The sequence below is a fragment of the Atlantibacter sp. RC6 genome (assembly GCF_014193285.1).
GTDB lineage: Bacteria > Pseudomonadota > Gammaproteobacteria > Enterobacterales > Enterobacteriaceae > Atlantibacter.
In genome coordinates, this window is record NZ_JACHZE010000001.1 from 450,787 (window position 1) to 566,129 (window position 115,343).

At 53.5% G+C, this 115,343-nt stretch carries 99 protein-coding genes, 4 tRNA genes and 2 pseudogenes (2 of these 105 only partly in view); 29 read left to right on the top strand and 76 right to left on the bottom strand.

Going from position 1 to position 115,343, the window contains the following annotated elements; translation table 11 throughout:
- The 5 genes from FHW74_RS02315 to cmoB all read left to right on the top strand — a co-directional run.
- A protein-coding gene (locus FHW74_RS02315; RefSeq protein ID WP_183168965.1) for a hydrolase crosses the window boundary here: on the top strand, positions 1 to 431 show its 3' portion. Its footprint begins 136 nt before the window's first position; only the last 431 of its 567 coding nucleotides appear in the window; the start codon falls outside the window, past its left edge; it ends in the stop codon at positions 429 to 431.
- The gene (locus tag FHW74_RS02320; protein WP_183168966.1) at positions 428 to 1,246 is read left to right on the top strand and encodes a DUF72 domain-containing protein; all 819 of its coding nucleotides are present in this window, start codon (positions 428 to 430) and stop codon (positions 1,244 to 1,246) included. Before FHW74_RS02315 ends, FHW74_RS02320 begins: the two co-directional genes overlap by 4 nt.
- Positions 1,247 to 1,315: 69 nt before the next feature.
- Entirely contained in the window at positions 1,316 to 1,711 is a 396-nt protein-coding gene (locus FHW74_RS02325; protein ID WP_125291902.1) for an MAPEG family protein, read from the top strand.
- A gap of 39 nt (positions 1,712 to 1,750) precedes the next feature.
- On the top strand, positions 1,751 to 2,497 hold the full coding sequence (gene cmoA / locus FHW74_RS02330) for a carboxy-S-adenosyl-L-methionine synthase CmoA (protein ID WP_183168967.1): 747 nt from the start codon (positions 1,751 to 1,753) through the stop codon (positions 2,495 to 2,497).
- Positions 2,490 to 3,461, top strand: coding sequence for a tRNA 5-methoxyuridine(34)/uridine 5-oxyacetic acid(34) synthase CmoB (gene cmoB, locus FHW74_RS02335; RefSeq protein ID WP_183168968.1), 972 nt, complete (start codon positions 2,490 to 2,492; stop codon positions 3,459 to 3,461). The genes cmoA and cmoB overlap by 8 nt, the downstream gene beginning before the upstream one ends.
- 34 nt (positions 3,462 to 3,495) lie before the next feature.
- On the opposite strand, the gene FHW74_RS02340 is transcribed toward cmoB, so the two are convergent.
- The gene (locus tag FHW74_RS02340; protein WP_183168969.1) at positions 3,496 to 7,281 is read right to left on the bottom strand and encodes an FAD-dependent oxidoreductase; all 3,786 of its coding nucleotides are present in this window, start codon (positions 7,279 to 7,281) and stop codon (positions 3,496 to 3,498) included.
- A gap of 802 nt (positions 7,282 to 8,083) precedes the next feature.
- The gene (gene cutC / locus FHW74_RS02345) at positions 8,084 to 8,824 is read right to left on the bottom strand and encodes a copper homeostasis protein CutC (protein WP_183168970.1); all 741 of its coding nucleotides are present in this window, start codon (positions 8,822 to 8,824) and stop codon (positions 8,084 to 8,086) included.
- Positions 8,825 to 8,909: 85 nt separating this feature from the next.
- Here cutC and FHW74_RS02350 point away from each other — a divergent pair, with 85 nt between their 5' ends.
- The gene (locus FHW74_RS02350; RefSeq protein WP_183168971.1) at positions 8,910 to 10,049 is read left to right on the top strand and encodes a MalY/PatB family protein; all 1,140 of its coding nucleotides are present in this window, start codon (positions 8,910 to 8,912) and stop codon (positions 10,047 to 10,049) included.
- Position 10,050: 1 nt separating this feature from the next.
- On the opposite strand, the gene FHW74_RS02355 is transcribed toward FHW74_RS02350, so the two are convergent.
- On the bottom strand, positions 10,051 to 10,614 hold the full coding sequence (locus FHW74_RS02355; RefSeq protein ID WP_183168972.1) for a VOC family protein: 564 nt from the start codon (positions 10,612 to 10,614) through the stop codon (positions 10,051 to 10,053).
- Between the two features lie 193 nt (positions 10,615 to 10,807).
- Between FHW74_RS02355 and argS the strand changes: the two genes are divergently transcribed.
- Together argS and FHW74_RS02365 are read left to right on the top strand one after the other, a co-directional pair.
- Positions 10,808 to 12,538 (top strand): arginine--tRNA ligase, encoded by a 1,731-nt coding sequence (argS, locus tag FHW74_RS02360; protein WP_183168973.1) that lies wholly within the window; start codon positions 10,808 to 10,810, stop codon positions 12,536 to 12,538.
- A gap of 202 nt (positions 12,539 to 12,740) precedes the next feature.
- Positions 12,741 to 12,828, top strand: a tRNA-Ser gene (locus FHW74_RS02365).
- Positions 12,829 to 12,923: 95 nt separating this feature from the next.
- Here FHW74_RS02365 and FHW74_RS02370 read toward each other — a convergent pair.
- From FHW74_RS02370 to azuC, 28 genes and pseudogenes are all read right to left on the bottom strand, one after another.
- Positions 12,924 to 14,270, bottom strand: a complete 1,347-nt coding sequence (locus FHW74_RS02370; protein ID WP_183168974.1) for a VasL domain-containing protein — start codon at positions 14,268 to 14,270, stop codon at positions 12,924 to 12,926.
- Positions 14,271 to 14,291: 21 nt separating this feature from the next.
- Positions 14,292 to 14,744: a type VI secretion system baseplate subunit TssE gene (gene tssE, locus FHW74_RS02375; protein ID WP_183168975.1), complete on the bottom strand. Its 453-nt coding sequence runs from the start codon at positions 14,742 to 14,744 to the stop codon at positions 14,292 to 14,294.
- A gap of 1 nt (position 14,745) precedes the next feature.
- Positions 14,746 to 15,282, bottom strand: a complete 537-nt coding sequence (gene tssJ / locus FHW74_RS02380; protein WP_183168976.1) for a type VI secretion system lipoprotein TssJ — start codon at positions 15,280 to 15,282, stop codon at positions 14,746 to 14,748.
- On the bottom strand, positions 15,263 to 16,366 hold the full coding sequence (gene tssG / locus FHW74_RS02385; protein WP_183168977.1) for a type VI secretion system baseplate subunit TssG: 1,104 nt from the start codon (positions 16,364 to 16,366) through the stop codon (positions 15,263 to 15,265). The genes tssJ and tssG overlap by 20 nt, the downstream gene beginning before the upstream one ends.
- Positions 16,321 to 18,083, bottom strand: a pseudogene (gene tssF / locus FHW74_RS02390) (type VI secretion system baseplate subunit TssF). The gene tssG and the pseudogene tssF overlap by 46 nt, the downstream one beginning before the upstream one ends.
- Before the next feature lie 53 nt (positions 18,084 to 18,136).
- Positions 18,137 to 18,574, bottom strand: coding sequence for a putative T6SS immunity periplasmic lipoprotein (locus FHW74_RS02395; RefSeq protein ID WP_183168978.1), 438 nt, complete (start codon positions 18,572 to 18,574; stop codon positions 18,137 to 18,139).
- Complete coding sequence (locus FHW74_RS02400; protein ID WP_183168979.1) at positions 18,565 to 19,104, bottom strand: type IV secretion protein Rhs; 540 nt, start codon at positions 19,102 to 19,104, stop codon at positions 18,565 to 18,567. Before FHW74_RS02400 ends, FHW74_RS02395 begins: the two co-directional genes overlap by 10 nt.
- A 45-nt stretch (positions 19,105 to 19,149) precedes the next feature.
- A complete protein-coding gene (tssA, locus tag FHW74_RS02405) occupies positions 19,150 to 20,745 on the bottom strand; it encodes a type VI secretion system protein TssA (RefSeq protein WP_183168980.1) in 1,596 nt (531 codons plus the stop codon).
- Positions 20,745 to 24,161, bottom strand: coding sequence for an ImcF-related family protein (locus FHW74_RS02410; RefSeq protein ID WP_183168981.1), 3,417 nt, complete (start codon positions 24,159 to 24,161; stop codon positions 20,745 to 20,747). The genes tssA and FHW74_RS02410 overlap by 1 nt, the downstream gene beginning before the upstream one ends.
- Before the next feature lie 21 nt (positions 24,162 to 24,182).
- Entirely contained in the window at positions 24,183 to 25,364 is a 1,182-nt protein-coding gene (locus tag FHW74_RS02415) for a hypothetical protein (protein ID WP_183168982.1), read from the bottom strand.
- Between the two features lie 2 nt (positions 25,365 to 25,366).
- Positions 25,367 to 25,624 carry a PAAR domain-containing protein gene (locus FHW74_RS02420; RefSeq protein WP_183168983.1) on the bottom strand — a complete coding sequence of 86 codons (258 nt, stop codon included), beginning with the start codon at positions 25,622 to 25,624 and terminating at the stop codon, positions 25,367 to 25,369.
- A 10-nt stretch (positions 25,625 to 25,634) separates the two neighbouring features.
- Positions 25,635 to 25,952 (bottom strand): hypothetical protein, encoded by a 318-nt coding sequence (locus tag FHW74_RS02425; protein ID WP_183168984.1) that lies wholly within the window; start codon positions 25,950 to 25,952, stop codon positions 25,635 to 25,637.
- Between the two features lie 89 nt (positions 25,953 to 26,041).
- Entirely contained in the window at positions 26,042 to 27,013 is a 972-nt protein-coding gene (locus FHW74_RS02430) for an SUMF1/EgtB/PvdO family nonheme iron enzyme (protein ID WP_183168985.1), read from the bottom strand.
- The gene (locus FHW74_RS02435; RefSeq protein ID WP_183168986.1) at positions 27,010 to 27,981 is read right to left on the bottom strand and encodes an SUMF1/EgtB/PvdO family nonheme iron enzyme; all 972 of its coding nucleotides are present in this window, start codon (positions 27,979 to 27,981) and stop codon (positions 27,010 to 27,012) included. The genes FHW74_RS02430 and FHW74_RS02435 overlap by 4 nt, the downstream gene beginning before the upstream one ends.
- Positions 27,981 to 30,293, bottom strand: a complete 2,313-nt coding sequence (locus tag FHW74_RS02440; RefSeq protein WP_183168987.1) for a hypothetical protein — start codon at positions 30,291 to 30,293, stop codon at positions 27,981 to 27,983. The genes FHW74_RS02435 and FHW74_RS02440 overlap by 1 nt, the downstream gene beginning before the upstream one ends.
- Before the next feature lie 14 nt (positions 30,294 to 30,307).
- The gene (locus FHW74_RS02445) at positions 30,308 to 32,839 is read right to left on the bottom strand and encodes a type VI secretion system Vgr family protein (protein ID WP_183168988.1); all 2,532 of its coding nucleotides are present in this window, start codon (positions 32,837 to 32,839) and stop codon (positions 30,308 to 30,310) included.
- Between the two features lie 168 nt (positions 32,840 to 33,007).
- A complete protein-coding gene (locus tag FHW74_RS02450) occupies positions 33,008 to 33,472 on the bottom strand; it encodes a putative T6SS immunity periplasmic lipoprotein (protein ID WP_183168989.1) in 465 nt (154 codons plus the stop codon).
- Positions 33,466 to 34,029, bottom strand: coding sequence for a type IV secretion protein Rhs (locus FHW74_RS02455; RefSeq protein ID WP_183168990.1), 564 nt, complete (start codon positions 34,027 to 34,029; stop codon positions 33,466 to 33,468). Before FHW74_RS02455 ends, FHW74_RS02450 begins: the two co-directional genes overlap by 7 nt.
- Positions 34,030 to 34,043: 14 nt before the next feature.
- Positions 34,044 to 36,692 (bottom strand): type VI secretion system ATPase TssH, encoded by a 2,649-nt coding sequence (gene tssH / locus FHW74_RS02460; protein WP_183168991.1) that lies wholly within the window; start codon positions 36,690 to 36,692, stop codon positions 34,044 to 34,046.
- A 166-nt stretch (positions 36,693 to 36,858) separates the two neighbouring features.
- Positions 36,859 to 37,350, bottom strand: a complete 492-nt coding sequence (locus tag FHW74_RS02465; RefSeq protein WP_183168992.1) for an Hcp family type VI secretion system effector — start codon at positions 37,348 to 37,350, stop codon at positions 36,859 to 36,861.
- Between the two features lies 1 nt (position 37,351).
- Positions 37,352 to 39,079 carry an OmpA family protein gene (locus tag FHW74_RS02470; protein ID WP_183168993.1) on the bottom strand — a complete coding sequence of 576 codons (1,728 nt, stop codon included), beginning with the start codon at positions 39,077 to 39,079 and terminating at the stop codon, positions 37,352 to 37,354.
- A gap of 3 nt (positions 39,080 to 39,082) precedes the next feature.
- On the bottom strand, positions 39,083 to 39,736 hold the full coding sequence (gene tssL, locus FHW74_RS02475; protein ID WP_183168994.1) for a type VI secretion system protein TssL, short form: 654 nt from the start codon (positions 39,734 to 39,736) through the stop codon (positions 39,083 to 39,085).
- On the bottom strand, positions 39,733 to 41,070 hold the full coding sequence (gene tssK, locus FHW74_RS02480; RefSeq protein WP_183168995.1) for a type VI secretion system baseplate subunit TssK: 1,338 nt from the start codon (positions 41,068 to 41,070) through the stop codon (positions 39,733 to 39,735). The genes tssL and tssK overlap by 4 nt, the downstream gene beginning before the upstream one ends.
- 18 nt (positions 41,071 to 41,088) lie before the next feature.
- Complete coding sequence (gene tssC / locus FHW74_RS02485) at positions 41,089 to 42,642, bottom strand: type VI secretion system contractile sheath large subunit (protein ID WP_183168996.1); 1,554 nt, start codon at positions 42,640 to 42,642, stop codon at positions 41,089 to 41,091.
- A 30-nt stretch (positions 42,643 to 42,672) separates the two neighbouring features.
- Positions 42,673 to 43,167 carry a type VI secretion system contractile sheath small subunit gene (gene tssB, locus FHW74_RS02490; protein WP_183168997.1) on the bottom strand — a complete coding sequence of 165 codons (495 nt, stop codon included), beginning with the start codon at positions 43,165 to 43,167 and terminating at the stop codon, positions 42,673 to 42,675.
- Positions 43,168 to 43,799: 632 nt separating this feature from the next.
- A complete protein-coding gene (locus FHW74_RS02495) occupies positions 43,800 to 46,124 on the bottom strand; it encodes an FdhF/YdeP family oxidoreductase (RefSeq protein WP_183168998.1) in 2,325 nt (774 codons plus the stop codon).
- A 249-nt stretch (positions 46,125 to 46,373) separates the two neighbouring features.
- Entirely contained in the window at positions 46,374 to 46,622 is a 249-nt protein-coding gene (locus tag FHW74_RS02500; RefSeq protein WP_125291894.1) for a DUF2766 family protein, read from the bottom strand.
- 156 nt (positions 46,623 to 46,778) lie between these two features.
- Positions 46,779 to 46,862 carry a stress response protein AzuC gene (azuC, locus tag FHW74_RS02505; protein WP_085949471.1) on the bottom strand — a complete coding sequence of 28 codons (84 nt, stop codon included), beginning with the start codon at positions 46,860 to 46,862 and terminating at the stop codon, positions 46,779 to 46,781.
- A gap of 219 nt (positions 46,863 to 47,081) precedes the next feature.
- On the opposite strand from azuC, the gene FHW74_RS02510 reads away from it, so the two are divergent.
- A complete protein-coding gene (locus FHW74_RS02510; protein ID WP_183168999.1) occupies positions 47,082 to 48,494 on the top strand; it encodes an MFS transporter in 1,413 nt (470 codons plus the stop codon).
- A gap of 36 nt (positions 48,495 to 48,530) precedes the next feature.
- Here the strand turns inward: FHW74_RS02510 and FHW74_RS02515 are convergent, their stop codons facing one another.
- Positions 48,531 to 49,169 carry an RpiB/LacA/LacB family sugar-phosphate isomerase gene (locus FHW74_RS02515; protein WP_183169000.1) on the bottom strand — a complete coding sequence of 213 codons (639 nt, stop codon included), beginning with the start codon at positions 49,167 to 49,169 and terminating at the stop codon, positions 48,531 to 48,533.
- 233 nt (positions 49,170 to 49,402) lie between these two features.
- Between FHW74_RS02515 and yecR the strand changes: the two genes are divergently transcribed.
- Both yecR and ftnA read left to right on the top strand, forming a co-directional pair.
- Positions 49,403 to 49,735 carry a YecR family lipoprotein gene (gene yecR, locus FHW74_RS02520; protein ID WP_183169001.1) on the top strand — a complete coding sequence of 111 codons (333 nt, stop codon included), beginning with the start codon at positions 49,403 to 49,405 and terminating at the stop codon, positions 49,733 to 49,735.
- 239 nt (positions 49,736 to 49,974) lie between these two features.
- Positions 49,975 to 50,472, top strand: a complete 498-nt coding sequence (gene ftnA, locus FHW74_RS02525; protein ID WP_161661390.1) for a non-heme ferritin — start codon at positions 49,975 to 49,977, stop codon at positions 50,470 to 50,472.
- 30 nt (positions 50,473 to 50,502) lie between these two features.
- Here the strand turns inward: ftnA and FHW74_RS02530 are convergent, their stop codons facing one another.
- Positions 50,503 to 50,742, bottom strand: a complete 240-nt coding sequence (locus tag FHW74_RS02530) for a YecH family metal-binding protein (protein WP_183169002.1) — start codon at positions 50,740 to 50,742, stop codon at positions 50,503 to 50,505.
- Between the two features lie 205 nt (positions 50,743 to 50,947).
- Here FHW74_RS02530 and tyrP point away from each other — a divergent pair, with 205 nt between their 5' ends.
- Positions 50,948 to 52,159 (top strand): tyrosine transporter TyrP, encoded by a 1,212-nt coding sequence (gene tyrP / locus FHW74_RS02535; RefSeq protein WP_183169003.1) that lies wholly within the window; start codon positions 50,948 to 50,950, stop codon positions 52,157 to 52,159.
- Between the two features lie 44 nt (positions 52,160 to 52,203).
- Here the strand turns inward: tyrP and FHW74_RS02540 are convergent, their stop codons facing one another.
- The 4 genes from FHW74_RS02540 to FHW74_RS02555 form a co-directional block, all read right to left on the bottom strand.
- Positions 52,204 to 54,651 carry a molybdopterin guanine dinucleotide-containing S/N-oxide reductase gene (locus FHW74_RS02540; protein ID WP_183169004.1) on the bottom strand — a complete coding sequence of 816 codons (2,448 nt, stop codon included), beginning with the start codon at positions 54,649 to 54,651 and terminating at the stop codon, positions 52,204 to 52,206.
- A gap of 28 nt (positions 54,652 to 54,679) precedes the next feature.
- Positions 54,680 to 55,780 carry a NapC/NirT family cytochrome c gene (locus tag FHW74_RS02545; protein ID WP_183169005.1) on the bottom strand — a complete coding sequence of 367 codons (1,101 nt, stop codon included), beginning with the start codon at positions 55,778 to 55,780 and terminating at the stop codon, positions 54,680 to 54,682.
- A 293-nt stretch (positions 55,781 to 56,073) separates the two neighbouring features.
- On the bottom strand, positions 56,074 to 56,742 hold the full coding sequence (locus FHW74_RS02550; RefSeq protein WP_183169006.1) for a YecA family protein: 669 nt from the start codon (positions 56,740 to 56,742) through the stop codon (positions 56,074 to 56,076).
- 77 nt (positions 56,743 to 56,819) lie between these two features.
- Positions 56,820 to 57,080 (bottom strand): hypothetical protein, encoded by a 261-nt coding sequence (locus tag FHW74_RS02555; RefSeq protein WP_183169007.1) that lies wholly within the window; start codon positions 57,078 to 57,080, stop codon positions 56,820 to 56,822.
- A 105-nt stretch (positions 57,081 to 57,185) separates the two neighbouring features.
- Between FHW74_RS02555 and eat the strand changes: the two genes are divergently transcribed.
- From eat to eutC, 3 genes are read left to right on the top strand one after another with little or no spacing between them, the layout of a single operon-like run.
- Positions 57,186 to 58,574 (top strand): ethanolamine permease, encoded by a 1,389-nt coding sequence (gene eat, locus FHW74_RS02560; RefSeq protein WP_183169008.1) that lies wholly within the window; start codon positions 57,186 to 57,188, stop codon positions 58,572 to 58,574.
- Between the two features lie 10 nt (positions 58,575 to 58,584).
- Positions 58,585 to 59,958 carry an ethanolamine ammonia-lyase subunit EutB gene (locus tag FHW74_RS02565; RefSeq protein WP_183169009.1) on the top strand — a complete coding sequence of 458 codons (1,374 nt, stop codon included), beginning with the start codon at positions 58,585 to 58,587 and terminating at the stop codon, positions 59,956 to 59,958.
- 9 nt (positions 59,959 to 59,967) lie between these two features.
- Positions 59,968 to 60,741 (top strand): ethanolamine ammonia-lyase subunit EutC, encoded by a 774-nt coding sequence (gene eutC / locus FHW74_RS02570; protein ID WP_183169010.1) that lies wholly within the window; start codon positions 59,968 to 59,970, stop codon positions 60,739 to 60,741.
- Here eutC and FHW74_RS02575 read toward each other — a convergent pair.
- Positions 60,738 to 61,682, bottom strand: a complete 945-nt coding sequence (locus FHW74_RS02575) for a metallophosphoesterase (RefSeq protein ID WP_183169011.1) — start codon at positions 61,680 to 61,682, stop codon at positions 60,738 to 60,740. The genes eutC and FHW74_RS02575 overlap by 4 nt on opposite strands.
- A 186-nt stretch (positions 61,683 to 61,868) precedes the next feature.
- Positions 61,869 to 62,564 (bottom strand): hypothetical protein, encoded by a 696-nt coding sequence (locus tag FHW74_RS02580; RefSeq protein WP_183169012.1) that lies wholly within the window; start codon positions 62,562 to 62,564, stop codon positions 61,869 to 61,871.
- 84 nt (positions 62,565 to 62,648) lie between these two features.
- On the opposite strand from FHW74_RS02580, the gene FHW74_RS02585 reads away from it, so the two are divergent.
- The gene (locus FHW74_RS02585; RefSeq protein ID WP_183169013.1) at positions 62,649 to 63,050 is read left to right on the top strand and encodes a hypothetical protein; all 402 of its coding nucleotides are present in this window, start codon (positions 62,649 to 62,651) and stop codon (positions 63,048 to 63,050) included.
- A gap of 294 nt (positions 63,051 to 63,344) precedes the next feature.
- Here FHW74_RS02585 and FHW74_RS02590 read toward each other — a convergent pair.
- From FHW74_RS02590 to FHW74_RS02640, 11 genes are all read right to left on the bottom strand, one after another.
- A protein-coding gene (locus FHW74_RS02590; RefSeq protein WP_183169014.1) for an IS3 family transposase occupies positions 63,345 to 64,465 on the bottom strand; the annotation gives its coding sequence in 2 pieces (ribosomal slippage) (positions 63,345 to 64,207 and positions 64,207 to 64,465; 1,122 coding nt in all).
- 422 nt (positions 64,466 to 64,887) lie between these two features.
- Positions 64,888 to 65,616 (bottom strand): hypothetical protein, encoded by a 729-nt coding sequence (locus tag FHW74_RS02595; protein WP_183169015.1) that lies wholly within the window; start codon positions 65,614 to 65,616, stop codon positions 64,888 to 64,890.
- Positions 65,609 to 67,504, bottom strand: a complete 1,896-nt coding sequence (locus FHW74_RS02600; protein WP_183169016.1) for a hypothetical protein — start codon at positions 67,502 to 67,504, stop codon at positions 65,609 to 65,611. Before FHW74_RS02600 ends, FHW74_RS02595 begins: the two co-directional genes overlap by 8 nt.
- On the bottom strand, positions 67,473 to 69,560 hold the full coding sequence (locus FHW74_RS02605) for a hypothetical protein (RefSeq protein ID WP_183169017.1): 2,088 nt from the start codon (positions 69,558 to 69,560) through the stop codon (positions 67,473 to 67,475). Before FHW74_RS02605 ends, FHW74_RS02600 begins: the two co-directional genes overlap by 32 nt.
- Before the next feature lie 166 nt (positions 69,561 to 69,726).
- Positions 69,727 to 70,617 (bottom strand): HNH endonuclease signature motif containing protein, encoded by an 891-nt coding sequence (locus FHW74_RS02610; RefSeq protein ID WP_255459842.1) that lies wholly within the window; start codon positions 70,615 to 70,617, stop codon positions 69,727 to 69,729.
- A gap of 17 nt (positions 70,618 to 70,634) precedes the next feature.
- Positions 70,635 to 71,816: a restriction endonuclease gene (locus FHW74_RS02615; protein WP_183169018.1), complete on the bottom strand. Its 1,182-nt coding sequence runs from the start codon at positions 71,814 to 71,816 to the stop codon at positions 70,635 to 70,637.
- Positions 71,817 to 71,861: 45 nt separating this feature from the next.
- A complete protein-coding gene (locus tag FHW74_RS02620; RefSeq protein ID WP_183169019.1) occupies positions 71,862 to 73,700 on the bottom strand; it encodes a DUF262 domain-containing protein in 1,839 nt (612 codons plus the stop codon).
- Between the two features lie 58 nt (positions 73,701 to 73,758).
- Complete coding sequence (locus FHW74_RS02625; protein WP_183169020.1) at positions 73,759 to 74,514, bottom strand: M48 family metallopeptidase; 756 nt, start codon at positions 74,512 to 74,514, stop codon at positions 73,759 to 73,761.
- Positions 74,511 to 77,795 (bottom strand): type I restriction endonuclease subunit R, encoded by a 3,285-nt coding sequence (locus FHW74_RS02630; protein WP_183169021.1) that lies wholly within the window; start codon positions 77,793 to 77,795, stop codon positions 74,511 to 74,513. Before FHW74_RS02630 ends, FHW74_RS02625 begins: the two co-directional genes overlap by 4 nt.
- Positions 77,796 to 77,816: 21 nt before the next feature.
- The gene (locus FHW74_RS02635) at positions 77,817 to 79,010 is read right to left on the bottom strand and encodes a restriction endonuclease subunit S (protein WP_183169022.1); all 1,194 of its coding nucleotides are present in this window, start codon (positions 79,008 to 79,010) and stop codon (positions 77,817 to 77,819) included.
- Positions 79,000 to 80,523 (bottom strand): type I restriction-modification system subunit M, encoded by a 1,524-nt coding sequence (locus FHW74_RS02640; RefSeq protein WP_183169023.1) that lies wholly within the window; start codon positions 80,521 to 80,523, stop codon positions 79,000 to 79,002. The genes FHW74_RS02635 and FHW74_RS02640 overlap by 11 nt, the downstream gene beginning before the upstream one ends.
- 265 nt (positions 80,524 to 80,788) lie before the next feature.
- On the opposite strand from FHW74_RS02640, the pseudogene FHW74_RS22805 reads away from it, so the two are divergent.
- Positions 80,789 to 81,267: pseudogene (locus FHW74_RS22805) on the top strand (hypothetical protein); the annotation flags it as partial.
- A 100-nt stretch (positions 81,268 to 81,367) separates the two neighbouring features.
- On the opposite strand, the gene FHW74_RS02645 reads toward FHW74_RS22805, so the two are convergent.
- The 6 genes from FHW74_RS02645 to uvrY all read right to left on the bottom strand — a co-directional run bounded on the left by FHW74_RS02645 (position 81,368) and on the right by uvrY (position 84,910).
- Positions 81,368 to 81,454: transfer RNA gene (locus FHW74_RS02645), tRNA-Leu, on the bottom strand.
- Between the two features lie 10 nt (positions 81,455 to 81,464).
- Positions 81,465 to 81,538 (bottom strand) — tRNA-Cys (locus FHW74_RS02650).
- 53 nt (positions 81,539 to 81,591) lie between these two features.
- Positions 81,592 to 81,667, bottom strand: a tRNA-Gly gene (locus tag FHW74_RS02655).
- A gap of 151 nt (positions 81,668 to 81,818) precedes the next feature.
- Positions 81,819 to 82,367, bottom strand: a complete 549-nt coding sequence (pgsA, locus tag FHW74_RS02660; RefSeq protein ID WP_125291875.1) for a CDP-diacylglycerol--glycerol-3-phosphate 3-phosphatidyltransferase — start codon at positions 82,365 to 82,367, stop codon at positions 81,819 to 81,821.
- A gap of 57 nt (positions 82,368 to 82,424) precedes the next feature.
- Positions 82,425 to 84,257 carry an excinuclease ABC subunit UvrC gene (uvrC, locus tag FHW74_RS02665; RefSeq protein WP_183169024.1) on the bottom strand — a complete coding sequence of 611 codons (1,833 nt, stop codon included), beginning with the start codon at positions 84,255 to 84,257 and terminating at the stop codon, positions 82,425 to 82,427.
- Positions 84,254 to 84,910, bottom strand: a complete 657-nt coding sequence (gene uvrY / locus FHW74_RS02670) for a UvrY/SirA/GacA family response regulator transcription factor (protein ID WP_183169025.1) — start codon at positions 84,908 to 84,910, stop codon at positions 84,254 to 84,256. Before uvrY ends, uvrC begins: the two co-directional genes overlap by 4 nt.
- Before the next feature lie 478 nt (positions 84,911 to 85,388).
- On the opposite strand from uvrY, the gene FHW74_RS02675 reads away from it, so the two are divergent.
- Complete coding sequence (locus FHW74_RS02675; RefSeq protein WP_151604294.1) at positions 85,389 to 85,613, top strand: DUF2594 family protein; 225 nt, start codon at positions 85,389 to 85,391, stop codon at positions 85,611 to 85,613.
- 65 nt (positions 85,614 to 85,678) lie between these two features.
- Here the strand turns inward: FHW74_RS02675 and sdiA are convergent, their stop codons facing one another.
- From sdiA to FHW74_RS02715, 8 genes are all read right to left on the bottom strand, one after another.
- A complete protein-coding gene (sdiA, locus tag FHW74_RS02680; protein ID WP_183169026.1) occupies positions 85,679 to 86,401 on the bottom strand; it encodes a transcriptional regulator SdiA in 723 nt (240 codons plus the stop codon).
- A gap of 220 nt (positions 86,402 to 86,621) precedes the next feature.
- Complete coding sequence (gene tcyN, locus FHW74_RS02685; protein WP_183169027.1) at positions 86,622 to 87,374, bottom strand: L-cystine ABC transporter ATP-binding protein TcyN; 753 nt, start codon at positions 87,372 to 87,374, stop codon at positions 86,622 to 86,624.
- On the bottom strand, positions 87,371 to 88,039 hold the full coding sequence (gene tcyL, locus FHW74_RS02690; RefSeq protein WP_183169028.1) for a cystine ABC transporter permease: 669 nt from the start codon (positions 88,037 to 88,039) through the stop codon (positions 87,371 to 87,373). The genes tcyN and tcyL overlap by 4 nt, the downstream gene beginning before the upstream one ends.
- 20 nt (positions 88,040 to 88,059) lie before the next feature.
- The gene (dcyD, locus tag FHW74_RS02695) at positions 88,060 to 89,043 is read right to left on the bottom strand and encodes a D-cysteine desulfhydrase (protein WP_183169029.1); all 984 of its coding nucleotides are present in this window, start codon (positions 89,041 to 89,043) and stop codon (positions 88,060 to 88,062) included.
- A 121-nt stretch (positions 89,044 to 89,164) separates the two neighbouring features.
- Entirely contained in the window at positions 89,165 to 89,965 is an 801-nt protein-coding gene (gene tcyJ / locus FHW74_RS02700) for a cystine ABC transporter substrate-binding protein (protein ID WP_183169030.1), read from the bottom strand.
- 85 nt (positions 89,966 to 90,050) lie between these two features.
- Positions 90,051 to 90,602 carry a flagella biosynthesis regulatory protein FliZ gene (gene fliZ, locus FHW74_RS02705; protein WP_183169031.1) on the bottom strand — a complete coding sequence of 184 codons (552 nt, stop codon included), beginning with the start codon at positions 90,600 to 90,602 and terminating at the stop codon, positions 90,051 to 90,053.
- Between the two features lie 66 nt (positions 90,603 to 90,668).
- On the bottom strand, positions 90,669 to 91,388 hold the full coding sequence (locus FHW74_RS02710) for an RNA polymerase sigma factor FliA (RefSeq protein ID WP_125291865.1): 720 nt from the start codon (positions 91,386 to 91,388) through the stop codon (positions 90,669 to 90,671).
- A 164-nt stretch (positions 91,389 to 91,552) separates the two neighbouring features.
- On the bottom strand, positions 91,553 to 93,070 hold the full coding sequence (locus FHW74_RS02715; protein ID WP_183169032.1) for a flagellin: 1,518 nt from the start codon (positions 93,068 to 93,070) through the stop codon (positions 91,553 to 91,555).
- Between the two features lie 290 nt (positions 93,071 to 93,360).
- Here FHW74_RS02715 and fliD point away from each other — a divergent pair, with 290 nt between their 5' ends.
- The 4 genes from fliD (at position 93,361) to amyA (ending at position 97,128) form a co-directional block, all read left to right on the top strand.
- Positions 93,361 to 94,767, top strand: coding sequence for a flagellar filament capping protein FliD (gene fliD / locus FHW74_RS02720; protein ID WP_183169033.1), 1,407 nt, complete (start codon positions 93,361 to 93,363; stop codon positions 94,765 to 94,767).
- A gap of 12 nt (positions 94,768 to 94,779) precedes the next feature.
- Positions 94,780 to 95,184, top strand: a complete 405-nt coding sequence (fliS, locus tag FHW74_RS02725) for a flagellar export chaperone FliS (protein ID WP_125291861.1) — start codon at positions 94,780 to 94,782, stop codon at positions 95,182 to 95,184.
- A 5-nt stretch (positions 95,185 to 95,189) separates the two neighbouring features.
- Positions 95,190 to 95,552, top strand: coding sequence for a flagella biosynthesis regulatory protein FliT (gene fliT / locus FHW74_RS02730; protein WP_183169034.1), 363 nt, complete (start codon positions 95,190 to 95,192; stop codon positions 95,550 to 95,552).
- Positions 95,553 to 95,640: 88 nt separating this feature from the next.
- On the top strand, positions 95,641 to 97,128 hold the full coding sequence (amyA, locus tag FHW74_RS02735) for an alpha-amylase (protein WP_183169035.1): 1,488 nt from the start codon (positions 95,641 to 95,643) through the stop codon (positions 97,126 to 97,128).
- 44 nt (positions 97,129 to 97,172) lie between these two features.
- On the opposite strand, the gene yedD is transcribed toward amyA, so the two are convergent.
- Positions 97,173 to 97,586 carry a lipoprotein YedD gene (gene yedD / locus FHW74_RS02740; protein ID WP_183169036.1) on the bottom strand — a complete coding sequence of 138 codons (414 nt, stop codon included), beginning with the start codon at positions 97,584 to 97,586 and terminating at the stop codon, positions 97,173 to 97,175.
- 203 nt (positions 97,587 to 97,789) lie between these two features.
- On the opposite strand from yedD, the gene yedE reads away from it, so the two are divergent.
- From yedE to FHW74_RS02755, 3 genes are all read left to right on the top strand, one after another.
- On the top strand, positions 97,790 to 99,004 hold the full coding sequence (yedE, locus tag FHW74_RS02745) for a selenium metabolism membrane protein YedE/FdhT (protein ID WP_183169037.1): 1,215 nt from the start codon (positions 97,790 to 97,792) through the stop codon (positions 99,002 to 99,004).
- Positions 99,001 to 99,234, top strand: a complete 234-nt coding sequence (gene yedF, locus FHW74_RS02750) for a sulfurtransferase-like selenium metabolism protein YedF (RefSeq protein ID WP_125291856.1) — start codon at positions 99,001 to 99,003, stop codon at positions 99,232 to 99,234. Before yedE ends, yedF begins: the two co-directional genes overlap by 4 nt.
- 181 nt (positions 99,235 to 99,415) lie before the next feature.
- Entirely contained in the window at positions 99,416 to 100,426 is a 1,011-nt protein-coding gene (locus FHW74_RS02755) for a sensor domain-containing diguanylate cyclase (protein ID WP_183169038.1), read from the top strand.
- 43 nt (positions 100,427 to 100,469) lie between these two features.
- Here FHW74_RS02755 and FHW74_RS02760 read toward each other — a convergent pair whose 3' ends face one another.
- From FHW74_RS02760 to FHW74_RS02780, 5 genes are all read right to left on the bottom strand, one after another.
- Positions 100,470 to 101,849 carry a carbohydrate porin gene (locus tag FHW74_RS02760; protein ID WP_183169039.1) on the bottom strand — a complete coding sequence of 460 codons (1,380 nt, stop codon included), beginning with the start codon at positions 101,847 to 101,849 and terminating at the stop codon, positions 100,470 to 100,472.
- 147 nt (positions 101,850 to 101,996) lie between these two features.
- Positions 101,997 to 102,299 (bottom strand): PTS lactose/cellobiose transporter subunit IIA, encoded by a 303-nt coding sequence (locus tag FHW74_RS02765; RefSeq protein WP_183169431.1) that lies wholly within the window; start codon positions 102,297 to 102,299, stop codon positions 101,997 to 101,999.
- Positions 102,300 to 102,301: 2 nt separating this feature from the next.
- Positions 102,302 to 103,693, bottom strand: coding sequence for a glycoside hydrolase family 1 protein (locus FHW74_RS02770; protein WP_183169040.1), 1,392 nt, complete (start codon positions 103,691 to 103,693; stop codon positions 102,302 to 102,304).
- A 17-nt stretch (positions 103,694 to 103,710) separates the two neighbouring features.
- A complete protein-coding gene (locus FHW74_RS02775; protein WP_183169041.1) occupies positions 103,711 to 105,039 on the bottom strand; it encodes a PTS sugar transporter subunit IIC in 1,329 nt (442 codons plus the stop codon).
- A gap of 13 nt (positions 105,040 to 105,052) precedes the next feature.
- Positions 105,053 to 105,367, bottom strand: coding sequence for a PTS sugar transporter subunit IIB (locus FHW74_RS02780; RefSeq protein ID WP_183169042.1), 315 nt, complete (start codon positions 105,365 to 105,367; stop codon positions 105,053 to 105,055).
- Between the two features lie 291 nt (positions 105,368 to 105,658).
- Between FHW74_RS02780 and FHW74_RS02785 the strand changes: the two genes are divergently transcribed.
- Complete coding sequence (locus FHW74_RS02785) at positions 105,659 to 106,621, top strand: LacI family DNA-binding transcriptional regulator (protein ID WP_183169043.1); 963 nt, start codon at positions 105,659 to 105,661, stop codon at positions 106,619 to 106,621.
- A gap of 75 nt (positions 106,622 to 106,696) precedes the next feature.
- Here the strand turns inward: FHW74_RS02785 and flhA are convergent, their stop codons facing one another.
- The 6 genes from flhA to hypA form a co-directional block, all read right to left on the bottom strand.
- Entirely contained in the window at positions 106,697 to 108,781 is a 2,085-nt protein-coding gene (flhA, locus tag FHW74_RS02790; RefSeq protein ID WP_183169044.1) for a formate hydrogenlyase transcriptional activator FlhA, read from the bottom strand.
- 74 nt (positions 108,782 to 108,855) lie between these two features.
- Positions 108,856 to 109,866, bottom strand: coding sequence for a hydrogenase expression/formation protein HypE (gene hypE / locus FHW74_RS02795; RefSeq protein ID WP_183169045.1), 1,011 nt, complete (start codon positions 109,864 to 109,866; stop codon positions 108,856 to 108,858).
- Positions 109,863 to 110,984: a hydrogenase formation protein HypD gene (hypD, locus tag FHW74_RS02800; RefSeq protein ID WP_183169046.1), complete on the bottom strand. Its 1,122-nt coding sequence runs from the start codon at positions 110,982 to 110,984 to the stop codon at positions 109,863 to 109,865. The genes hypE and hypD overlap by 4 nt, the downstream gene beginning before the upstream one ends.
- Positions 110,984 to 111,262: a HypC/HybG/HupF family hydrogenase formation chaperone gene (locus FHW74_RS02805; RefSeq protein WP_183169047.1), complete on the bottom strand. Its 279-nt coding sequence runs from the start codon at positions 111,260 to 111,262 to the stop codon at positions 110,984 to 110,986. The genes hypD and FHW74_RS02805 overlap by 1 nt, the downstream gene beginning before the upstream one ends.
- On the bottom strand, positions 111,253 to 112,125 hold the full coding sequence (hypB, locus tag FHW74_RS02810; RefSeq protein WP_183169048.1) for a hydrogenase nickel incorporation protein HypB: 873 nt from the start codon (positions 112,123 to 112,125) through the stop codon (positions 111,253 to 111,255). Before hypB ends, FHW74_RS02805 begins: the two co-directional genes overlap by 10 nt.
- 3 nt (positions 112,126 to 112,128) lie before the next feature.
- Complete coding sequence (gene hypA, locus FHW74_RS02815) at positions 112,129 to 112,479, bottom strand: hydrogenase maturation nickel metallochaperone HypA (protein ID WP_183169049.1); 351 nt, start codon at positions 112,477 to 112,479, stop codon at positions 112,129 to 112,131.
- A gap of 223 nt (positions 112,480 to 112,702) precedes the next feature.
- Between hypA and hycA the strand changes: the two genes are divergently transcribed.
- The 3 genes from hycA to hycC all read left to right on the top strand — a co-directional run.
- A complete protein-coding gene (hycA, locus tag FHW74_RS02820; protein ID WP_183169050.1) occupies positions 112,703 to 113,170 on the top strand; it encodes a formate hydrogenlyase regulator HycA in 468 nt (155 codons plus the stop codon).
- 77 nt (positions 113,171 to 113,247) lie between these two features.
- Positions 113,248 to 113,856 carry a 4Fe-4S dicluster domain-containing protein gene (locus FHW74_RS02825; RefSeq protein ID WP_183169051.1) on the top strand — a complete coding sequence of 203 codons (609 nt, stop codon included), beginning with the start codon at positions 113,248 to 113,250 and terminating at the stop codon, positions 113,854 to 113,856.
- A protein-coding gene (gene hycC, locus FHW74_RS02830) for a formate hydrogenlyase subunit 3 (RefSeq protein ID WP_183169052.1) crosses the window boundary here: on the top strand, positions 113,853 to 115,343 show its 5' portion. The gene runs 336 nt beyond the window's last position; the window shows 1,491 of its 1,827 coding nt (coding positions 1–1,491); its start codon is at positions 113,853 to 113,855; the stop codon falls past the right edge of the window. The genes FHW74_RS02825 and hycC overlap by 4 nt, the downstream gene beginning before the upstream one ends.

Genomic DNA, 115,343 nt, shown 5'->3' on the forward strand with positions numbered 1-115,343 from the left:
CCAACGGCGCGCCGGTGGTGATGGTGCGCGTGGGCTGGTCGCCCAACTTCGCCGACGCGCTGAAACAACCGGTGGATGCCGCCGCCCCTGCCCAGGCGCTGCCGCAGGAATGGTGGCACTATCCGGTGGCGCTGGGTAAGCGCGACAGCGATATTGAAGTGATCAAACGCCAGTGGGGCGCCTTTTACGGCACCGATCTCGAGTTGCAGCTGCGCCGCCGTGGTATCGACACTATCGTGCTGTGCGGGATTTCCACCAATATCGGCGTGGAATCCACTGCCCGCAACGCCTGGGAGCTTGGCTTCTCTCTGATACTGGCGGAAGACGCCTGTAGCGCGGCCAGCGCCGAGCAGCATCAGAACAGTTTCACTCATATTTTCCCGCGCATCGCCCGCGTGCGTTCGGTGGAGGAGATTATCGCCGCCCTATGATCTATATTGGCCTGCCGCAGTGGTCGCATCCCAAATGGGGGCGGCTCGGAATCAGTACCCTGGAGGATTACGCCCGCCATTTCAACTGCGTGGAGGGCAACACCACGCTGTACGCGCTGCCGAAAGCCGAGATTGTCGAACGCTGGTACGCCCAGACTACTGACGAATTCCGCTTCTGTTTTAAATTTCCGGCGACCATTTCTCACCAGGCCGCGCTGCGCCAGTGCGAGGATCTCAAACAGGAGTTTTTCACCCGCTTAGCGCCACTCGCCGGGCGCATCGGCCAGTACTGGCTACAGCTTCCGGCGGCGTTTGGCCCGCAGGATTTGCCGGTGCTGTGGGCGTTTCTCGACGGGCTGCCCGGCGAATTCACCTACGGCGTGGAGGTGCGCCATCCGGCGTTTTTCGCCAAGGGCGACGCGGAGCAGGCGCTCAATCGCGGCCTGCATCAGCGGGGGGTTAACCGGGTAATGTTAGACAGCCGTCCGGTACATTCGGCGATCCCCACCACCCAGGAAATTATCGACGCCCAACGCAAAAAACCTAAGGTGCCGGTGCATGCGCTGGTGACGGCAGGAAATCCGATGGTACGGTTTATCGGCAGTGATGATATGACGCGTAACGCCGAGTTTTTCGAGGTGTGGCTCGGCAAACTCGCCGACTGGCAGCACACCACTACGCCGTACCTGTTTTTGCATACGCCGGATATCGCTCAGGCGCCGGAGCTGGTGCACACCCTGTGGCCGAAAATGCAGGGCGCGTTTAGCGGTATAGGACGCGAGCCCGCTATCCCCCATCAAAACTCACTCCTTTAGACGGTGGAGAGTTCCCATTACTCCAGGCTATGATACGTAAAGCCATTATTGGTTCTAAAGGGAGTTTGTATGGTCAGCGCGCTATATGCCGTGTTGGGAGCCTTGTTACTGCTGAAGTTTTCTCTGGACGTGGTGCGCATGCGCATGCAATACCGCGTTTCTTACGGCGATGGCGGCTTTAGTGAACTGCAAAGCGTGATCCGTATTCACGGCAACGCGGTGGAAAATATCCCCGTGGCGCTGCTACTGCTGCTGTTTATGGAAATGAACGGCGCGGAGACCTGGATGGTGCACGTCTGCGGCATTTTGATGATCATCGGACGCCTGCTGCACTACTACGGCTACCACCACCGGCTGATTCGCTGGCGGCGCTCCGGGGCCAGCGCCACCTGGGTTTCGATGTTGCTGATGGTGCTGGCTAACGTCTGGTATATGCCGTGGGAGTTGGTTTTCTCGATTCATTAGCGCAAAATACGCGCCTTTCGTTATTCCCGGAATTTTTGTATGTCTGACCGCGACACCCTTTTCTCTGCGCCGGTAGCTAAACTCGGCGACTGGACCTTTGATGAACGCGTGGCTGAAGTCTTCCCCGACATGATCCAGCGTTCGGTCCCTGGCTATTCAAACATTATCTCGATGATCGGTATGCTGGCAGGCCGCTTCGTGAAGCCGAATACTCAGGTTTACGATTTGGGCTGTTCGCTGGGCGCGGCGACGCTGTCGGTACGCCGCAATATTAGCCACGATGGCTGCCAGATTATCGCCGTCGACAACTCCGCCGCCATGGTAGAGCGCTGCCGCCGCCATATCGACGCCTTTAAAGCCCAGACGCCGGTACAGGTGGTCGAGGACGATATCCAGAATATCGCCATCGAGAACGCCTCAATGGTGGTGCTTAACTTCACTCTCCAGTTCCTCAATCCCACGGATCGCCAGACGCTGCTGAATAAAATCTATCAGGGGCTGATCCCCGGCGGCGCGCTGGTGCTGTCGGAAAAATTCAGTTTTGAAGACAGCGAAGTGGGCGACTTGTTGTTCAACATGCACCACGACTTTAAACGCGCCAACGGCTACAGCGAGCTGGAAATCAGCCAGAAGCGCAGCATGCTGGAAAACGTGATGCTTACCGATTCGGTGGAAACCCACAAAGCGCGCCTGCATCAGGCTGGTTTTGAACACTGCGAACTGTGGTTCCAGTGTTTTAACTTCGGCTCGCTGGTGGCCCTGAAGGCGGGTGGCAGCCATGATTGATTTCGGTAAATTTTACCAGCGCATCGCCTGCACCCCGCTGGCGCCGTGGCTGGAAACGTTGCCGGCGCAGATCGCCCAGTGGCAACGCGAGTCGCTGCACGGCCAGTTCAAGCTCTGGCACAGCAGCGTTGAGCATCTGCCGACGCTGACTCCGCATCATCTCGATCTGCTGCACAGCGTCACCGCAACGTCTGAACAGCCGCTTAGCGACGGGCAGCGCCAGCGTATCGAAACCCTGCTGCGCAATCTTATGCCGTGGCGCAAAGGGCCGTTTTCGCTGTATGGCGTGGATATTGATACCGAATGGCGTTCCGACTGGAAATGGGAGCGCGTGCTGCCGCACCTGTCGTCGCTGGAAGGCCGCACCATCCTCGACGTGGGCTGCGGCAGCGGCTATCACCTGTGGCGGATGATTGGCGCGGGCGCGCATCTGGCGGTGGGTATCGATCCGATGCAGTTGTTCCTGTGTCAGTTTGAAGCGGTACGCAAACTGCTGGGCGACGACCCGCGCGCGCATCTGCTGCCGCTGGGCATCGAGCAGCTCCCGGCGTTAAAGGCGTTCGATACCGTGTTCTCGATGGGCGTGCTGTATCACCGCCGTTCGCCGCTGGATCACCTGTGGCAGTTAAAAGATCAGCTGGTGTCTGAGGGCGAACTGGTGCTGGAAACCCTGGTGGTGGAAGGCGATGAACATACCGTGCTGGTGCCGGGCGATCGCTACGCACAGATGCGCAACGTCTACTTTATCCCGTCCGCGCTGGCGCTGAAAAACTGGCTGGAAAAGTGCGGGTTCGTCGATGTGCGCATTGTCGATCACTGCGTGACCTCGCTGGAAGAGCAGCGCCGCACCGACTGGATGACCACCGATTCGCTGGAGGCGTTCCTGTCGCCGGACGATCGTAGCAAAACCATTGAAGGCTACCCTGCCCCGCTGCGCGCCGTGTTGGTGGCCCGCAAGCCCTGATGCTCAGGCCGCCGGTTACCCGGCGGCCTGACTGTTACATCCCTGCGCCGACGCGTTTCAGGCGCGACGCCACTTTCTCCGCCGCCTTTTTACCGGCCAGGAAGGCGTGATCGGAATTGTAGTACTCCCACTCACTGTAGCGCCCTGCCAGGATAACGTCATATTTCAACAGCCACTGGCGCACTGTCTCGACGTTTGCCGCCCGCGCGTGATCATAAATCACGTAAGCATAAGGGATATCCACCAGGTTAGCGGTGAGCACTTCATCATCGGCATTGATCATGCCGACTTTGATGCACTCCTCAATGCAGCGGTCGATCAGTGCCTGGCCGTCCACCGGCAGCGGCACATCCTGAGAATAGGTAATTTCGCAGGTCAGGCCGCAGCCACCCGGCGGATTACAGTACGGGCTGGCGTTACCCTGCACGAAGATGCGGTGGAAAATGGTCTCTTCCGGGTAATAAACCCAGTGTTTCTCGGTAAGATCGCTACGGCCTATACCCAGATTGACGCAGCGCACCGAGGTATGGCGCAACCCGCTGGCGGCGCTGAGCACCTCTGCGGGCACGTCGCCTTCCAGCATCTTGACCAGTACCGGCAGCGGCATGGTGCTGATCAACTGCTCATATCGGTAACGCCGACCGTCGGCCAGCACCGCGATATGCTCGCGCGGCAAAAGTTTGATGATCTTAGCGTTGGTTTCCAGCTTGCCCTTCAGCAGCGGCAGGAACCCGGACATCAGCGCCTGGAATCCGCCGCGCAGTGGGTAGCCAAAGCGGGCATTCGGGCCGACGGGTTTGGTGCTGGGCGCCAGCGCGCCATCGATGATCTGCCCGATATCCGGCAGCGGCACCCGTCCGCCCAGCCAGGAGGTCTCCATTTCTGATAACGGCACTTTCCATAATTTCTGGTTGTAGGGAACGGCGAAATACTTAGCAATACCGGCACCCCAGGTCTGATAGATAAACTGTTCGAAGTTGGCGGCGCGTTTATCCCGCGCAGTGAGTGTGCAATCGCCCTGCGGCACGGCCCCGTCGCCGCAGCAGTCTTCCATCTTCAGCGCAGGCGCATTTGCCGGTTGCAGGCGGTTAGCGGCGTGGTATTGCGCCTCCACCGCGCCAAGAATGCACTCTTTGATCACCGGGGCGGGCAATCCGTACAGCGCCCCCTGGAACGGGTAGCGGGTATAGGTGTTCTGGCTATACACCCAGGCTTCACGATCCTGCCAGTGCAGATTGTCTTTTAACAGCAGTTCATACATTTCCAGCACGTAGGGATCGGCGGAAAAAATAATGTGGCCCGCGTAATCGAAGGTGAAGCCCTTGTCTTCCACCGAGCGGCACCAGCCGCCCACAGTGGCGTTTTTCTCCAGCAACACCGCTTCATTACCGATATGCAGCGCGGCGCTCAGGCCGGTGGGTCCCGCGCCGAGGATCAGGCAGCGGGCAAAGTGCGCATCCTGTTTAGTGGTGCCCGGAATACGGCTGACCACCGGCGCGGCGGCTGTGAGGCGTGCTTCCACCGGCGTGTCGGCGCGGGATTCAGATGCCCGTAAAGCGTCGGCCATCAGTTTATGCATGGCATCCACCGTTGAATCCCAGGAGGTGGCGTTAATTACCGATTTCATCCGCTGCGCCTGGTCCTGGCGTTGGTGTTCGCTGAGCGCCAGCGCCTGCTGGCAGCCGCGGATAAACGCCTGCTGGTCATCCGCCACGAAAACAATATCGCCATACGGCACTTTCACGTCGGTAATGGCGGTACTGACGACAGGCAGCGACGCCGCCATGTACTCCAGCACTTTGGTTGGGCTGATATAGCGGGTCGAAGCATTGAGGGCGAACGGCATTAAACAGACGTCCCAGCCGGCTAAAAACTGCGGCAGCGCCTGATAGGGCTGCTGGCCGAAATAGTGGATATTGGCGCGCTGCGGCAGGCTGGCGGGGTCGATTTTCACCACCGGCCCGACCATCACGATTTGCCACGCTGGATTCGCATCCGCCAGCGCGGCAATCAGCCCGCAATCAATACGCTCGTCGATAACCCCGTAATAGCCGAGCCGGGGATGCGGTATTTCATCCTGTAGCGGATGAGCGTTTTGCCGATCCAGCGCCTGCTCGAAATGCACGGCGTCGACGCTGCTGGGGAAGCACCAGACGTTGTCATGGCGATGCTGCTTCGCCGCATACAGGCTTGGCCCGCCGGTAAACACCAGGTCGGCGCGGGTTAACAGCGCCGATTCGCGCTGCAACAGCTGGCGCGGCGCGTTTTTAAAGGCCGAGAGTTCATCCATGCAGTCGTAGATCATCAGCGTCGGATGAAAGGGTTCCGCCAGCGGCAGCGCCATAGGGGTGTAAAACCAGATCATCGGTTCGGGAAATTCACTGCTAAGAGTGGTCATGAGCGGCTGTAACTGCGCGATTTGCTCATCGTGGAAACCCGGCGCATGCACGGGGCTGTGGGGACGAATAACGGTGACGTTCGGCGCGGGCGTGGCGCGGTGTAATCCCGCCGCGCCCTCTTCAAAAACCGGTTCTTCAATAAATACCACAGGATAATGTTGCGCGAGGCGCGTTAATAAATGCTGCGGTCGTTGCCAGACAAAATCCCAACGTAAATGACTAAAAACAATAAGCGTCTTTGTATTCACTGTTTGCCCCTTACCAGACTGTCGCAAGCGATGCTGGCCCTGAAAATGTGCAAGAGAACGTTGCGCGCGACGTAGTGCGTGCGCGTAGGGGAAATCTATTTTTCGCAATAGCGGATCGGCGCCCTCATGCTGCGGTTCCCACAAACCGCTGCGATGCCAGACCCCGGCATCTTCCCAGTCGGGTCGATCGAGGATCGGATAAACGCAGATGCCGCGAATATCCGCTCCCGCCAGCTGCGCCTGCGCGACTTCCGTTGCGATGTGATTTATCCAGGCTCCGCGCCCGCTGCCGACATGGCTGGTTTCCGCCAGCAGCAACGGTCGCCGGTATCGCTGATGCAGTTCTGCAAGCATTTCAAAAAGCGGCTTGCGCCGCGTATCACCTAAATGCCAGGGCAGAGGTTGCCGGTTATCAACCTGCCACTGATTGTTGTGGTAATAATTCGCGCCAATGATATCGAGGTAGCGCGGCGCGCCGCCCAGTTCCGGCGCTTCTTTGCCACACAGCATGTCCCAGGCCTGATACTGGGCGTGGGTCTCTGCGACGGCGAGCCGTTGCGACTCCTCATCCTGCGGGTTCGCCAGCAGATGAATAATCGGATCGCAGTGTAAAATTCGCGCCCGGCTGTCGGCCTGCCAGATAGCATCGCAGGCGGCGATGGCGGCGCGCACCAGTTGCCGTTTACAGGCGTGGCCGGTCTCCTCTCCCGGCGGCTCCGCCGAGGGGATAAAGCCCACCGACAGCGCCCAACTGGTAAACGAAATCTCATTAACGGGCGAATACACCGGCGCATCGCGATACCAGGGTTTAAGAAAACGCGCCAGCGCGCCGCAAAACTGGGCAAAGCGCGGCACGAACTCGTCGTCCAGGATAGAAAGCTCCGTTGGCCAGCCGTAATGGCAAAGGGTCCAGCTCACCTGGATGTGGTGCTCACGGGCGGCGATCATGCGCTTCGCCACCGATGAGAAATCGTACTGGCCCTGACTATCCGCCAGCCGCCAGCCCACGCTTTCGCGAACCGTGGCAACATCAAAGCGCTTAAGCCTGCCGTAATCCTCCGCCGCGCGCTCCAGGTGACCGGTGGCCTCATTCATTGAAAGCGGCACGCCCAGCCGGTTGATATGATCGGCACCCTCATAACCCGCCTGCCAGAAACTGCTGAACAGCACCATCTCCCTCTCTTAACAGCCGAAAGCTGCTTGCGTAAGGAATCGTGGGAGGGTTATCTCAGGGTGTCGGGTCGACATGGGCTATAAAAAGGCATAGCCATCCTGCACCTTGAGATAAGGCTCAATGAAAATAAATTAACGAAGAAAAATAATCGCCAGAGCGCAAACAATTATTAGACGATATTTCCGCCCGGTGTTTAATTCTGGCTCATGCTTTAACATAACGCCAATCCAGACCACAAAATAAATGAAAAGTGGATTGATTTTCATGTTTTATGCGTCAGGTTTAAGCGAAACAAAAAATGCAGCCAGAGCAGTAACTCACACAAAATATTTCGCAACTGAAATATTTATTATAAACCAAATCTCGAAGGATAAGCTTAATTAACAGGGGATTAAACGTATTCTTCTCACAAAAGATTTTTGCGCTGGGTTTGAGATATTAATATTTAGATTTTATTTGAATTAATTAGTTACCTTTTGGCAATACATTTACGTAGCGAAAACACCGATTTTCGCCCTACGACTCGGTAAATTTTATGGAAGATTCAATGCCGATATAAAATATATCCCGCTTAAGCGAAGCGCAATAAGGATCGCCAGTATCAATTCGACAAAAATAACGCCCTCGGCATTTTTCTTATTAACACGTTAATTTCACACTCAATTTAATGAACGCCTGATGCGGCATCTTTTTGTGCCGTTGCGCTTACCGGCATAAAAAAAGCCCCAGCAAAATGCCGGGGCCTGGTACGAGCAAACATCATATTGGGCGACATGATGTGCGGTAAAAAAACGGTTCACATTACGAGGCGGTTGCCAGTGCCGCTTTCATGGCGGCGACGGCTTCACCGTCCACGCAATAGCGGGAATATTCATCGGCGTCTGCATCGGCAGACATCGAGACTCCCGGATTGCGGTAACGCATGGCGGACGGGACTTGTTTGCCCGCCGAGCTGTGAAGCTCTTTCACGCCCTGCGCAATAAATTTGTCCAGATTGCTAAGCCGAACGCCAGCACCAGCCATAATGATTGGAGCATCGGAGTGTGCGATTAGTTCCGCAATTTTTGAAATACCTTTTTCGGCGCTCGCCTGCTGGCCCGACGTCAGCACCCGCGCTACGCCTAACGCTCGCAAATTATCCATCGCGATGAACGGGTTAGCGCACATATCAAATGCCCGATGAAAGGTCACCGCCATGCCCCGGGCGGCCGCCATGATTTGGCGCATTCTCGGCATATCCACTTCGCCATCCTCAGTGAGGATGCCCGTCACCAGTCCGGGATAACCTAAATCGCGGATTAGCGCGATATCCTCGAGCATGATGGCGAACTCGCTGGCGCTGTAACAAAAGTCGCCACCGCGTGGACGTACAATAGGATGCACCGGTATCGAAACCTGGGCGCGAACCGCCTTTAAGGTGCCCGCCGAGGGCGTGAGACCGCCTTCCGCCGGCGCGCTGCATAACTCGATACGATCCGCTCCGGCGGATTGGGCCGTTACTGCGCACTCCAGCGAATAACAGCAAATTTCCAGTAAAGCCATTGAATCCCCTAAGAACTGTGAAAACCGTTGTGTCATCCTTGCCGAATGCTAGTCTGAAGGAACCGATAAATCAGGGCAACGTATCATGGCATTCAATTTCAACCAACAATCGGACCGCCGTCACAGCGATAGCGTCAAATGGAATAAATACGCTGAAAACGTGTTGCCGATGTGGGTCGCGGATATGGATTTTCCCACCGCGCCCTGCGTGATTGAGGCGCTTCAGCAGCGAGTGGCGCACGGGATCTTCGGCTATGGAACGGCGCCTGATGAACTCTGGCGCGTGGTGATTGCCCATCTGAAGGCGCGTTATCAATGGGACGTGAAACCTGAATGGCTGATCCCGCTGCCCGGCGTGGTGAGTGGGCTTAACCTGGCGGTGCGGGCGTTCACCGAATCGCATCAGCGCTCGCTGGCGCCCTCACCTATTTATCCGCCGTTTTATAAAGCCGCGCTGCTGGCTGGCCGCCAGCAGCAGGCGATCCCGCTACGGCTTGCCGACGGGCGTTGGGTCATGGATATGGCGGCTGCGCAGGCCAGCCTGAAGGGCGACGAGAAACTGTTGATGCTGTGCAACCCGCAGAACCCTGGCGGCACGGTATACCGTCGCGAAGAGTTGCTGGAACAACTGGAATTCGCGGAACGTCACGATCTGATTGTCTGTTCCGATGAGATCCACGGTGAGCTGGTACTGGAGCCAGGCGTAGCGCATATTCCCTTTGCCAGCCTCGACGAGCGCGCGGCCCAACGCTCCGTGACCTTTATCTCGCCATCCAAGACCTGGAATATTGCCGGTCTGGGCGCATCGCTGGCGATTATTCCCAACCCCCAGTTGCGGCGGCGTTTCGAGGTGGCGCGTCAGGGCATTGTTCCGGCAGTGGATGTGCTGGCGATCACCGCCGCGACCGCCGCCTGGCGCGACGGCGAGCCGTGGCGGCTTGCGCTGATCGATCATCTGCGTAAACAGCGCGACAAGTTGTGCGCAGCGGTGAATGACCTGCCGGGGCTTTGCGTGTCGCCGCCGGAGGCGACCTATCTGGCGTGGGTCGATGCCAGCGGGATGGGCCAGGAGGATCCGTGGCGTTATTTTCTGCGCCACGGGCTGGCGTTTTCGCCGGGCAAAGATTTTGGCGACGATCGATTTGTACGCATCAACTTTGCCTGTAGCGACGCCACACTGGATGAAGCGATAGCGCGGCTTCAGCGCGCCGTCGCCGCGCGGTAAGCTACTCCCGCTCGCTGGCTACGATGGCCTCAATCGACCAGGGATGGAATTTGATGGTCACTGAGCCATCGGTCACGGCGAGCGTTGGGTTAGGCAACCGCTCGCGTTCGCCTTTCGGGGAGCTGGTTTTGACCGCAATCCCCTTCTGGCGCAATCCTTCATCGCTCAGCAGCGCTACGGCGCGAGCGTTAAGCGTTTCCGGCTCGCCCGGCAGCACGATTTCGATATGCTCCCAACCTTCATGCGGGTAGCGCTTCTCCCCCGGCCAGGGCAGTTCGACCACGCTGAATGCCCAGTGCGCCACTGTTACCGGCTGGGCGAGTTTAAACAGGCAGATGGGCCGTCCGTTGATGATATTTTCCGACAGCAGCGCAGCGCACTGCTCAAAACCCTTGCGCCAGCGTTCGGCGGTGGCGTTCTGGTGGCAGCGCAGGGAGATATGGTCGGCATCTAACGGCGCGATGTCGAGGCCCAGCCGCGCGGCCAGCCCGGTTAATGCGTCGGTAAAACGCGGCAAATCCGCCACGATATCCTGTAATTCTTCAATTGATTGCCAGTCTTGCATCTCGGTTCCCGGTTTTCGCTACATCGCCGTTAATCTACCCTGAAGCGGCTGTTCCACCAAGTTTTAACCGGCTTTTCACCCACACCGCGCCAGTGCTGACGCTGCAATCCAAATGCAGTATACTTCCGCCTTATTTTTCCATAGACATAACGCGGTTCCGCTGCGGGCTGCGTGTTTAACGTAAGGTATTCCGGTGAATATTCAGGCTCTTCTTTCCGATAAAGTCAGTCAGGCATTGATTGCCGCAGGCGCACCTGCCGATTGTGAACCTCAGGTTCGCCAGTCGGCCAAAGCACAGTTCGGCGACTATCAGGCTAATGGCGTGATGTCCGTTGCTAAAAAACTGGGCATGCCGCCGCGACAGTTAGCAGAGCTCGTACTGACCCATCTCGATCTCGCCGGGATTGCCAGTAAAGTTGAAATCGCCGGACCGGGTTTTATCAATATTTTCCTCGACCCGGCGTATCTGTCAGGACTTGTGGACAGCGCGGTGCTGAGTGAGCGTATCGGCGTGCCGAAAGCGGCGGCGCAAACTATCGTGGTGGACTATTCCGCGCCGAACGTGGCGAAAGAGATGCACGTTGGCCATTTGCGCTCCACCATCATTGGCGACGCGGCGGTACGCACCCTGGAATTCCTCGGCCATAACGTGATCCGCGCGAACCACGTGGGCGACTGGGGTACCCAGTTTGGGATGCTGATTGCGTATCTGGAGAAGCAGCAGAACGAAAACGCCGGGGAAATGGCGCTGGCGGATCTGGAAGGTTTCTACCGTGAAGCCAAAAAACACTACGACGAAGACGAAGCCTTCGCCGAACGCGCCCGTAACTACGTGGTGAAGCTGCAGGGCGGCGACGAGTACTGCCGTGAGATGTGGCGCAAGCTGGTCGATATCACCATGACCCAGAACCAGATCACCTATGAGCGCCTGAACGTGACCTTAACCCGCGACGATGTGATGGGTGAGAGCCTGTACAACCCGATGCTGGCGGGCATTGTTGCCGATCTGAAAGCCAAAGGGTTGGCAGTGGAAAGCGAAGGCGCGACGGTGGTATTCCTCGACGAGTACAAGAATAAAGAAGGCGAGCCGATGGGCGTGATCATCCAGAAAAAGGATGGCGGCTTCCTGTACACCACCACCGATATCGCCTGCGCCAAGTACCGTTATGAAACGCTGCATGCCGACCGCGTGCTGTATTACATCGATTCTCGTCAGCATCAGCACCTGATGCAGGCGTGGACTATCGTGCGCAAAGCGGGCTACGTACCGGATTCGGTACCGCTGGAGCACCATATGTTCGGCATGATGCTGGGCAAAGACGGCAAACCGTTCAAAACCCGCGCCGGCGGCACCGTGAAGTTGTCCGATCTGCTGGATGAAGCGCTGGAGCGCGCGCGTCGTCTGGTGGCGGAGAAGAACCCAGACATGCCTGCCGATGAACTGGAAACCCTGGCGAACGCCGTAGGGATTGGCGCGGTAAAATATGCCGATCTGTCGAAAAACCGCACCACCGATTACATTTTCGACTGGGACAATATGCTGGCGTTCGAAGGCAATACCGCGCCTTACATGCAGTATGCCTACACCCGCGTGCTGTCGATTTTCCGTAAAGCGGGCATTGAAGAGAGCATGCTTACCGCGCCGGTGAACATCACTGAAGAGCGAGAAGCGGCGCTGGCGGCGCGTCTGTTACAGTTCGAAGAGACGCTGACCACCGTGGCCCGCGAGGGTACGCCGCACGTGATGTGCGCCTATCTGTACGATGTGGCGGGTCTGTTCTCTGGTTTCTACGAGCACTGCCCGATCCTCACGGCGGAAACCGAAGGCGTGCGCCAAAGCCGCCTGAAGCTGGCTCTGCTGACGGCGAAAACGCTGAAGATTGGTCTTGAAACTCTGGGGATCGAGACCGTCGAACGGATGTAATCCAGCCTGACAGAAAGCGCGTCGAGTACGCGCTTTTTTATTGGGCACAGGCGGTTGGCGGGCATTTTTTATTCGCAACGGGTGAATATGTTCAAGCCTTAACCGAACGCGCGCGAAAGCATAAATTCCGCTTGACCGTTTTAGCCTGACTCCCTATAGTAGCGCCCCGTTGCACCACGCAGTGGGGCAGCAAAAACAATATGGTGAGGTGTCCGAGTGGCTGAAGGAGCACGCCTGGAAAGTGTGTATACGGCAACGTATCGGGGGTTCGAATCCCCCCCTCACCGCCATATTTTGAAAAAAGCTCATGCGAAAGTATGAGCTTTTTTCTTATCTGCTCCGTACTGGGGACCGGGGTTCGACCACTGGTTCGTACAGGCCATCCTTATTCTGGCAAAACCGGCTCGCCGGTGATTAACGCATACCGGCTGAGCAGCGCGTTAAGCGCCAGTTCTGCCTGCTTTTTTTGCGCGCTGTTAACGGGTTGTCCGTCCGGGGGGCTGGCGAGCTGCCGCAGTTGCTCTTCCACCGGCACCGCGCGGTTAAACGACTGCGTGATGGCGAACACCATGGTTTTCAGTTCGCTGCCGGTGAGATAGCTGCCGCGCCGCTCATCCAGCGCGTTCAGGCGGTCGGTCAGTTGTTGCAGCTGCGTCATGCCCTGATGCCAGCCGCTGAGCGTTCCGGCTGACAGCGCGGCGGCGTTAAGCTGACTGTGCCACTGCTGTACGAGCGGCTTTGCCTGTTCCGGCCACAATGCCTGCGCCTGCTGCACTAACTGGCTGCCGTAGCGCAGCGTCCAGTCCGGCGGCAGACTGTTCAGCCGCGCCAGTTGCTGCTGCGTGCGGCGTATCCCCTCGCCTGCCGGCAGCGTTCCCGGCGTTATGCCCTGAACCTGCGCAGCGGAGAGCGGCTCCGGCAGCGTCAGGGAGGCTTCCAGCCGCTGCGTCAGCGGGTCGGGCCGGTTGACAGACTGCCATCCCCACAGCGCGGCGCTACCGGTAATCAGCATGGTCATCACCCCGGCGGCAAACGGCTTCCAGGGCTTCGCAGGCGGCGGAGGTTCACTGATAACGGTGATATTGGGCTGTGGCTCCGGTTGCGCCACGTACACCCACTGCGTATTACCGGATGCCGGATGAGGCCGGGGCTCCTCACGGTTCACGGGTATCGCCCCGGCAGGCAGCGTCACGCCGCCCGCCGTAGCGTCGCTGTTCTCCAGCCGTACCGCCGCGTTATGCAGTTGCGTACGCAACGTATCAAGCTGGCTGAGATGTTTAAGCTCCAGACGTTGCAGCACCTCACCAAGCCGTGTGAGATGCTGCTCCGCCTGATAAAGCTGGCTGAGGTCGGCGTAGTGCAGCGTCAGGGTGCGCAACACCTGTTGCAGGCGCTGGCTCAGGCTGGTGAGGATTTCCATCCGGGCGTGTACCGGCTGCGGCCAGAGATTGCCCCACTGGCGGGAGACGAGCGCTTCCAGCACTGCCAGCCCTTCGTTCAGGCCGTACAGCCCGGTCAGATGGGTACGCGCCAGGGTATACCAGGCGGCGGTCTGCAACTCCACACCGTTTTGCTCAAACAGCGCCAGACAGCATTTTTCCGCGTGTTTCCAGTTCACGTCCGGGCGCGCCGGATGGGTGAGTTTCGCCAGCTCATCGCGCAGGCTGGCGTAATCCGCCAGGGTACGCGGGTCACCGCCGGTTCTGAGCTGATGCGTCAGTGTGTCCGTCATGGGTCATATCCTTATTCAACATTACACGGCAGCCCGCGCGTCCAGGTACTGCTGCTGTTTGAGATGGCGGATCAGCACCCGCCCTTCCGGCATAAACTCGGTGCCGTAGCGCACCAGCCCGATGCCCTTCAGCTCCGCATCAATGGCGTAGCGCAGTTCGCCGGGGATGGTCTGCGCCAGCATCACCACGTCGATGCGCTTCAGGCGCGGCTCGTATCTGAGCAGCACATCCGAGAGCGTGGTCATCAGCTGATGGGCGGTGCCGGGCATCCCCTGCAGGATTCTGGTCATATCGGGCAGGCCGTAGTCGGGCAGATGTTTCAGGCTCCCGGCGCGGGTATTGAGGATACGCTGCATGTTATCCAGTACCGAGAGAACGACCTGGTTCGGTTCACTGACCTGATGCAGATCGAGGCCGCCCGCGAAGTTGCCGAACAGGGTTTCATAAAGGGAGGGACCGTGTTGTTGGGGCATCTCAGTCATCCTTCAGTGGTACCAACGTCAGCCGGTTATTCCCGGCCTCAATGACGCGGGCTTTATCCGGATCGAGGTCTTCCCGGCTCAACACAACCCGCCAGGTATCATTCGCCTGGCCCGGAGATATAAACATTCCGGCCACCGCCACATACTGCGCGCTTTCCTCCATCGGCATATCGACCTGTACCGCCCCGCCTGGCTGCAGTCGGATGTCTTTCTCCGCCACCAGGTCTGCCTTGATAGCCTGACTGTCAGCCTTAAACAATGACGGATAATCCGTACTGTCAAAGGATTTGCGATCCTTAAGCTGGTAAATACGTACCACTGTTGACAATGCCACCCCACCGGCATTGCTGTTAACCGCTTCGCGGGCGCGAATATCGAGATGCACGGTTTTCACCTGTTTATAAAATATCGATTTGGTCACAGCGACGGTGCCGTCTGTCACTTTTTGCGTCAGACCACAGCCTGCGAGCATCATTGTGACAGCAGCTGTCAGCGTAACTTGTGTGAATTTACCAGCGATAATCGCCATCTTCATCGGTCTCCCTGCGGTGAAAATTTTCCTGAATCCGCTGATAGCGGCCAAGATTGATGGTTATGGTTTTGGGATGTGTGGCGGTGTTTGCCGCATTCAGCGGTCGCATCACCGCGGTGCGGCCCAGCTGTACCGCACCCGGTTTGGGCTGAGTGCTCAACGTCGCATCCGGTAGCAGGCGGCGGTCGACACACAGTTGCAGGCGGACATCGAGGCGCGAGCCAAGATACACATGCAGCAGCGCCATCAGGTCCGTATGAAGCTCCCCGCCGGGCAACCAGCCCTGTACTTCCACCGGGTCGGTGGTGGTTATTCTCATCAGCACCTGGCTGTTGACGTCGGTGGCATAGTTGCCCATCACCGGTCGGCTGGACAGGGTGACGGGCTGGCGCACGCTCATGGTCAGCGGTGTCTTCAGCGGTACCCGGCGTTTGTCGTGGTGCCAGATTTTAGCCTGCGTGTTGGGCGCCAGCAGGCGCACCAGCGAGGCCATACCCTCCGCGGTGCGCCCTGGCAGTAGCATCACCGGAAGCAGCGCCAGAAAACGCGAAGCCGGTGCGGCAATACTGTCGGTGCAGCCGTCAATGCCGAGCCCAGCCAGCCCCAGCAGATACTGCGAGGTGTTATCCTTACCGCCCGCCTCAAAGGTCGCCGGGTAGGAATATTTTCGCCAGATGCGGTAGTACTGGGTAATTAACCGGTGGTTGAAGATATCGAGAAAATCTGTGGTCGCTTCGTACCCTTCCCTGCGCCGCGCGATGTCATCGATATAGTGCGTCGGCAGCGGTGACTCCACGCCGTACAGCCCCATAAAGGTGATACGCACCGTCGGCGGTAGATGCGGGTGTTCCGGCGGTTCAACGCCTTTGATTTCAGAAGCCGGAAAACCCATTCCCGAATGGGGACGGAAGCGCACCGGCTCATGCCGCACCTGCCAGGTGCTGCCCATGACCGGTTTATCCGGCTGGCTCTGCTCCAGCAATTGGCAGAAACGGTAAAAGTTGATGTACGGCAGCCGGCTACCCAACTGCGCTATCAGCCTGGCAGGCGCGGACTGTGGTTCTCTTTCCACCGGATGCATTTTCCTTCTGGCTGAACGATAAGGGTGAGCTGATTAAACTGGTTCATGTCGGCATAGAGCGCGAAGAAGCGGTTGAGCATCTCACCAAACAGGTGGATATCTCCTTCCCCGGTAAAGCCGTTGCTGTCGAGGGTCACTTCAATATCCAGCCCCCGTAGCAGGAAGCCCTGTTCAAAACGCTGCAGGCGATGATGCTCAACATGCTGTATCGCCTCCAGGCGTCGGGTGTTCAGTTCATCTTCCTGCCAGTTATACAGCGCAAGCGTCCCGCGCAGCACTTCTGCGGTGCTCATCATATTAAGGAACCCCGACCCCAGATGACTCAGCACTCGCCAGTGGAAACGGTCTTCCGCCGGCGGGTAGACAGGCAGCGTGGGTTTACAAAGATTACGTACCGAAAGCCGGGTACTGACCACCTGTTCACAGCGGTCCAGTAGCGTGCTCTGCAATGCCCGGCGTGGCAGTTGGCCGTTGGTGCCGGTGATTTGCAGCGACACGGCTTCGCGCTCAACAAGCCGGTCATCTTCCCACTGGTGGCCGCCGAGTATCAGCCAGGTATCATACAGCCCGGTCACGCTGCGCTTCACGCGGGTGTGGTAATAACGCGGCGGGGCATGGCGGCGCATCATCCCGCCTTTATGGCGAAAACTGCTGAACGGGACGTACTGTGCATCATTGGTGCGGTTTGATCCGGTGACCGAATCCACCGAATAAATTTCGGTGTGCCCGTCCTGCAGCCGTTTCGGGCGCAGCAGATATTCACTTCGAGCCCGGTGATGGTGAGCGGGTCCGCTTCGAGAGTAAACAGGTTAATCACCGGCACGCAGTGAAGACGAACTGCCTCATCAGTGACCGGAAGGTCTGACGGCCACTGCTGATTAAACACCACTTCAATGTCGAAATACGCCGCCCCGGCAGGTGGCGTAATGCCCTCCAGTCCGTGGAGGTGGACGAACATAAACTTGTCGCGGAAGGTAAAGTACTCCAGCAGCAACTGGTAGCCGCTGAAGGCGGTATCACCTTTTGGCCACAGGCTATCCTCCTCAGCAAAACCGCCGGGATAGAAATACCCGTCAAGACGAATACGGTCAGTCTGCCCGGGCAGGCGCATATACAATGCATCCTGGCGTTTGGTCAGCATCAGGTGTAGTTGTGTGCTGACTGGTGCCTCCGCCCCGAGATAAAGTGTCAGCCGACTGAGGTCGGCACTGGACCAGTCAGCCTGGCTGCTACAGGCCAGGCGCATCCGCAACAGCGATCGACCGTCAGGTTCGGTAGTCATTGTGATGTCCGACACGCTCAGGGGATTGAGCATCACGTCCTGCGTGGTACGGTAACGGCAGACGGTATTCTTCGGCCCTGTCGGACGGGAGTACACCTCGAGGCCTGCGGGCACAACTTCCGCCATTTTCATGGCATGAAGGTTCGGTGTCAGCGCCACAACGCAAAGTGACGGGATGGTGCGTAGATAGTGTGGCCAGAGCATGCTGACCAGTCCTTCAGTCAGTTCCGGCAGATCGTCATCAATCTTTTCGCGTAGCCGTCCCATTGAGAAGGCAAAGCCTTCAAACAGACGTTCAACGTAAGGGTCGGGGGTACCGGCCTTGTCCAGGTCGAGCATCGCGGCCCGCTCCGGGTGGGCCCGGGCAAATTCTTTCGCGGCTTCGCGCAGGTAGCGCATTTCCGCGTCGTAATAGCGCAGGGTTAAATCTTCCATAAAAAGAATCACTCAGAATATAAATTTGAATGCTCTTACCTTAGAAAGGTAAATTATCTTACCACTTCTTCATTAGTGAGACTAATAGCCCTCACTTCTCCATTTGAAATTTCAAATCCAGTGGTTACTTTTCTAAACGGCTCATTAAAAGATATAGGAGTAAGAAAATACCTCGCAATATATTGCCCCTTCTCCGGTAGCGACCAGCGCTCAGGAGGAACACAGAGTTTTCCATCTATAATTTTAAAATCAGCTCCAAATATATATTTCCGTTTATTAGGCGGAATTTCTCTTGGAGATATACTAAGATCTGATAGTCGATAGTGCTCTGTATTAGGAACCCAAAAACATATATTTCCTCCAACCATACTGATCTTCGCTTCTTCTTCCGGAGAAATCCTGTCCCCTGAACCTGGGCAACCTGTAAGCGTTGACAAACAAATGCTGAAGATCAACAAACCATAGAGTAATTTATTATATTTCAATGCCATGGAAACTCTCTTAGAACATGCCGATACTGTCTTCTGATCGCGGATTCACTAATGTCTCCGTCAAGTGTTACATCATGCGATCTTATTAAATTACACCACCCTCTATATCCTTCTCTTTTGAGCGTGAAGTTGTCAGCAATAATCTGCGCCTGTTGTTCCATCGGATATTCCGATAAAAGTCGCCCATCAAGACGATATCGGTAACTAACATACCAACTGACTAAGCCTCGAAGAATAACATTCATTCCTTTTTCGCGCTGCCAGATATGTACCATTTCATGAATAAAAAGATGTTGCATATCTGGAAGCGATTTAGAAAAATCATCACGATATAATGGAAAGCGGAAATAGATCTCTCCATTAGGTGTCATTGCTGTATGATCATCTTGCAAATTAAAGGGAAGATAACTGTCGCAATGAATCCACACTCGATGATATGGAACGGTTGACATAAATACCCATCTTGCCAACTCAATTTCTCCTGCGGTCAACCTCCGCAATGAGCCTTCTTGTTCCTGAGCTGTTTCCATTATTTTTCCTTACAGACGCTCGTTTTTTTACTTATTAAGTATGATTTAACTGCAAAGAACCGCGGCTCGGGCAGGGTCAACAGTTATCAGTCTGGCCAGTAACTGATCCATTTCCGGCGTAAGGCGTGCCTTATCAGCCTCACTGCGACCAGCTTTCAGTCTGAGGAGTTTCAGGTGGCGGGCGCGCACTTCAAACAGCAATTCCGGCTCCCAGTCTTCGAGGGTGACCTCACCAGCCCCTCTACCCAGTTCGGCAAACAGGTGCACAGCCAGTTCATTTTTACCGTACTGCTCGGCAATGCGCCCCATCATCAGGCGCAGCAGCCACTTCTGACGTGAGGTGGTGACGCCCGGGCGGCTCTGCAACCAGTTCAGCGCCGCTTCCGGGCCATCACTGTCGGCCAACGCCAGGGCTTCCGGCTCCAGTGTGAGAATGTCATCGTTGCCGGCGGCGCTTTGTGTTGGAGAGGTGACATTGCCCCACCCACCCGTCGTATCCATCACGCTCTGCTGGATCCAGTTGGTCGTCACTTCATCGGCAAACGGCGTTCCGTCGCTGAATGCGAGGCTTTCCAGCCCGGCCAGACGGGAGAGCAAGCCTTTCAGATCGGCGGCGATGATGTCAGCTAACTTATCCTTGCCCAGTTTCAGCAGCGCCTGGTGGATATACCACTGCAAATCGAGCCACAGATGGTTGGCCCCGCGCGAGAACAGGCTGTCGGCCTGCTCCAGCATTTCGCTCCAGCTTTGTTGCAGATAGAGCCGCTTGAGCAACGCGCGCTGATCGGGTTTCGGCGCTTCAATGCGGGTACGGCCTTCACCGGTCAGGGCGGGCAACTGTTGCAGGGTGTCGTGGCGCACACTTTTCATCAGGTGATGTGCCGCCAGCCAGCCGTCGGGCTGCTCGCGCAAGTAGTCGCTGAGCGTGCGTGCTTGGGCCAGCAAATCCTGGCCGGAGCTGATACGCCCGATGGCCGGGGCATCGCTGTGGCTGGCCATCGCAGGTGTGTCACTGGTACTGGCGTTCTGCGGCACCACCGCATCCACGCCGCCCGCTTTCTGCAAACGGTTTTCCAGCGCGCCGTACAGCGCGTTAAGTTGCGGGCGGGTTTCATCAGGATTGTTTTCAGTGATCTGCGCTATCAGCAGCAGCGCACCCGCCGTCCGCATTGCCTCCTCCCTGACTACTTCCGGGTACAAGGTCAACGAATCGGTCATGCGCGAACCGGCCAGCCACTCCAGCGCCGCCCTGCGGCTGCGGTCACGCTGCGGGTGCAGTTGTGGACCAAACCGCTCAAGGAGGCCCCCCAGCAGCTCAAGTCCTTCCGCCAGCCCCTGTTCACCCTCGCGGTGCAGCCTGGCCCAGCAGTACCAGGTCGCCACGCGGATATCTTTCGCCGTGGTGGTTAGTATCTTTTCTGCAAGCTGGCAAATCAGCTCTGTGTTTGCACCGGTGAGCTTATTAATTTCCTCGCGTATCTGCTGGAAGTCATCGTCATAGCCCGGGTCGTCACCCACAGGTGACGGGCCGGACAGCGGCTGTAACCAGCTTTCCCACTGCGCCAGCTGTTCGCGGGTGGCGGCAGCCAGCGTTTCCTCTTCGGCCTGGCAGGCACTGAGCAGGGTATTAAGTGTGCTCATCAGTCATCCTCCCCATCATCATTGCCTGCGCTGGCAGTCTGGTCCGAGGGCGCCATGCTACTGAAGATGGTTTCAGGCAGGCGGAAATTACGCAGCTTCAGCAGTGCCAACGGCCCTTCTCCCGCTTCGGTACGCAGGGTGTAATTGAGCGTGCGACCATCTGGTGCCTTCCAGCTCAGGCTGTAACTGCTGTCAACGCCCGGGTAAGCACTGACGGCGGCGCTATCCAACAGGCGTATCCACCCCCAAGCTCCCGGGATATCCGCATATTGACGGGTTCCTGCCTGAGTACTTATCCAGCTCAGGTTCGCACCGGGCGCTTCGGTATCCGCAGGCCAGGTGAAGCGCTTCCACGTCGGCAGTTGATTAACGTAGGTCAGTTTCTGGCTGTCGATAATCATGTCGGTTTGCATCACGCCATCGGCGGTGCCCGGGCGCAGTTCGAAGTTCATCCCGGCATTGCCTTCGGTGAAGGCGACATCCGAGATATGGCTCAGGGTATTGATGGCATTGAGGAACGCTGGGTTAAAGGCCAGTCCCTGCGAGTTGATGCTGTCCGGCACCCAGTGGTTGCCTTCCTTGTGCAGTACGCCCTTGAGGCGGGTCTGCAGGAACTGGGCGATACGCCCGGAATCGGCATTGAGGTATTTTGCGAGCAGCGGCAGAGAGACATCGCTGCTGGACTCGTTGAACGGATAGCGCCCGCCAAAGGCACTGTTCCACTCGCTGACTACCGCCTGTTGCCACTGGCTGTTAAGGCTTTCCGCCGCCGGGGTCAGCACCTGCTGCCAGGCCTGTTCCATCGGGGTTACAAACACGGCCCGGCCAAAACCGCTCCACTCCTGGCCGAGCCCGGCGGCAATCAGACTGCCGTAATCGCGGGTTTCGGTGAGGTCCACGGCTTTGCCCTGGAATACAGTCTGGGCAATGGTCTGCGTCATCGCCTGCGGGTCGGCGGCATTGGTCACCTGCTGCAGGCGCAGACGCACCTGCGTCACCCGGGTCAGGTACGACTGCAGGCTCTGGGCATCGGTTCCGGTACGGCTTTTGTCCATCAGCGCCAGCACCGGACCAAAGGTCGCATCCAGCGGACCGTGGGCGCCAGCGCTCTGGTCGATGGCGTCTTTATTATCACTGCTCAGCAAATTTTTCGCCGATTTCACCAGTGAATCTGAAATCGCCTCCCCGGTCTGCCCGGTGCGCCCCTGCACGTTCAGGGTATTCATCAGCGCCACCAGGGGTGACTGGCGCACGTCGGCCATCAGAGTCAACTGGTCAATGGAATCCGACAGCGTGTCGGCCTGATTCCAGCGCAGGCTGTTGAGGAATTCCAGCCATGCGCCGCCAAAGTCGGCAAAGTAGCGCTCCGTCAGGCGATTTTGTAGCGCTTCCGGGGAGATGTCGTCCTGCTTACTAACCGGACGCCTGCTGTCCGTGAGCACCCAGTCCAGCTCATCCCGGCGCGCTTTCACAACGTCTTCGATGGCGGGCTGCACCGCCTGCTCCCAGGCCTGGCGGGTGAACATCCCCGGCACGATTTCGGCGGTAGTGAACAGTCGTGACGCATCGGTATCGCCGGTCATGTCCTCAAGACGCATATCGACATAAAGGTGCGCCACCCGGGAGAGCATCTTCTGGTAGAGGGTCGATTCGCTGTTGCGAACGCCCATCAGGCGAACCAGCAGGGAACGCGCCTGGCTGACCATGTTCTCATCATCAGCCAGCTTCCACTGCGGATGCGTGACCAGCTGCGCGCCATAGAACGACAGCAGTGACGGGGCCATGCCCTGCCAGACGCCGTCCTTCACGCCGTCACGCTTCGGCCAGTCGCGCAGCAGCGCAGCGCTGAACCAGGCGGCATTCATATGTTCCGGGCGCGCCAGCATCAGCCAGAGCTTCAGTTGGTCATAGGCGTTTTTTGCCATCTGCTCGCGCAGCGGACTGTCCGGCGGCAGCGCATTAAAGGCATTAAGCTGCGTCTGCAGGTGGTCCGCGGCTGCATCACGCAGTAACGGTAAGGCGCTGTCCTGGTAACGTGGCCAGAGTGCCGCCAGCAGCGCAGTGTTCTGACTCAGCCCGGCCTGTTCATACCAGGGCACGCCGTGCTCTGAACGGTACTGCAGACGTGCCAGGGTTTTCTGAAGTTCCGACAGGGCGTGCAGACGCTGTTCCAGAGGCTGGTTCTGCCGGGCGGCAAGTGCGGCCTGGGCATTCGCGTCGTTAATCTGACTGCGGTTGGCGACATACGCGATGCCCATCCATGCGGCCTGGCCCACCATCATAAGCGCAACAACCGACGCCAACACTTTGCGCCATGGAACGCCCGGTTTGTGCGGACGCAGAGCCGCAGGCAGCAACCGAACGGACTCAGGCAGGACATCCCAGCGCTTATCCATGCCCCAGTGGTGCGGCACGGTACGCTCGGCACAGGCAGAAGGCTGGCTGAACACCACACCGGCCAGCGGCAGCGGTCGGTACGGATTGAGCATCACCGACAGCGGCGCGGTCATGCTCTGTGGTTCGCGGATAAGCTGGTCGGCAAGCGTCAGTAAAAAGTTATGCTTCGCTTCACCACAGGTCTGTTGCAGCCCCTGTGAGGTCAGTTGCGGCGTGAGGGCAGCGAGTTGCTCTGCCAGTCCCTCAGTACGACATCCGGCGGGCAGCAGGCAGCCTGTGGCCTGCACAATGCGCCCTTCCGTCTTTCCGGCACGCGGGTGCAGGGACCAGACGTACAGCGGGAGTGTCCAGCCCAGCTTTTTCATACGATTGCTGATGGCATGAGACAGGGAATCCATGGCGCTTTCAGACGGTACCGGCAACGCCTGTTCCAGCCCTGGCGCTGAGAGCTGGTCAAAGGCCGAGGTGACCCACACCAGACCATCCACCGGACGGCGGCGCAGTTTGCGCAGCGCGGTCAGCCAGGCGCTGTCGGCGGGCGTGTTGAGGTCGCCGCCCCACAGCAACAGCGTGCCGCGGTCTTCCTGCCAGAGCTTGTCCGTCAGGCCCGGGGTCAGTTGCTCCACCTCAGCGGTGGTTCCGGTTATCAGCAGGATGCGTGTTTTACTGCCCCAGCGTCGACCGTAGAGGTTGCGCATGGCGAGGCGGATGATTTTGACTGTTTCGTCGTATTTTTCCTGGTCAGCACGCGATGCTTTTTCTTGCCGAAGGTTTTTTCCCGATAATTCCCGAAGTTGCTGAATAAAGCTCAAAGCAATAAACCATTGCCACAACCGGACAAATAAATCATCGCAGAGCAAAATGAACAAACACAAACCGGCAACAGCCAACGAAGTCGTTAGTTTATTCTCAGTGGTACGAAGATGAACGAAGGGATTTTCAGTCCAGATTAATGCCCCTCCTGTAGCCGCAATAATTAGGATGAGCAACCAGGTACTGAGGCGTTTTTTCTTTTTCACATCACGATCCTTTGCGTAGCATTATGCAGGATGGACAACAGCCAGTTGAGTGGTTTGATCACCAATCATTAGCCATTGCGGCATTCCCGAATTTACGGCATGTTCACAAGCGCAAATCAGAGTGATATTGGCGACCGCGGCCGCTGGCCTGCCAAAAGCATCATCCAGAACCTGCTCACCTTTTTTAGCAGATAAAAATCCTGACTTATCCATCACCTGAAGAACAGATGCCAGCGCATCGCTTTTCACCTGCGTACGCCAGAAATACCAAGGTGATCCTACGGTTACGTCTCCCCAATTCGCCGCATCTGCAACAGCATCTTCGGCATCCCTGACCACAACCGGGCGGTGTATCCACATTTGCGGCTTGATATGTTGCCGCTTCAGCCATGCGGGAGAAGCCAGTAACAGGGCGGATACTGATTCGGCCTGCCTGTCACGGGCCAGCAGAAATAAATTAATTTCAACGGAAAGGAATAGCGTGTCATCGCGCCTGTCGAGCCATTCGTCAAGCCACATTAATCCATCGTTTTCAGTGCTGATGCTGAAATCGCTAATAGCGTATGTCTCAGGAAAAGTCCTCTGCCAGATCGTGATAATATACTCATCATTCAACACGCCATCATGGCGAAGGCGAACAACAAGCTTGCCGGTGAATTGTGCCAGTTCGCTATGTAACTGCCGGATGACATTGCCCAAAACCGCTTCAAGCCGTGACTGATGTTCTGCTTCATTAGATATTTTTAATGCCGGAGAGAGTGAGGCCGAAATCAATACAGACTGCAGGGCTTGGGAGTAATGTGACTGAAGCACATTGGCTCCCTGTAAAATTGCGGCAGCGAGTTTGTTGCTGGCGACTGGCGTAGTGTAACTTATTCCAAGTACACCAAGGGCTTGCCGACCCAGTGATACCTGCTCGTCATACTGCGTTTGATGTAAATGGTTCCACCACATGACGCGATCGCGTTCATTTTCATAGTGCCGCAACCTGACAATATAGCCAGCCAGCCCTGCTGAAAAAGGAACGAGCAGCATACAGAACCAGAACCAAGTGGAATGTGTGGTCAATCCTTTTGGCCAAAGAGTGAGCACCAGTACGGCTCCTGCCACTCCTATCAGGGCAATCACGAGAAACCAGCGAGACCTGTCGGGAGGAACAGGTAAGGGCTCTGCCTTCGGGATCTGTTTGAGATCAACTGGCATAATTATCGTTTTCCTGCATTAGGTAATGAAGAAATCAATGTGCAACCACAACCACAGCGATGGCCATGCAGTGCAACAGGCTTGCCATTAATTTTTGAACCTTCATCACCCTCGGCAATAAATGTTTCGCCATGCACAGGACAGAATACTTTATCCATCAAACAGGCAACCTCCAGCCCCATAAACTTCACGCCGGAACTCCCTTCAAGCACTGTGCCGCCATGCGTTGTTTTATCATTAATACGAATTACGCCCTGCATAATTATTCCTTTAATTCAGATAACACGCAGCCCCAAGTAAAACTATTGCTATGAATATGAGCCAGCGCCAAGGGGAGCCATACTTATCCACCAAGCTCTTTTTGAGGATCCAACCAGAATTGTTGATAACACCAAAAACAGGATTCTTTATATCTGAGGTGCTGAATTTATAAGAATACTGTTCTCCAATAGTGCCATCCGTTTTTATCCCCCATGACTTTCCAAAGCTAAATTCTTTTCGATTGCCCCATTGAACTTGTTTTTTGAAACCCACTCTCTCGTTGCTTATTTCAGTTTCAATATCGGTTGATTTTTCACTGTAAGTCACTCGATTATTGGCTTCATTATTTCAATACTACCCAAGAGAGCACCGATAAGGAAAAGTCATATAATAATATGAAATTGATATATTGCCTTTCATTTTATTGGCTCAGGAGAGTTAACCACGCAACGGACTGTTGTGCCATCCGGGAAATCATTATCTGGAATATTATAACCACGGAAAAATGTCAGGCCGACGTCCCCTGTTGGATCAGGGTGATCTCCTCCGCGTCGCACTTTCCAGTACTGCCCGGTATCATCATCTTTTATGACTGGCTTTTCTGGACCTTGGGGATCTTTTATTGGAGAGTATTTGTAGTAATCAGGATCATACCAGTCTTTTACCCACTCATAACCATTGTCAGCCATGCCATACAAGCCAAGTAAAGAGGGTGGGTATTTATCTACTGGAAAAGAAACTGACAACGCATTTATTCCAAACTGTTCTTCAACTTTGCGTCTATCTACATCAGTTGCGTAGTTTTCTCCTTGTCCATTTTTCTCATTTTCTCTCCAAACTCCATCATCTGTAGCTACTAAAATGTTACCCCCACGACTCCGTGCAGCATACTCCCATTGTGCCTCTGTCGGAAGCGAAAAAGGTAATCCAGATTCATTTTTCAACCAGCGACAGTAATTATTTGCTTCAGTCCAACGTACTATAGCGGGGCTATTTTTAAAGTGAGTCATTTCAGCTAATATGTCATTCCTCCATTTTTTATCGAATCCCTGCACGGGTAAGCCTGCCATTTTTAAAAAGAAATCATAATCCTCATGTGTAACTTTAAATTTACCAATAGAATAACTGCTGAGTTCTACTTCATGAAGAGGTTTAGTATCTTTCTCTGGAGAACAATAAGGACCGCCACCTCTCATTTTTTTGCAGAAATCTCCCATCCAGAAGGTGCCGCCTTTGACATACACCATGTCAGCTTTTACTCTTTTAATATATTGTTGTAGTTGAGCCTGTTCCTGGGGGGTATGGTTTATTGTGTTCGCTGAATTATCACAGCCACTGATAAAGAAAAGCAGAATAATAAGATTGAATTGATATAAAGTGTCTTTCATTTTATTGGCTCAGGAGAGTTAACGACGCAACGGACTGTTGTGCCATCCGGGAAATCATTATCTGGAATATTATACCCACGGAAAAATGTCAGGCCGACGTCCCCTGTGGGATCAGGGTTATTTCCTCCGCGCCTAACTTTCCAGTACTGTCCGGTATCTTTGTCTTTAACAACAGGTTTTTCGGGGCCTTGAGGATCTTTTTGTGATGGATATTTGTAATAATCAGGATCATACCAGTCTTTTACCCACTCATAACCATTGTCTGCCATACCATACAAACCCAATGGCGTAGCAGGATATTTATCCACAGGAAAGTGAACCAAAACACCATTTATTCCAAATTTGTCTTCAACTATTTGTCTGTCTTCATCAGTTGCATAATTTTCGCCTTGTTTTGTTTTACTGTCCTCACGCCAAACACCAGTATCTGTAGCAACTAATATATATTTCCCATGACTGCGCGCTGCGTACTCCCACTGTGCTTCAGTTGGAAGAGAGAATGGTAGTCCTGTCTCTTTTTTAAGCCAAGAACAATAATTATGTGACTCACTCCAGGTTACTACTGCTGGACTATTCTCGAAGAGTGTCATAGTCGCCAGCATATCTACCTCGAACTTTTCTTTAAAATATTGTTTTGGTAAGCCAGCCATTTTGAGATAAAAATCATAGTCCTCATGCGTAACTTTAAATTTACCAATAGAATAACTGCTGAGTTCAACCTCATGAAGAGGTTTGGTGTCTTTCTCTGGAGAACAATAAGGACCGCCATCTCTCATTTTCTTGCAGAAATCCCCCATCCAGAAAGTACCACCTTTGATATAGACCAGGTCGGACTTTACTTTATTTATGTATTGTTGAATTTCTTCCTGCTCCTGCGGAGAATGTTTTATAGACTGACTGGAATTATCACAACCGCTACCAATTAAAAAAAGAAAGACACTATATCTATATAGTCTGTAGTTATTCATTATTCATTCCCTTCCCATTTTTGCTTATACTGAGGGTCGACTGGTACAAAATGACATAGGGAGCTATAGAATGGGTTATCATCACAGTGTAAATAATACTGTTTAGAACAATTAGGGGAAAATGCATACCCATAGGCGGGTTTATTTTTCAAACGACTTAATACTTCGTCAAAATCCCTCAGGTTTAACCTATCAATGATAACTTCTAGCTCTTTATCTCGGTTAAACCCTATCTGCAAAAATTCAGTCAAATTCTCTTGAGCTAGTTTGACTATGGTATCTTCATTGCCCGGAAAGACTGTTCCTTCCTTAGTAATTCGTGTCAATACCTTCTTCCATTCCCGCTTAGTCTGAATACTGGATAAAATATACAACACAGCCGTCTTTCTATTTTTCCCAGCATCAGGTAAAAAACCATCCCCTTGATTATTAATATCTATACGATCATATGCGCCATCACCCGTAAGGATATACAGAGCAACACCTTTTGCTTCAGGAGAAAACAAATAAACGCTACCGGGATTTGAATTAATCATGTCAGAAAAATCATTACGTGCAGTTGATTGTTTTTTTGCTTCGAGGATTTCATCAACATTTTTAACAATAAACGAATTAAAATCAGATAATATATTTACAAATTCAACTCGTGCTTTATTATAATATTCATCATAAATTTCTTTACCACCCATTACCAATATATAAGACAACGCAAGGAATGCTTCCTTAGTAATAATAGTCAAATGTTTATAATCAATACCATACAACTGATAAATGACCCAGATAGCGAACTCCTGGAACAGTTCAGGCGTAATTTCACCTTCAACCTCACCTTTTGCCCCTGGCCCCAGACACAAACTGCCTTTAATATGGAATCTGAACTTTCCTTTTACAAACCGGACTCTGAATTCACCGCTCAGGCCGATGCCTAACTCCACATCGCCTCCCAGAGTCAACGAGGCGAAGTCCTCGAATTTTCCCAGATGTGCTTCTTTTTTCTTTTCTGACTGCCTGACAGGAGGAAGTATTTCCTTTAGTGCGGGTGAATCTAACCCAAAGGTATGCAATATATTCGGCAGTTCGTCCACCAACGAATCAAAGGGCTTTAACCACTGTATTGCCCCGCCCAGACTGCCACCGACTTTTGCGCCACCAAAGGCTTCCCCCTTCAGCTCCAGCCCCTTGGGGTTCTCTTTGCTGTCTTTGATTGTTACCCCTTCTTTTTTCCGTGTAGCAAAACGCGAACCCGGCGTGCGGTTTCCCATCAATAATTGCTTATTACCGAACGTAACAAATTGCAGGTTGCCTTCCGCCTGCGCTGAGGCGCCGACATAACCCGTAAGCTCTCCGTCAATCTTTGCCCGTAAAATCCCAATATTTGCTTCTTTAGTATCATTGACCATAAATTTAAGTTCCCAACCAACCCGGTCTGGAACATAAATGGTTGAGTTCACTTTACCACAAAAAACGGCTAAATCTGCTTTCGCCTCGCCTTTTATATGGACATCACCACTATCCGGGTTCCATGTATTCAGCGTGGAGGCATTGGCAGTCAGCCGAAGAAATTGTGCTCCAGCAGAGACATCAATATAAGTTCCTTCTTTAGTATATTCTTTATACTGATTATTCCATGCTTCGGCCCAGTCTGTCAGCGTAGTTTCATAGCTAATATCCGCGCTAACGCTCATGGTATTATCCATCATCTGTTTGATGACTTTTTGTGCGGAAGATAATTTTGTTTTTAACGCACTGATATTTATTCCCGTAATGTTGCCTTTATCATCTTTAGTAAAGATCGTCTCACCGCTAAACGTATCAACAGAAATGATAGTAAATTTACTTTTATACGCATCATAATCAGACTGTTTGACATACGAATAACATCGACCATAAATTCCTTTGTTTAAAGGCTGAAGGGGAATCAGCTCAATCACGGGTTTATAGCCTGTCTGTTCATTAAGCTCGCCCAACTCAGCCTGGAGTTCTTTCGTTGCTTTATCAAGAGCGGTTTCAGTTGAGGTAATTTTATCCTCATACTCCGTGAGCTTATCTTTATTGGCAATATCTTTCAGATTATTACCATATTTTTCTATTGCCTGTGAATAATCCGCTTTGGCCTTATGCTGTTTATCTACCAGCTCACAAAGTTTACTCATCGCCTTTTCAAATTCAGCGGCATCGGCTTCTTCTATGAAAATCAGTTCAAGAGTTTCTATTCTGAAATAACATTGACACGATTTATGAAGAACGACTTTGAAATTTTTTTCTACTTTACTTAATGAATGTTCTGCAGCGGATGTTTCTTGCTCACTCATCATCTTCTCCCTGATTATTCAAAAAATAATTTAATCGTTTTCGGGTCAACACCATAATGGGCTTGCGTATAGCCATTTTCATCTGTGACGCCACGAATAACTTGTCCATCCTCTGTTTCTATCCGATAAGGGATGTAGGGTTTAGGCTGATTATTGGCCTGATCCTGGATCTGGAATCCACCATTCATTGGGTTATGAAACTCGGGATCGCTTACCGTCATGGGAGAAAGAGCCTGTTCAAGCGAAGCGCTTCCGCCCCATAAAATATTTGTGCTTTTAAGCTCTATTTTTCCTGGGGCACCAATTTCGACAGATCCATCTTTTATTTTTATGTACGCACCGCCTTTACTGGTCAGGGTAATCCCCTTAGCCGCATTCAGTACTATCTCACCGTTAACGCTGTTGATATTCATTATTTTGTCTGACTGTATTCGCATAGCGTCAGTTTGCGCCTGAATATCCACTTTGCCTCTGGCAGCAAATATTGTCATCCCCATCCGCTGGGCAAACAAGCTAATAGCCTCTCCTGCAGCAAGGGTAAATTTCTTCATTATGCTCATATCCACATTCTCACCCGCTGTGGCGGTCAGCGTATGGCCAGCTGAGAGTTGGATATTTTTCGGTGTCACAAGACCGATCCCTGCCGGGGCAGAGGCCAGTAATCCGGCCCCTTTCAATTGGGCCAAAACATTACCGAGTTGTTGTTGAGAGCCCACATCAGATTCCATAGCACCTGATGTATTGGCACTTTGCGCCAGAGCGGTCACCAACTGTAGTGCGGCCTGCAATTGAGCAACAGCAGCATTCATATCCAGCATTTGTCCCTGCGCTTTAGGCTGATTATCGGCACTGATGAAAATCCCCTTGCCGCCCCGAATACTCACCCAGTCGTCAGTTCGTAATTCTGCACCTTCACCTCGCAGTGCCCGGGAAGCGTCTACATTGTGACCTAAATTAAGTTGGGTCTTACCCCCGTACTCCGTACTGAGTTTGACGTGCTCCTCGCCACGCTTGTCTTCCATGCGCAGCTTATTCAGGCCCGCAGTGCGGATAACGTTGCGCGTGCTGTTCAGTTCAGTAACGTGGTCAACGTGGCGAGAATCGTGCAGGGCATGGGCGATATACGGGCGATCCGGATCGCCTTCGTGGAACGCAATAGCAACTTCCGTGCCCTGAATCAACGGGAAGTGGAAGCCGTACTTATCACCACCGTAAGGTTTGGCAAAACGTACCGGCATACTTTCCATGCCCTGACGCTTGTCATCGCGGTCGGCATCGAATTTTACCCGGTACATGCCCGACGCATCCTGCCAGGCGTAAATATCATTGGCCTTCGCACTGGTCACGCGCGCCATCAGGGTGCCGCTGACCACCGGGCGCTTTTTGGGGGCTGGACGCCAGCAGCGGTTCTCGTAATACGGCATCCCTTCCCACATCACTATCAGAGCATCTTTACGGCTGGCAATGTAACCCGTGCGGGTGATGATAATGCCGTTCTCTGTTTCAGACGGCAGGGTCGGCGGTACAGTCTGTTCACTAATGGTCAGTACCTGTGCCGGAGAAAGCCGCGCATCATTACTGCTGCCACTGACCGTGGTCTGGTTCGACAGAAAACGCTCATGCTCCAGGCGTGCCCAGAAGTTGCCGGTTTCCGCTGTCGGATTAATTTTGTCGCCACGCTCAAGGTGACGCGGGCGATAGTGATACACATCACCGTAAGTCATTCCCTCACCGTCGCCCCGGGTCATGTCCGCCGGAACGGACATCAGGATGTTCTGCGCCTCGCGATGGTTATAATCATTGGCGGTAACCGAACGCTCCACCACATTGTGCCGGACGTTGACGCCCCACACTGAATCCACCGCATTATCATTCATCCCCGACGGGCTGTTGAGCGGCAGCGTTTTACCAAACGTCCAGGCACTTTGCTTGTCCGCGAAATGCACCACTTCGGTCTGGGTGTCGGGTTGCAGGGTAAAGAAGTAGAATATGCCCACTTCGGCCAGCAGACGTTCAATGAAGGCGAGGTCGTTCTCCTGATACTGGTTAATCTGTTCACGCTTCGGATAGTCGGCTTTGAGGGTGAATTCATATTCCCAGCCTTTCAGGCCGTGCTCCTGCAATACTTCGGTGACGACTTCCGGTACCGACTTATTGACAAAAAAGCGGTGGGTACGGAATTGCTTGCGCAGTAAAGACAGGAATGGCTCAATAATAATCTGGTACGTCGCCTGGTCACGTGAACCACTGATACGCTTAAAATGGGTCACCACGCCGTGCACCACTTTCTCCCCGGTCAGCCCCATCAGTGGTCCGGTTCCCATGGTCAGCGTTGCTGGTTTACTCAACAGTTGTGCTGAACTAATGTTTTTATTAATGCTGGTAAAGATAACGTCGTAGTGGTAAAGCTCACTCATGAACTCATTACCGCTGAACTCTTCCACATCCAGTGAGGCAGTGCAGGACGGAATATCAAGACGGTAGCGGTTCAGTCCGCCTTCAGTTAGCGCAGATAAGGGGTTATTCAGTGTATCGTTCAGACTCATAATATTGGCTCCATAGGGTAATATGTCGTCCATGACTGTGTTACCGACAGGCAATTAGCAGGTTTAATCAGAAGGTGCTTAACGAGTGCGAAAAAGAGTGATTACAACTCGAGTACCGGGAGATATCGAGCAGCAAGAATAAAACTACTTTGCCTTCGGAAATTATGATCAATCTTTAATCATTTCATCATAGGGCCTAAGGATCTCCATGTCATTGGGCCGTATGCTATAAACCACGCCCTTTCTCACTTCCAGTGCGGAAACTATACGTCGAGGGTGATCTGCATGTTTTAAAGATGCAAAACTGGCTTGTATAAAATACTCACCATCTTTATTGAACTTATAAAATGATGGTGGAATGCAAAGTAATTCATTATTTATGCGCAAGGATGGGTTAAATATAATGTTTTCATCTTTGGGTTTTGTTCCCCTGGGATTAATGGAGATATATTTTAATACATAGCCATCACTATTATTGACAGCGAAACAAACACTTCCATTATTAACGGTTACATGCCCCTCCTCATCTGGCTCAAGCCTGTCACCAGCCCCAGGACACCCAGTTAATGTTTGTAAGCATATAATAGCAAACAGGCTTACACGCAGAGTCCGACACACTTCTAAAATCACCATGGGAACCCTCTTAACGCGTATTTATACTTTTGTCGAATGATAGACTCCGAAATATCACCATCCAAAGTTATACTATGGTCAATCCTGAGCTTTAACCAGCCATAATAGTCTTCTGTTTGCAAAGTAAAACTATCCGCAATAATCTGCGCCTGCTGTTCCATCGGATACTCACTCAACAAACGACCATCAAGTGTATAACGATAACTAACCATCCAACTCACAAGTCCCCTGCCTATCACATTCATTCCTCTTTCCCGCTGCCACACATGACTCATTTCGTGAATAAATAAATGACGTAAAAATGGCAAGCTTTTTGAGAAGTCATCGCGATACCAATACCGGAAATATATTTCACCATTAGGGGTCATTGCTGTATGTTCATCCTGCAACCCAAATGGCAGATAGCTATCGTGATGGATTTTTACCTTCTCGTAATCGATCCGGCTACCAAATACCGTTCTGGCTAAGGCGATCTCTCCGGTGGTCAGTTCTCTGGCTGAATCATCGCTCTGTTTATTGTCGTTCTTTTTCTTCTTGCTGGCATCATCAATAGACATTCCCTGCCTCCGGATTAGCTTTCAGCCGCGCCTGAAAACTCCAGCCCAATCCCCTCTTCCTCACTCCAGCTGAGCGTCAGGGTTTTCGGCTTCTGCTGCGCGGCCATGTGCATGAGCAGTTGCCGGCTCAGCACCGGCAGAATCTGTTGATTCAGCAGGCTGTCGACGTTGCGCGCCCCGGTGTCCGGCAGCAGGCAGGTGGCGGTCAGCGAGTCGTACAGACTCTCGTCAATCTGCGTGGTCAGGCCGTAGTGGCGGTGCAGGCGTGCGCTGACCTGCGCCAGTTTCATCTCCACGATGGCGCGCATCGCCGCTGCTCCCAGCGGGCGGTAAATCACCGTCTGGAAGCGCGCCAGCAGCGCCGGCTGGAAGTGGTCGCGCAGAATCGGGCGCAGCAGTTCGTGCAGGTCGGCGTCGGTGGCGTCGGGCTGTTCGTCCAGCAGCTGCATGATGTGGTCGCTGCCGAGATTCGAGGTCATCAGGATGACGGTATTACGGAAGTCGATTTCCCGCCCTTCGCCGTCGCGCATAAAGCCGCGGTCGAACACCTGGTAGAACAGGTTCATCACGTCGCGGTGGGCTTTTTCCACTTCATCGAGCAACACCACGCTGTAGGGGCGCCTGCGCACCGCTTCGGTGAGAATGCCGCCCTGGCCGTAGCCGACGTAGCCCGGCGGTGAGCCCTTGAGCTGGCTGACGGTGTGCGGCTCCTGGTATTCGGAGAGGTTGATGGTAATGAGCGACTTTTCGCCACCATAAAGGGTATCGGCCAGCGCCAGCGCGGTTTCGGTTTTGCCCACTCCGCTCGGGCCGACCAGCAGGAACACCCCCTGCGGGCCGCTTTCGGACGTCAGCCCGGTTTTCGCGGCGCGCAGACGCTGGGCGATGGCGTTCAGCGCGCTGTCCTGGCCCACCACGCGTTTGCCGGTTTCGTCTTCCAGCGTCAGCAGTCCGGTCTGCTCATCCTTCATTAATGAGGAGAGCGGTACGCCGGTCCAGTCGGCAATCACCGTCGCCACGGTGCGCACGTCCACGTCCACCGCCAGCAGCGGGTTACCGTGCTGCAGGGCATTCAGCTTTTGTTGCAGGTCGTGCGTCTCACTCTGACGGGAGATATCCTGGCGGCTTTCCCGCAGCTGTCCGGTGAGTGAGAGCGCCTCGCCGTACCGGGTTTCCAGTTCGTCGAGTTTCACAGTCAGCGCGTTCTCCTCCTGCCCGATGGTCGCCAGACGTTCACCCTGTGAAGGGTTGCCCAGCGCAATATCTTCCAGCAGCGCCTGTTTCTCCATTGCAAGCGCGGTGAGTTGCGCGCGAATGCGGGTCAGCGGCTCCGGGATGGTGTCGAGGCTCATGCGCACCCGCGCGCTCGCGGTGTCGAGCAGGTCAACGGCCTTGTCCGGCAGCTGGCGGCCCGTCAGATAACGGCGCGACAGCGTGACGGCGGCGCGCACCGCGTCATCGGTGATATGCACTTGGTGGTGTTCCGCGTAGCGGGATGTCAGCCCCCTGAGCATCAGACAGGCGGTGTCGTCGTCCGGCTCGTCCACTTTCACCATCTGGAAGCGGCGCTCCAGCGCGGCGTCGCGTTCGAAGTACTGTTTGTATTCGCTCCAGGTGGTGGCGGCGATGGTTCTGAGTTCGCCACGCGCCAGCGCCGGTTTCAGCAGGTTGGCCGCATCGGCCCCGCCCGCCTGATTGCCTGCGCCGATAAGGGTGTGGGCCTCGTCGATAAACAGCAGGACGGGTACGGGTGACTGCTGTACCGCATCAATCACGTTTTTCAGGCGTTGCTCAAACTCGCCCTTCACGCCCGCGCCCGCCTGCAGCAGGCCCAAATCAAGGGTGCGCAGGCTGACCGGTTTGAGGGATTCCGGCACGTTGCCTTCGGCAATTCTGAGCGCCAGCCCTTCGACCAGCGCGGTCTTGCCGACGCCCGGCTCGCCCACCAGAATCGGGTTGTTCTTGCGCCGGCGCGATAGAATGTCGACCATCTGGCGGATTTCACTGTCACGCCCGAATACCGGGTCGATTTTGCCTTCCTTCGCTCTGGCGGTGACATCGAGGGTGAATTTGTCCAGCGCGTTCCGGAGCGCCGGCGAAAGTTCGCCTTCTTTGACTTCCGTTCCGACAGGACGGCCAGCGAACTCCACTTCGCCGCCCGTTGTGACTTTCAGCCCTTCTTCCTGCTGCACCTCCGGGCGCTCGTCCGACTGCGCATCCAGAAGCCCGCGCAGGCGCTCAAGCTGGCTCTGCCCGAGAGTCAGCAGCGGCCACAGGCCGTCGCAGCGCACCAGATTTTGTTTCCCGACCAGCGCCATCAGCAGGTGAATGCTGCGGATTTGCTCTTCACCACTGAGGGAGGCACTCAGCCAGGCCTGCTGCACCAGGGTCCGGATGGCGTCAGAAAGCTGCGGGCGGTGGCGTACCGAGCGCGGTTGTTTGTCCAGCCAGCCGAGCAAATCCTGCCAGATGTTGTCCATGTCCCACTCGTAGCGGCGCGCCAGCACCGTGAGGTCGCCTTCGCCCTGCTCCAGCAGCTTCAGCAGCCAGTGCTCCGGCAGGATTTCCGCGTGGGCGCGGGTCTGGCACAGGGAGGCGGCGCCTTCCAGCGCGCGGGCGCAGTACGGGTTCAGGCGACGTAACAGGATGGCTGGATTTTCCATTTCAGTATTCCTTTTTCAGGCACGCTACCGCCCCTCGCTTTCCCGTTTAACCGGGAACCCAAAGCGCACAGGGTCAGTGTCAGTTTCGTTTTTGTTTGCTCAGGGGCCGACAACCGGCCGCTCAGGAAACAAAAACAGCAGACGGTAAACCGTCTGCTGCGGGTAATCAGGCGGTGGTACGTTCGTTCCAGGAATCGGAATGAATGATGTTGCCGTCTTTGTAGGTCCAGGTGATTTTTTCGTAGCGCAGTTCAATGCGCTCCAGGTGGTTGTGCTTCTCCTTGGAAGGCTCCTTGATGTCGTGCATCAGCGGGGCAACCTTCACCAGCTTCACGTTCTCAAGCCTGGTGTTGAAGTACTCCACTTCCTGGCCCGCATCGTTGATTTTGTACCACCGGAACTCCGCTGATTTCAGGGTCTGGCCGGTGGTCACCGCCTTGTACAGGTACGGGCTGGATGAATCGATTTCCTTGGTGAACAGGAACGGCGTGTGGATACGCGTGCCGGTCAGCTTGCCGGTGTTGTTGTCGGTCGGGATGTACAGGGTGTGCTCCTGCGCCACCACTTCGATGCTGCCTTCACGGTCTTTCACGTCAACGGAACCTTTGATGTCCGCGCCGCCATCGTCCTTCAGCCACAGATAGACTGGAATTGCCATTTCACTTCTCCATTTCATTTTGAGCGGCGTCATCATCCTGCGATGGCGCCCGGGGGGTGCCCGGCATCCGGCAGGCATCCGCCTGCGGTACCAGACTGATTTCGACACGGCGGTTGAGCGCGCGCCCTTCCGGGGTGTCATTGGTGGCGACAGGGCGGCTTTCGCCGTAGCCCTGCACCGCAAAACAGCTTTCCGCCACGTCGCCGGTGTCGCGCATCCAGTCGCGCACCGCTTCGGCGCGCTTAAGCGACAGCACCTGGTTGGATGCGTCATCCCCGGTGTTGTCGGTGTGACCGGCCACCACAATCAGCCAGCCGGGCCTGGCTTTGATGCCAACCAGCGAGTTCACCAGCAGCTTCGTGGAGCCGGGTCTGAGCGTCCATTTGCCCACGTCAAACAGCGACATGCTGTCGAGACGGAGAGTTTTTGGTCCCTGCACGATTTTTTTGATAACCGGTGGCGGAGGCGGCGGAGGCGCCCAGTCACTAACCGCGGCCTCAAGTGGCGGGATAAGACGCAGCCCCTGATACAGCCCCAGCCGGTAGCGCACAGGCTCCCCCCGGCGCTGCCAGTCATCCAGCAGGGATGCATCCGCGCGCAGGCGCTGCTGCGCTCGTAATTTCGGCAAGGGGGGTGTACCGCTCAGACGGTGATAGAGGGCAAGGTGATCGCCCACGTTCATGATTAGCCGCTGGTTATTGACCCAGGACGCCAGCATCGCCAGCGCGAGGAATATCCCCCCCAGCAGGCCGACATAGCGCCAGAAGATCATCCGGTGGCTGACGCCACGTCGGCGCGGCAGTGCCGGCAGCAGGAGTTCAGGCAACGGTAAGAGATCAGCGGCCAGGGCGGTGTCAGGCGGCAGCGCCGTGACTGAAGCGATATGCTGTTGCCAGAGGTTATTCGCCTCCCCCTTCACCGGCGCCATGCAAAGCCCCTGTGCGCAGGGTTTAATGGCAGGCAGCTCGCCCTGTCGCACCGACAGCAGGCTACCCACTGCATTCCCCTGCCAGACCATAAGGCTGTCAAGCCACAGCCCCTGGCTCAGACGGGACAACCGTTCGTCCGCAGCTGTTTCCCGCATCCAGTCTGTTAGTGACAGACTGCTCTGTCCGGGCTGATGAACCTGGATCCCCGTCCGCTGGCTGACGGTGGTAAACCAGACCGGCTCTGCGCCTGAACAGGCCGCTGGCGGTGTCACCCAGGCCACGATCCACACGGGCGGCATACGGCCCAGGGCTACGCGACACTGCGCTATTGCACGTTGCCAGCTGCGCAGACGCCGGGTGAAATCCTCCGCAGACGTGTGGCATTCAGGCAGCACGGCCAGTAATACAGAAATCTGCGACACCTGCGCCGGGCGCACCCGGCAGAGGTGCTGTGCGAGTAACGGCAGTTGTCCGGCATCCTTCACCTGCAGATACCAGCCCTGGCGGGTTTCACGCTGCCGTGTGCCGGCGGCAAAAAGTGCGGTGTTATCCCCACAAGCCAGAATGACCGCCCCCTGAAATTCTTCCGGCGGCAGGTCTCCGTCCGCTATCTCACTAAGCGCCTGTGCCCGTACTTCTGATATCCGGTGCTGACGCCAGAGCAAGACGCCACAGACCAGAATAACCAGCAGGCTTAATGCCACGCGGCTGCCGACAGATAGCGGCCAGAAACCCAGGATCAGCCATAACGCCAGCACAGCCCCCAGGACGGTTAACAGATTCCGGTATACATCACGCATCGCTTACCCCGGCCTGACCGTCTGACTCACCAGCTCCGTGAGGGAGGATGAGAGGATGAACCACAGTGCCGCCAGCGCTGCCGCACCGAGGAACCATGACAGCCAGTACAGACGGTGGCCGCTGCGCAGGCGAGAAGCCCTGACGACAATCGGCGCATCCTGCGCAAGCCTAAAAGCAGGAACCCGTTCACCCAGCGCGCGCACGACATCTTCGCGGCGCTCATCATCCCGGGCCCGGTACCGGCCCACAAACCCCAGTTGCAGGGTGCGGTACAGGCAGGTCAGAACCGCCGTGTCCGGCGCAGGCTCTTTCAGCAGGTTGCGGATGCGCTCCCAGATCTCCTCACCGGCATTCAGGGTACCGAAGAAATGCGCCTGCAGCGGGTCACGATGCCAGGTCAGATAACCGTCATCGGTAGTTCCCCGGTTCATGACGCTCTCATCAAGCAGGGCGCACAAGGCATACACCATATGATCACGGCTGATATCACTGTATCCGGCCTCGCTCAGCGCGCTCTGCGCCTCCTGAACCAGGCGGCAGGCCCGGCGATAAAGGCTTTCACCGTCACGGACGTCCTGTCCGCCGCGCAACTGGCTGGCCATCAGCCAGCCCGGGTAGAAGATGAGCTCAATCTGACTGAGTTCGGATGTGTTCATGTACGCAGCACCGCAAAGAGTTCAAGTTTCACCTCCCCCAGTGAACGCGGGGTATAAAAGGTACAACTGCCCATTTCCAACATGGTCCGGGCCGCGTCTGAACTCAGGTCAAGTGAGAAATACTGGTTCTCCAGACGCAGCGGGATCGCCGCGGGTACATGGGTCAGAGGCTTGATCACCACCCCGCTTAGCGCCACGTTCACCACATCAGAAACATCCTCAAAGCTGCCCGCCTTGCACAGCAGCGGGAACCGGGTCTGGAGCTCGTGATTTGGCAGAGAGGAGCGTACGGAGAGATAGAAATCCGCCCCTTCACGCAGGCGCGCATCATGCAGGGCGCCTTTCCAGATCTGATCGAGATGATCCAACTGGATACTGACCACCCGTGACGGCAGGCTGGCTTCCAACAGCTTATCGAGCAGTGCGAGCAGCGGCGGGAACACCTGCTCCGGGGCATCATGCTGATAAGCGGGAATATCCCCGGCGTCATGCTCCAGGGAAAACGTCAGCAGGCTGCCGGTAAGCCGGGCCAGTTCCCGGTACAGCAGTTCCGGGTGGCGTCCCGGGGTTTGCAGCAGTTCGGCCAGCACAGGCTCGGCACTGTTCAGGGCATTGAGCAGCCAGAACAGGGACACATCAGCCACCGCAAAATCGGCCAGACGCTCGTTGCTCTCACGGCGCATGGCCATCAGACGGCGGCGGCGGGCCTGCAGACGGATCAGCAGATCTTTCAGTTCCGTGACCAGCAACGGACTGGCAGAGACAGACAGCATTGGCGGGATAAAGGACGGGTCGCGACGCCACAGCCCCTGGGCATTACGCGTCAGGCGGGCCACCGGACAGGTCAGATATGCGGTATTTTCCTGGGTGGAAAGGCGCAAGGTGACCGCGTTACGGAGGACAGCCAGTTCACCACTTTCATGGCCAGCCAGTTCCTGAACCACGACACGTTCGGCCTTCCAGCGACGCGGGCGCTCACTGTCCTGGCCGTTATCCAGATTACCGCCGTTGGCGCTCAGTAACGGCAGCGCCGCAAGCACCTCAACAGACTCACTGCCGCCTGCGGGAGACACATCGCAAACTGGCGGAAGATTATCCGCCAGGTCCGTATCAACCAGCGTGCCATCCTGGAAACGCACCACCAGCCGGGTGGCATTCAGGCGCGACAACGCCAGCGCGGCGTCATCAAATTCAGCCGCCGTCACGCCCCAGGGATGAGAAATTCCCATCAGGGCGACCGTGTCGGCAACATGCGCACTCCAGCGGGCCTGCTGCTGAAATTGTTGCGGGGCCAGTGCGGCCCCATCCTCCCAAAGTGGGCGGTAAATTTTCATCCCTGATTTCCCCTCGCGTTATGATTTCGCCTTCGGCATCTGGCTAACCAGCGACAGGTTGACGTCCATCCCCTCCACCTGGAAGTGCGGCACGGCGAACAGCTGTACGCGGAAGAAGCCCGGGTTGTCCTCGATGTCCTGAACAATCACCTTCGCGTCGCGCAGCGGGTGTGACGCCTGCAGCTCATCGCCCGGGTCGGTCATCTCGGTGACCAGACTTTTCACCCAGGTATTCAGCTCCAGCTCCAGCAGGCGGCGGTCCTTGGTGGTGCCGATGTTCTCGCGCTGGATAAGCTTCAGGTAGTGGGCGATACGCGACAGCAGGAAGATGTACGGCAGGCGCGCGTTGATGCGCGAGTTGGCGGTGGCGTCCGCGGTGTCGTACAGCGCCGGTTTCTGGGTGGAGTTCGCCGAGAAGAAGCAGGCGTAGTCGCGGTTTTTGTAGTACGACAGCGGGATGAAGCCCAGATTAGCGAACTCAAATTCGCGGGTTTCCGGGATCAGTACTTCACTGGGGATTTTCACCTGGTTGCCGGTACCGAGATCGTACAGATGGATAGGCAGATCCTGCACCGCCCCGCCCGCCTGCGGACCACGAATTTGCACGCACCAGCCGTTGTTGATAAAGCTGCGCACCATGTTGGCGGCAAAGGCGAACGACGCGTTGGTCCACAGGTATTTCTCGTGGTCCGGGCCTTTCACCTCTTCAACGTAGTTAAAGCTGCGTACCGGCACGGTGTCCGGGCCATACGGCAGACGGCCCAGCACACGGGGCATCACCAGGCCGATGTAACGGCTGTCGTCGGTTTCGCGGAATGATTTCCACTTGATGTACTCGGCGCGGTCGAAGTAGTTGCCGATGTCTTTAATCGCCGCCACCTCTTCCATGGTGTCTTTGAGGAAGAATTTCGGGCCGGCGGAGCCGATAAACGGCATATGTGCGGCGGCGGACACTTTCGAAATATTACGCATCAGCGCCACGTCCTGGGCCGACGCGTCAAACTCATATGCGGAAATGATGGCGCCAATCGGCTCGCCGCCCGGCTGATCGTACTCCGAGACGTAAGTGTGCCAGTAAAGGCCGGTCTGGATAATTTCCGGCGCATCCTCAAAATCCTGGCGCAGCGCGTCTTTGGACACGTCCAGGATTTCGGTGCGCACGTTCTGGCGGTAATCGGTGCGATCCACCAGGTGCTTCAGGCCGCGCCACAGGGATTCCACCGCCTGAAACTGCTCGTGATGCATCACTGCATCGAGCTGGCGGCTGATCTGGAAATCCAGTTCGGCGATATGGTGGTCGAGCAGGGTTTTATCGAGCTTCCCGACCTGCTGGCCGGAGGTTTTCAGGCGCTGCAGCAGCACCTGAACGGCGGCGGTGACGCGCTCATCGGCGCTGGCGTCCGCCATCGCGGCGTCATCCTGCCAGATATTGATATCGGACAGGCCGGACACCGGGCTGAGGTTGATTTTTTCAAACAGCGAGGCGTACACGCCGCCCGCGTCCTGGTGCTCAACAACGGTGGTCTGGCCGGGTGCCGCAGTGGCGTTTTCATTATTGACTGACATAAGCATTATCTCGTGTTAATCCAGTACGAAGAGGAATTACGCCTTCGGCGCCAGGGCATTCAGTTCACGGCGCAGTTCATTGCTGAGCGAGGGGTCTTTGAGGATATGTTCCAGCTCTTTACGGAATGTCACGTTATCAAGCAGGTTGGATTTGAGATCGCGTAACAGATTACGCATGGCGAGCATGGCTTTTAGCTGGGGGATCTGACGGGCAACGGCTTCTGGCTCGAAATCCTTCATTTCGCGGAAAGTCAGTTTAACATTCTCTTCGGAGCCATCACCGGCAAGCGTATTTTCCACCGTCAGGTTAACGGACGGGGAAAATTCACCCAGCACGCTGTTAAAGTTATTTTTATTAATATTGACTTTCTCCCGCTCTGACAGCGGGCGGTTATCCTGACCGTTGCTGAAATCACCGGTAACCAGCAACTTTAAGGGGAGCTCAATTTTCTTTTGCGCTCCCCCGGTATGCAGGTTTAATTTCAAATTAATACGGGCTTTGGGAATTTCATCCTGGAATGAACCGGACATAGTTATATTCCTTTATGGTAGCAGGTTGACGATGGCGGAAAGCACAGGGAACGCCAGCGACAGTCCCTGCCACACTCTCTGCCGGATCCGTTAAGGCAGTGAAAAATCTGTTACTTAAGTAATACAGCCATCATATCAGCATTCTGATGAAACACAGAATATCCGTCTGTTGAAAAGTTTTATTCCGAACGTTTTTAGTTAATTCCCCAATAAACTGACGAAACCATAAAAACACGCTGAAAACCCGCACAGATGCTAACTGATCGACAAATGAATAAATTATCCTTTATTTTTTTCCGCGCGAAAAGCCATATATAACCTTATTGATTTCAGAAAAAACCAACCATTTTTTCGTCAGAAAAACCCATTTAATTATCCATGAGGGTTATGTATCAGCAAATTTCATTATAATTATATATGCAATTAATGCTTTTTTGTTATACCCCATATTTATTGCCCTTCCTGATAAGGAATCAATTTCATTTGATGAATACAATGAAAATCATCATTAACCTGAATAATACCCGTCCCAATTTAACCGGATATCATTTGTTTTGCGGGTAATTAAGCATGACTCAAATAACTTCAATCTCTATAAAATCGTGGCCAGTTTTACCTGGCCACTCCATTTTTTACCGCCGCGCGCCCGAAGTTTCCACCGGGACTTCCACCCGCTCCATAGCAATGGGAATGCTTTTGTATGCCGGTATGCCACTCTGAACATCATGGCTGTCCAGCGGCACCAGCACGTTAGCCTCCGGATAATAAGCCCCGACCGAACCTGGCGCCATGTCGATCACCACGATAGTGAGATTATGCATCCGTCGCGACGTTGGGTTGCCGTCAGGATCGAGGGCCACAATATTGACCTGGTCGCCCACCCGCAGTTGGCGTTTTTCCGCCTCATCCGGATTGATAAATAGCACGTCGCGCCGTCCCGTCACGCCGCGGTAGCGATCGTTCAATCCATACAGCGTGGTGTTGTACTGATCGTGGCTGCGCAGCGTAGTGAGCACCAGGTCGTGACATTTTAACGAATGCGGATTTTCATTAATCCCCTGCATCACCCTGAACTGCGCTTTACCGGAGGGGGTATTCCAGACGCGCTCAGACGCAGCGTTATAAAGCCGAAAACCGCCCGGTTTTTTCACCCGTTCGTTATAGCCCGCAAAGGCAGGGAACACCGCCTCGATCTTTTCGCGGATAAAACTGTAATCCCCCACCAGCCGGTCCCAGTTGACCACCGTGTCAGGCAGGGTCGCTTTGGCAATGCCCGCCACCAGCGCCGGCTCTGATTTCAGGTGCGGCGACGCGGGTTTCAGAGCGCCGCGTGACGCATGGACCATCGACATTGAATCTTCTACCGTGATGCTTTGCGCTCCAGAGGCTTGCTGGTCAATTTCCGTGCGGCCAATTACCGGCAGCAGGTAGTTATGCTTGCCCAGCAACAGATGCGAACGGTTTAATTTGGTGGCCATATGCACCACCAGATCGAGGTTGCGCATCGCCGGGAAAGTGACCTGCGGGTCGGATATCGCTTCCGCGAGATTGCCCCCCAGGCAGAGCAGCGCTTTAGCCTTACCGTCACGCATCGCCTGAATAGCCGCAACCGCGCCGTGGCCGTGTTTCTGCGGCGGCCGGAAGCCAAACACGCGCTCAATACTGTCGAGCATCCCCTGTGGCGGTATTTCGGTGATCCCCACGGTGCGATCGCCCTGAACGTTGGAATGCCCGCGCAGCGGACAGATACCCGCGCCTTTTTTGCCAATGTTGCCGCGTAGCAGCAGCAGGTTGGCAATTTGTTGGACGTTCTGAGTCCCGTACTGATGCTGGGTGATCCCCATACCGTAGCAAACGATGGTGCGTTGCGCGCTGGCATAGAGGCGAGCCACGTGCTGAATTTCCTTGCGCTCCATACCGGAGACTTCAAGGATAGGGCCCCACTCGGTGGCGTCCAGATCGGCTTTCAGCGCCTCAAAGCCCTCGGTGTGCTCACGAATAAAGGTTTCATCCAGCACGCCCGGCTGGCCGTTATTCAGGCGTTCTTCATGCATCGACAGCAACATTTTCATGACGCCTTTCAGCATTGCCGCATCACCGCCAACCCGCACTTTATAGTAAGTCGAGGCCAGTTCAGTCGAGCTAAGCGACAGCATCTCGATAGGGCTTTGCGGTGAGGTAAAGCGCTCAAGACCGCGCTCACGCAGCGGGTTGATGGCGACAATCGTTGCGCCACGCTTTGCAACCTCGCGCAGGGTGCCAAGCATACGTGGATGGTTGGTGCCTGGATTGTGGCCGATGCACAACACTAAATCACAGTGATTAAAATCGTCCAGCTCAACGGTGCCTTTACCCACTCCAATCGATTCCGGCAGACCGACGCTGGTCGGCTCGTGACACATATTCGAGCAGTCCGGGAAATTATTGGTGCCGTATTCACGAGCGAAGAGCTGCCAGAGAAAAGCCGCTTCATTAGAGGCGCGCCCCGAGGTGTAAAATTCCACGCTGTCAGGATCGTCGTAGCTGCGCAAATGCTGGCCAATTTCATTAAAGGCGGTGTCCCACTCGATGGGCTGGTAGGTATCGGTTGTCGGGTCGTATTTCATCGGGTGCGTCAGACGCCCCTCACCTTCCAGTTCAAACGCGTTACGTTCCCAGAGTTCGCTCACCGTATGCGCGGCAAAAAATTCCGGCGTGGTGCGTTTACTGGTGGCTTCCCAGGAGACGGCTTTAGCGCCGTTTTCGCAAAATTCAAACGAGGAGGCATGTTGCGGATCGGGCCAGGCGCAACCCGGGCAGTCAAAGCCCTGCGGCTGGTTAACGTTGAACAGGGCAATGACGTCTTGCTTCACCGACATTTGGCCACGGATGGCATCAGCGACAGCCTTTAACGCACCCCATCCGCCTGCCGATCCCCCATAAGGCGCGATGCCGATAGTACGATTATGCTCTTTCATGATGCTCCACATTGTCTGGCAGATAATTTGGCCTTTAAGCCTGGTACAAAAAGTCGGGATATGCGAAGCGCAGAGCGGGTTCCAGCGCCGTTTTCCCCACTGCCGGACTGACCAGAACGCCGCAGTCGCAGCGGGGAAACCTGAGACATAAATAAGTATGTTGTAACTAATTAGCGTTCCGCTATTTCCAGTCCGCACAAATGAAAAAGCTCGCAGCCAGGTGCGAGCTTTTAGTCAATTCACTGGTGATTAATGCGCTTCATTCTGCGGTGTGAATTTCAGTTCAATCAGCGCAATGGCTTTTTGCACCGCGCGCACCGTCACCGGGTCAGCGGCGGCATTGGCCCCAACATTGATGGATTTCAATTGGCTGGCCATTTTTTCACGCACTTCAACGGGCGCAATAACGTCGATCACGTCGAGGATCTGCTTTATAACCAGCTGGCAGGCAACGATATCCGAGACCAGTTCATCTTCAGGGGTTAAGGGTTGCGACATCTTCTTCTCCTTGGTTAAGCAGCGCAGCGTAACGGCAAACGCATCAAAACGCGAGCCTGTGCAATAAAGAGAATGGTATGGTTAACCGATAAGCCAGGTAAATAGCCAGAGTCGGGGCGAAAAAAAACCTGCCGCAGCAGGTTTTTTATGCAGAACTTAGAACATCGCGCCCGGCGGGACGTCTTTGAAGGTGCTGCAATAATTTTTGAACATGCTTTTCAGGATAGCGCGCAGTTTCATGATGAGCTCCGTTGTTATTCGTTTGTTATGTGCAGGTGATCTCGCATTGACCCAATAATATGACCAACATCACAAAAATCAATCGTTTTGTGATACACATCACCATAAATAACAGCGACAGAAACCGTTTCAACACAATTAATCAATTAAAATCATTACATTACAGCAACAAAATAAAGAGTAAATTTTATAAAATTTTTTTAATCAGGTAAGGAAAAAATGGCTGAAGTCTCCCCGTCGCAACGCGGCCTGTCCCCCACGGCGCTACTGGTTGCGGGTGCTTTCTTTATGGAATTTCTTGACGGGACGGTGATCGCCACCGCTCTGCCGGAAATGGCGCGCACCTTTGGCGTTGAAGCCGTTGATCTCAATATCGGTATCAGCGCCTATTTACTGACCCTCGCGGTATTTATTCCTGCCAGCGGCTGGATAGCCGACCGGTTCGGCGCGCGGTCGGTATTCACTCTGGCGCTGGCGATATTCACGCTTTCATCCGTTTTCTGCGGGATGGCGCAAAGCCTGGAGGTCTTTGTGGCGATGCGGGTGATTCAGGGGATCGGCGGCGCGCTGATGGTGCCGGTGGGCAGGCTGGCCGTGTTGCGTACCACGCCCAAAAATCAGTTGATTAAAGCGATTGCGACCCTGACGTGGCCCGCGCTGGTGGCGCCAATTATCGGGCCGCCGCTCGGCGGGTTTATCACCAGCTATGCCGACTGGCGCTGGATTTTCTATATCAATCTGCCGCTCGGACTGATCGCCATGGTACTGGCGTGGCGGCTAATTCCCACGCTAACCGATAATGAGCGTCGCCCTTTCGACGGCGTGGGTTTTATCAGCACCGGCGTGGCAATGATAAGTCTGGTGTATGGGATGGAAATACTCGGCGCCCGGCAGCCTGACCCAGGGTTAGCCCTTGGGTTAATGGCGCTCGGCATCGCGGCGTTGGGCTTTTCTCTGCGGCATTTCCGCCGTAGCGCATGGCCGATGATCCGCATGGATGCGCTGAAGATAAAAACCTTCGCCGTGACGATGTATGGCGGTTCGCTGTTCCGCGCTTCGATTAGCGCGGTGCCTTTTATGCTGCCGCTGATGTTCCAGGTGGGTTTTGGGATGGACGCGTTTCATTCCGGGCTGCTGGTGCTGGCGGTATTTGTCGGGAACCTTACCATTAAGCCCGCCACCACGCCGCTGATCCGCTGGCTGGGGTTTAAAAAGCTGCTGCTGATTAACGGCCTGCTGAATGTGCTTGCTTTAATCGCCTGCGCGCTGCTCACGCCGCACACGCCGGTGTGGCTGATCCTGCTGATCCTGTATCTCGGCGGCGTGTTTCGTTCAATCCAGTTCACCGGCGTCAGCACATTGGCTTTCGCTGACGTGCCGCCCAAAGAGATGAGCTACGCCAATACGCTGTTCAGTACCGCATCGCAATTGGCAGTAGGGTTAGGGATCACCCTTGGGGCAATCAGCATTCGGCTGGGAGATAAGCTGGCGCAGTGGCTGGATATGACTGCCACACAGGGGATGGGTTTTCGGCTGGCGTTTGTGTTTATCGCCCTGATTTGTCTGGCCGGTATGGCGGATACGCTGCGGTTATCGGCCAAAGCCGGTAGCCAGGTCTCTTCGAAGGGGTGAAATAGACGGCGTCGCCAGAACGACGCCGTAAGGCTATCAGCCCAGGATTTCGCGCACGAAGGCGACGATCTCTTTATTCTGGCCGTGTTCGAACAGGCATTGCTGGAAGCGCTCGCCGGAAACGGCGGTTTTCACCAGTTCCGGGTCGATGGCGCGCAGCGTATCGAGGTAATTCTCTTTCACCACGGCAGCTTTAACCTGGTTCAGAATGCCTGCGTTGCGAACCTGCGGCTCTTTACGCTCCGGCGGGTAGCCTTCGCCTTTGCGGCCAGTAAAGGCTTTTTCGAAAATAAAGCGCACGTTGAGTTCTGCACCCCAGCCAAAACCTTTGGCGAACGGCAGCGCCAGCGCGTTACCGTTGTTGATCTGGGAGAACAGAAACGCGTCCGCCGGATCGATACAGTAACCGCAGACCACGCCCGGATGAATGTTCAACGACATCAGCGCGCCCTGGCCGGTACCGCAACCGGTCACCACGAAATCCACCGCTTTCGCGTTCAGCAGGATGCTGGCCATGATGCCCAGGTGGATATAGGTCAGATGGTGATCGTTTTCGCCATTCATCCCTACGTTAAAGACCGAATACCCTTTCTCATCGGCCACTGCGTTCAGTTCGTTGAGAATGATGGGGTTTTTCGCCGCCTGGCTGTTTTCCATCATCAGTGCAATTTTCATCGGTTTTCTCCAGCTTATGTCTTAAGTTGCTTATGATAGCGGTACAATACCATCTGGCAAACACACTTTCAGATTAAATGAAAAAATGTTTTATAAATTAATACTGCGTTCACATTTTCATCTGTGCGCGACAGGCCATAAGCACAGATAAGCGTGGCAACAGGCGCTATTTAACCCATTGAATAACGATCGCTGTGCGATGATGGCGGTATGTTACTCTGATGGAAATCGCCATGTTTCGACCGCTAGCGGCACTACTTTTTCTGAGCCTCGCAGGCTGTACAATCACTAAAAATCCAGAGGTAACCGGCGGCAATCAAATGATGGGGCTGGTACAGCTGGGTTTTGACGTCCCCGCGCTGCAACGGGCCAGAATCGATGATTATCTGGCGCTCTCTACCGCTACCAAACAGTGCCAGAACTGGGGTTACGACCGCGCGGTACGCTATGGCGACCCGATTTACACCTGTAGCGTGATTAGCGGAACCCAGTGTCTGAACGAAAGCGTTACCCTGAATTATCAGTGCCAGGGCGTAGCGTTACCCACCGCCCAACCTGTTTATTAATAAAAAGCAGCACCGTGGCGTGCTGCCTTTTCACTTAACATGCCGACAATATCTCCTCACTAATTTCGCTTAATGCTTCATTTTTATTTATCGATATTGCCGCGCCGTTTTTATCTAATGATTTTAATTACCATTTGCATTTTTACTTATTAATTTCTTTCGCGTTACTTTTTGCAAATGAATTAATAACAAATTATAGTAGCCAACCATAACGCCCTGCCCTTTGATTCGGAGCACGTATGCTTAAACCTGAAATGTTTGAAAAATTAAATGAGCAAATGAATCTGGAATTATTTTCATCCCTGCTCTATCAACAAATGAGCGCCTGGTGCAGTTACCACAGCTTTGAAGGCGCAGCGGCTTTTTTACGTCGTCACGCGCAGGAAGAGATGGGCCATATGCAGCGCCTGTTCGATTATCTGACCGATACCGGCAGCCTGCCGCAAATCAAGCAGATAGCCAGCCCGTTCGCGGAATACGCCTCTCTTGACGAATTATTTAACGCCACTTATGAACATGAGCAGTTAATTACCCGCCAGATTAATGAACTGGCCCATACCGCCATGACCAGCCAGGATTATCCGACCTTTAATTTCCTGCAATGGTATGTTGCCGAACAGCATGAAGAAGAAAAACTGTTTAAATCGGTAATTGATAAGTTGCGTCTGGTAGGGAAAAGCAACGAAGGGCTTTATTTCGTCGATAAAGAACTGGCAACCCTGGATGCACAGGCATAAATAATTAAGCGGGCCTTCGCGCCCGCTTTGTTAATGATTACAGATTTTGCTTTTATGGGTGACGAACCCTTCATCCTGCGGAATAAACTTCCCGCGCGCCGCCAGAAATTCCACTAATTCTCCCGCCGTCATTCCCTGTGCAGAGCAGGTATAAAAGCGCGCCGCCTGACCAAATTTTTCTTCAATCGCTGCCACCAGGCGTTCTGTTGTCCAGCACTGGCCATCCGCCAGCATCATCGTTAACACTTCATGACCGTGAATGGATGTCATCGTTTTCTCTCCGATAAAAAACGCATGATACGCCCTCGTTGCCAGAGGGATCTTGTTACGCCGCAAGAAACGGCATTTGTTATACATCTTTCATTATGTAAATATTTCATTACAGAGTCCGTAACCCAAATTTGACGAGGTGCTTTTTTTCACATACGCTGCGCCGCACAATTCAGTATGGAATTCATTTTTCTCAGAGGGAAGCGTGAAGAATCGCACTCTTGGCAGTACTTTTATCGTCGCCGGCACCACCATTGGCGCCGGAATGCTGGCGATGCCGCTGGCGGCGGCTGGCGTGGGTTTTGGTGTAACGTTTATCTTACTGGTTGGTTTATGGGCGCTGATGTGCTACACCGCCCTGCTGTTGGTAGAAGTGTATCAGCACGTGCCAGCCGATACGGGCCTTGGCTCGCTGGCGCGTCGCTATCTGGGTAAATACGGCCAGTGGCTGACCGGCTTTAGTATGCTGTTTCTGATGTACGCCCTGACTGCCGCCTATATCAGCGGCGCGGGAGAATTGCTGGCGTCCAGCCTGTCGCAGTGGCTTTCAACGGCAATCACGCCCAGCAGCGGCGTACTGATGTTTACTCTGGTGGCAGGCGGCATTGTCTGTATCGGCACCCATATGGTGGATATGTTTAACCGCCTGCTGTTCAGCGCCAAGATTGTGCTACTGGTTGTGATGCTGGCGCTGATGATGCCACATATCCATCACGCTAATCTGCTGACGATGCCGCTGGAAAAAGGCCTCGCACTGTCGGCGATCCCGGTTATTTTCACCTCGTTTGGCTTTCACGGCAGCGTGCCGAGCGTGGTCAGCTATCTGAATGGCGATTTGCGCAAGCTGCGCCGGGTGTTTATTACCGGTAGCGCGATCCCGCTGGTAGCCTATATCTTCTGGCAACTGGCAACGCTGGGGGCAATTGATTCCGCCACTTTCAGCGGGCTTATCGCCAGCCACAGCGGGTTAAACGGCCTGCTACAGGCGGTACGTGAAGTGGTCGCCAGCCCGCACGTCGAGCTGGCGGTGCATCTGTTTGCCGACCTGGCACTGGCAACCTCGTTCCTTGGGGTGTCGTTAGGGCTGTTCGATTATCTGAGCGATTTGTTCCAGCGCAGCCGCAAAGCCTCCGGGCGCATTCAGAGTGGCTTGATTACTTTCGCGCCGCCGCTGGTGTTCGCGCTGTTTTATCCCCAGGGATTTGTAATGGCGCTGGGCTATGCCGGGGTGGCGCTGGCGATCCTGGCGCTGATTATTCCCTCGCTGCTGGTGTGGAAAAGCCGTCAACAGCACAGCGATGCGGGATACCGGGTGATGGGCGGGACGCCGCTGCTGGCGCTGATATTCGCCTGCGGCATCGGGATTATTGTGATTCAGGCGCTGATTGCCGCCGGGTTGTTGCCGGAAGCGGGATAAACAAAGGGCGGAAACATCGATTTCCGCCCTTTTTAGTTACGCGATTACGCGCCCATCGGCGGGGTAAACGCGGTCAGTTCCAGCGCCGGGCCGGTGTATTTCTCCGCCATCACCAGCGCGGTGTTACCCGCGCATCCGTTCGCCAGACGCGAGGTCGGGATGTCTTTGGTGAGCACGTTGGCCCCGCCGTTTTTACAGATCCCGGTACCGGCGTAATCCAGATCCGGCCATGCGCCTTCATGGATACACACCACGCCCTGCTTGATGCCATCGGTGACTTTCGCCCCGACCAACACCTGGCCGCGAGCGTTCCAGACGCGAACCAGATCGCCATCGGCAATACCGCGTTTTTTAGCGTCTTCCGGATGGATGTAGAAAGGCTCACGGTTCGCCACGGCGTACTCTTTACGCAGCGAGGCGTAGTTGAGCTGGCTGTGCAGGCGGTGCGCCGGGTGCGCGGTCAGCAGTTGCAGTTCGCCCTCTTTGGCGTTGCCTGCCCACTCGTCCGGCTCCAGCCAGGTCGGGTGCGCCGGGCAATCCTTGTAATTAAAGCCTTCGATGGTTTTCGAGTAGATCTCGATTTTGCCGCTCGGGGTGCCCAGCGGGTTCATCACCGGATCTTTACGGAAATCGGCATAGCGTACAAAGGCTTCTTCTTTGGGGTTTTTACGCATTTCGATCAGCTTGTTAGCTTCCCAGAATGCGGTGAACTGCGGCATGTTAACGCGCTGCTGACGCGCGCCTTTCTGCGCCACGTCATAGAACTCACGCAGCCAGTCCATTTCGCTCTTGCCTTCGGTGTAGGCCGCTTTGCCGCCAGGCTTCAGCAATTCCGCCATGTCCGCGAACACGTCAAAGTCGTTACGCGCTTCGAACTGCGGTTCGATGACCTGCTTCATCGGCACCAGATGCTGGTTACTGTAGTCGCCGGTCATGGTCAGGTCGTTACGCTCGAACGAGGTGGTGATCGGCAGAACGATATCGGCATGCTTAGCTGCTGCCGTCCAGTAGCACTCGGAGATCACCACCATTTCCGGTTTCTGCCAAGCTTTCACCAGGCGGTTAGTGTCCTGGTGATGAGTAAAGTTGCCGCCGCCGGCCCACCAGATCATGCGCAGATCCGGGAAGGTTTGTTCTTTACCGTTATGCTGGTATTTGCCGCCGGGGTTTTCCAGCGCTTCAACGATACGGGCCACCGGGAAGGCTTCCACAGCATCGGACGTCGCCCAGTCGTTGCCTGCGGAAGAGCCGCCGGCAATTTTGGCGGAAATGGCCGACAGCACGCCGCCGCTGCGGGTTGGGTTGCCGCCGTTGGAGTAATGGTAAGAGAAGCCGAAACCGCCGCCTTCTGTACCGATCTGGCCGAGCATCGCCGCCAGGGTAACCAGCATCCAGTGACGCTGTTCGCCGTACTGCTGGCGCTGAATGCCCCAACCGCCCATCAGCATGGTTCTGTTTTTGGCGAAAATTTCCGCCAGGATTTCCATCTGCTTCGCCGGAACGCCGCAAATCTTCTCGGCCCAGGCCGGGGTTTTCGGCGTATTGTCGCTCTTACCGGTCAGATAGGCTTCAAATTCGCTGTAGCCAGTAGTGTATTTTTCCAGGAAGGCTTTGTCGTGCAGGCCTTTTTCCACCAGCACGTTGGCGATACCGAGCATCATCGCCACGTCGGTGCCCATGTTCGGCGCAATCCACTGGGCTTTGTCACCGAAGAATTCGATAGTTTCGGAGCGAATCGGGTCGATGGCGATAACCGTTTTACCGGAGGCTTTCAACTTGTTGAAGTACTCCAGGCCCTGCTCGTCAGTACTACTCCAGGCGATTTTCAGGGTGTTAAGCGGGTTAAGGCCCCACAGCACCACCACCTGGCTGTGCTCCAGCACTACCGGCCACACAGTCTGCTGTTCGTACACTTCCACGGAACCCACCACGTGCGGCATGATCACCTGCGCCGCGCCGGTTGAGTAGTCGCCAGTATGGCCGGTATAGCCGCCCGCCATGCTCATATAACGTTGCAGCAGGGTCTGCGCTTTATGCAGCACGCCGCTGGAGCGCCAGCCGTAGGAGCCGGCAAATACCGATGACGGGCCATGTTCGGTGCGAATACGTGCATGCTGCTCATGGATCAACTTCAGGGCGTCAGCCCAGGAAACGCGCACAAATTCATCTTTGCCGCGTTTGCCGTCCGGTTTGCCTGGCGCGCTCAGGAAGCCTTTACGCACCATTGGATACTTAATGCGGCACGGAGTATGGGCCTGATCCGGCGCGGTGGTTTGCAGCGAGTTAGGGATGGTTTTCGCCAGCGCACCGCGTGAAGAAACAATTTTGCCGTCTTTAACTTCGATATACATCGCGCCCCAGCGTCCGGCTGTGAGGATCGCGTTGCCCGGTGCTTCCGCTGCCCAGGCCTGCATCGGGATGGCGGAGGTGATCATCATCGCGCCGGCGGAACCGCCAGCATATTTAATAAAATTGCGTCGTGTAAGATTCATAGGTTCTCCTTTATTAATCCTTGTTCTGTTATTCCCTGGTGGCGATATCTTTGGCGTGATACTGGAACCAGCGGGTCAGGATGTCTAAATCCTCGGCGCTGATATCGGTTCTCGCACCCATCCCTTTTGCTACGGAAGGCCAGGCGTTGAGGGTGTAATGCTCGGATGAAATCGGGGCGTGGCAGCCGGAGCAGTACGCCTGGTCGAGGGTTTTGGCGTAGTTCCAAATCTCGTCAGGCTTGCCGAGCGCCGGTTCTGCGAGCGGCGCGCGCAGCGACACGCTACGCCAGGCGTTGCCATACGGATCTTTTTCCCAGTCGCCGGAAACCTTAACGGCTTTCTGGCCTTCTTCGGTCAGCGTCGCCAGCACCAGGCGTTGGCCAGCCGCCAGGTAAATCACCTGTTCCGCGCCCTGCATCTGGCTGCCGGTAATTTCCACTTCACGCGCATCGCCGGATTGACCCACCACGGCCAGTTTGGTGGCAGGATAAACGGTGCCCAGATTGCCCAGCGGCGCAGGTGCGACCGGATACACTTCTTTGGCATCAGCAGGGGTTTGGCGCGCATGCTCGATCAACGCATCGTGAGCTTTGCTGTCGATGGTGATTTCAGGTGGGAAGTGCGCAACGCCTTTATGGCAGTCGATACAGGTCTGCTTTTCCTTGATGCCCAGCGCATGCATTTTCTGCGCGTCAGCGCTCTGCTTTTGCAGGTCCATGGCGTCAAACTGGTGGCACGAGCGGCAGGTGGCCGAGTCGTTGGCTTTCAGCTGATCCCAGACGGTTTGCGCCATTGCCAGCCGGTGCTCTTCGAATTTTTCCGGGGTGTCGATTTTACCGGTCACAAACTCGTGATAGATATCTTTGCTCGCGCGGATTTTGGTGATCAGGTAGTCCATTCCGGACTGGGGAATATGGCAATCGTGGCACTCGGCGCGAATGCCCTTTTGGTTCATAAAGTGCGCAGAGCCCTGATACTCTTCATAAGGCGCTTGCATGGTGTGGCAGGAGAGGCAAAACGACGTTTCCGATGTTTTATGCATCACCCACATTGAAGAAACCGCTAACGCACCTCCCAGTAAAACGCCAACAAACAGCAACCCTATAATCCATTTCCATTTCTTGCTCATTACCTTGCCTTTAATTAATCCATCAATGGTATGTATCGTTGTAAGGCGGGTATTTTGAGGGATGCGGGTAATATAAAAATTGATGTAACACAAAAGTGGTATTAACCAGAAAGGGTTAAACGTGCTTTTGATCGAAGTTTTGCAAAATTGCGGTTAAGAATTGAGCTAACTGATTGTTGTGCCAGAAGTTATTACCGTATCGCTATATATTTTAATATATAACGAATAATGAAATTACTTTGAGTGATTAATTAAAAAAATAAACCGGCTTTTCAGGCCGGTTTATTTCGCGCTTAGTGTAAGCAGCAATTTTTATATTTTTTTCCGCTGCCGCAAGGACAAGGATCGTTACGTCCCACTTTGGTTTCAGCAATATAAGGCGTCGGCGCATCGGGTTCAGGATGCTGATTTTCCGACCAGTACTCATACAAACTCAGCGCCGCCAGGCGAATGTCATCAATGCTGCGCTGGTACTCTTCCGGAGCCATTTTTTCCAGTACGCCGAGGTTATCTTCACGCCCGTGAAGGGCGATAGAATCCAGCGACAGGCGATGCGACTCCGGCAGCGTTGACCAGTCCGACAGCTCTGCGCCGCGCAGATAACCGTAACACCAGTCCTCGACCACGATATACGTTTCGCCTTCGACTTCCTGCTCGCCAAACAACGGCTCGAACTGGTCAGGATACGCGCTCAGACGATCTTCCACATCTTCCAGATGCTGGAACACCAGGGTCATAAAGCGCTCCATTTCGCGCTCGTTCTGCCATTTCGGCACGTTGTCGGCCCCGCCCCACAGCGCCACCAGCCATTCGCTGGGTTCCGGCATCGACGGCCCGGAAAGCAGCGCAGTCAGCATGCCGTCCAGTTCGGAGACATCCACCACCGAGCGTTCGCTGGCATACTTCGCTAAAACATCATCAAGCCATTCCAGCTCTTTTTCATTCAGTGGTCCCTGATTCATACGGTCGCCTCCTCTGGCGTGCGTTACCCACAGTTTCACGCAATTATAACGCGATTCCGCGGTAAAACGCGTGGCAATCAACGCGGCTTATCACGCGTTGGCACCAGAATAAAAGGACCGTTGACCACCAGCCTGAGCCTTGCGCGTGAACGGCTCACCACTCGTATGGGTTGTGGATTGACGATAACTGTCAGAATAGGTCGCCAGGCCATCATCATTTCCTCCGCTTTTTGATGAACATAGCGTGGCGGCAGCACTCTCACCGTCAGCAGAAAGTCGCAATCGCGATTCACCGAACTGGTGCATAAGGGGGCGAAAGATGGCGCATTTTCGCGCATGTGGATTTGACCCCGGCCCTGGCGCAGGCATTTTTAGCGGGTTTGCTGCTCTGGTACGCGCTTTGCAACGCCCTCTCAGGTTTTTCCATTCTGGCGAGGTAAGGTATGGCAAGCGTAACCGAACAACCAACAACACTAAAACGCACTCTTGGCAGCTTCCGTTTATGGGGAATTGCCGTCGGGCTGGTGATCTCCGGGGAGTATTTCGGCTGGAGCTACGGCTGGTCCCAGGCAGGCACCATGGGATTTCTGATCGTGGCGTTGGCCATCGCCGCGATGTATTGCGCCTTCATTTTTAGTTTTACCGAACTGACCACCGCCATTCCGCACGCGGGCGGGCCATTCGCCTACGCGTATCGCGCCTTTGGGCCGACAGGCGGGTTTATCGCCGGGTTCGCCACGTTAATTGAGTTTGTCTTTGCGCCACCCGCCATCGCCATGGCGATTGGGGCCTATCTGAACGTGCAATTCCCGGCGTTGGATCCGAAATGGGTGGCTGTCGGGGCGTATCTGATCTTTATGACGTTGAATATTCTCGGTGTCGGCATTGCCGCCACCTTCGAGCTGATTGTCACGCTGCTGGCGATCTTTGAGCTGCTGGTGTTTATGGGCGTAGTCGCGCCGGGCTTCTCCTGGGACAACTTTACCGCCAACGGCTGGGCGGGCGCGGAGAGCTTCAGCAACCTGGCGCTGCCGGGGATGTTTGCCGCGATCCCTTTCGCGATTTGGTTTTTCCTGGCTATTGAAGGGGCGTCGATGGCGGCTGAAGAAGCACGCGATCCGCAGCGCACTATTCCCCGCGCGCTGGGCGGCGGCATTGTGACCTTAACGGTACTGGCGGTCGGTGTGATGGTGTTTGCGGGCGGCGTGGGCGACTGGCGCGCGCTGTCGAATATTAACGATCCGCTGCCACAGGCGATGAAAGTGGTGGTCGGCAGCAGCAGCGGCTGGCTGCATATGCTGGTCTGGTTGGGGCTGTTCGGGCTGGTGGCGTCGTTCCACGGCATTATTATGGGCTATTCCCGGCAGATCTTTTCCCTGGCGCGCGCCGGGTTCCTCCCGGCCTCGCTGGCGAAGGTAAACCGCCGCACCCGCACGCCGCATCTGGCAATCCTCGCGGGCGGCGTGGTGGGCATCGCCGCTATCTTCTCTGACTCGCTGATCACCATCAGCGGGATGCCGTTAACGGCGTGCATCGTCACCATGTCGGTATTTGGCGCTATTGTTATGTATATCGTCTCTATGCTGGCGCTGTTTAAGCTGCGTCGCAGCGAGCCGAATCTGATCCGTCCGTTTAAAGCGCCGCTGTTCCCGGTCGCGCCTGCGTTTGCCCTTGGGATGGCGGTGCTGTGTCTGGCGGCGATGATTTACTACAACACGGTGCTGGCGCTGATTTTCGCCGCCATGATGCTCGGCGGCTACGTGTGGTTCCGCATCTCAGCCCCGGCGCGCCAGCGAGCGGCGCTCGACCCGCAGCTGCGGGCGCTGTCGTAAGGAGAAACGCATGTATCGCACCACTCTGGCGCACCGGGTTTACCGGTTCGCCAGCCTGAAAGAGGTGATGGCGAAGGCGACCCCTGCCCGCTCCGGCGACAGCCTGGCGGGCGTGGCGGCGGAGAGCGCCGAAGAGCGCATGGCGGCGAAAATGGCGCTCGCCGAGGTTCCGTTGCGCGATTTGCTGGTTAATCCGCTCATTCCTTATGAATCTGATGAAGTGACGCGCTTAATTGTCGACACTCACGACGCCGACGCCTTTACGCCCATCAGCCATTTAACGGTAGGCGATTTCCGTGACTGGTTGCTGAACGACGAGGCAGACAGCGCCACGCTTAGCCGTATCGCGCGCGGCGTAACGCCCGAAATGGCGGCGGCGGTGAGTAAGCTGATGCGCAATCAGGATTTGATTCTGGTCGCCAGCAAATGCAGGGTGATCACGCGCTTTCGCAACACCATCGGTCTGCCGGGGCACTTAAGCGTGCGCCTTCAGCCCAATCATCCCACGGACGATCTCAAAGGCATTGCCGCCAGTTTGCTCGATGGCCTGCTGTACGGGGCGGGCGACGCGGTGGTGGGCATTAATCCAGCCAGCGACAGCCTGCCGGTGCTGGATCGGCTCAATCATATGATGGATGACATCATCCAGCGCTTTGCCATTCCCACTCAGTCATGCGTGCTAACCCACGTCACCAATACGATCCAACTTATCGAGCGCGGCTCCCCGGTGGACCTGGTGTTCCAGTCGGTGGCCGGTACTGAAGCGGCGAACCGCGGATTTGGGATTTCACTCTCTTTACTGGCGCAAGCGCGTGACGCAGCGCTGTCGCTGAAGCGCGGAACGCTCGGCGACAATGTGATGTATTTCGAAACCGGCCAGGGGAGTTGCCTGTCGGCCAATGCTCATCACGGCGTGGATCAGCAAACCTGCGAAGCTCGCGCCTACGCGGTGGCGCGCCATTTCGATCCGCTGCTGGTGAATACCGTGGTGGGGTTTATCGGCCCGGAATACCTGTACGACGGCAAGCAAATTATCCGCGCCGGGCTGGAGGACCATTTCTGCGGCAAACTGATGGGGCTGCCGTTGGGCTGCGACGTCTGCTACACCAATCACGCCGAGGCGGATCAGGATGATATGGATACCCTGCTGACGCTGCTGTGCAACGCCGGGCTGACCTTTCTGATCGGCGTACCGGGCGCGGATGACATTATGCTGAATTACCAGAGCACGTCCTTTCACGATGCGCTGTACGCGCGACGGTTGCTGGGGCTGAAACACGCGCCGGAATTTGCCCACTGGCTGAGCCAGATGCAGATTATCGATAACCAGGGGCAGTTGCGCTTAACCGGCGCCAGCCATCCGCTGCTGGCTGCTATGCCGTAAGGAGAAGCTATGTACGCACCCGATGCCTGGAAAGCACTCAACCAGTTTACCGACGCCCGGATTGCGCTGGGGCGCAGCGGCGCAAGCCTGCCCACCGCCGAAGTATTGAAGTTTGGCCTGGCCCATGCCCAGGCGCGTGACGCTATTCATCAGCCGTTCGACAGTGATACCCTTGCCGCGCAGCTCGGCGCGCTGGATCTGGAAACGCTGACGGTCCACAGCCAGGCAACCGACCGTCATATCTACCTTAACCGGCCCGATCTGGGGCGACGTCTGGATGAGCCGAGTCGCGCGCTGCTGTCGGCCCGGTGCGCATCGCCGCACGACGTGCTGCTGGTGATTGGCGACGGGCTCTCTTCCCATGCCGTTCATCGCCAGGCGGTGCCGTTGGTCAAGGCGCTGCTGCCCTTTCTTGCCACGCTCGGCTTATCCACCGGTCCGGTGGTGCTGGCCCACCAGTCGCGGGTCGCGCTGGGTGACGATATTGGCGAATGCCTGAACAGTAAGGCGGTGGCGATCCTGATCGGCGAGCGGCCAGGGCTGTCGTCGCCGGATAGCCTGGGCGTCTATCTGACGTGGAAACCCGAGCGTGCGCGGATTGAGTCCGAGCGCAATTGCATTTCCAATATCCGCCCTGAAGGGCTCGGCTATGATGCGGCGGCGTTTAAACTGGCCTGGCTACTGGAGCAGGCATTTTTACGGCGGCTGACGGGAGTGGGACTGAAGGATGAAAGCGATAACCCGGCGCTGTGGGACAGGGTCAGGCCGGGGTTAGCGACTTAAACGGAAAACGGGTCAATTGAATAGATAAACTGACCCGCCATGACATCGCCGGTAGCACTGTCATACTGCCACGCAACCAGCGGGTGCTCCGCTTTGGCGGCATTGTAGTCCACGCATATCACGGACTGGCTAAGAACAGCCGGTTCGCCCGCCAGCGTGTAGTGCCCCACCACGACCGGCGCGCCCGTAAGGGCGGGATAAGAACGGGCGAGCGGGATGTCGGGAATGCATTCCACCACGTCGGGTTGCACCTGAGCAAGCTGTCGCCATGTTGTCGCGTCGTCTAACCACCAGCGGACGCGGATGTTGCGCCGTTCAATACCGGTTTTATCCAGAAAGCTGTAACCCTCAGGCAGCGTTATTTCGGGCCCTTTGAGTACCGTTTCCAGCAAACCGTAAAGCTCATGCTGTTTATCAAAGGCAAATTGCCAGCTTTCTGGTTTGAGACGGTTTTGATCATCAAGCCAGGGCTTTAGCTGCACCAGCGCGGCTTCATCCCAGCAGGCGTGAATCGCCCGGATGTCGCCAAAATCGATAAACAGCGGCAGGGTTTTAAACCAGTCGATCCAGGCGGCATGCTGCGGGCTGTTTTCCGTCACATCCTCTAAAAAGGCCTGATGCTGACGGGCATTGTTCGCCGTATGCGGTCGCAGCGGCAAGCCCGTTTTCTGGTGACGCATTGCCCATCCGACGGCGTTAAATTCATGATTTCCCATCAGGCAAATTGCGCGCCCGGCATCCACGTGGGCCTTGACGTGATTGAGAACGGCCAGTTGATCGATATGCGCTCCGGGTTGGTTATCAATCAGGTCGCCAAGAAAGATCATCATTGCGTCATCTTGTGAATCTATATGTGACATCAGCGCATCCAGCTTCCCGGACTGGCCATGAATATCACCGATAAAAATTTTCTTGCTGGTAAGCCGTTGTGAATGTGGCATCACTTCTCCCGATTTGCTTCAGCGTGAATCCAGAGCGATCCAGACAGCTGATTTACTTCAATAGTACTGTATCAAATGTGATATTCGCACAGCCGGAAATTATTAACACATGACGGGTAATTAAAAGAGACGTAAACACCCCCACAAATTGAGAAGTGAGTTTGCCTTTTGAAAATAGATAGCTAATCAACCACGACTATGCCCTTCACGGTTAAGTAACGTTTCTGGAAAGAGTGAGCTTGCCACACCAATCATAAGATACTCCAGAAACGATAACCTTATCGGACCAAACTCAGGCCAAATACCTGCTTCATTTTTGTTCCATGCTTTACACCAGAACCAGATATCTTGCTTTAATTGCGGTCGTTCAGTTGGATAGGTAATAAATAAATGTTTTGCCCAATACTGATACTTTATTGTAACGTACCTGGCATCATGCCCCGGCAAAACTGAAGCACTCAGATCCCCAATATGGTATTGGTAGTTGTCCCCCCACCGGGCAAATTTGTCTTTAACCCGGGCCACATTTGTAATGTTGGCAGATACAGGATTGCTACGCCCTTTCGATTCCGCTTTGCCTATATAAAGCGGAATGACATCATTGCCTTGTCGTTGAAACATCATATAGATAAGGCCATCAAATTGGTTACATTCGTGCTCAATATCTTCTATCAGAATGTTTGTCTGTGATATAACCCTTGCTTCCATCGACGCACTTCGCGAGAGAATTTTTCTTGACGACGCCTTACCAAACTGTCGGACGCGTACATATGATTCGTGGTCTGTGTCAAAGAGGTGTGTGCTATTTTCAATTACTTGCTGGCTGCGACAGAAATCATCCCATAAAGCTTTACGTTGACCAAATACGTGCTGTTCGATCATTTTTAATCACTCTCGAAAACCCATAACTTACCATTAAATGATATCATCATAAATTCTCTATATCGATTCAACGGCATGGCAAACATGAACATTAGCCAAAGCGGCTACGGCATTATCACCCTTAATGCAGTTAAACTTATCAGACAGCAATTCTCTCCAACCGAAGCGTGGCAACATGCTGTTGCAGGAAAAGAAAAAGGCTGTCCTAAATCAGCATTTCTGGGCTTGTGTCAATTTGGATGGGTGAAAGATATACAGCCCGGAGATTATCTTTCTTCTCGCGCATTAAAAGGACCCAATAAAGATTACGCAATCCGGGCAGCCCAGCTTTTACTCAATAATCCTGAAGCGGATTATACTCCTCATCAATTGTGGACCTTGAGCATTTCTGGTCTCACTAACCCTCCAGCTAATCATAATCAGCAAATGAATGTTGTGCTTGCTCTCAGAGAGGCAGGCTTACTTATCGAAGGGATAACACCTTAACAGATGCCGTAAGGCCATAGGGGGTACTTATAAGCTAAATGGCTAGCTGCAGTATATTTTTTGCCGGGTTGCGCTATGAAAATGTGTTTAACCCAGCGGGAGAGTAAATTTAAGAATCTCTCTGAAGTGCAGAAATATGTTCAGGATACAAATTTCAGGCAATAAAAAACCACCCGGAGGTGGTTTACACGACACTGCTTATCATTGATTTTATTCTTGATTTCCCGTGGTGCCCGGGGCGGGACTTGAACCCGCACAGCGCGAATGACCTGCCCCCAGGATTAGATACAACCTTCAGTTAGTAATGTCGGTTGGTTTTTCTTCATATTTCCCGTTTCGCCAGTCCGCTGCAAATTCAGCCGGAGTCTGGTAGTTCAGCGATGAATGTGGACGACACTCGTTATAATCCTGCCGCCAGTCATTAATCTTTTTCCTGGCGTGAACGATATCGCTGAACCAGTGCTCATTGAGACACTCATCCCTGAATCGTCCGTTAAAACTTTCAATAAATCCGTTCTGTGTTGGCTTGCCCGGTTGGATAAGCCGCAGCTCCACCCCATGCTCATAAGCCCACTGGTCAAGTGCTCTGCAGGTAAACTCCGGCCCCTGGTCCGTTCTTATCGTCGCCGGATAGCCGCGAAACAGTGCAATGCTGTCCAGAATTCGCGTGACCTGCACACCTGAAATCCCGAATGCGGCGGTAATTGTCAGACACTCCTTCGTGAAGTCGTCCACGCAGGTCAGGCACTTGATCCTGCGACCGGTGGCCAGCGCGTCCATGACAAAATCCATCGACCAGGTCAGGTTGGGCGCCTCCGGGCGGAGCAGCGGCAGACGTTCTGTTGCCAGCCCTTTACGACGTCGTCTGCGTTTTACGCCCAGCCCGTTAAGGTGGTAAAGGCGGTACACGCGCTTGTGATTAACATGAAGGCCTTCACGGCGCAGTAACTGCCAGATGCGTCGGTAGCCAAAACGCCTGCGCTCCAGTGCCAGCTCAGTGATGCGCCCTGATAAATGCGCATCAGCCGCCGGACGCTGAGCCTCATAGCTGCAGGTCGACAGGGACAAACCTGTAAGCCTGCAGGCACGACGTTGCGACAGACCGGTCGCATTACACATAAATTCAACGGCTTCCCGCTTCTGGTCTGTCGTCAGTACTTTCGCCCCAGAGCCACCTGAAGTGCCTCCTTATCCAGCATGGCTTCGGCAAGCAGCTTCTTGAGTCTGGCGTTCTCTTCCTCAAGCGACTTCAGGCGCTTAACCTCGGGCACCTCCATACCGCCATACTTCTTACGCCAGGTGTAAAAGGTGGCGTCGGAAATGGCGTGCTTACGGCAAAGCTCACGGGCAGAAACCCCGGCTTCGGCCTCTCGGAGAATACTGATGATCTGTTCTTCGGAAAAACGCTTCTTCATGGGGATGTCCTCATGTGGCTTATGAAGACATTACTAACATCGCGGTGTATTAATCAACGGGGAGCAGGTCACGAACGCCGAGGGATTTTAAATTCTACGCAGGATCAATGTGTTACATAGCAACTCATTACAACACTATGCGGAGATTGACTATCCATCTTTGCAGTAGTTAGCAAAAAATAGTTAGTCATGGATAGCTTTGAGCACAGAAACGTCACAGATATGAGTTCGTGCCTAAAGTATTATCAATTTGCTGAATGCAACGCTAACAGTGAGTGGCCAAGTGTGTAAACCCAACATAGCGCACAGCTGACATGCAGCTGCCAGCAGCGTATCAACTAGCATTTGTCCACTCTGAATGCGCATAGTTATACGCAAATTACTTAAACGGGCTGTGACGTTAAAAGAGCTATCATCCCCAGTCAGGTGCCATGCTGAATGAAAAACAGGGTGGTCATGCCCACCAGAATGAGTGTATTCACCAGCGTGAATCCAGTGGCCAGCTTGCCCCAACGGCGGTTTGTCTGTAGCTCTGCACGTTGTTTATCCTCTAAGGTGAATATTTGTTGATGCAGGGATTTATTCTGTTCCGCGAGCGACTCCAGCATCACGTTTTGCGCCTGCATCTCGGCAAGAGTAGCGGAGAACAGTTTTTCCTGAAGAGCTACCTGCTGATGGCTTAACGCCACTTGCTGTACCGTAAGGGACGTCAATGTTACGTTTTGCTCCTGAAGTCTAGCGCTCTGTTGGGGCAATTGTTCATGGATGCGTTGTAGTTGTTCGACCTGTTCTTGATGATGCTTACTATTCTGTTGCTGGAACATGTCATGCAGAGCGGTAGTGTCCGCCTTGTTCTGCGCCAGACGGTTCAATAAAGTCAGAAAATGTCTTTGAGCTTCATCTTTGGCATCGTTCAGTTCGCGTGTCTGCTCACCGAGCGTATCGGATATCGTCTCAAGCGGTCCGGTCAGTTTTTTAAATTCAGCGACGAGTTTTCGGTCGAGATTAAAGAGTTTGTCATTACTGTCGTCAATACTCTTCTTTTGCCCGACTAGCTCGCGTCGCAAATGCTCCAAAAACAGATCCTGCACCAGTTGGTCCAGTAACTGTTCATCGTTGGCCGTTTCCGCTACAACAAGGTTTTTATTCAATTTTACTGCTCTCCTCGGCTAAGGATTTTACGTAGTCAAAATCGTTGTTCAACGCTTTATACATCAGCAACCAGCCGAGGCGCTCGCTGCGGCTGATGTCTGGGTTTTTAACGTTGACCTCGATTTCATGCGCCCGGGTATTTTTCGCCGAAAGAATGACATTCAGAAAGTTTTTACTCTCGTGAAGCCGCTGGGAATAACGAGTTAACGACTCGTTGAACTCCTGCTTAATCCGGACGATCCGCAGATGTGTGAGCTCTTTTTTTTTCAATAACTGAGCAACGATACGCTCCAGTCGCCGTGTTGTGCGCTCATTTTTGACAATGTTTTTATTCAGGGCACATTCTTCGGTATCGAACTTAAACTTGATGCGTTTGTGGAAAAGATCCGTTAAGACGTTGGCGTCTTTGAGGCACGCCCCTTTGATCTCATCCTGATCTTCCCTGCGAGTTTTCTCGCGAAAATAGGTTTCAAACCAGTAGCCATTCAGTCTGGTTATGACCCGCTCTAGATAGGCCATCTCCGGCACCCTTTCAGGAGGAAGCTGGAAAGCTTCCAGCAGGTCATTCCAGCATTGGGTATAGGTTTCACCACATTCACGAATCTTCGACTTAAGTAAATCTAGAGATGGAGATTTGCATGTCGTTAATTGCGCGATTAGCTGAGGTACGTTCGAATGCTCACCAAAATCTTTACGCGATGCATCATCACGTTTTTGTAATAACGCTTGCTGCTTCTCTAGTAATTTCTGGTGTTTATCTCTATTACAGCTCACACGTTCCTGGTACATGTCAACATGCTCTTCCAACCGTAAGAGCTGTTTTCGCAGCAACGTTTTTTCTGTTTCGTAATGCCCCTTTTCGACGGCCATTTGCTGTTCAATGATATGCGGCAACGCGTAGCCCGTGCGCAAGCGTGAAAGCGGGTTCGACGCCTGGTGCAGAGAGTCGAGTAACTCTTGCAACACGTCTCGCCGCAAATCTCGGCACTGGCAGGCGAACTCGTCATCTCCGGCATTGATTGCCAGCCAAGTGTGGCCGCACTCTACGGGGTAGATCAGTTCACTGATACTTTCAGGCAAGCCCAGCTCCATGGTATTGATTTGTTCAAGCAAGAACGTCCGCATTGCCTTTTTATCAAACCGTTTCTGCTTGATAAGACGCTGAAGTGTTGCATCAGAATAAGCCCGGGTCAGGACAATCTTGTAGCGGTGGCGTTGCCAGTGCCAGTCCTTCAGCAGGTCATTGTCCAACTCTTCTGGTTTTAGGAAGGCCAACGCATCTGCCTTGCCGGTCAGCAGCACCACATCGGCAGAGGCAAGATAACGGCTGGCAAGCATGTTGACATAGTACTGCTCATTGGCGTTGGTTGAATGAGTGCCTGGTAAATCACGGATCAACAGCTGAGCACTGCTCTGTTGCTGCAAATCAAAAAAGCGTCGGGGCAGGAATACATCCACGCTATCGAATTCTCGCACACCCTGCTCAACCTCCTGGCGAAAACCGGCAAAAATGGCCTTCGCCTCCTCGTCGTTAAACCAGGCTGTACCGTTTTCGCGGTGACTAAAGTACCAGAAGTCGTTTTTCGACATACGATAGCGATAAGTGCGCGCTGTGGACATCGTGCCCAGATCCTGCTCGCCACGTAGCAAAATATTTAGTTCGGTGAAGCAGTCATCACGAATGCCCAGCAAGGTCAAGATCAGTGAGGTTTTACCAACCTGAGCCGGACCGTAAAGGATCACTGAAATCTGCCTGCTGGCATTGTCCGTCGCCTGGATTAGTCGTTGCTCGTCAAATTTCTTTAGAAAGGCGACAAAACTCTCTTCTGCCCACAAGTAACGTTCCCGGCTAAGATCAACCCAAGATTTTTCGGAAGTGAGTTTCATACAGTTTTGCTTCCTTTTGTGCCGCAGTTAGCTTGTTAATCGCGAGTATCAACGCACTTCGATTTGCCAGGGCATCCGTTTCGCCAAAAATCTGCTTCAGGTTATACGCAATATGCTCTCTCAGTTCGGCAATCATCTCCTGATAGTTGCCGATCACTGTTTGTTCGTTATGGAATGCCAGTTCCTCCATCGCACGACGAATGTAATAGATCTGCGCTTTATCACTGTCGCGAATCACGCCCGTTATTTGGTAAATACCATATGCCACACTGGCTACCAACGCCGCTTTACCTACTAACGCCAGCGGAGTCAATCCCCCTTCGTTATTTGGTGCGCTCTTACCATCCACCGTTCCATCTGCAGCATCAGCCCCCAAAAACGCCATCATAGCTGTTTTAATTGGATGGTACTGTTCACTGCTGGAAAAGAGAGCATCAAATATTTGCTTAGGTTGGATCTCTTCTGCCAGTTGGGTAGTACAAGCAGGATCGAGCTGCATTGCAAGCCTGGAACGTGCATTTTCCAGCATTAAGGCAGGCAAAATATCCAGAGCTGCGGTGAGTTTTTTAGGCAGAGGAACTTGATGCTCTTTGCTCGGTTTTTTGAGCAGTGTATACAGTCCCGTCATCAGCTCAGGATCTGTCATCGAGTACTCCGTCTGCTTATCCTGAACCAGATATCCCATTCTCCCGGGTGCTGTTGCCGGTAGTAACTGCTGATTTTCAACAGTAGGCAAGAGCCCCTGAGCACGAAGCACCCGTGTATTTGTAGATGTCAGTGCCTTGAAGTTATGCTCGTGGATGCTGACGTTTTCGTATTGTTTATTCCAAGCATCAAGAATGCGTCGACTGCGCTCGTCATCCACTTCTACGCCACGCAACGACAGACGCCGCGCAAAAATTTTGAGATTGTTTTGAAAACCAACCTCTTCGCTTTTATAGTTTTCTTCACAATGCAGAAGTGCATCAGTAAAGTGCTGACGGGTCTGCTTTTTTATCGCTGCGCGTAATTTTTGCTCATGGTTAGCGGCTGATTCATCAAAGGCCTCAAGGATCTCTTCTACCATGGATTCATGATGCTGCTGTTTATCCGCCAATATTCTCAAATCATTAATAATTTCGGATACATCTTCGCGAATAAGCCCCATAAAATTATCCAAAGCAATTGCTTCAGACGCCGCGCTGCTAGTGAGCTTATTGGTCACCGTCTGGCGCAATGCATCAATCCAAATATCGCTATTGCCGGAGCCTGTCGCTACGATATCCTCTTTTTTCATTCCAACATTTGGGAATACACGTTCAGCAGCACTGGTCTTGAGCTGTTCGATCTCCTGTAAACCGAGCATCTCAGTTTTGCTGATGACCACCACAGGGCCTCGGTCACTGAAGTTATCTCGCAAATCTTGCAACACACCAGATTTGCTGTCGTTCGCTAACAACGAGGCATCGGTAACGAACATGACGCCACGGGCGTTAACCAACACGTGGCGCATCATATCCTGCCAGAGATAGTTTTTGCTGGTGGTCAACTCATAGCCCGGCAACAGCGCCCAGGTCACCTGTTCATCAATGAACGAGCTTTTCTTGCTGATCAGCAGTTTGGGGTAGAGCAGTTTAAAGCCTGCTTTTTCATAGCGACGAACACTGTTCCAGTCACGAAGGAGGTTTTGAAGTTGCTCCCCGCCCTCGCCTTTTTGCTGCTGAATTTCGCCAGTTTTAAGGTTGAGACATTGATAGACTACCTGCGGAAAGTAGGCGGGGTCACCATCCACCTGTTCGATAAAAAGCGGCACCTGCTCGCCACGACCCGGATTGGCGTCTAACCATTCATCATTAATACCGAGGATCGTTTTCGCCAAGGTTGTTTTACCAGCCCCTTGCATACCGGCGATAGCATAAATTGCTTCTTTCTGCAAAAGTGTCGTCAGCTCCACCTGACGCAAAACATCGGTAATGTGATCGACATTTTCTGCTGCTTCACCATGCTTAATGGAGAGTTCCAGTGCAGTAAGTAATCCAGTACGTAGATTCTTCAAAGTATTGATGTTAATTGACATGTTAAGTCCTTTTTGATCGTCGGTACGCAGTGTCGCAACATGCTTCCGTTTTCATTCAATATACTTAAGGCAGCGTTCTCAATGGTCGGATCATCCATTCAATGCCAAATGCAGGCTTTCGTGATTATATGCGCCATGAACCTGCCATACATCTATGCACGTCACTTTAGGCCATCATTTTTCCATGAATTTCAATGAACTTGCTCCATCGCGGACGCAGATACTCAATATTAATGTGTGTCTGCATACGCGTTGCTATGATAGTGCTCCCATGCCACTCTAAGAGGTCTTCATCCATCGAGCAGACCTGAGGACTGAAGTAAACTTTCATATTGTGAGGATCAATCGCACAATGGTTGTGGTCAAATAAGGTGTGGATATCCCTACGTAATAGAAGACCGTTCGTAACGTCTGGAATACCTTCTTCGTGTCGCGGCATTATGTGAGCCGCCTCAGTCCTCCAACGCGATTGGACTCCGGTAACGACACAGCGGTCAAAACAATTCTTTCTGACATCTTGTGAAAAGGGTGACTGGTCGGGACTGTAAGTTGTATTGCATTCCTGCCCTTCTTTATACACGCGAGTAGGAAAAATAACTGTGTTGCTCATACCTGGAGAGATTGAGACATACGCGGTCCCTCTACCACTGATCTTTCCACCATTAAAAACTTTTGAAATGGATTTTGTCATGCCCACCAACCTGGGATTACTCATTTCGACGATTTGTCCGCCGCTTCTTTCTGACCGATGGAGTCGAACAAAATGGCCAGTGTAGACATCATGATAACTATCGGGTCGCTCAACGCGCAAAACAACATAGTCAAACGTTCTTGTATCTGCGATGTCCCAATCGCCAGTTTTGACTCGCTTGGCTTTACCTAACCCGACTGTCAGATCAGGTAACAAGGTTCCCTTCTTACCTGCAGTACGAATTGATAAAATTTCTCCTGGCAAGCCCAAGTCTGAAAGCTCATGGATTACTGGGAGGTATTTCCGGGCTACCGGTTTTCTTTTCGTCAAATTCATCAGAGTTACACCAAGCCAAGTCAGTTTCAATTGAACACATTACAAAGTTACGAGTTTGACTGAAAATCTTCAATTATCTTCTGATTATAATCATCCAGATACTTTTGCAGTTCATCTCTGTCGATCAGTCGTACCATGGCTGATTCAGCTAGTTCTTTTGCTGAACGAGTAAAATAGGAATTAGTCACAACCATTGCCTCATCACAACCATAGAACGTTTTAGCAGAGATCACCTGCTGCACCGCTGAGTTACCTACAGAACCAGAATAATTTTTCGCCTGAATAACCATATCCTTACCAAATCGAGTGACGAAGAGATCTGCACCCTGATCTTGTGTTCTCTTGGTTTCTTTAACGTCATATCCCATAGTCTGGAACACTTCCACAAGGAAATCTTCAAACTGGAAACCGTTCATTGCGTCAACTAAGTACATGGTGACGAATTTGTTAGGGTTAAAATGTTCGAGCCGTGTAGCTAATCTATCCACCAGAATATCAAAATAAATACTTTCACACACAGCCAAGTATTTTTTAACTTCATCGAATGAAACTAAAGGTACACCCGGCGTGGCAACGGCTTTTTCATTAAATTCTACGGATGGGAACACTATTTTGTTGCTCCACAGATAAAATAGAAATAACGAAAGGTCCGCCCGAAAAGTAGTACCCGCTTCCTCAATCCATGACTTCAAGGATTCAGTAAGTGTAGATTTAATATGCCGTTTAACTTCCTTAGCGAAACCATAATAAAGAGCGTTAAATGACGTGGTAAGGAGTAATTTATCTAATAGTTCAGGTAATTCCTCAAGCTCATTGAACCCTTTTCTGACCAACACCTCTCGGAAAAGTTGTAATTCAGAGTATGTACCATTATCTGTTGAAAAATCTGCTTCCGATTTATTATTATGAGAGAATCTGGAAGTGTAAATGAAGTTAGTAAAATATGGATCTTTTAAACTGGAGTATTTTTCGAGAACATTTTCAAGCAATTGATTAAGCTGAGTTTGTTCTTTCTTTTTTCCAAATAGATCTTTCAGTACGCCTTTTGATTGATACTGAAACTCCGGATAAAACGACGGATTCAGAGGTGTCATTCGTTGTATTTCTGGTGTTAGCACGGTCGATGGTGATGAACCCCATGCAGACGTTTTTACAGGAGAAACTCCTCTACACCATGGACAATTAACCTCAAAAGTCGTTCTACTGCAAGTATCACACTGATAAATCATGACAACCCTCCATACCATTACAGATTAATAAACATTATAACTTTGCTATAAATTATCAGCCCAAATATTCTCACAAATTATTTTATACAAAGACTGTCGTTCATCGACATCTTGTTTTTTAAATGAATCATGTGGTTTGAAAGGCAATCCGAATACATTTCTCAACTGATTGAAATTAGGGTTATTCATATATGCCAATGGGCATAACGATTTAGCCAGGAGATTCTCTTTGATGTAATGAGGTTGCTTTTGATCGTAACACAAATCACCATATGACTGGTTTGAGCCTCTAGGTAATAAAACCAAATCACCTAAGCGATTTCTGTAATTGTTAAATTCGTGCTCTTGTTCAAACTCATCAGAGTAACGTTCATATTTATCGGCCCAAATATGCTCGACTTCAAATGGCTTACCGTGTTCTGGCTGATAATATGTAATGAAGGTTGTACTCATTCCGGCTTGCTGCTCAACCCACGCAGTTATACGAGAAAGCAAAAACTTCACAAAACGATAGTTTTGACCATGGAGACGAAACTCTTCCATTCCTGCAAAAGTATCTGGCATTTCGGATAACTTCTTAGATAACAAATCTTTTAATTCTTCAATACTTTTACCACGAATTTCTTTAACAAGACTGTACATTGTGTAACGAATAGAACTGGCAGAGAATTTTCGGAAATTAACAGAACGACGAACAACAAATGTTTCAATATAGCGCGCCACCAGGTTTATTTTGGCTATCACAGCCTCAGGACTGTCACCTACATTTAATGGAGCCAACATCAAAGGGAAACTTAAAGTAGGTGCAATACCCCAATGGTGGATATAAAATACATATTCCAGTTGGTGCGTTAATGCTCTCTCAGCCTTCAGTATTTGTGTATAGGCATTCAAATAAAACAAAAAGTTTTTTTGTATAAATCGTTCGAATGTCTCACCATTATCTGGGTCCAATCCCACCGCCTGAAGATTATCTCTAACCCAGCTATGAAAACGCGTACCTATTTTTTCAAAGTCTTCATTTTTTGAACCAGCTTTACCCGGGCGTATTGTATCAGCATATTGAGCTCGCAACCATGACTGGAAAAAACGTTGGTCTTCATCTTTGTCATAGTTTTTTAAATCCATCATCGCTTTTTTCCAGAGTTCATTTGCCTTTTGGCGTTTATCTCCCTGATGAAAACGTGAAAGTAAAAAACCTTTAAGCATTTCGGACGGAGTAAGATTCAATCCTCGGTCATTCATAGTCTCAAAGATGGTATATGCGTTTTCATCTGAATAGGCAACTATCTCAACCATAATAACGTTATACTTAAGCCAGTCGATAAAAAAAGGAAAAGCCTGACCTTTTAACTCATCAGGAAAAGCATCTGTGATATTCTGATATCTCTCCACCATGTTATGGGTTGACTCATCATCCCCATCAACTAAACTATAGCTACCAAAATTAAACAATGCTTCCATGCAAGGAATTCTGTCTTCAACTACTATATTGAATGATTTGCTGCCACGTAGCTCGGAGAAAATCATTGATTCTATTTTCTCTTCATATTTAAGTTCTTTCTGAAGGTTATGGAGGTAAATTAGAAATAAAGTTAATGAAGTCAGTCGTTGCTGACCATCAATAATACTCCGTTTCCCATCTTTACTACTCACAACAAATGGTCCTAAGTAATAATTATTGTAGTTTTCACCCTGCTCCCGAGAATCACCGACGGTGTATTCATTGAGAAACGCAGATGTTAAGTCTGTAACCAACTCTTCAATATGTTTCTCACCCCAGCTATACTCGCGCTGAAAGTAATCAACGGTATATTTTTGCGCATTTAGAACATCAAACAAATTACGATGGCGTGCTTCAATTTTATTATCTAACTTACTCATTATTATACTCCCTGCATTAACGAGACTGACCAAACCCTTAAGAACTCATATTGATAAGTTACATATCAGCCAACAACATCCCAGCCATCCCATCCAGTCGCTTCTTGACCTTTTCCCACCCCGGCATAACCTGCCCCATCAAGCGGTAAAACTCCTCACTATGGTTGTGCTCAGCAACATGACATAACTCATGTAGCAAGACATAATCGATACATTCTGAGGATGCCTTAACCAGCCATGGATTCAGGGTCAGACAACCTTTCGCAGAACAGTTTCCCCATTGCGTTTGCATCGCTCGCAAACGTATCGGCGGACGCTCACTAACCCAAAGGGTCTGCGGTATTAGTGAATCAAGCCTGCGTTGAAAGACATCTCTGGCACGTTCCCGATACCATTCGGTCAGCAACGCTTTTACTTTTTCTGCCGATTTGTGTCTGACAGTAACTTCCAGACGCCCACGCAACATTTTCACTCGTTGCGGAACAGTAGCGTCTTCTGTCACTTTCAACTGATACTGCTTACCAAGATAGTAATGGCTTTCTCCACTGACATACTGACGCGGGACAATGTGTGTCTGTTGCTCCCTGAAATCACGCAGTTGCTGATATATCCAGCGCCCTCGTTTTTTCAGCGCAGACAGCACTTCGTGCTCCGGTGTTCCTGGCGGTACAGAGGCAATAACCCGGCAGTCCGGATGCACCTTGATGAGCACCCTGCCCTTAACGACCTGACGCGGAACACACTGTACGACGATGACCTCATCACAATAAACAATGCGTAACGCTTTCATTGCTGGCGATTCTTGTTCACTCATGATTTCATCAAACCAACGCGCAGGATCTGGATAATGGTTTCCACGATACGGTTAACCTGATTCATTCCGGCACCAATTTCCCGGCAGGCCGTAAACAGCAGTGGTAACAAACTTGTCTTAACGGCCTTCTCAATATCCTGAGGGTTCAGGGAATTTTCTGCCACTGCTTTGACGATAATGCTGTCCACCTCAAAGGCCAGCTTCGTCCACTTCTCCTGCACCTGAACGTCGTTTACCGCAAAAACCTCCGGTAGCTCTTTTTTAAAAACACCGTAATACGCCTGAGCATGCTTGTTTACCGCCAGTGCATCCGGGATATCGCTGAGCTTACGGGCTTCAACCTGTTCTTCAAATTCACGGAATAAGAGGTACTGTTTCAGTGGATGGTCGAACAGTTTTTCAGCCTCTTCGATAGCCATACGCAGGAGTTTTGAAAAGGCCTCCTGAGCATACGGGTCATCACGCAGCTCCTGCTCAATCATCTTCGTCACGCGGGTTTTAATGATGTCGGTTTCATTGCGGGTTTTGTTGCTGTCCCACTCTTCGGGCTTTTCACTTTTCCCCATTTTACCGACTTCATATACGCCATCCGGTTCACGAACCTCAACGCCGGTGACATGCTTATCCAGTAGTTTTTTCACCTGCTCAGCGTAGTCGTCATAATTGACCTGCTCTCCGCTGACCTGCATCGCCCACTGGCGCAGGCTGGACATCTGTTTTACGGTTTCTTTATAGAGATTTCGGTCTTGTTCCGTAAAGCTCTTGTCGGTGAAGAAGGTGGCGGACTGCAGTGCCACTTTCAGGCATCCGGCAAAGGCCGTTAACGCCTCGAAAAAATCATCACGGGTTTTCTGATGGATATCGACCATCTCTCCGTCACGTTCTTCCATTTTAGGCACCAGTACCGCACGCAACTGCTCAGGATCATTTTTGTTTTTGACACCAGCAAATATGGCCCACAGCTGGTTATACAGATGCGGCAGCCGCTTGTATTCAGAACTCATGGCGCTGTACAGCCCGTCAATATCCTTGATGTCATATCCTCCCTGAGTTCGGGAGGCGAGATCCTGATATTTACCGATCGTCGTGTCCAGTTCAGCCAAAATGCCGCGATAATCAATCAGCAGGCCAAACTTTTTCAGTGGGTGCAGCCGGTTCACCCGGGCAATCGCCTGGATAAGATTATGGGACTTAAGCGGCTTGTCGATATACAGCACGGTATTTTTCGGTTCATCAAACCCGGTGAGCAGTTTGTCAACGACGATCAACAATTTTAGCTTATCATCGGTATCGAAACGGCTAATGATATTGCGGGTATAAACGGACTCATCCTGTGTGCCAACGTTATCCTTCCACCATTTTGTCACTTCCGGCAGTTTGCTTTCATCCACCTCGGTATTACCTTCCCGGGTATCCGGCGGGCTGATCACCACCGCTGATTCAAATAACCCGGCTTCATCAAGATACTTTTTATACTTAATGGCGGAGATTTTGCTGTCGCAGGCAAGCTGGCCTTTCAGCCCCTCATCAATATTCTTCGAGAAGTGTGTGGCGATATCGAGTGCGATTAGCCGGATGCGGTCATCTGCACTGTAAACCTCACCTTTACGGGCGTATTTACGCTTAAGGTCGGCTCTTTGCGCTTCGCTTAATCCATCGGTAATACGGTCAAACCAGGCATCTATTGCCCGGTCGTTTACCTCAAGATCTGGAATACGTTCCTCATAAAGCAGAGGCGTCACGGCCTGATCTTCTACCGCCCGCTGCATGGTATAAGCGTGGACAATCGGCCCGAATTTATTGGTAGTCTTATCTTCTTTCAGCAACGGCGTACCGGTAAATGCCACAAAGGCGGCATTCGGCAGGGCCAGTTTCATTCGTACATGGTTCTCACCACCCTGGCTACGGTGACCTTCATCAATCAGAACGATGATGTCGGGGCTGGTATTGACGCATTCGGAGAGTTTTGTCGCTGAGTTAAATTTCTGGATAAGGGTGAAGATAATGCGTTCTTTACCGGAACCAATCTGCTGTGCCAGTTTCTGGCCAGAGGTTGCCATTGCTTTGGCCTTATCATCCTTCCCGGCCAGTTCTCCACCAGAAGCGAAAGTACCGCTGAGCTGCCCTTCAAGATCGACACGGTCCGTCACCACCACAATGCGACACTGCTTCAGGCTGTCATGAAGAATCAGCGCCTTACTGAGGAACACCATGGTGTACGATTTACCGGACCCCGTGGTATGCCAGATCACACCACCTTCCCTGCCCCCGTCCGGTCTGCGGGTGCTGATGCGTTCCAATAGCCTTTTAATCCCGAACACCTGCTGATAACGGGCGACAATTTTCCCGGTCTTTTTATCAAACAGGGTGAAGAAACGGGTCATCTCCAGCAGACGTTCCGGCGAAAGCAGGCTGATAAGCAGCTTATCCTGCCCGCTGACAGCAAGTTCACCCGCAGCGATTAACTGTTGGTACCAGTCGAGATCGGCAGACGGACGATGATCAAATAACGCATGAATTTGTTCAGTCGATAAAGGATGGTTGCGCAGAGCATACATCTGCGCATCGGTAATATCTTCTTCACGCCATGCTGCCCAGAATTTCATTGGCGTATGGCAGGTACCGTAGCGCCCGTCATGCCCGTTAATCGACAGTAATACCTGACTGTAGGCAAACAGTTGTGGGATTTCATCGTTGAGCTGGTTACGGATGCTCTGTGATATCCCCTCGTCAATGGTTGGCCCTTTCTTACCGTGACCTGCCGGGCTTTTCGCTTCAATGACTGCCAATGGGATACCATTCACAAAACAGACAATATCCGGTCTGCGGGTTTCAACACCGCCTGAGCGCAATACCGTAAATTCTTCAGTGAAGTGGAACTGGTTATTTTCCGGATGTTCCCAGTCAATCAGCGCAATGGTGGGGTTCACCTTTTTGCCATCGACAAACTCGGTAACGGCGATACCGTAGAGCAGATGGTTGTACATCCGCTCATTGGCTTTCAGCAGCCCTTCATTCAGCGCCGGAGAACAGACCTGCGATATCAGGTTATCCAGCGCCTTTTCCGATAACTGGCAGGTTTTGCCACCCGCCATAAAGGAACGCTTCGACAGCTCTTCACGCAGAACCGGACGCAGCACTACCTCATCCTGTTTATAGCCCCGGTAATCCATAATCTGTTTCGGGGATAAAAACGTCCAGCCGAGGCTGGTCAGTAAAGTTAGCGCAGGAATTTTGGCGCTGTATTCTTCCTGGAATTTTGGCGTGTACGTCGGGTTCATGAGCGTTCCTTGTTCTTCGCGTTATGCACTAACGGCTTCTTGTTCTTCCACTTTTACTGGCACGGAGACACGACGTTTGCCGGTCAGTAGCTGCTGCATCAGGGCTTTTTTCTCATTTTTCAGGCAGACGAGTTTTTTCTCCAGTGTAGAGATTTCGGCGTCGGCAGCGGACAGGACGGCGGCGATCTTTTGTTGTTCAACACTCGTTACAGGGAAATTGACCGTAAATGCCTCTATAGCTTTTTTCTGTATGTTAGGGAGACCAGATCCTACACGCAACCCCATAATCTTCAGTTCATTATATTTCAGTAAATGAAACGTAAAACTTAGATCCAAGGCCGTTTTCCTCACAGCATAACAATGTCCACCACACCAAAAGCTTTTCTTTTGAAAGGCAACGTATCCACAAGAGTTCCCTCCCTCGCTTATCGTGATCGTATTTTCATCAGTATTAAATTCTGATGTAAAACCAGAAGGAGCAATGCCGCCATTGATGACCGGAAACTGGCCATCCTCAGACAAAGTGTTTTTGTTAATTTGAACTCCTTTGGATATATTAATAATAGAGCCAAGATTAACATCTTGCTTCCACTCCCCACTAAACCTCTCCCCATTCTCATCCAGCAAGCGTTTCTTCCCAGTAAGTAATTGCTGCATCAGGGATTTTTTCTGATACTGACTGTTGGTGAGAAGCTTTTCCGTCACCGAAATCGCCTTATCCCAGGCGGACAGAATTTGAGATATTTTATCTTGTTCACAAATAGCAGGAGTTTTTATGTTTAACGCTCTAATATCAGAAAGGTTAATTCTAGAAAAGGTAGAACCACCTGCACTTTTTGCTATCTGTCGCTGGACTAAATCTGATTGTAATGTGTAGTAAATAAACCGCCAATCTGCATGGATTGGTTTAATTAAGACAGTGTCTTGCCCTAATACAAATGGCTTTTTGGAATCCACATAGCTAACAACACCGACAGACTGGTTACGACTCATAACCAAATCACCTTGTTCAACAACACAGTGATCCATCAGAGAGCGATATTCTTCTTCTGTAACTCTTTTTACAGGTGAAATCAGATCTATGGCTCCCCATTTTATCGTCCCCGGTGAGACAAGTGGTATTCCCGATTTCACGTACTCAGGAGTCCTGTGTTTGCAATCGATTATCGACGCAACCGATGAGAGTTTCTGAGATGACCACCCCTTAGGAATCATAACCCAACTCCTTCAGATACCCCGCCATCTCCGTTTCCAGCTTCGCCAGTTCCGCCTTCAGTTGCTCGCGTTCGGCGCGTACGGCCAGCAAATCGACCTCGTCTTCTTCTTCAAAGGTATCGACATAGCGAGGGATGTTGAGATTGTAATCGTTGTCCTGAATCTCTTTCAGGCTGGCAAGATACGCATATTTCTCGACGTTATCGCCATCACGGTAGGTCTTGACGATTTTCTCAATGTTTTCTTCGCTGAGCTGGTTCTGGTTTTTACCTGCCTTGAATTCGCGGCTGGCATCGATAAACAGCACCTTGTCATCCACTTTCTGTTTTTTGAAAATCAGAATCGCAGCAGGAATACCCGTACCGTAGAACAGTTTTTCAGGCAGGCCAATCACCGCATCGAGTAGGTTTTCATCAATCAGTTTCTGGCGAATTTTGCCTTCGCTGGAGCCACGGAACAGTACGCCGTGTGGTACCACTACCCCCATACGACCCGTTCCCGGTTTAAGGGTTTCTATCATATGCGAGATAAAGGCGTAATCGCCTTTAGTCTTCGGCGGCACACCGCGACGGAAACGACCAAACTTATCGTTCTCGGCCTCATCATAGCCCCACTTGTCCAGACTAAACGGCGGGTTAGCGGTCACGATATCAAACAGCATCAGGTCGCCATTTTTATCGAGCAGCTTCGGGTTACGAATGGTATCGCCCCACTCGATTTTATGGTTGTCTTCGCCGTGAAGGAACATGTTCATTTTCGCCAACGACCATGTAGATCCAATCGCCTCCTGACCGAACAAGGCATAGTTACGACTATCATGCCCGGAGACAATTTTACGTCCGCACTTCATTAACAACGAACCAGAACCGCAGGCCGGATCGCAGATAGTATCACCCGGTTGCGGATCGAGCAGTTCAGCAATCAGGTCTGAAACTTCTGGTGGGGTATAGAACTCTCCGGCTTTCTGCCCACCGCTGGCAGCAAAGTTTTTGATCAGGTATTCGTAGCCGTTACCAATGACGTCCAGCGTACCGACACGGCTTGGTTTCAGGTTGAGATCTTCGCCCGCGAAGTCTTCCAGCAACTGACGCAGAATAGTGTTCTTTTGCTTTTCTTCACCCAGACGGTCGGTGTTAAACGAGATATCCTGGAACACGCTTTTCCCGGCATCTTTCAGTTTGGTGCCGTTGGCTTCTTCGATCGCATGCAGCGCCTGATCGATACGCTCACCGTTACCCGGCTCATGGCGACGTGCGTATAGCGCATAAAAGCTGGCACTTTTTGGCAGCACAAAACGCTCGTTAGCCATCATCGCTTCAATCAGTTCCGGCGCATCGCCATACTGTTCTTTGTATTCGTCATAGTGATCCTGCCAGACATCTGAAATGTACTTGAGGAACAGCATGGTAAGGATAAAGTCTTTATAGGTATCAGCACTGATGGTGCCACGGAACGTATCACACGCGGCCCACAGGGCTTTGTTGATCGTGTCCTGACTGATTTTGTCGTTCATGAATCATCCTGGTCTGAAGAAAAAGCTAGCGATGCAGGGCTTTGCATCGTAAAAAATTGCGGTAAATGATACCTCAAGAAACGCCCCTGGATACACCTGAATCGCAGTATCTTGAAGGGAATTGTCCACTTGATACCGACAGATGACTTACGGATGCCATTATGTTTACACGATTATAAATTCTAATAATATTAGCAGGATAGACTCAATGTAAGCTATGGTGTAAAACTGCCGTTGGGGTAAATAGCCTACTCAAGCTCTTGTAATCACAGCACCTCAAAATGAAGTGCAGGAAGTCATATTAGCCTCGCTGAAACTGATGGCGGTACAAATTAAATATCTTGAGCCTGATTTCATCATCTTTGCATCTAGAGCACGGAGAACAGACTACATCGTAAAACAGGTGCTTACTGAGCTAGACGGCTATGAGACTTCTTCAGTCATTCCGGGGAATTCCGGGGAAGCTATGGGAGTTCAAAACAGGTAATACAATCTGTTTCAGAATAGCCCATCCAAGGGCTATGCGCGGACACCAGCAGTACAGAGATGAGGTGATTGCACGAATTAAACAACTTTGCACTGAGAGCTGCTAGTGCATTACAGATTACTCAGTAGGCATTCCAGAGCACCCCTTACCGGAAGAGTACCGGAAAACAGGCAAAGCGGCCTGGTTCTCTATGCTGGAGGCGACACGTTCGATTCGGCATTGCCGGGCTGGAGATTGCAGCTCATTGCCCCCCGTGAGCACAGGATATGCACAGGGCGTGAATTTCAGACAATAAAAAACCACCCGGAGGTGGTTTACACGACACTGCTTATCATTGATTTTATTCTTGATTTCCCGTGGTGCCCGGGGCGGGACTTGAACCCGCACAGCGCGAACGCCGAGGGATTTTAAATCCCTTGTGTCTACCGATTTCACCACCCGGGCTCGGGAAAATTGGAGGCGCGTTCCGGAGTCGAACCGGACTAAACGGATTTGCAATCCGCTACATAACCGCTTTGCTAACGCGCCAAATACTGCTGCCTTTTCAGGCTGATACCTGCAAACTTGCCGATACCAAAATTTGGAGCGGGAAACGAGACTCGAACTCGCGACCCCGACCTTGGCAAGGTCGTGCTCTACCAACTGAGCTATTCCCGCATTCATCAGGTAATAATCTAATTACTTGATTTTGCTATCATCTGGCAAACCGTGCTGCCGTTCGATGCGTTGCATTCTACTTACCTGACGCAATGAGTCAACGAAATTTTCAGGGATACCGATTCGTTTGCTGAATTTTGCGTCTATTCGATCACGGTTCAAGCAAATCGCCGCGCGCAGCGTGCAAATACTGGAACATAGACCAGAACGTCAGCACCGCGGCGACGAAGAAAAGCCCGATTCCGGCGTATTCAACCCAGATATTCGGACGCCACAGCAAGCCAATCAGCGCCACCATCTGTGCAGTGGTTTTCACTTTGCCGATCCAGGAAACCGCCACGCGGGCGCGTTTGCCAATCTCCGCCATCCACTCACGCAATGCAGAGATGATGATTTCGCGGGCAATCATGGTGGCGGCAGGCAGTGTGATCCACCAGCTGTGATAATGCTCCACCACCAGCACCATCGCGATGCCAACCAGCACTTTATCCGCCACCGGATCGAGGAACGCGCCAAACCGGGTGCTTTGGTTCCAGCGGCGCGCCAGGTAGCCGTCGAACCAGTCGGTCACCGCCGCCACCCAAAAGATAAACGCACAGGCGAACGGGGCCCAGCTAAACGGCAGGTAAAACGCCAGCACGAAAAACGGGATCAGGACGACACGAAACAGGGTAAGTAAAGTCGGAATATTCATTCGCATGGCGCAGGGTAACTGTCTGTAGTCAGTGGAAATTAAGGCTATGTTGCTACATAGCCCCTAATGTTTCAACGAGTAGTAGATCTTTTCTGCAAGAGCCTGTGAGATGCCTGGAACTTTAGCGATCTCTTCGATGCTGGCATTTAACAGCGGCTGCAAACCACCCATGTACTTCAGCAACATCTGGCGGCGCTTTGGCCCAATCCCTTCGATGGTTTCAAGGGTACTGGTATTTTTGACTTTGGCGCGTTTTTTACGGTGGCCGCTTATCGCGTGATCGTGTGACTCGTCGCGGATATGTTGAATCACATGCAGCGCCGGTGAGTCCGGCGGCAGCGAAAACCCCTCCCCTTCCGGCTCGAAAAACAGCGTTTCCAACCCGGCTTTACGATCCGCGCCTTTCGCCACGCCAAGCAGCAGCGGGTGATGTTTATCCCAGGGGACGTCAAGCTCAGCGAATACCGCTTTCGCCTGGGCCAGTTGTCCTTTACCGCCGTCAATCAAAATCACATCGGGAATTTTACTCTCCTCGATGGCTTTGCCATAGCGACGGCGCAACACCTGGTTCATCGCCGCATAGTCATCGCCGGGCGTAATGCCAGTGATGTTGTAGCGACGATATTCAGCGCGCAGCGGGCCATTGGGGTCGAACACCACGCAAGAAGCCACTGTCTGTTCACCCATGGTGTGGCTGATGTCAAAACACTCCATGCGCTTAATCTCAGGCAGCTTCAGGGTCGCCGCCAGCGCCGTTAAACGCTGGGTGATAGTGGATTGCTGCGACAGACGCGTCACCAACGCGGTAGCGGCATTGGTGCGCGCCAGCTTCAGGTAACGCGCCCGGTCGCCGCGCGGACGGGTTTGCACATTGACACGGCGGCCCGCCACTTCCGAGAGCGAATCGGCCAGTACGCTTTCGTCAGAGAGTTTAAAGTCGAGCAAAATCTCGGAGGGCAAGGTACGCATCTGGCTGCCCTGCAAGTAGAATTGCCCGACGAATGTCTCCACCACTTCCGCCAGTTCAGTGCCGCCGGGGACTTTGGGATAATAACTGCGGCTACCCAGCACTTTACCCTGACGGATAAATAGCACATGTACGCAGGCCATTCCCGCGTCGAATGCCACACCAATCACGTCCAGATCGTCGCCGGTATTGGAGACGAACTGTTTTTCCGTGACGCGGCGTACCGCCTGGATTTGGTCACGAATGCGCGCCGCCTCTTCAAACTCGAGATTCTGGCTGGCTTTTTCCATCCGCGTAACCAGCTGCGTGAGCACCTGGTCGTCTTTACCGGCCAGGAACAGGCGAACATATTCCACCTGCTGCGCGTACTCTTCTTCGCTCACCAGGCCTTCAACGCAGGGCCCCAAACAGCGACCAATCTGATATTGCAGACAGGGTCGCGAGCGGTTGCGGTAGACGCTGTTTTCACACTGGCGGATCGGGAAGATCTTTTGCAGCAGCGCAAGGGTTTCACGCACCGCATAGCCATTGGGGAATGGACCGAAGTATTCCCCTTTGGCATGTTTGGCCCCGCGATGCACCGCCAGCCGCGGATGGGTGTCGCCGCTCAGGAAGATAAAAGGATAGGACTTATCGTCGCGCAGCAGCACGTTATAGCGCGGCTGATAGAGCTTGATGTAGTTATGCTCCAGCAGCAGCGCTTCGGTCTCGGTATGGGTAACAGTGACGTCGATATTTTCAATCTGCGCCACCAGCGCTTCTGTCTTGCGACTGGAAAGCTGGACACGGAAATAGCTGGAAAGACGTTTTTTGAGGTCTTTCGCTTTACCGACATAGATGACCGTCCCGCCGGCATCGTACATTCGGTAGACGCCGGGCTTGTTGGTAACGGTTTTTAAAAAAGATTTAGAATCGAACACTTCTCTCACTGGCTGGCTAATGTTTGGGCATTGCACAGGCCATGGCGGATCGCAAGATGGGTCAATTCAACATCGCCATGGATGTTCAGTTTGCTGAACATCCGGTAACGGTAACTGTTTACCGTCTTCGGGCTGAGATTGAGCTGCTCGGAAATCTCGTTCACCTTCTGGCCTTTGGTAATCATGAGCATAATCTGCAATTCCCGTTCAGACAAACTGGAGAACGGCGATTCCGCTTTTGCAGGCTCAATCTGGCTCAGCGCCATCTGTTGGGCGATATCCGATGCGATATAGCGTTGCCCCGCGTGAACGGAGCGAATCGCGCTCACCACTTCGGACGGCGCGGCACCTTTGCTGAGATAGCCAGCGGCACCTGCCTGCATCACCTTAGCGGGAAGCGGGTTTTCAGTGTGTATAGTTAACATAATGACTTTGATATCAGAGCTTGAGCGCGCGATTTTACGCGTGGCTTCAAGGCCCCCGATGCCGGGCATGTTCATGTCCATCAGGACCACATCCACCGGATTAGCGCGGCACCATTTCACGGCGTCCTCGCCGCAGCAGGCTTCACCTGCGACTTTAATGCCCTTGATATCGTCAAGAATGCGTCGTATCCCTGCGCGCACCAGTTCATGGTCATCAACAAGAAGAACGTTGATCAAAGGAAACATCTCCAGAATAGGGATAACGCTGCTGATAGATAATTTCCCATATATTAACGGGTTTTAAGTCAACTTTAAAACGCAAAAAAAACACTTTGCGGTTCTTGCTCGCATTTCTGGAAATAATTCTCTGGAAATTATGGCAAAACCCTTGCGCACAATTAGATAAAAACAATAAAAATCAACACATTATAAATCTATCGCTTTCACAAAATCTAAAACACTTTGAAAAAAACTTAAAAGCATTTCCCTAAAGGCGCTATTTAACGTTTCAAAAAACTTTGTTGAAACAAATAAACCAGCATCAACAAGGCGATAAGCGGGTCGCATTGTGACGAGATGTTTACTTAAATAAACTGCGCCTTGATTCGATTAAAAAATAACCGCTCCTGACATTCGTCTGGCTTGTGATATACTCCGCGCTTTTAAGATCAACAGCACGCCTGTTTGCGCGTGAACATTCCATTGAGGTAAAGAAATGAGCACCCCTGATTTTTCCACTACTGACAATATTCAGGAACTGGCACTGGAAGTTTCCTGCATGAAAAACCTGCTGACCCTTATGCTCCAGGCGATGGGCCAGGCGGATGCGGGCCGGGTGATTATCAAGATGGAAAAGCAGATCGCTCAGATGGAAGATACCGCCCAGGCGGAGCTGTTCAGCAATACCGTTAAGCAGATCAAACAGGCTTACCGCCAGTAAGCAAAACGCGGCGGTGATCGTCATCACCGCCGCGTCCGTTTGCTGCACCATCCTTCTCTCTCCGGTTAAATCAGTCCCATCGCCACCGCATAGCACGCCACCTGAGTTTTATTCGGCGCATTGAATTTCTTCTGCATATTCTTCTGATGGAAGTTCACCGTGTTTTCAGAAATCGACAGGATCATGGCAATTTCCGCTGAGGTTTTCCCTTCCGCCGTCCATTGCAGGATTTCGCGCTCGCGTTTGCTGAACTTCATCTCCAGCCCGCTCATCGCCGGGGAGTTCATGCGCAGCAGCGCCATCATGCTCAGATCGGCCAGGTAATGGAGCCGCAACGCCAGTTCGTCTTCCGAAAGCCAGGCATCCTGAACGCGCAAATTAGAGGCCGAGAGGAATCCCAGCGCGCGTCCTGGCGCCATCGCCGTCTGGGTGACGCCGTTGCGCAAACCAAAGTCCCGCGCGGCATCCCAAAAATCAGGCGCGCCGCTAAACAGTTCATCGGTCCAGGGCAGATAACCGCGATGCAAATTATGGGGGTTCAACACCGGATCGATGGCGAAATAGTTTTCCGCATAGTAATGCTGCGCCCATTCGTCGCGATAGGTGGTAAAAAGGGTCAGTTTTGGGCGGGTAAACGGCACGGGATGCCTTATGCACAGAGAATAATAATCAAACGCCATGGCTTGCGTTTCGCTCGCCAGCAGGCTTTCAACCTCTGCACTGTCTCGGGTTTCCTGAAAACGATTGAAAACCTTTTTCCGCCATTTGAAAAAGTCACTTTCCGTCATTCTGCGTTACGTGTCCCCGGTATTATTGATTAATTATTTTGATGGAATAACTTACCACAAATGAGACTTTATCTTATCTATGAATGCGGGGCTGAACATTCACAGCAAAGATGAATCCACTTCCCAGACCGCAATTTTTCTCAGTTTCCACTGACGCCAAACTTTACGGGCTCGCGCACTGACGCGAGCCCGGGATTAACGGCACATAATGCCCTTTGGCTTACTGCATCAAGAATTTCTCAAGAAATTGCTGGGTACGCGGCTGCTGCGGATGGGCAAACAGCGTTTTAGCCGGGCCCTGCTCGACAATACGCCCCTGGTCCATAAAGATCGCCCGGTCGGCCACATCGCGCGCAAAGCTCATTTCATGGGTCACGATCACCATGGTGCGCTTCTCTTCGGCGAGCTGGCGGATAGTGCTCAGCACCTCGCCAACCAGTTCAGGGTCGAGCGCCGAGGTGGGCTCATCGAACAAAATCACATCCGGGCGCATCGCCAGGGCGCGGGCGATAGCCACACGCTGCTGCTGGCCGCCGGATAAGCGCCGTGGATAGCTGGTCTCCTTGCCGGTTAACCCCACTTTAGCCAGCAGTTCCCGGGCGCGGGCCGAGGCTTCCTCTTTCGGCTCCCCTTTCACGATCACCGGCCCTTCAATAATGTTCTCCAGCACGGTGCGATGCGGGAACAGATTGAAGTTCTGGAACACGAAACCCACGTGCTGGCGCAACTGGCGCACCAGGCCCTTTTGCTGGCCCATGGATTTGGCGGCGTCGATAATGATATCGCCGACCTGAATAGTGCCCGCGTCGGGCTGCTCCAGCAGATTAATACTGCGCAGCAAGGTGGTTTTCCCGGAGCCGCTCGGCCCGATAATCGCCACCACTTCGCCGGGTTTTACTTCAAGGTCGATACCGTGCAGCACCGTCTGGCCATGGAATTTCTTCACCAGTTGTTTGACTGAAATCGCGCTCATTTGGGATCACGCTCCTGACGGTTAAGCTGGTTTTCGAAATAGTTCTGCAAGGTGGAAAGCACCGTGGCCATTACCCAGTAAATCAGCGACGCCGCCAGGTACATGGTGAACACCTCCAGGGTGCGCGAGGTAATCAGCTGCGCCTGGCGGAACAGTTCCGGCACCTGAATGGTGGCGGCCAGCGAAGTGTCTTTCACCAGGCTGATAAAGCTGTTGCTGAGCGGCGGCAGTGCCACCCGCGCCGCCTGGGGCAGTATGGCGCGGCGCAACGCCTGCCAGCGCGTCATCCCAATACTGGCGGCGGCTTCCCACTGGCCTTTATCTATAGAGGAGATTGCAGCGCGCAGAGTTTCCGAGGCATAGGCCGCGGTATTAAGCGACAGGCCAATCATCGCCGCCGGGATCGGGTCCAGTTCAATGCCGAACTGCGGCAGACCGTAATAGATCATAAACAACTGGGCGATCAGCGGCGTGCCGCGAAAAATCGAGATATAAAAACGTGCCAGCCAGGATATCGGCCAAATCGGCGACAGGCGCATCAGGGCCAGAATAAAGCCCAGCACCAGCCCAAAGAACATCCCGCCAATGCTGAGCTGGAGGGTAAACACCGCCCCTTTGAGCAAAAACGGCAGAGAATCAATAATCAGTTGGATACTTTCTTGCATTATTATTTTTCACCCGGCAATCAAACGTGGGGATGGTAGGCGAACAGCGCAGGCGCGCCGCCGGTGTGGACAAACAGAATCGGCCCGCGATCTTTAAAGCGCTTCTGTTCGATGCCGTCGATAAGCCCCGCCATGGCTTTTCCGGTATACACCGGGTCGAGCAAAATCCCTTCCAGCCGGGCGAGCAGTTTTACCGCTTCCATGCCTTCCTCATTCGGCGCGCCGTAGCCCGGCCCGAAATAGTCGTCCCAAAGCATAATGTCGGCAGCGGCGATTAATTCCAGGTGCTGCGCCACGGCCTGTTGCAGCGCCACGACTTTCGGCTTTTGCATCGCGATGGTGCGCGACACGGTGACGCCAATCAGCTCCACGTCAGGCATCAGTTGCTCAAGGCCCACCGCAAGGCCGGCATGGGTTCCGGCGCTGCCGGACGCCACCACCACCGAACTCAGGCTGATGGATTCACACTGATGGGCGATTTCCAGCGCGCTTTCCACATAGCCCATCGCGCCCAGGGCGTTGGAACCGCCAACCGGGATGACGTACGGACGAAAGCCCTGAGCTTCTACGCGGGTGGCTAACGCTTCAAGCTGCGCATCCGGGTTATCCAGCGCGTCGCACATCTCGATCTGCACATTAAACAGGTCGAGCAGTAAGCGGTTGCCGTTGGTTAAATAGTTTTCCGCGCGGGTGCCCAGCGGGTTTTCCAGCAGCGCCACGCAGTGTAGCCCCAGCTTCGCCGCCACCGCCGCAGTCTGGCGCACGTGGTTGGACTGGATCGCGCCGGCGGTGATTAAGGTGTCCGCCCCTTCGCGCAGGGCATCCGCCGCCAGGAACTCCAGCTTGCGCAGCTTGTTGCCGCCCATCGCTATTGGCGTCACATCGTCACGCTTGATATAGATCTCCCGCCCAAGGTAATCGGACAAACGCGGTAAAAACTCCAGCGGCGTGGGTGCGCCAATAAATTCCAGACGCGGGAAGCGGGTTAAGTTATGCAGTGACATGAGATCTCCGGATGCCGTTTTCTGTTCGCAATGGTCATAATTATGCATCACATGCGCCAGGGCTGGCGGCATGCAATAAAAAAAGGTGCTGATTTCAGCACCTTTTTGCGTTTGCGACGACTTATTTCGTCACATCGGCACCGAACCATTTCTCGGAGAGTTTGGCCAGGGTCCCGTCTTTCTGCATGTCGGCAATCGCCTGATCTACCGCTTTCAGCAGATCTTCGTTGCCTTTACGCAGCGCCACGCCCGCTTCCTGACGCGAGAACGGCTCGCCCGCCACGGCCAGGGTATCTTTGGTTTTCTTAACCAGATCCAGCGCGGCCAGACGGTCAACCAGAATCGCGTCGATACGGCCTACACGCAGATCCTGGTATTTGGTCGGGTCATCATCATAAGTGCGGATATCCACGCCCTGCACGTTCTGGCGCAGCCACTCTTCATAGTTGGTGCCCAGGCCGACACCCACTTTTTTGCCTTTCAGGTCATCGGCGGATTTAATGCCGCTTTCGTTGCCCTTTTTCACCAGCGCCTGAATACCTGAAACGGTATACGGGGTGGAGAAATCATATTTCTTCTTACGCTCGTCGGAGATGGTCACCTGGTTTATCACCACGTCGATACGCTTAGAGTCCAGCGACGCCAGCATCCCGTCCCATTTGGTCGGTTTCAGCGACGCCTTCACGCCGAGATGTTTCGCCAGCTCTTCGGCGAATTCCACTTCAAAGCCGGTGAGCTTACCGTCATCGCCCTGGAAGCTGAACGGCGGATAGGTGCCTTCCAGCCCAACCAGCAGCGTCCCGCGCTCTTTCACTTTATTAAGCAGATCTTCCGCTGCGAAGGTTTTGACGCTAACGCCTGCCATCAACGCCACTGCCATTACGCCCATCAGCGCCTGGCGGCCAAACTGTGCAAGTTTCATAGATACCCCAGATATCGAAATTTTCAGCCAGTTTAAAGAGTTACACCTGTTAAGCAAACAACAGAATGGAACGAGTTATGCCAAATTAATATATAGCAGAAGTCGTCTCATACAGGGCTTTTGCGGGCTCATTCTGGTGGCTGTGGTGTAAATAACGGGAGTATTTACGCAGCGCGATACGGTAGTTGTTGGTGCTGGTCGGCGGCAGCCAGCGTTCGAGCTGATCTTCAATTTCGCCCTGCTGCGCCTGGTCGGCGGGGATCTGCTGGGCTTCAAGATGCTCGCCCAGACGGCGCAGGCGCACCACGTATTCGCGGATGGTGCCGGGGCTCATGTCGGTGCGCTCAAACAGGTATTGTTTAAAGCCGATGATATCGAAGTGCTCGCTCTGCACTTTACAGTGCAAGTCGCCGCAGAAGCGGCACAGCGCCGACCATTCGTGGCGCTGGCTGGCCCAGGTCGCTTCATCGATTAAGGTATCGAGCTGGGCGATAGCGGTTTTGTTAACGATAGTCCCACGATGGACCAGGGTGATGCGGTCCAGAAGTTTGCCGCAATGGGCGCAATGGGTTTCAGCGTGCTTAAAGTCTTTCAGGTAGCGGCTAATAGGCCGTTTTTTTTGTTTTGGCTCGGTCATAGTGACTCCCGGTGTGACATGCATGAGTGGCATTTCCATTTCCAGGATGATGAGCAGCTCAACAACCTATAACTTACCCAGACGAGACCGTAGCCGTTTAATTGCCTGGCTGTGCAACTGGCTGACCCGCGACTCCCCGACTTCCAGCACCGCGCCAATCTCTTTGAGATTGAGCTCTTCCTGGTAGTAGAGCGTCAGCACCAGTTGTTCACGTTCCGGCAACGCCTCAATCGCTTCCATGACGCGATGGCGAAGGCTGCTTTCCAACAACTGCTGCAACGGGTTTTCGCTTTGATGCTCTTCGGTGACCAGTTCAATGCTGTCGCCATGCTCTTCCCGCCACTCGTCGTAGGAAAAAAGCTGGCTATTGTTGGTGTCGAGTAGCATCTGACGATACTCGTCAAGCGCGATGCCCAGGCGCTGCGCCACTTCAGTTTCCGTGGCGTTACGTCCGAGTTCTTGTTCCAGCTGACCGATGGCCTGTGCGACTTCGCGGGCGTTACGCCGGACGCTGCGCGGCACCCAGTCGCGGCTGCGCAGTTCATCCAGCATGGCTCCCCGAATACGCTGTACTGCGTAAGTGGTAAATGCCGTACCTTGCAGGGCGTCGTAGCGTTCCACCGCGTTCAATAACCCGATGCCGCCTGCCTGAAGCAGATCGTCGAGTTCGACACTCGCCGGCAAGCGCACCTGCAGGCGCAATGCTTCGTGACGCACCAGCGGGACATAACGCTGCCACAGCGAGTGTTTATCCATTACACCATCAGCGGTATAGAGTGAATTCACGATAAACAGCCCTGCGTTAAATGAGTTATCGGCATGATTATCCGTTTCTGGAGGGCTTTTAATCGGATGAATAGTGGGTGAAATGGGGGGCTATTTAGGGGTTATAGAGAGATCGGAGCAGTAAAAAACCCCGCCGAGGCGGGGTTTGTAAGGGGTTTTGCCAATTAACGCAGCAGAGACAGAACGTTCTGCGTAACCTGGTTGGCCTGTGCCAGTACAGAAGTACCTGCCTGCTGCAGGATCTGCGCACGGGACATGTTGGACACTTCGGTCGCGTAGTCAGCATCTTCGATACGGCTACGAGCAGAGGACAGGTTGTTTACGGTATTGCCCAGGTTGGTGATAGCAGAATCGAAACGGTTCTGTACCGCACCCAGGTCAGAACGCAGAGCGTCGACTTGCGCCAGAGCTTTATCGAGCTGAGCTAAAGGATTGGCAGTATTAACTTTTTGCTCAGTTAAATTAGCTGTACGTAAATCATTATTAGCCGGTAACGCTATATCAGCCTGCTTGTAAACTTTGCTGTCAATACTAACGACTTGAGTTAATCCATCTTCACCGCCATAGGTTACATTAGCTGTTTGAGCCTTGCCCTCTTTATCGGTGTAATTCTGTTGGATTACTTTTGCGTCGCCAGTCGCAGTATCTACTTCTGCAGCATAAAGTTTCCCATCGTCACCTTTGATAGCATAAATTTCTTTACCATCGGCACCTTTCAAGTTATTACCTTCACTATCCTGCAGTGTAACCAGTTTCGCGTTTGCAATACCGGCTGTACTAGCAGGATCAAGAGTGACAGCATGATTCACTGAAGTGTCTTTAACGCTAGTAATAAGCGCTGTAGAACCAGTTCCTGCCACCGCACCAAATGAAGGATCAGTTTTTACTGGCCCAGTTGTATCAACGGTCACATCACCATTTGTTGCATCTACAGTAACTTTATAGTATCCATTTTTATCAGTATCTGTAGTTGCACCTTTAACTTTGACGTAGTAGTTACCGTCATCGGCTTTGCGGATACCATTACCGTCAATTGAAGTTTCAGTAGTAACGATAGCTGCAACGTCAGTGGTTAATGTAGCAATGTCCAAATTAACTTCAGGATTCACGGTTGAAATACTGCTACTAGTTTCAGGACCTTTTACTAATTTATTGTTAACGTTAAAACCATCCAAACCTAATGTTTTGGAGTTAATTTCTTTAAGGTTAATGGTAATGTTTTCATTATCATTTGCACCAACTTGAATCTTAAGCTCGCCACTTTGCGATAATACTTTCACGCCGTTGAACTGAGTCTGACCGGATACACGATCAATTTCGCCAAGACGCTGGGTGATTTCAGCCTGAATGGAATCAAGGTCAGACTGAGAGTTAGTGCCATTAGTCGCCTGAACAGACAGCTCACGTACACGTTGCAGGTTGTTGTTAATTTCAGACAACGCACCTTCAGTAGTCTGAGCTAATGAGATACCGTCGTTGGCGTTACGGGAAGCCTGAGTCAGGCCTTTGATGTTGGAGGTGAAGCGGTTAGCAATCGCCTGGCCAGCGGCGTCGTCTTTCGCGCTGTTGATGCGCAGACCGGAAGACAGACGCTCAATAGCGGAGCTCAGGGAAGACTGAGATTTGTTCAAGTTGTTCTGGGTCAACAGCGACAGGCTGTTCGTGTTAATGACTTGTGCCATGATCTATTCCTTATCAATTTACATCTTGATGTTGTTGGGCTGTTGCCCACGGTCTTGTCACCGTAACCCATGTATCGGCACCCCTTTTTCGAACTTTAGAGAATTTTTAATTGCTCACGCTTTTTTTTGAATTTCTTCTGGCTTGTTTTCATGCCCTCTTCTTTACTGCGCGAATTACCCCGCTTAACCGTCATTATTCAGTCCATTAGCCCGCTAAAAAATCATTAAACTTTGCCGCCAGATTGCCGATATCGCGTTTTAACTACTGTTTGCAATCAAAAGGAAATGGCATGGCTTCAATTACATCTTTAGGGATTGGCGCTAACTTACCGCTGGATACGCTGTTAGCTAATCTGACAACCGCAGAAAAAGCGCGCCTGACACCTATTACGCAACAGCAAAGCGCGAACACTGCACGCCTTACTGCTTATGGCACGTTGAAAAGCGCGCTGGAAAAATTTCAGACGACGAATACCACATTGAATAATGCGGATTTGTTTAAAAGCACCACAGCAAAAAGCAGTAGCACCGATTTAACGGTCACCACCACTGCCGGTGCTGCGGCAGGCAAATACACGATTAGCGTGACACAACTGGCGCAAGCGCAGTCGCTGACAACAAGTAAAATCTCCTCCAGTAAAGATGCGCAGGGCGACACTAATGTAGCCGAACGCACTCTCGTAATAGATCAAAAGGGCCGTGATAAGCCGCTGGAAATTAAACTCAGCAGCGATCAAACCTCGCTGGAAGGCATTCGCGACGCCATTAATAACGCAGATGGCGGCGTATCGGCGAGTATCGTTAAAATTGACGATAAAAACTTCCAACTGGTTCTGACGTCAACCACCTCTGGGGTCGATAATGCGATGACTCTCTCGGTGAAAGACGATCCCCAACTCAATGCCATCCTCAGCTATGACGGCACCAGCGGTGGCATGAAGCAGTTAGTCGAAGCTAAAAATGCGCAATTGACTGTTAATAACATCAAAATTGAACGCCCAACCAATACCATCACCGATGCCCCGCAAGGCGTTACGCTCAATCTAACGAAAGAAGTCGATAACGTGACGGTAACGGTGGAGAAAAGCAACGATCAGTCCAAAGCCGCGATTAAGGGGTGGGTTGATGCCTATAACTCCCTGATTGACACTTTTAACTCTCTGACAAAATACACCGCCGTTGATGCTGGTGCGGATGCACAAAGCTCATCGAATGGGGCATTGTTAGGCGATACCGTTGTTCGCAGTATCCAGACCGGCCTGCGCGGCATGTTTACTCAGGGTGATACCAGTTCCACGTTTAAAACGTTGAATGAAATCGGCATCACCACTGACGGCGCGACCGGCAAATTAAAGATCGACGATACCAAGCTGACCAAAGCGTTGAATGAAAACTCTTCCGCGGCGCGTCTGCTATTGGTAGGCGACGGTAAAGAGACCGGTATCACCACCAAAATGGCGTCGACCATAAAAGAGTACCTGGCCGATGACGGCATTATCGACAGCGCCCAGGACAGCATCAACGCCACGCTGAAAAAGCTGACTAAACAGTATCTGGCTACCAGCGAAAGCATTGACGCCACGGTTGCGCGCTATAAGGCGCAGTTCACCCAGCTCGATACCATGATGAGCAAGCTGAACAGCACCAGCACCTATTTAAGCCAACAATTTACGGCGATGAGCAATTCCAGCTCCTGATGAGAGGTCATTATGTATAACGCCAGTGGTACTAACGCTTACGCTCGCGTGGGCGTAGAGAGTGCCGTAATGAGTGCCAGCCCCCATCAGCTTATTGTGCTGTTGTTTGATGGCGCGATGAGTGCGCTGGTGCGCGCTCGCCTGTTTATGCAGCAGGGCGAAACGGTGGCGAAAGGCGAAGCGCTGAGTAAAGCCATCAATATTATCGATAACGGCCTGAAAGCGGGGCTGGATCGCGAACAGGGGGGCGAACTTGCCACTAACCTGTCGTCGCTGTATGACTATATGGTGCGTCGTCTGTTACAGGCTAATTTGCGTAACGACAGCCAGGCAATTGAAGAAGTTGAAGGGTTGCTCAGCAATATCGCTGATGCATGGAAGCAAGTCTCCCCACAGCCGGCTCACGCCCAGGAGTAATATTCATGTCCCCCAACGTGGAGTTAATTAGCCGCTGGCAGCATGTTGCGCTGATGAGCCAGACCTTACTGGAGCTGGCCCAGCGGGGTGAATGGGAGTTACTGCTGGAAAAAGAAGTCATCTACCTGCAATCCGTGGAGGCGGTGATGATTACGCCAGCCCCGAGGATCAGCAAACAAGTGCAGGATATGCTGGAGACTTACCTGAAGCAGACGCTGGAAAACGAGCAGCAGCTGAAAGCGCTGCTTCAGCAGCGGCTGGATGAACTGAGCGAGCTGATTGGCCAGTCTTCACGCCAGCAATCGCTCAATAATGCCTATGGCAGATTATCCGGCATGCTGCTGGTTCCCAACACGCCCGCCAATTAACGCAACGATAATTTTCCCCCGCTCTGGTGAGTTGATGAAGATCTTCCATACTCCAGAAGTCAGCTAAATGACTTCTGGAGCAAGGAAGATGAAAAATCCCACCATCCTGCAATGTTTTCACTGGTATTCCCCCGGCGGCGGCACGTTATGGCCGGAGGTGTCTGAACGCGCAGCAACCTTTAATGATATTGGCATCAATATGGTCTGGCTCCCGCCTGCGTATAAAGGCAGCGAAGGCGAGCACTCCATCGGCTACGACTCTTACGACCTGTTCGATCTGGGTGAATTCGATCAAAAAGGATCGGTCGCCACCAAATATGGTGATAAACAGCAGTTACTGGACGCCATCTCTGCGCTGCAAAAAAATAACATCGCTGTGCTGCTGGATGTGGTGGTCAACCACAAAATGGGCGCAGATGAAAAAGAGCGGGTGCTGGTCAATCGGGTGAACCAGCAGGATCGCACCCAAATTGATGAAGAAGTGATTGAATGCGAAGCCTGGACTCGCTACACCTTCCCTGCCCGCAACGGGCAATACTCAAAGTTTATCTGGGATTACAAATGCTTTAGCGGCGTCGACCGCATCGAAAACCCCACCGAAGACGGCGTGTTTAAAATCGTCAATGACTACACCGGCGACGGCTGGAACGACCAGGTCGATGACGAGAACGGCAATTTTGATTATCTGATGGGCTCTAACATTGACTACCGCAACCGCGCCGTCACTGAAGAGATCAAATACTGGGCCCGCTGGGTGATGGATCAAACCCACTGCGACGGGTTCCGGCTGGATGCGGTAAAACATATCCCGGCGTGGTTCTACAAAGAGTGGATCGAACATGTGCAGGAAGTCGCGCCGAAGCCGCTGTTTATCGTGGCGGAATACTGGGCGCACGATGTGGAAAAGCTGCAACAGTATATTGATCAGGTAGACGGTCAAACTATGCTGTTCGATGCTCCGCTGCATATGAAATTCCACGAAGCCTCTCAGCAGGGGCGCGACTACGATATGAGCCAGATTTTCACCGGCACGCTGGTGGAAGCCGATCCGTTCCACGCGGTGACGCTGGTGGCCAATCACGACACCCAACCGCTACAGGCGCTGGAAGCGCCGGTAGAACCCTGGTTTAAGCCGCTGGCCTACGCGCTGATTTTGCTGCGTGAAAACGGCGTTCCGTCGGTGTTTTACCCGGATCTTTACGGCGCAAGCTATGACGATACCGGTGGGGATGGCGAGATGTACCACATCGATATGCCTGTGGTGGACAAACTCGACATGCTGATCCACGCCCGCCAGCGCTTCGCCCACGGCGTCCAGACGTTATGGTTCGATCATCCCAACTGTATCGCTTTCAGCCGCAGCGGCACCGATGAGGACCCCGGCTGCGTGGTGGTGATGTCCAACGGCGATGAGGGGGAAAAAACGCTGGAGTTAGGGGAAAACTACGCCAACAAAACCTGGTGTGATTTTCTGGGTAATCAGGAGCAGCGTGTCACCACCGATGAAAACGGTACCGGGATCTTTACCTGTCCGGGCGGTAGCGTCAGCGTATGGGTAATTGAAGAAGTGATGTAACCAGCCGCAGCGGGCAGACATACGCTGCCCGCTGATAAAACTTATTACGGCAGCGGGCTTAATAGCGGATGCGTCGCCAAAAAGTCGGCGCACTCTTTGGTCGGGCGATCCACGCGCTGCAAATCCATTCCCGCGTACTCCATCCGGTCGCCGGTGCGCTCAACAGAATAAATCTCCACCTTTTGGGTCACATTATATAAATCATCCCCGCGCTGCATCAGCTTGCCGGGTAAAGCGATGACGCGCTGCCACTGGCGGCAGTCAAGGGTATCGCCCTCTTTGGTCACAATAAAACTGGCGATGGCTTCCGGGCTGACCAGTTCACTTTGCGGCCCTTGCGACTGCCAGTATCCGGCAAGCCCGGCGGGAGCAGGCGCTTTTACCACCTCCTGATAGTTATCCACCTGCGCGCAGCCGCTCAGGGCCAGCAGCGCCGCTGCCAGTGCGTATTTTTTCATCGTTATTCCTGCAAGAGATCAAAAAAAGCAGTGTGGCATTAAAGCGTTATCGCCGCCAGCCTTCTCGTTGCGCAATAAACGGCCTGAGTCAGCATTTTCTTTGATATTTCCCCCGGTAACATGCCGAAAAAAGCCCTATGATGCCCGCTCTTTTCTGCGCGCTCGCGCGCTTTTAGATCCGTCTGAGTTCAGAGGCTAAAATCATGTCATGGCAACAATTCAAACAGCAATACCTCGTTAAGTTCTGGGCCCCGCTGCCGGCAGTGATCGCCGCCGGTATCCTCTCCACCTACTACTTTGGCTTGACCGGCACCTTCTGGGCTGTCACCGGCGAATTTACCCGCTGGGGCGGTCAGCTGCTGCAATTAATGGGCGTGCATGCCGAAGAGTGGGGCTATTTTAAGCTTATCCACCTCGAAGGTTCTCCCCTTACCCGCATCGACGGCATGATGATTATTGGTATGTTCGGCGGCTGTTTTGCCGCCGCGCTGTGGGCCAATAATGTCAAACTCCGCAAGCCGCAGCACCGCATCCGCATCCTTCAGGCTATTGCAGGGGGCATCATTGCCGGCTTTGGCGCGCGTCTGGCGATGGGCTGTAACCTCGCGGCATTCTTTACCGGCATTCCGCAGTTCTCACTGCACGCGTGGTTTTTTGCCATCGCCACCGCAATTGGCTCGTGGTTTGGCGCACGCTTTACCCTGATGCCGATTTTCCGCATCCCGGTGAAGCTGCAAAAAGTCTCCAGCGCCTCGCAACTGACGCAGAATCACGATCAGGCGCGCCGCCGCTTCCGTATCGGGATGCTGATTTTCGTCGGTATGATCGGCTGGGCGCTGCTCACCGCCATGAATCAGCCGAAGCTGGGCCTGGCGATGCTGTTCGGGGTGGGTTTTGGCCTGCTGATTGAACGCGCGCAAATCTGTTTCACCTCGGCGTTCCGCGATATGTGGATCACCGGGCGTACCCATATGGCGAAGGCGATTATTCTCGGCATGGCGGTGAGCGCCATTGGTATTTTCAGCTACGTGCAACTGGGCGCGGAGCCAAAAATCATGTGGGCTGGCCCGAACGCCGTGCTCGGCGGTTTACTATTTGGGTTTGGGATTGTGCTGGCAGGCGGCTGTGAGACCGGCTGGATGTATCGCGCGGTAGAAGGCCAGATGCACTACTGGTGGGTCGGCCTCGGCAACGTGATTGGCTCGACCATTCTGGCGTATTTCTGGGACGATCTCTCCCCTGCCCTGGCCACCAGCTGGGACAAAATCAATCTGCTGAATACCTTTGGCCCGCTGGGTGGCCTGTTGGTGACTTACCTGATGCTGTTTGCCGCATTGATGCTGATTATTGGCTGGGAAAAACACTTCTTCCGTCGCAGCCGTACCGTGACCACTGAAACCGTGAAGGAGAGCGTATGAGCGCAATAGTCCCGGATTACCGTCTTGATATGGTGGGCGAGCCCTGCCCTTACCCGGCCGTGGCGACGCTGGAAGCCATGCCGCAACTCAAGAAAGGCGAGATATTAGAAGTGATCAGCGACTGCCCGCAGTCGATCAACAACATCCCGCTTGATGCCCGCAACCATGGTTATACCGTGCTGGAAATTCAGCAAGATGGGCCGACCATCCGCTATCTGATCCGCAAATAACCACCCTCCCCCGGGAGAGGCGACAGCCGTTCGTCTCTCCCTCAATTAAATTTCAACGAAAGATAGATGTGACACGCCAGGATAGTCTGAAAACTGATCGTTTCCTGGTATGATGTGGGGTGCCGTCGGGTGCGAACGGCTAGAATTCACGGTTCACTTTCTTCTGGAGCGTACGTTAACGATGTCTGATTTTATTCTGTCACGGATTTCAGAAACCCTGGCTTCGGAAAACTCCCTTGAAGGGCTGGTCCGCAAACTGCTTGAAACGCTGGAAATCGTGACCGAGATGGATTCGACTTACCTCACCAAGATCGAAGCGGAGCAAGGCAAGCAGCACATCCTGTTTTCACGCAACAGTAAAGAGATGAACATCCCCGAAGGGCTCTCCGTGCCGTGGGGCGATACCTTATGCAAACGCGCCATGGACGAAGGCTGTCTGTACACCAACGATGTCGCCTCGCAGTGGGGTGATTCCGAAGCGGCAAAGGCGTTGGGCATTACCACCTACGTCAGCACACCGGTGCATCTTGATGACGGCACGCTCTACGGTACGCTGTGCGCCACCAGCGCTGATAAAAAAGAGCTCTCAGTGCGCGCCGAATATGTGCTGCGCCTGTTCGCCGGGCTGATCGCCCAGTACGTCCAGAAAGATTCGCTGCTGGAGCAATTGCGGGAAGCCAACGCGGCATTAATCGCCCACTCTTATACCGACGCGCTGACCGGCCTGCCCAATCGCCGCGCTCTTTTTAAAAATCTCGACGCCCTGTTTTCCCTTGCCCGCCATAGGGAGCGCACGGTAATCATGGCGTTTATCGACCTGGACGATTTCAAAGAGATTAACGATCTGCACGGCCATGAAACCGGTGACTTGTTTCTGTTGCAAGTGAGCGACCGGCTGTCTGCCGGCATCACCCAGGATGATATTATTGGACGGCTCGGCGGCGATGAGTTCCTGGTGGCGGAGCTCGGCGGCAAAACAGATGAAGCGCAGGAAAAAATCGCCTTCGCGCTGAAGGCGCGCCTCAATGGACTACTGGAAGGCAAATACATCCTCAGGGATCTGGAGCTGAATTATGCGGGCGCCAGCATCGGCGTTTATGTGGCGCAACCAACTCAGGAAGATCCCGATAGCGCCCTGCGTAAAGCCGATGCCAATATGTATCTCGATAAAAACGCCCGCAAACAGCATTAATACGGTGCTTACGCCGCCGTGAGTTTCACGGCGGCAGTGTTCATCAGAACCACGCTTCCCACATCGCGCCGATGTTGAAGGAATCTAACTGCTGATCGTCGGTGCCGTTGACCCGCGCGGTGCGTTCGTTGTCCACTTCCCCGCCAGTAACATAGAAGCGCAGCATCGGACGGAATTCCGGCCCCATGGCGATGGACACGTTCTGCGACAGTGTGACTTTCCAGCCGTTGTTATCGCCGCCTTTGTCGTAATCAACCCGCTGATAGCCCGCTTCCAGCCAGGTCGAGTGGACGTCGTTCCAGAAGTACATTGGACGGACAATCGCGCCATAGTTGCGGCGGTTGTCGTTGCCGTTTTTGCTGTTGTCGTAGTCGTGGAATGCCAGCAGGTATTCGATTTGCGCCTGCTGAGTGAATTTATGCAGACCCTCGAAGCTGGCGTAAACCGTAGTTAAATCCTCAGTTTTGTTGTACACACTGTTGTCGGAGTTGTCGGAGTAACGCGCGATGATTTTGTTCACGCCGCTGTCGTTGGTGTGGCTTAACACCACGCCGCCCTGCCAGGCGTTCATGCGCGCATCATCGTCAACCGCTTTAGAGTCGAAACCGTAGTTGCCGTACAGCTCAAGATCCAACGGTCCAATTTTCATGCCGTGAATTTTCGACGTCACCGCATAGTTACCCTTATCGCCCGTACCGGAGCCGCCGGTACAGGTGATGCGCGACGGGTTAGCTTCGTCATCCATCACTTCCGGGCTACAGGACTCTACGGCAGCCACGGTGGCGAGATCGAACTGAACGCCGCCGATATCGAAGTTCTTGATCCCCGCGCCCTGCCCGTCGTGGTTCATCCAGAAGTAGTCGTTGATGCCCTGTTGCGGACGCTGGTGGAAATCACGACCAGCCCACAAGTAGGCGTTGGGGTTCGAGGCGAACAGATTGGTGACCCCGGCATAGGCCTTTTTCAGGTTCACTTCATCGCCCCAGTGGTCAATCATCACGTTAACGTCCCAGATTGCGCCGTTATCGCTTTTGAACGCTTTAGAGAGCTGGAATTCGCCGCCGTTGCCTTCGTTACCTAAACGACCAATTGCCGAGGCGCCGTTATAGGAGCCATCCACCGCCACATATTTTTGATCGCCGGTCTGGAAATGCGCGCCGTAACGGGCGTAGCCGCTAAATTTCACGCCAAACGGGATTGCCATATCCGGGGATTGCGCCGCCGTTTGCGGTTCAGTGATCACGTCGGCTTTTTTATTCACGGCGGCGTCAATTTTTGCCTGCCGTTCGGCCAGCGCTTTATCCACCGCTTTCGCCACGATAGCGTCAATTTGCTCCTGAGTGAATTCCTGAGCCAGAGCAGAAATTGGGCAAAGCACGGCGAGAACCGCCATCGTTAATGGAAGTTTTTTAATGTTATTCATAATATTCTCTATGTAATTTTTAGTAATAACAGTCCCTGTTCTGGCAGAGATAATGAATCGCTATCACCAAAACAAGTTATTTATTATTTAAGGGTACAGAACGGTTAAACTATTCTCGTTACTCACACTCCGGTTAATATTTAATTATTAACGCTGATACAGATGCAGTATTTCTTCACACAGTTCGCGGGCTAACAGTGAATTCATTAAATGATCCTGAGCGTGGACCATAATTAATGTCATCGGCTGTTTAGCTTCACCGGCGTCCTGTTCAATCAGTTTGGTCTGCATACGGTGCGCCTGGCGCGCATAGCCGTCCGCTTCGTTCAGCAGGCTTTTGGCTTCGTCGAAGTTGCCCTGCCGGGCAGCGTGCAGCGCCTCAAAGCACAGGCTGCGCGACTGACCCGCATTGACAATAATTTCCATTACCGCTTCTTCTAATACCACCATCATTATGACTCCTTATCAAAACCATTATTTGCGGAAACGGCGGCAAACCATTCCCCGCTGCGTTTAATTGTCCGCTGTTGCGTTTCCAGATCGAGCTGAATAAAACCGTAACGGTTTTTATAGGCATTGCACCAGGACCAGTTATCAATAAAGGTCCACATGTGGTAGCCCAGGCAACGGCTGCCCTCGGTTATTCCTTTATGCAACCATTGCAAATGACCGGCGACAAAATCAATACGATATTGATCGTTAATTTGCCCATTGCTAATAAAGCGCTGCTCGTTTTCGACGCCCATACCGTTTTCAGAAATAAAACAGCGCGGGTTGCCGTAATTAACACGCAGATTAGTCAGGATATCGTAAATACCGAGTTCATAAATTTCCCAACCGCGATACGGGTTCATTTTCCTGCCGGGCATTTCGTAATAATCAAACAACCACTCCGGCATAAACGGCGCGTCTTTATTAATTGCGCTGTCGCGGCATTTTACCCGGCGCGGCTGATAATAGTTCACGCCCAGTAAATCAATCACGCCCTCGCGGATCAGCGCTTTATCTTCCGGCTGGCAAACCGGCAATTGATCGTACTCGGCCAGCACCGCCACCAGCTCGGCAGGGTATTCGCCACGCAACACCGGGTCGAGAAAGCTGCGGTTAAAGAACAGATCCGCATAATTTGCCGCCTTTACGTCCGCCGGGTTTTGCGAGCGCGGGTACGACGGGGTTAAGTTCAGCACGATGCCGATTTCACCGGCATAGCCGCCTGCGCGATACGCTTTCACCGCCGAAGCATGGGCCAGCACGGTATGCAGCGCCACGGTGGCCGCGCGTTTGAAATCCACCACGTTGGGATAGTGGAAATCGTACAGATAGCCGCCTTCTACCGGCACAATCGGCTCGTTGAAGGTAAACCAGTGCAGCACCCGGTCGCCAAACAAGTCAAAGCAGATCTGCGCGTAGCGGGTGTAGGCGTCAATCACCTCGCGGCTTTCCCAACCGCCTTTTTCCTGCATCGCCATCGGCATATCAAAGTGAAACAGGGTAATAAACGGGGTAATGCCCTGTTCGATCAGCTCATTAATGACCTGGTTATAAAATTCAACCGCCTGCGGATTCACCTCGCCGGTTCCATCCGGGATCAGACGCGACCAGCTAATTGAGGTGCGGTAGCTGTTGTGGTTCAGCGTCTTCAGCAGAGCGATATCTTCACGCCAGTTGCGGTAAAACGTCGAGGTGTCATCCGGACCCACGCCGTTATGAAAGCGCCACGGCTGGGTGGCGAACCAGTGATCCCACGTGGTTTGCCCTTTGCCTTCACGCAGGCTTTCCCCTTCGGTTTGCAGCGCGGAACTCGCGCTGCCCCACCAGAAATTCGCAGGAAAGGTGTATTTCATCGTCATCGCTCCCAGTATCAGTTGCTGTTGGCCGGTTCAGCCATCGGCGCGGCGCTTTGCGCTTTCTGCTCTTCGTTTTTCATCAGCGAACGCTCATAAGCTCGCAGGAAAGGCAGGTAAATCAGCGCCGACATCACCATACAAATCAGGCACATCACCACCGGGCTGAACGCCCAGTTCGCCGCCCATGAGGCGCCGATAGGCGCAGGGGTGGTCCATGGCGTCAGCGAGACCACCTGCGGCAGCCAGTCCAGACGAGTGGCGGTATAGGCCAGCACGGCGTTCACCAGCGGTACGCAGACGAACGGGATAAACAGCATCGGGTTCATGATGATCGGCGCGCCGAACAGGATCGGTTCGTTGATGTTAAAGAAGCTTGGCACCACGCCCATTTTGCCGATAGTGCGCAGGTGCGCAACGCGGCTGCGCAGCAGCAGGAAAGCCAGCGGTAATGTCGAGCCCACGCCGCCAATCAGCAGGTAATGGTCCCAGAAGCCTTGCAGGTAAACGTGGGGCAATGCGGTGCCCGCCGCCAGCGCCGCCTGGTTAGCCGACAGGTTAGCCATCCAGAACGGGTTCATAATGCCGGTAACGATAAGCGAACCGTGGATGCCCGCAAACCAGAAGATTTGGCACAGCAGCACCGACAGCAGGATTGCCGGTAAAGAATCGGATGCCGAGACCAGCGGCTCCAGCAGATGCATAATCGCTTGCGGAATGATCATGCCGGTTTGCGCTTCGACGAACAGGTTCAGCGGATGCAGGGTGCCAATCACCACAATCACCGGGATTAAGATCTCGAACGAACGCGCCACGCCGGTCGGCACTTCTTTCGGCAGGCGAATGGTGATGTTGTTCTGCTTCAGCCAGGCGTAAACGCGTGTGGAGTAAATAGCGGTGATCAGCGCAGTGAAGATCCCCTGCCCTGACAGATACTGGGTAGAGATTTTGCCATCCGCATAGGGTGCCGCCACCAGCAGGAATGCCATAAACGCCAGCAGGCCGGACATCACCGGGTCGAGATTAAATTGCCGCCCGAGGCTGGCGCCAATCCCCACAGAGATAAAGAACGTCATGACGCCCATGCTGAGGTTGAACGGCAGCATCAGCTGCTCGCGGTAGGTCTGGGAAAAATCCAGCCAGCCGCGGGCAAAGCTGTTAGTGGTATCCGCCGAAAACGGCGGGAAGATAAACACCAGCATAAAGGAGCCGATGATCATAAACGGCAACGCCGCGGTAAAACCGTCGCGGATAGCAATAACGTATTTTTGCTGCCCCAGACGCCCGGCCAGCGGGGTGATGGATTGTTCAATGACTGCAATCATTGACTGATAGAGTGAACTCATGGGAACCCCTGTATTAATGTGCCGCTTCGATCAGCGACAGTGCGTAGTCGAGAACTTTGTCACCGCGCTGCATGCCGTAATCCATCATATCAATAGGCTGGACCGGAATGCTGTGAGATGCCGCTTTGGCTGACAGAGTACCTAACATATATTTAACCTGCGGCCCAATCAGCACGACCTGATAGTTTGGAAACTGCGTATCAAATTCGGAAACGCCAAAGGCGTTAATCTCTACCGCCAGGCCCCTTTCCTGCGCCACTTCTTCCATTTTGCGCACCAGCAAACTGGTGGACATCCCTGCGGAACAACACAACATAATCCTGTACATCCGGTTCACCTCAATATGTTAATAGTTATTTCATGACTGATTGGACATCACACGGAAACCGGTTTCCATTTCAAATAACCAGAAGTGTGATTGCTATCAAAATAATCACAATAACAAGCACTTTCTTTGGGCTGGCGTCACATTTTTACTGTGTAAAAGCGATCACTGGCGTCCAAATGGAAAATCGGTTTCCATCAAAAACGGAAACGGCTATACTGCGGATGGTGATTATTTGCGCTACAGGTTTTATCAGGATTTCCAGGCTGCACTTGCGCCTGTCAGGGGAGAAAGATGTCAACAATCAACGATGTATCACGTTTAGCTGGGGTGTCGAAGGCCACAGTGTCACGGGTGTTGAGTGGTTCGCGCGGGGTCAAGGAAGCCAGCCGCCTGGCGGTGCTAAAAGCCGTGGACGAACTGAACTATCGGCCAAATGTTATTGCGCAGTCGTTATTAAGCCAGTCAACCGGCTGTATCGGCGTGATTTGCGCCCATGAAAATATCAACCAGACCACCAGCTATCTGTACGTGCTGGAAAAGCATTTAAGCCAGCATCAAAAGCATCTGCTGCTGCGGTTCGCCAACTCTAAAAGCGCTGTCCTGCACGCGCTGGAAGAGCTGAACTGCGGTCTGTGTGATGACATTTTAATTATCGGCGCGCGGTTCCCGCTGGATATCGACCAGGAGAATGTGATCCTGGTGGACTGCATGGAAGCGGAAAACGTCAACAGCATTCAGTTCGATCACGCCTTTGCGGCGGAAACAGCCTGTAATTACCTGATAAGCCAGGGGCGGCGGCAAATCGCCATGATCCAGCCGCAAGGCAGCGGCTTTGCCGATCAGGTGCTGCTGGGCTATAAACATGCGCTGGAGAAAAACTTCCTGCCGTTTAACCGCAATCTGGTGTTTCTGGAAGCGGCCTCCTCTTCCGTGGCGTTGCAGGAACTGCTGAATAACGCCGCCACGCTCAATTTCAACGCGCTGATGGTGGCGGATGAGCATGAGGCGCAGCACATTATCCCCCAGTTGCAGGCGTTCAATAAATCAGTACCGGATGACATTATGGTGTTCAGTCTTGGCGGGTCGTTGCAGTTGCCTGGCGTACCGGTCATTCCTGCCATTGAGTACCCCATCGAAGCCATGGCGGTGCGCATCGTGAACTGGTTAACGGAAAAAACCCAGGATATGTTGGGCACCCAACTGATGCGCGGCGATCTGTTTATTCCGGATGTGCGCAGGAAAGCGAGCCGCTAACACAGTCATGTCACCGTGCAAATAAAAAACCCCGGCTGGCAACCGGGGTCGATTATTTAACCGAACAGTCCTTCCTCAGCAAAGATCTTTATCGATCCCCAGCCGCTTCATGCGAGCCAGCAGTGTGGTGCGCTTAACCCCAAGGCGCTGCGCGGCCCCTTTTGCTCCCGCAATCACCCCGTTGCACTCTTTCAGTACCCGTTTGATACGCTGGATTTCATCTTCCCCTTCGCGGGGGATATCCGTTTCAGGCTCATCGACCAAACGCTGCGTCGGGTCGCTAAAGGCCATTTCCGGGAGCGACAGTTGCAGCACATTGCCGCGCGTCAGCAGTACCGCGCGCTCAATGACGTTCTCCAGTTCACGCACGTTGCCCGGCCACTCCATCTTGCTCAAAATGCGCAGCGTGTCTGCCGGGATACTTTCGATATTACGCCCCAGGCGACGGGCAATTTTGAAAGTGAAGGCCTTCACCAATAAGGGAATATCCTCCGGCCTTTCACGTAACGGCGGCAAAAAGATCGGAAACACGTTCAGGCGATAGTAGAGATCGCTGCGAAACTCGCGATCGGCGACCATCTGCTTTAAGTCACGGTTGGTGGCGGCAATCAACCGGACGTCTGTCCGGATAATTTTATTGCTGCCCAGCCGTTCAAACTCTTGCTCCTGCAATACGCGCAGCAGCTTCGGTTGCAGCTCAAGCGGCATATCGCCGACTTCATCCAGAAACAGGGTGCTGTTATCCGCCAGCTCGAAGCGGCCAATGCGCTGGGCGCTGGCGCCGGTAAATGCGCCACGCTCATGGCCGAACAGATCGCTTTCCAGCAGGCCCGCCGGCATGGCCGCGCAGTTCATTTTCACCATTCGACGATTATTGCGGTTGCTCAGGTTGTGAATGGCGCGGGCGATCAGCTCCTTACCCGTCCCCGTCTCACCGAGGATCAGCACCGTACTGTTACTGCGCGCCACCATCTCGACCTGCTTCATTACCGTCATCATGGCGTCGCTGCGCCCGATGATTTCGCCAAAATCCGCGCTGACGTTATTGATCTGCTCGGCCAGCGCCAGGTTCTCATCCACCAGCCGCTCTTTAAGGCGATTGATCTCCTGCCAGGCCAGCGCGTTATCGATAGCTATCGCGATCCGCTCGGCAATCTGGCGCAGAAGTTTCAGGTTAGCGGCGGTAAAGATATGCGCTTCGCACTGGGCCAGTTTCAGCACCCCCAACATTTTGTCGCCATAGGTCAACGGAAACAGGCACAGCGTTTGGATCTGGTTATCCCACATGTCGAACAGCATTCGCTCGTAAGGGGCATGCTGGTCCTGATGATGGAGATTTAATAACAGCATCTCTTTGCTGTTAAACACCCGCTCGGACAGCGTGCCTTTTTCATCCAGCTCGCTCTGGGCGGAAATGGGCGCGCTTTTCTCAACGTAATGCGTGGAGTAGATGTTGAGTTTCCCCTTGCGCGGGCTGCGCAGCACAATGCTGATGGAGTCGATATTGAAATTAGTGTGGATTTCGCGAGAAATTTCGCTTACCAGTTCATCCAGATCCAGCTTCGACAGCACGGCGTTGGTGATGGCGACCAGCAGACGGAAATCGTCCCTTTCACGGCACAACAGCGCGTAGTTATCGCTGCTCACCCGGCGCGTTTGAATATGTTCCGCCACCACGCTAATGATCTGGGTTAACGAGTGAAGACGTGAGTACTCTTTTTCGTTCCAGGGCCGATCGACGTCGCGGATAAACTCGCAGCCGCCAAAAATTCGCCCTTCCGCCGCCAGCGGCAATAGCGTGTAGTGCCCAAAAGGAGGATACAGATCAAGTGTCGCAAGCTGCGGCCAGGTTTCAGTGAACTCAGGGTAGCGGCAGTGTAATGCCTCAGGCCGCGACAGCACCCGACGGATCGGGCCATTAGCCAGCATAGTTTCATCTTCGTAACGAATCCCTTCTCCCTGCCCGTTTACGCTGTAAAAACAGACCCGTGGCTGATGCGGATGGCACAGCAAAATATTGACCTGCTCCGCAAGTCCTGTTTGATTAATATGCAGACGCACCGCGTTAACCAGCGCGCACATATCGGGCTGTTGTAATAACGTGCGGGCAATATCGAACAAACCTTGTTCGGCGACATCGCCCATTGGGGTATACGACATTTAGCTTATCCAGAAATCAAAACAAACATCAGGCCTTGGAGGCGGTACCGCCTCGCTACGCCAGACCAGTGATGTTAACAAATACGCGGCAGCGGTTCCGAAAACGGCAACTCAAGTGTGCGCTTAACGCCATACAGACCGGTTAACCTTACCCCTTTACGCGCCACCACCTCGCCAATCAATGCGGCATCACGTCCCAGCGGATGCTGGCGCAGCGCCTCGATAATCGCCGGAGCGGCGTCGCGTTCAACGGCGATCACCAGTTTGCCTTCGTTGGCGAAATTCACCGCTTCCAGCCCCAGCAGCTCGCACAACCCCCGCACCGCCGGTTTAACCGGCAGATCGCGCTCGTTGAGCTCAATGCCGCAACCGCTGCTGGCGGCGAACTCATGCGCCACGGCATTCACGCCGCCGCGCGTGGCGTCACGCATCGCTTTTATTCCTGGCAGATGACGAATGGCCTGAATCAGCGGCGTCAGCACCGCGCAGTCGCTTTCCAGCGCGCCGTCGATACCCAGTTGCTCACGCAAATTGAGAATGGTTGCGCCGTGATCCCCTAAGGTGCCGGTGACGATCAGCACATCTCCGGCCTGAATAGATTGCGCCGCCCAGTGGATGTCCTGCGGGATCGCGCCGATACCCGCCGTATTGATAAATAATTTATCCGCCGCGCCGCGCGGCACCACTTTGGTATCGCCGGTGACGATAGTCATGCCCTGCGCATGAGCGGTGGCCGCCATGCTGTTGACCACCTGTTCCAGCACCTCCATCGACAACCCTTCTTCAAGGATAAAACCGCACGAGAGCCAACGCGGGATCGCGCCGCTCACTGCAATATCGTTCGCCGTGCCGCACACCGCCAGTTTGCCGATATTGCCCCCCGGGAAGAACAGCGGATCGATAACGTAACTGTCGGTGGAAAACGCCAGCCGGTCGCCGTGGGCGGTGAGTTCCGCCAGAGGAATACGCGCCTGATCTTCCTGAATGCTGAGTAAAGGGTTAGCAAATGCCTTCATAAACAGCTGGTTGATCAACTGTTGCATCGCCTGGCCGCCGTTGCCATGGGCAAGGGTAATGCTCTTCATACTTCACACTCCGTGGAACGGTATTGATACCAGGCGGCGCAGGCGCCTTCGGATGAGACCATCAGCGCGCCAAAGGCGTTTTGCGGGTTGCAGTGTTCGCCGAACAGCGGGCACTGTGCGGGCTTGCAGCGCCCGGTCAGCACATCGCCGCAGCGGGCGCGTGGATCGTCGTAAACCTGCTGCGGTTTAAGATTAAAGTGCCGTTCGGCGTCGAACCGGGCATAGCCGGCGGTAAGGCGCACGCCGGAGTCTTCAATCACCCCCAGCCCGCGCCATTCGCTGTCGCCCTGCACGCAAAACACCTCATTAATCGCCTGCTGCGCCGCCAGGCTGCCGGCATCCGGCACCACGCGCTTGTACTGGTTTTCCACCTGGCTGTTTCCGGCGATTTTTTGCTCCACCAGCATCAGCACGCCCTGCAACAGATCGATGGGTTCAAACCCGGCCACCACCAGCGGGCGCTGGAACTCATCGGCGATAAAATCGTAGGCCGCGGTGCCAATCACCATGCTGACATGCCCCGGCGCAAGAAACGAATCAATGCCGTTGTCCGGCTGTTCCAGCAGGCTGCGCAGCGTGGGGATCAGGGTGATATGCTGGCAAAAGAAAAAGAAGTTTTGCAGGTTGCGCCGCTTCGCCTGTTGCAGGGTGATAGCGGTAGTGGGCATGGTGGTTTCAAAACCGAGCCCGAAAAACACCACGCTGCGCTGCGGATTCTCTTCGGCAAGCGTTAAGGCATCCAGCGGCGAATAGATAATCCGCACATCCGCGCCGCGCGCTTTGGCATCCATCAGCGAACCGTTTTTACCCGGCACGCGCATCGCATCGCCAAAGGTGCAGAAGATCACCTCCGGATGGCTGGCAATTTCCAGACAGCTGTCAATCCGCCCCATCGGCAGGACGCACACCGGGCAGCCGGGGCCGTGGATAAATTCGATATTGTCCGGCAACAGTTGATCCAGGCCGAATTTAAAGATGGCATGAGTATGGCCGCCGCACACTTCCATGATCCGCAGCGGGCGCTGCGCGTCATTCGCCAGCAGCGGCGCGCGGGATTTTAATACCTCAATCAGCGCCATGACCCGCTCGGGGTCGCGGTACTCGTCGACATAACGCATCAGCGGTGCTCCTCCGGAAACAACAACACGCCCACATCGGGCTCCACGTCATACATATTGTGCAGCGCTTCCAGGGTTTCCCGGGCTTCGTGTTCGTCGATCACGCTCATGGCAAAGCCGACGTGGACCAGCACCCACTGGCCGACACGGGAGTTGCCGTGCTCATCATGGGTCCCCACCAGAGATAAGTCGATGTCGCGTCTGGCACCGCTCACCTCAATCTGCGCGCGAGTGCCCGGGCCGATGTCGCATATCTGGCCAGGAATGCCTATGCACATCGTTGCGCCTCCAGCCAGGCGAGCCAGGCTTCCATCCCCTCGCCCGTCGTGGCGGAAACCAGCATGATCTCAATGTTCGGGTTTACCGCCCGGGCGCTGGCGAGACAGGCATCCAGATCGAAGGTGAGATACGGCAGCAAGTCGACTTTATTCAGCAGCATCAGCGAGGCGGCAGCAAACATATGCGGATATTTAAGCGGTTTGTCCTCCCCTTCGGTGACCGACAGCACCGCCACTTTATGGCGCTCGCCCAGATCAAAGCTGGCCGGACACACCAGATTACCGACGTTTTCGATAAACAGGATGCCCCGGTCATCCAGCGGCAGGCGCTGCATGGCATCGTGGATCATTTGCGCATCCAGATGGCAGCCTTTGCCGGTATTCACCTGGATCGCCGGGGTGCCGGTGGCGCGGATTCGCTCGGCGTCGTTCACCGTCTGCTGGTCGCCTTCGATAACGGCGCAAGGCACCGATCCGTGCAGGCGTTTCAGAGTTTCAGTGAGTAAGGTGGTTTTACCCGAGCCGGGACTGGACACCAGATTGAGTACCAGTTGCTCGCGGGCGGCGAACCGGGCGCGGTTGCGGGCCGCCAGTTGGTTGTTTTTATCCAGCACATCGATTTCGATCTCCAGCATCCGCCGCTGGCTCATGCCCGGCGCGTGGGTGCCGGCTTCGCCGTGGCCGTAGTGCAGGTCGCCCTGGCCGCTTTCGGCGGGGCTGAAATCCTGAGTACAGATGGCGTTGATATGCATAGCAGGACGCGCAGCCGGCGCGAAAGGCGCGCTGCGAAAGGCGGAGTGCGGGTTGCGCTCGTCACCTTCAATATAGAGGTTGCCTTCGCCGCAACCACAGGTAGTACACATAATTTACTCCTGAGCGATTTCCATGCGTTTAATCTGCAGGCCTTCATCGGCCACAATGTTAAGTTGGTTGCAACCGCAGTGCGGGCACTGGCGCACCCGGGAGGAGAGCAGCGTAATGTACTGCCGGCACGTCGGGCACCAGCACTCCGCCTCCTGCTGTTCAATATGCAGTTCGCAGCCTGCTGCCAGGGTATCCCGGCAAACCAGATCAAAACAAAACTCCAGCGCGCTTTGCTCTACACACGAAAACGCGCCGATTTTTAACCACACCGCCGTGACTTTACGGGCGTTGTGCCGGACGGCCTGCTGTTCAATTAATTCCAGGGCCCGCTGGCAAAGCGTCAGTTCATGCATAGCGCCTCCTGTGGACAATAAGCATGACGTTAAGCAAAGTTCATGCCAGGAATTACACAGCAGCAGGGAGATATGTCACACTCTTGTCTAAATTGCCAAAATGACATGTCAATTCCGCAGGCCTCGCAGGTCAATTCAAGATAAAGTCATTATATATCAAGGGATTGTAAAACTGGCACGCTCTGTGCTTTAGACGGAAGTCTTATTAACAGAGTGACTTACCATGACTATTTCAGAGCTCAGCGTTAAAGCGCAATTTATCGCCGACCGCCATCGTCGCTTACAGTCCCAGTGGCACACCTATTGTAATACTCTGGTCCAGGCCATTACCTTGTCCAAATACAAACTTCATCACGCTATCAGTTGCGAACCAGAAGAAGGTTTGCGCTTTTATTTGTTCGATCACTTCATTATCCGCATCGTCCAGGCCCCTGACTTTAACTGCCATACCATCAATTACGTCCTTGAAACCCGCGACGGCAAAGAGAGCGCACTTATCGCCTCGGCGGAGCTCGACCATAACGGGCTGCTGGATGGGCGGATCGGTAATCAGGATCGCAGCGCGGTACTGGAACACTACCTGGCCAAAATCGGCAAAGTCTACGACTGCCTGTACGAGGCGATTGAAAAAGATCGCCCGCTGGAAATCGCCGATATCACCCCGGAATTTGCTGGCGTGGCGCTGGCCTGAATAGCGATGTCAAAAAAGTCAAAAATGACACTTTCGACATCATTTCGTCAAAAATGACAATCACCCGAGGAAGCCTGGTGAATCGTTTTGTAATCGCTGATGCCAAAATCTGCATTGGCTGCCGCACCTGTGAAGCCGCCTGCTCTGAGGTACACCGTCAACACGGCCTGCAGTCCATGCCGCGTCTGAAAGTGATGCGCAGCGCGAAAGAATCCGCGCCGCAATTGTGCCACCACTGTGAAGATGCGCCCTGCGCCCAGGTGTGCCCGGTCAACGCTATTGTGCGCGACAACGGCGCAGTTCAGTTGAATGAAAGCCTGTGTGTCAGTTGCAAGTTATGCGGGATTGCCTGCCCGTTTGGCGCCATTGAATTTTCCGGCAGCCGCCCGCTGGATATCCCTGCCAATGCCAACAGCCCCAAAGCCCCCGCCGCGCCTCCCGCCGCCCCCCGGGTCAGTTCCTTTCTGGACTGGGTGCCCGGCGTGCGCGCTATCGCGGTGAAATGCGATTTATGCAGCTTTGATGAGCAAGGGCCCGCCTGCGTGCGCACCTGCCCGACCCATGCCCTGCGCGTGGTGAATAACCAGGATATCGCCCAGGCCAGCAAGCGTAAACGTGCGCTGACCATCAATCTTGACTACGGCGATCTGTCGCTGTTTAGCGCGCGTGGCGAGGGAGAACAATGACTTACTCTGATTTGATTAACGGTGCGCTATGGGCCTTTAGCGGCAGCGCCCTGATGGCGGCATTGCTGGTTTTCCATAAGCCGCTTAGCGCGGTTATCGCCGGTCTTGGCGGCGCGTTAGGCTGTGGGCTGGCAGCCCTGGCAGGTGCGCTGGCATTAACCGGCGACGGTTCCGTGTTGCGGTTTAGCGTTGCGCCCCTCCATTTTCCGGCCCAGCTCTCGGCGCTCAACGCCGTTTGGCTGCTTACGCTTGGCGTGCCCGGTCTCTTTATTTGTTTGTTTGCGATCCCGCAGCATCGTCACCGCCCGGTTAAAGCCAGTGGCGGGTTAATGAATGTGCTGCTGGCGGCGGCGCTGATGGCGGTGGTGAGCGCCAACCTTGGCATGTTGGTATTAATGACCGAGATTATGGCGCTGTGCGCGATGTTCCTGACCGGCTGCGCCCAGTCCGGCAAATTGTGGTTCGCGCTGGGCCGGCTCGGAACGCTGCTGCTGGTTGTCGCTTGCGCGCTGCTGTGGAAGCAGTACGGCACCCTGGATATCACCCGGCTGTCGCAAATGATGGACAGCCAGCCGCTGAGCCTCACTATCTGGGTGGCGGGTATCATCGGATTCGGTTTGCTGGCGGGCATTATTCCCCTGCACGGCTGGGTACCCTCAGCCCATGCCCAGGCCAGCGGTCCGGCGGCGGCGCTGTTTTCCGCCGTGGTGCTGAAAGTCGGCGTTTACGGTGTGCTGGTTTTCTCGCTGCTCGACGTGCTGCCGCTGTGGTGCGGCGTGGTGGTGGCGCTGCTGGGCGCGATCACCGCGTTTGTCGGCGGGCTGTACGCGCTGATGGAGCACAACATCAACCGTCTGCTGGCTTACCACTCGCTGGAAAATATCGGCATCATCCTGCTGGGCCTTGGCGTCGGGCTTATCGGCATCAGCCTGCAAACGCCGCTGCTGGTGGCGCTCGGCCTGACTGGCGGCCTGTACCATCTGTTTAACCATAGCCTGTTTAAAACCACCCTGTTTCTCGGCGCCGGCGCGGTGTGGTTCAGCACCGGGCAGCGTGATATTGAGAAGCTTGGCGGCCTCGGTAAGCGTATGCCGCTGATTTCTGTGGCAATGCTGGTTGGCCTGATGGCGATGGCCGCGCTGCCGCCGCTCAATGGCTTTGCCGGCGAGTGGGTGATTTACCAGTCATTCTTCCATCTCGGCAATCAACCGCAGTTTATCGCCCGGCTGTTAGGTCCTGTGCTGGCGGTTGGCCTGGCGATCACCGGGGCGTTGGCGGTGATGTGTATGGCCAAAGTCTATGGCGTCACGTTCCTCGGCGCGCCGCGCACGGCCGCAGCGCAAGATGCCGGTGACGTTCCGTTGCTGATGAAAGTCAGCGTCGCCGCCCTGGCGCTGTGCTGCGTAGCGGGCGGGATCGGCGCGCCGTGGTTACTGCCGCTGCTCAATCACGCCGTTCCGCTGCCGCTGGCGACGCCGGGTACCGGG

Bases quoted from the DNA above. Each gene is read 5' to 3' on its own strand.
- FHW74_RS02320 (WP_183168966.1), top strand. From the start codon at position 428: ATGATCTATATTGGCCTGCCGCAGTGGTCGCATCCCAAATGGGGGCGG.
- FHW74_RS02325 (WP_125291902.1), top strand. From the start codon at position 1,316: ATGGTCAGCGCGCTATATGCCGTGTTGGGAGCCTTGTTACTGCTGAAG.
- cmoA (WP_183168967.1), top strand. From the start codon at position 1,751: ATGTCTGACCGCGACACCCTTTTCTCTGCGCCGGTAGCTAAACTCGGC.
- cmoB (WP_183168968.1), top strand. From the start codon at position 2,490: ATGATTGATTTCGGTAAATTTTACCAGCGCATCGCCTGCACCCCGCTG.
- FHW74_RS02340 (WP_183168969.1), bottom strand. From the start codon at position 7,281: ATGGTGCTGTTCAGCAGTTTCTGGCAGGCGGGTTATGAGGGTGCCGAT.
- cutC (WP_183168970.1), bottom strand. From the start codon at position 8,824: ATGGCTTTACTGGAAATTTGCTGTTATTCGCTGGAGTGCGCAGTAACG.
- FHW74_RS02350 (WP_183168971.1), top strand. From the start codon at position 8,910: ATGGCATTCAATTTCAACCAACAATCGGACCGCCGTCACAGCGATAGC.
- FHW74_RS02355 (WP_183168972.1), bottom strand. From the start codon at position 10,614: ATGCAAGACTGGCAATCAATTGAAGAATTACAGGATATCGTGGCGGAT.
- FHW74_RS02370 (WP_183168974.1), bottom strand. From the start codon at position 14,270: ATGACGGACACACTGACGCATCAGCTCAGAACCGGCGGTGACCCGCGT.
- tssE (WP_183168975.1), bottom strand. From the start codon at position 14,744: ATGCCCCAACAACACGGTCCCTCCCTTTATGAAACCCTGTTCGGCAAC.
- tssJ (WP_183168976.1), bottom strand. From the start codon at position 15,282: ATGGCGATTATCGCTGGTAAATTCACACAAGTTACGCTGACAGCTGCT.
- tssG (WP_183168977.1), bottom strand. From the start codon at position 16,366: ATGCATCCGGTGGAAAGAGAACCACAGTCCGCGCCTGCCAGGCTGATA.
- FHW74_RS02395 (WP_183168978.1), bottom strand. From the start codon at position 18,574: ATGGCATTGAAATATAATAAATTACTCTATGGTTTGTTGATCTTCAGC.
- FHW74_RS02400 (WP_183168979.1), bottom strand. From the start codon at position 19,104: ATGGAAACAGCTCAGGAACAAGAAGGCTCATTGCGGAGGTTGACCGCA.
- tssA (WP_183168980.1), bottom strand. From the start codon at position 20,745: ATGAGCACACTTAATACCCTGCTCAGTGCCTGCCAGGCCGAAGAGGAA.
- FHW74_RS02415 (WP_183168982.1), bottom strand. From the start codon at position 25,364: ATGCCAGTTGATCTCAAACAGATCCCGAAGGCAGAGCCCTTACCTGTT.
- FHW74_RS02420 (WP_183168983.1), bottom strand. From the start codon at position 25,624: ATGCAGGGCGTAATTCGTATTAATGATAAAACAACGCATGGCGGCACA.
- FHW74_RS02430 (WP_183168985.1), bottom strand. From the start codon at position 27,013: ATGAAAGACACTTTATATCAATTCAATCTTATTATTCTGCTTTTCTTT.
- FHW74_RS02435 (WP_183168986.1), bottom strand. From the start codon at position 27,981: ATGAATAACTACAGACTATATAGATATAGTGTCTTTCTTTTTTTAATT.
- FHW74_RS02440 (WP_183168987.1), bottom strand. From the start codon at position 30,293: ATGAGTGAGCAAGAAACATCCGCTGCAGAACATTCATTAAGTAAAGTA.
- FHW74_RS02445 (WP_183168988.1), bottom strand. From the start codon at position 32,839: ATGAGTCTGAACGATACACTGAATAACCCCTTATCTGCGCTAACTGAA.
- FHW74_RS02450 (WP_183168989.1), bottom strand. From the start codon at position 33,472: ATGGTGATTTTAGAAGTGTGTCGGACTCTGCGTGTAAGCCTGTTTGCT.
- FHW74_RS02455 (WP_183168990.1), bottom strand. From the start codon at position 34,029: ATGTCTATTGATGATGCCAGCAAGAAGAAAAAGAACGACAATAAACAG.
- tssH (WP_183168991.1), bottom strand. From the start codon at position 36,692: ATGGAAAATCCAGCCATCCTGTTACGTCGCCTGAACCCGTACTGCGCC.
- FHW74_RS02465 (WP_183168992.1), bottom strand. From the start codon at position 37,350: ATGGCAATTCCAGTCTATCTGTGGCTGAAGGACGATGGCGGCGCGGAC.
- FHW74_RS02470 (WP_183168993.1), bottom strand. From the start codon at position 39,079: ATGCGTGATGTATACCGGAATCTGTTAACCGTCCTGGGGGCTGTGCTG.
- tssL (WP_183168994.1), bottom strand. From the start codon at position 39,736: ATGAACACATCCGAACTCAGTCAGATTGAGCTCATCTTCTACCCGGGC.
- tssK (WP_183168995.1), bottom strand. From the start codon at position 41,070: ATGAAAATTTACCGCCCACTTTGGGAGGATGGGGCCGCACTGGCCCCG.
- tssC (WP_183168996.1), bottom strand. From the start codon at position 42,642: ATGCTTATGTCAGTCAATAATGAAAACGCCACTGCGGCACCCGGCCAG.
- tssB (WP_183168997.1), bottom strand. From the start codon at position 43,167: ATGTCCGGTTCATTCCAGGATGAAATTCCCAAAGCCCGTATTAATTTG.
- FHW74_RS02495 (WP_183168998.1), bottom strand. From the start codon at position 46,124: ATGAAAGAGCATAATCGTACTATCGGCATCGCGCCTTATGGGGGATCG.
- FHW74_RS02500 (WP_125291894.1), bottom strand. From the start codon at position 46,622: ATGTCGCAACCCTTAACCCCTGAAGATGAACTGGTCTCGGATATCGTT.
- azuC (WP_085949471.1), bottom strand. From the start codon at position 46,862: ATGAAACTGCGCGCTATCCTGAAAAGCATGTTCAAAAATTATTGCAGC.
- FHW74_RS02510 (WP_183168999.1), top strand. From the start codon at position 47,082: ATGGCTGAAGTCTCCCCGTCGCAACGCGGCCTGTCCCCCACGGCGCTA.
- FHW74_RS02515 (WP_183169000.1), bottom strand. From the start codon at position 49,169: ATGAAAATTGCACTGATGATGGAAAACAGCCAGGCGGCGAAAAACCCC.
- yecR (WP_183169001.1), top strand. From the start codon at position 49,403: ATGTTTCGACCGCTAGCGGCACTACTTTTTCTGAGCCTCGCAGGCTGT.
- ftnA (WP_161661390.1), top strand. From the start codon at position 49,975: ATGCTTAAACCTGAAATGTTTGAAAAATTAAATGAGCAAATGAATCTG.
- FHW74_RS02530 (WP_183169002.1), bottom strand. From the start codon at position 50,742: ATGACATCCATTCACGGTCATGAAGTGTTAACGATGATGCTGGCGGAT.
- FHW74_RS02540 (WP_183169004.1), bottom strand. From the start codon at position 54,651: ATGAATCTTACACGACGCAATTTTATTAAATATGCTGGCGGTTCCGCC.
- FHW74_RS02545 (WP_183169005.1), bottom strand. From the start codon at position 55,780: ATGAGCAAGAAATGGAAATGGATTATAGGGTTGCTGTTTGTTGGCGTT.
- FHW74_RS02550 (WP_183169006.1), bottom strand. From the start codon at position 56,742: ATGAATCAGGGACCACTGAATGAAAAAGAGCTGGAATGGCTTGATGAT.
- FHW74_RS02555 (WP_183169007.1), bottom strand. From the start codon at position 57,080: ATGCGCGAAAATGCGCCATCTTTCGCCCCCTTATGCACCAGTTCGGTG.
- eat (WP_183169008.1), top strand. From the start codon at position 57,186: ATGGCAAGCGTAACCGAACAACCAACAACACTAAAACGCACTCTTGGC.
- FHW74_RS02565 (WP_183169009.1), top strand. From the start codon at position 58,585: ATGTATCGCACCACTCTGGCGCACCGGGTTTACCGGTTCGCCAGCCTG.
- eutC (WP_183169010.1), top strand. From the start codon at position 59,968: ATGTACGCACCCGATGCCTGGAAAGCACTCAACCAGTTTACCGACGCC.
- FHW74_RS02575 (WP_183169011.1), bottom strand. From the start codon at position 61,682: ATGCCACATTCACAACGGCTTACCAGCAAGAAAATTTTTATCGGTGAT.
- FHW74_RS02580 (WP_183169012.1), bottom strand. From the start codon at position 62,564: ATGATCGAACAGCACGTATTTGGTCAACGTAAAGCTTTATGGGATGAT.
- FHW74_RS02585 (WP_183169013.1), top strand. From the start codon at position 62,649: ATGAACATTAGCCAAAGCGGCTACGGCATTATCACCCTTAATGCAGTT.
- FHW74_RS02600 (WP_183169016.1), bottom strand. From the start codon at position 67,504: ATGAAACTCACTTCCGAAAAATCTTGGGTTGATCTTAGCCGGGAACGT.
- FHW74_RS02605 (WP_183169017.1), bottom strand. From the start codon at position 69,560: ATGTCAATTAACATCAATACTTTGAAGAATCTACGTACTGGATTACTT.
- FHW74_RS02615 (WP_183169018.1), bottom strand. From the start codon at position 71,816: ATGATTTATCAGTGTGATACTTGCAGTAGAACGACTTTTGAGGTTAAT.
- FHW74_RS02620 (WP_183169019.1), bottom strand. From the start codon at position 73,700: ATGAGTAAGTTAGATAATAAAATTGAAGCACGCCATCGTAATTTGTTT.
- FHW74_RS02625 (WP_183169020.1), bottom strand. From the start codon at position 74,514: ATGAGTGAACAAGAATCGCCAGCAATGAAAGCGTTACGCATTGTTTAT.
- FHW74_RS02630 (WP_183169021.1), bottom strand. From the start codon at position 77,795: ATGAACCCGACGTACACGCCAAAATTCCAGGAAGAATACAGCGCCAAA.
- FHW74_RS02635 (WP_183169022.1), bottom strand. From the start codon at position 79,010: ATGATTCCTAAGGGGTGGTCATCTCAGAAACTCTCATCGGTTGCGTCG.
- FHW74_RS02640 (WP_183169023.1), bottom strand. From the start codon at position 80,523: ATGAACGACAAAATCAGTCAGGACACGATCAACAAAGCCCTGTGGGCC.
- pgsA (WP_125291875.1), bottom strand. From the start codon at position 82,367: ATGCGAATGAATATTCCGACTTTACTTACCCTGTTTCGTGTCGTCCTG.
- FHW74_RS02675 (WP_151604294.1), top strand. From the start codon at position 85,389: ATGAGCACCCCTGATTTTTCCACTACTGACAATATTCAGGAACTGGCA.
- sdiA (WP_183169026.1), bottom strand. From the start codon at position 86,401: ATGACGGAAAGTGACTTTTTCAAATGGCGGAAAAAGGTTTTCAATCGT.
- tcyN (WP_183169027.1), bottom strand. From the start codon at position 87,374: ATGAGCGCGATTTCAGTCAAACAACTGGTGAAGAAATTCCATGGCCAG.
- tcyL (WP_183169028.1), bottom strand. From the start codon at position 88,039: ATGCAAGAAAGTATCCAACTGATTATTGATTCTCTGCCGTTTTTGCTC.
- dcyD (WP_183169029.1), bottom strand. From the start codon at position 89,043: ATGTCACTGCATAACTTAACCCGCTTCCCGCGTCTGGAATTTATTGGC.
- tcyJ (WP_183169030.1), bottom strand. From the start codon at position 89,965: ATGAAACTTGCACAGTTTGGCCGCCAGGCGCTGATGGGCGTAATGGCA.
- fliZ (WP_183169031.1), bottom strand. From the start codon at position 90,602: ATGACCGAGCCAAAACAAAAAAAACGGCCTATTAGCCGCTACCTGAAA.
- FHW74_RS02715 (WP_183169032.1), bottom strand. From the start codon at position 93,070: ATGGCACAAGTCATTAACACGAACAGCCTGTCGCTGTTGACCCAGAAC.
- fliD (WP_183169033.1), top strand. From the start codon at position 93,361: ATGGCTTCAATTACATCTTTAGGGATTGGCGCTAACTTACCGCTGGAT.
- fliS (WP_125291861.1), top strand. From the start codon at position 94,780: ATGTATAACGCCAGTGGTACTAACGCTTACGCTCGCGTGGGCGTAGAG.
- fliT (WP_183169034.1), top strand. From the start codon at position 95,190: ATGTCCCCCAACGTGGAGTTAATTAGCCGCTGGCAGCATGTTGCGCTG.
- amyA (WP_183169035.1), top strand. From the start codon at position 95,641: ATGAAAAATCCCACCATCCTGCAATGTTTTCACTGGTATTCCCCCGGC.
- yedD (WP_183169036.1), bottom strand. From the start codon at position 97,586: ATGAAAAAATACGCACTGGCAGCGGCGCTGCTGGCCCTGAGCGGCTGC.
- yedE (WP_183169037.1), top strand. From the start codon at position 97,790: ATGTCATGGCAACAATTCAAACAGCAATACCTCGTTAAGTTCTGGGCC.
- yedF (WP_125291856.1), top strand. From the start codon at position 99,001: ATGAGCGCAATAGTCCCGGATTACCGTCTTGATATGGTGGGCGAGCCC.
- FHW74_RS02755 (WP_183169038.1), top strand. From the start codon at position 99,416: ATGTCTGATTTTATTCTGTCACGGATTTCAGAAACCCTGGCTTCGGAA.
- FHW74_RS02760 (WP_183169039.1), bottom strand. From the start codon at position 101,849: ATGAATAACATTAAAAAACTTCCATTAACGATGGCGGTTCTCGCCGTG.
- FHW74_RS02765 (WP_183169431.1), bottom strand. From the start codon at position 102,299: ATGGTGGTATTAGAAGAAGCGGTAATGGAAATTATTGTCAATGCGGGT.
- FHW74_RS02770 (WP_183169040.1), bottom strand. From the start codon at position 103,693: ATGAAATACACCTTTCCTGCGAATTTCTGGTGGGGCAGCGCGAGTTCC.
- FHW74_RS02775 (WP_183169041.1), bottom strand. From the start codon at position 105,039: ATGAGTTCACTCTATCAGTCAATGATTGCAGTCATTGAACAATCCATC.
- FHW74_RS02780 (WP_183169042.1), bottom strand. From the start codon at position 105,367: ATGTACAGGATTATGTTGTGTTGTTCCGCAGGGATGTCCACCAGTTTG.
- FHW74_RS02785 (WP_183169043.1), top strand. From the start codon at position 105,659: ATGTCAACAATCAACGATGTATCACGTTTAGCTGGGGTGTCGAAGGCC.
- flhA (WP_183169044.1), bottom strand. From the start codon at position 108,781: ATGTCGTATACCCCAATGGGCGATGTCGCCGAACAAGGTTTGTTCGAT.
- hypE (WP_183169045.1), bottom strand. From the start codon at position 109,866: ATGAAGAGCATTACCCTTGCCCATGGCAACGGCGGCCAGGCGATGCAA.
- hypD (WP_183169046.1), bottom strand. From the start codon at position 110,984: ATGCGTTATGTCGACGAGTACCGCGACCCCGAGCGGGTCATGGCGCTG.
- FHW74_RS02805 (WP_183169047.1), bottom strand. From the start codon at position 111,262: ATGTGCATAGGCATTCCTGGCCAGATATGCGACATCGGCCCGGGCACT.
- hypB (WP_183169048.1), bottom strand. From the start codon at position 112,125: ATGTGTACTACCTGTGGTTGCGGCGAAGGCAACCTCTATATTGAAGGT.
- hypA (WP_183169049.1), bottom strand. From the start codon at position 112,479: ATGCATGAACTGACGCTTTGCCAGCGGGCCCTGGAATTAATTGAACAG.
- hycA (WP_183169050.1), top strand. From the start codon at position 112,703: ATGACTATTTCAGAGCTCAGCGTTAAAGCGCAATTTATCGCCGACCGC.